The following is a 91,771-nucleotide window of genomic DNA, read 5'->3' as shown; positions in this document are numbered from 1 at the left end:
GCTGGGAGAGCCATACGGCTGATCCCGAAGAGAAGCACGGCCCCGCGAGCGGTACCGAACCCAAGGAGGCGCCCAATCAAGCCCTTGACTAAATCCGGCCGAATAGAGAAGAGCCCAGAAACTGAAGGTGATCATCATCTTCGAGGGGCGCGACGCGGCCGGCAAGGGCGGGACCATCAAGGCGCTGACCGAAAAGGTGAGCCCGCGCGTGTTCCGTGTCTGCGCCCTGCCCGCGCCCTCCGACCGGCAGAAATCCCAGCTGTTCCTGCAGCGCTATATCGAGCAATTCCCGGCCGGCGGTGAGATCGTGATTTTCGACCGCAGCTGGTACAACCGCGCCGGCGTTGAATACGTCATGGGCTTCTGCTCGCCGACCGAACACAAGCGCTTCCTGGAATTGTGTCCGCTGGTCGAGAAATTCGCCGTGGACGCCGGCATCGTCCTGATCAAGCTCTGGCTCGAGGTCGGGATGGAGGAGCAGGAGCTCCGCTTCAAGGCGCGTATCGAGGATCCGCTGCGGCAGTGGAAGCTGAGCCCGATGGACACCGAGTCGTTCGGGCGCTGGTACGATTACTCGCGCGCGCGTGACATGATGTTCGAGGCGACCGACACGAAGCATGCACCGTGGCGACTGATCCGCTCCGACGACAAGCGGCGAGCGCGGCTCAACGTCATCTCGCACATCCTGAGAACGATCCCTTACAAGAAGGTCAAGCGGGAGAAGGTCAAGCTGCCGCCGCGGTCCCACAAGGGACGTTACAACGACCAGGCGAGCCTGCGCGGCCTGAAGTTCGTCGAGGAACGCTACTGAAACGCGAAACGGGCTGCGATGACGCAGCCCGTTTGGCTTGAGCGCCCTCCCGGGCCTATTTCAGCCGGATCGTGACGCCGCCGACCGCGGCAGACACCTCCGCGCCAATCTTCGGGCCGCTGAGCTGAAGGATCACACCATTGCCGTTCTGCAACTGCACGGCTCCGGCCCCCGCGGCGACGGCGCCGCCGGCTCCGCCCACCGCGTAAGAGCCTTCGATCGACTGCGGCCCCCTCAAATTGAGGGCGCGGCCGACAAACTTGGTCGTCGAAGCTCCGATCGTGAAACCGACGCTCATGCCTGACACGGTGAAGGGATATTGTTTGCCCCGCAACACCAAAACACCCTCGCCGCCGCCGACGCCGACGATGAAGCCGCCCTTGGTGAAGACGACGGCAACCTGACCGGTCTCGGCACGCGACGGCGTGCTGAGGCCGGTAGCGGCCGCAAACGAGACGATCAAGGCGGCGCCGATGGCAGATTTCCTCATGACGTTCATTCTCCTTTGGCTTGATATCGGAGTGATCCGGATCAACCGGCCCCCCATTGGTTCACGTTACTTTGAGCCGCCCTTGGCCGCCTCGTAGGCGTCCCGATAGCCACGCGCAATGCTGCGAACACCTCGTCCGATATCGTCGTAGACATCGTCCGGAAGGTTTGCCAGCGACACACGCAGCGACCATTCGGGCGCATCGAAACCACCGCCGTTCAGCAGCACGATGCCGTGGGCTTCGGCCAGACGGAACGCGAGGTCGAGCGGGTGAACGTTCTTCTTCAGATAATCCACGGCGTCGTCGCCAATGTTCTTCCGCGCCCAGAACTCGAAATCGATCAGTCCGTAATACGCATCGTAATTGGGATTCGGGTTCAGCTTGTCGGCGAGACCGAGGCCGTCGAGCAGCGACCACAGCCGCTTGTTGACGATTTCCATGCAGGCGGCCTGATAGGCCTTTTTGTCGTCGAGCATCTCCGAAAGGGAGAAGAGGCTCATCATCACCTGCTGCGGCAGCGACAGGCCGGCAGTGTGATTGAGCGCGACATCCCGGCTGTCGGCGACGATGCGGTCGATGAGTTTGAGTTTGCGCGGTTCCAACGTCAGGGGGCCGTAACGCTTGTCGAGCGCCTTCACCGCCGCATTGGGCAGCTTGGCGATCATCTTGTCAAAGATGTTGTCCTCGTGAATGGCGATGGCGCCGAGCCGCCATCCCGTGCAGCCGAAATATTTAGAGTAGGAATAGACCCCGATCGTATTGTGCGGGAGCTCGCCGAGCAACGAGCGGAAACCGTGCACGAAGGTTCCGTAGACGTCGTCGGTCAGAAGCATCAGGTCAGGGCGCTTGGTCTTCACCAGGTTCGTTAGCTTGGCGATCGTCTCCGGGCTCACCCCCATTCCCGACGGATTGGCGGGATTGACGATGAAGAAGGCCTTGATCTTCGGGTCCTCCAGCTTCTTGATTTCCTCGTCCGTGAACTGGAATCGGTTTTCCTGTGGAGCCTTGATCTCGACCATCTTGAGATCGTAGTCCTCAAGGTGCGTCATCTCGATATACGGCGTGAAGATCGGCGTTCCCAGCGCGATGGTGTCACCCGGCAGCAGCAGGCGATTGGCCTTCAGCGATTTGAAGATGTAGCACATCGCGGCAGTGCCGCCCTCGACCGCGTAGATGTCGAACTTGCCCGATGGCCGTGGCTCGCCGCACACGGCCCACATCAAGTATTCGTGCACGATCTTCTCGTTGTGCACCAGCATGCGGTCAGGCACGGGATAATTGTCGCCGATGATGGAATCGACGAGCTCGTGGACGAAGGCATCCGGCTCGAAGCCGAACTTCTTGACGGCAAAGGGCAGCATCTCCGACAGGAAGCTCGCGCCCGGCATGTCGGCGTGCTGGGCGAGCCAGGCCTCGTAGCGTGCAGCAATGCCCTTGGCCTGGGGCATGCCGCCGATCCCGGCGGGGTGGTCCATGACGCGCTTGCTCTCGGTGATCGCGAACTGTCCGAGCAGAAAGAAGCCTTCGCGCGGTGTGGTGGCCACCCAGTTCGGATTGCCGCGGCCGGCGTTCAGGAACGCGGACTGCGTCCGTTTCGACGTCGCCTTGGCGAGATTAATCAACTCGTCCTTGATCTCGAACGGGCTCAGCGCCTCGAATTTCTTCAGCGTCAAGATATCGGCCATAGGACACTCCCGAATGGTGCGATCTGTGGAACGAGGTCGGACAGGCTCCGAGCCTGCGTCGTCGCGTTCAGGATGAGTGGCGGCCGATGGCGACCCTTGATCTAGCTCAAAGGTCTTGTGACTCGCCGCCGTTCCGCAACGCAGCGAGCTGATGTTGTTAGCGATGCTCGCTGCGAACGCCGCAAGGCTCGGCCATTGACATAAATCAACATGTCGGACGGGGGGCCATCGCCTCATGTCGATCGATACGGCTACAGATCTCGTTATCGGGATCTTCGCATCCGACGTGGCGCGGAGCGAGTTGGGCGCGTGCCGATGCATGTAGGGGTGACATCATGATCGACTGGTTCTTTCAGACGCTCAAGAGCTATCCGGAAATCGCGATCTTCATATCCCTCGCCCTGGGCTACTATTTCGGCTCCTTCACCTACAAGGGCCTCGGGCTCGGTGCCGTCACCGCGACGCTGATTGCCGCCGTGATCATCGGCCAGATCGGGATCACGGTGACGGGTCCGCTCAAGCCGTTCTTCTTCCTGATGTTCCTGTTTGCCATCGGCTACGGCGTCGGGCCGCAATTCGTGCGCGGCATCGCGCAGGACGGCGTCCCGCAGGCGATCTTCGCAGCCGTTGTGTGCGTGTTCTGCCTGATCGCAGCGTATGTTGGAGCAAAGCTTGCAGGCTACGATGTCGGTTCAGCCGCCGGACTTTACGCCGGCTCGCAGACGATCTCGGCATCCATGGGCCTTGCGACCGATGCCGTCAACCGGCTCGGCCTGTCACCGGAAGAGACCAAGAAGATTCTCGACGCCATGCCGGTCGCCTACGCGGTCACCTATATCTTCGGCACGGTCGGATCCGCGATCGTCCTGGCTCTGCTTGGTCCGGCACTGCTCGGTATCGACCTCGAGGCGGCCTGCAAGAAATATGAGGAGGAGCACGGGGGCAAGAAGCAGACGGGCGGTCCGGGAACGGCCTGGCACCAGTTCGATGTGCGCGCTTTTCGTGTCAATGAGCGGGGTCCGGTGGTTGGAAAGACCGTGCAGCAGGCAGAAGCATTGCTACCCGACCATCGGGTGTTCGTCCTGCGGATCAGGCAGGACGGCAAGATCACGGATGCCACCGCCGATGCCGTCATTCACGCAGGCGCCGTCGTCGCTGTGGCCGGCCGACGCGACGTTCTCGTCAGTCTGATCGGCGAGCAAGCGGAAGAGGTCGACGATCGCGAGTTGCTGGCGATGCCGATCGAGGGCGTCGATGTCTACGTGACCAGTAAGGACGTCGACGGAAAGACGCTGGAGGAGCTGTCGCGAACGGCAGGCGCTCGCGGCGTGTTCCTCCGCAAGATCACCCGGGGGGCGATCGCCGTTGATATCCCTATCCTGCCGAACACGAAGATCAATCGCGGCGACATCGTCACCATCGTGGGACGCACGCCGGATGTGGCAGCCGCGACAAAGATGCTCGGCCGCCCGGATCGCGCGACCGATGTGGCCGACGTCGCCTTCATCGGAGCCGCAATCGCGATCGGCGCGCTGATCGGCGCCATCGTCTACAAGATCGGCAGCGTGCCGTTGACGCTGTCCACGTCAGGTGGCGCCTTGATCTCAGGCCTGTTCTTCGGCTGGCTCCGCTCCGTGCACCCGACCTTCGGCCGGATTCCTTCGCCGACCGTCTGGTTCATGAACTCGGTCGGCCTGAACGTCTTCATTGCGATCGTCGGCATCTCGTCGGGACCGGGCTTCGTGGCCGGCCTCAAGGCGCAGGGCATCGGCCTGTTCCTCTGGGGCGTCGGCGTGACGACCGTGCCGCTGATCCTCGCAATGTATGTCGGAAAATACGTATTCCGCTTCCATGACGCCATCGTGCTCGGATGCTGCTCCGGCGCGCGCACCACCACTGCTTCGCTCGGCATGATCAACGACCGCGCCAAGAGCCAGATTCCGGGTCTTGGCTATACCGTCACCTACGCGGTCGGAAACACACTGCTGACGATCTGGGGCATGGTGCTCGTTATGCTGATGACGTAGAGATCGGGCCGCCCAGAGATGCTGACTTGGCTGGAGCAGTTTCTCGTCCGTTATCCCGAGCTCGCGCTCTTCCTCGTGATCGCCGCGGGTTACTGGATCGGAAGCTTCAAGATCGGTACGTTCAGCCTGGGCCCGGTCACGGGCGCGCTGTTCGCCGGATTGGCGGTCGGGGATTTCGCGCACGTCCCCGTTTCCAGCATGACCAAGTCGTTCCTCTTCCTGCTGTTCCTGTTTGGGGTCGGCTATCTGGTCGGGCCGCAATTCGCACAATCGATGAAGCGCGACGGGCTGAAGCCGATGCTACTCGCCATCGTCGTATGCTTGACGGGACTTGCGACCTCCATTGCCGTTGCGAAGGTTTTGCGACTCGATCCCGGCTACGCGTCGGGCCTTATGTCGGGCGCACTTAGCCAGAGCGCGGCAATGGGAACAGCTACCGACGCAATCAACGGACTGGCCATCCCCGAGGCGCAGCGCGCGCTTTTCGTTTCGCATATCGCGGTGGCGGACGCAGTCTGCTACATCTTCGGCTATGCAGGCGTCATCCTCTTCGTCACTCAGATTGCACCCGCCCTCCTGAAAATCGATCTGCCAGCGGAGGCGCTCAAGCTCGAGCAGGCATTGGGCGTCACGCGCACCAAGCCCGGCCTGGCGTCTGCCTGGCGCAAATTCGAGTTGCGCGCCTATCGACTGGACGAACGCTCCGCCCTCGTCGGGGTGACGGTCGCAGCCGCGGAAGCCCGCATTCCGGATTACCGGCTGTTCATTCACCGGATCCGCCGCGGAGAACACCTTCTCGAAGCGGATCCCAGCACGGTTCTGGCGGCCGGCGACCTTGTTGCCCTCTCCGCACCGCGGCAGGTCATCGTCGAATGGATCGGCCCTCGCGCCGAAGAAGTAGAGGACAGGGAACTCCTCGACATTCCCCTGATTACCGCGGATGTCATCCTGATCAATCCGAAACTCGCGGGCGTGACGCTGGAAGCCGCGGCACGAGAGAGTTGGGCGCGGGCCCTCTATCTGCGCTCGCTGAGACGGGGCGATCAGGAGATTCCGGTTGGAACCGACGTCGTCCTGCAGCGGGGCGACCTGCTCCGCATCGTTGGACCTGAACCGGTCGTGCAGAGCGCAGCCAAAAGCATCGGTGTCATCGTTGCACCCAGCACCAGCATCGACTTCATCGTGCTGGGGCTCGCGATCTTTCTCGGCGGCCTCGTTGGCACTCTCCTGAGCTTCTCCGTTGGCGGCATCAATATCTCGCTCAGCACGAGCGTTGGCACGTTACTCGCCGGGCTTCTGGTCGGCTACCTCCGCACAATTTATCCGTTGTTCGGACAGATTCCGGATGGTGCCATCAGCCTCATGACTTCGCTTGGACTGGCAGCTTTCGTCGGACTCACCGGCATCCATGCAGGACCAATATTCCTGTCGGCCCTGCGCGAAACCGGCCTCAGCCTCCTGCTGGGAGGAATGGCCGTTACCCTGCTGCCGCAAATCGTCGGATTCTGCTTCGGCCATTTCGTGTTGCGGATGAACCCGATCCTCCTGCTCGGCAGTTTGACGGGGGCTCAGACGGTGACGGCTGCGATGGCTGCACTCCAGGAACGCGCCGGCAGCCCTGTCCCGGTGCTGGGCTATACACCGGCCTACCCGGTCGCCAACATCCTGTTGACGACCTGGGGCTCGGTCATGGTGGTCGTCTTCGCCACCTAAATATTCTGCCCCGTACTATGAAGCGGCCTTCAGCTTCGGCTGCGCGCCGGGCTTGGGCTTGCCGATCTTCGCCAACGCTTCGGCGCGTACGAGCTTGAGGCCTTCCTTGGCGTCGTAGCCATGGATCTCCTTCACATCGAGCTTGCGCATGAACTCGATGGTCTCCTGGGTGATCACCTGACCCGGCACCATGATCGGGAAGCCCGGCGGATAGGGAATCACGAAACTGGCGGAGACGAGGTCGGGGCCGGCTTTCAGGCGGCGGTCGATCTCGGGATCGGCGAGCCTGATAAATTCGCATCCCGCCGCGTCGTAGGCCGCGTAGAATCCGCTGCGGATATCACCCTCATTGGTCTTGCTGCCGGCATCGCCACGGAAGCTCTGGTGGAAGTGCGAGAAGTTCGGCAGATCAGGCACGTCAGTCATCAGGCTCTTCACCCGCGCCTCGAAGGTCTTCTTCGCATTGGCACCGCCTTGGGCGAGGCCGCGATCCACCTCGCCCGCGATCTCGGCCAAAACCCTGATAAGATGCGCGATGTCGCTGCGGGTGTTGTTGATGTTGGACTGGAGCAGCACCGAATTGCGCGAGGTCTTGTTGACCTGGATGTTGTAGTCGTTCGCCAGGATGCCCTTGAACTGGGTGCCGTCGAAACCCGCGGTGCCGCACACCAGTGTCATGCGGGTCGGATCGAGACAGAACTCATCCTCGTCCAGGCTCTTCAGAGCGCTCGCCCAATTCGCGCCGGCCGCCAGATAATCGGTGAAGCCGCTCTGGCGATATTGCGCCGGCACCATGGCGTCGGCGCCGAGGATGCGGAAATATTTCGAGAGCAGCGGATTGGTGTTGACGGCGTGACGGATCGCCAGCGCGATCTCGATCGCATTGGCCACCAGACCATACCCTTCCAGCTCCATCTGGCGCCGCGAGACGTCGAGGCTCGCGATCAACTGCTGGTTCGGACTCGTGGAGGCATGGGTAAAGACGGCCTCCTTGAACTGCTGCTCGACCGTGTGGAATTCGACGTCCTTGACCGAGAGCATCGAGCCCTGACGGATCGCCGACATCGACTTGTGGGTCGAATTGGTCTGATAGACGCGCAAGCGGATCTGGCGCGGATCGGGGATCAGCCGGGTCTTGAGCAGCACCTCGTTCGAGGGATTCTTGCCGAGCGTGGCTTGTTGGGCTTCGTAAGCTGCGACCGATCTCGGATCGCGCATCCAGGCCTCGATCTCGTTGGCGGCCCCCATCGCGGTGCGCCGCCGCAGGAACGGCGAGAAGCGCGCAAAGCCGAACCAGGCCTCGTCCCACAGGAAGATCAGGTCGGGCTTGATGGCGAGGCATTCCTCCATGACCCGGCGGGTGTTGTAGATGTGGCCGTCGAAGGTGCAGTTGGTCAGGTCCAGCAGCTTGACGCGATCGAGCCGACCATCGGCCTTGGCGTTCAGCAAGGCCTGCTTGATGGTCTTCAGTGGCACGGCGCCGTACATCGAATATTCCGTCATCGGGAAGGCTTCGACATAGAGCGGCTGCGCGCCGGCCAGCACCATGCCGTAATGATGCGACTTGTGACAATTGCGATCGACGATCGCGATGTCACCCGGCGCGAGCAGCGCCTGCACCGCCATCTTGTTCGAGGTCGACGTGCCGTTGGTGACGAAGAAGACGCGATCGGCGCCAAGCGCGCGCGCTGCCTTGTCCTGCGCCTTCTTGATGTTGCCGGTCGGCTCCAGCAGGCTGTCCAGGCCGCCGGTGGTCGCGCTGCTTTCGGCCAGGAACAGGTTCAAGCCGTAGAACTCGCCCATGTCGCGGATCCAGTCCGACTTGAAGACCGATTTGCCGCGCGCGATCGGCAGCGCATGGAACGTTCCGATCGGACGCTGTGCATATTTCTTCAGATTGTCGAAGAACGGCGTGTCGTAGCGATCCTGCACCCCTTCAAGGATCGAGAGATGCAGCTCGAGCAGCTCCTCGACCGAATAGAAGATGCGGCGGACGACATCGGCCTCGGGATTTCCGGCCAACGCTTCCACGTCGCGATTGGACATCAAATAGAGGTCGAGCTCGGGACGGACCCGCTTGATGACATGGGCAAGCCGCAGCGCCGAAGCATCGGACTCGTCGTTCAATCCGGCCGCCGAGGTCATCGTGCGGAGCACGGGTGCGTCATGGCGTGAGCGCAGCGCAAAGCCCTCGTTGATCACGACGGCTGCGAGGTTGGGGTTCAGGATGGCGGCACAGAAGGCATCTTCGAGGCTGCCGACGATCACCGGCTCATACACGAATGAATCGACCGGCCGCCGCAGCTTGCGCCATTCGTTGGCGAGCGCGGGCCAATTGCCGGACGAGAGACCGGTGACGATCAGCGTCTCGAAATAGGGACGGCGCGCACCATGCTGCCCGGACATTTGCGGCACCAGATCGGGCGTGTCACCGTTGCCCTCGTCATTTGCGCTGCCGTCACCGGCATGTTGGCGAAACGACCTTGTCGTCAAGGCCTGCATCATCCGCGTCGCAAGGGCGAGCGAGCCCGGCGCATCGCCGGTCGCGGCCGCGTCCCGCAGGGTCGCCATAAGGTGAAGGCCGGGATAGCCGTGAAACTCTTCCGTTACGGAGAGATCGGCCAGCGCAGCGTCATATTTCGCGCGATCTCCGCCACGCGCCCACGCCTTTGCCGCCTCCACCAGATCGCGCCAGTTGTCCGCCCGGCCGCCGCGCCCGGAGAAGAACTGATCGATGCGCTTTTGCGCGGGCTTGGCTTCTTTGGACATACGGCTCTCCCGATCCCATAAGCGAAGGTGATGCGGGATCGTGAGTGCGGGGCCGGTCGCTCCATTGATCCAAGTCAACGGTCGCGCGCATTCTGATCGGGCGGACGGACAGGACGATGCCCTCGGCATCGCAATAAGGGGCGTCAGACCGTTCGTTGCGCGGTATTGGCTGGATCGTCGCCCAGGACGCTGTCGAGCGACCGCAACCACTGGCCGCTGTCGGTTTTCTCCGCCAGCCCTTCGGCGCGCAGCAGGTCGCGCAGCTGCGCATGCGCGCCGACGATGCAAAAGATGACTTCGCGGGAGGCGAGTTCGTCGTAGAGCTCGTGCAGCATGCGCGCGCCGGCGAGATCGATATAAGGCGAGGCCGAAAGGTCGCAGGCCACCAGCCGAATGCCTGGCGACCTCCGTAGCGCGATCAGGACCGTCTCCAGGATCGTCTCGGCATTGATGTAGAGCAGCGATGCTTCGGGGCGGAATGCGATGATTCCGGCCAGCGGCTCGACGTCCTCGTGCCTGGCGCTGTCGGAATAGCGGCCGCTGCCGGGCAATCGGCCAAGGAACGCGACATTCGGCCGCGAGGCGCGCGCCAGCAGCAGGAAGATCGACGCAATCGCTGCCAGCAGGACGCCCTGGAGAATGCCGAGCAGCAGCACCGATACCAAGGCAATCGCCGCCGCGTAGAAGTCGATCCGGCTGATCCGCCACATCCGCAGCAGCGCACGCACATCCACGAGCTTATAGACCGCGGCAAAGACGATGGCTGCGAGCACCGCCTTGGGCAGGTTGGTCAAGAGACCGGTAAAGAACAGAAGGCACAGCCCGAGCGTCACGGAGCAAATCACCAGCGCCAGCGGCGTCCGTGCACCGGCGCTGTCGTTGACGGCCGATTGCGACAGGCCGCCTGCGACGGGATAGCCATGGCCAAAGGCGGCCGCGAGGTTCGCGGCACCCAGTCCCAAAAATTCCTGCCGGACGTCGAGCGGGTAGCCGTGCTTGGCGGCAAAGCTGCGGGCCGCCGAGACGCCTTCGATATAGGCCAGCAGCACGCAGCCGGCGGCAAGCGGAAACAGATCGTCGAATTCCAGCAAGCCGAAGGTCGGCATCGCCAGAGCCGGCAACCCCTCGGGTATCTTCCCGGTGACGGGCACACCGAGAGACGGGAGACCCAGCACCGTCGCCACGACGATCGCGAGTGCGACGATGGTGATGCCGACCGGTTTTCCCGGCAGCAGCCGCTCGCCGAGCAAGAGCAGCAGTAGCGCGACCGCGCCGACCGCGAGCACAAGCGGATCGATGGTACCGAGCTGCCCAGCGAGCTTGATGGCGCGGTCGAAGAAATTGTGGCCGCCGCCAGCAACGCCGAGCAGGCTCGGCAACTGGCTCATGATGATGGTGAGCCCTGCCCCCGCCTTGAAGCCGACCAATATGCTGTCGCTGACGAGGCGCACGAGCACGCTCAGCTTGAACAGCCAGGCGATGAAGCACAACACCGCCACGGCAAACGCCGCAAGGCTTGCGATCTGCGCATAGCGCACCGCGTCCCCACCGGCGAGCGCGCCGACGGTCGCGGCGATCATCAGGGAGATCGCGGAGGTCGGGCCGATCGCAAGCTGGCGCGACGAGCCGAGCAGCGCATAACCGATGCCGCCGAGCATGTAGCCGTAGACCCCGATCTGCGGCGGCAGGCCGGCGAGCGCGGCATAAGCGAGCGAGACCGGGATCGCATAGGCCGCGAGCGTGATGCCAGCGACGGCATCGGATGGCAGCCATTCACGCCGATAGGCCGCGAGCCAGCCGAACGGTGGGAAGAAACGCATCCAGCTCGCTTCAGGAGGCGAATTCATCCGGTCACCTCACGAGGCGTCGTTTCGCACCGCAGCAGCACGATCAGCAGCACGATCACGGGAACGCCGAGCGCGAGATCCGGGATGCCTTTGGTGGCAAAGGCCCCGACAGCAGCGCCAAGGCCGAACACCGCGCACAGGCCGACGAAGATGCCCGAACGGCGCAGCGTTCCCGGCGGCGCGCCTCCGGACGCAGCCGCAAAAATATTTCCGATCGCCTGGCGCATGTTGCCGGTAATCATCACCGTGCTACAGACACCTTCGACCTTCGTGAAGATCGCGGTCTGCATCGCGGCAACGAGCGAAATGCCGAGCGTGCCGGCGATATCCGGCAGCCGATTGTGCAGAATGCCGATCGCGATCAGGAGCAGAATCTCGATCAGCGTGCAGATCGCGCTGGCCCGTTCGCCGGCAGCGCGGCGCAGCCAGGCGGCGATCACGATGCCAACTGCGAAGGCCAGCATCGGCGGCACGAAGTGAAACGCCTTCGCCCAGTTGCCGGCGGTCGCATAGACCCAGAGAAAGATCAGGTTGGCGGTCTGGGCATTGGCCATCACGCCGTGGATGATCCAGGTATAGGCATCGATATAGCCGCCGGCGAAGGCGAGCAGCAGGACGATCTCGACCGTCTCATCGCGGCGCACCGCATCGGCTACGACATCCAGAGTGCTCATGCTGACAATGCGGGCCGTCGCAGGTTCTGCATGCGCGCATAGGCGGCGCCCTGCCGCCGGCAAGGCTTGATCTGGATCAAGCAATCTCCTTTCCCCGCAAATCAAATCGGCCAAAGCACCGGGGGAATTGCGACCATGGAAACCGTCAGGTGGATCATCTCCACCGCTCCGGAAATCTTCCTGCTGCTGGCCATTGCAATCGGCTCCCTCCTCGGCCGGATCAAGATTCGCGGCTTCTCGATCGGAACGACCGCCTGTGTGCTGATCGTCGCCGTCCTGATCGGGCAACTCGGAAGCTTTGCTTTTCCGCCGATCCTCAGGGCCATCCTGTTCAGCCTCTTCGTGTTCACCATCGGCTACCGCTCCGGCCCGGAATTCTTTGCTTCCTTGAGCTTTCGGACCCTGGCGCAGGTTGTCCTGGTGATCGGAGCCACCGGCCTCGTCATCGTGCTCGTCTTCGCTCATGTCTTCGAGCTCGATACCGGAACTGCGGCGGGGCTGACCGCCGGCGCGCTGACCCAGTCCTCGGTGATCGGCACCGCGTCTGGCGCGCTGGCGCAACTCGGCCTACCAAAGGCGGCGCTGGAGCAGCAGGAGGCCAATATCGCGGCCGGCTATGCCGTGACCTACGTGCTCGGCTACATCCTGACGCTGTTGTTCGTCCCGTTCGTCGCGCCCATCCTGATGCGGGTCGATCTCAAGGCGGAGGCTGCGAAGCTCGAAGCCGAACTGGCCGGCGGCGCACCACCGAAGACCGAAAACCTGTCCTATCGCAAATTCCAGGCGCGCGCCTATCGCGTCTCGACCGGCGCGGGCTCCACGATCGCGGCGATCGAAGCCGAGATCGGCAGCCGCACCGTCGTGGAGCGGATCGTGCGCGCCGGAGCAGACATCAAGCCGCAGCATGACATCAGGCTCGAAGCTGGCGACGATGTCGTGATTGCCGGCCCCACCACGGCAATCGTGGCGGCCAAGCCGCTCCTCGGCGTCGAAATCGACGCCGGCGAACTCCTGCGCAACCTGCCCGGCAACGTGACCGAGGTCCTCGTGGAGAACCGCAGGCTGCACGGCCGTTCGATCCGGGACATCGCCGAGCGGCTCGGCGACGATACGCGCGGCGTGTTCCTGCGCTCTCTGACCCGCATGGGCCGCGAGGTGCCGCTCGGTCCCGACACGCGCGTCTATATCGGCGACGTCATGACGCTGGTCGGCAGCACCGGCAATATCGCGCGGGCGACGACGCAGGTCGGACACGCCCTCAACGCGTCCGACCGGACCGATATTGCTTTCCTCACCGCAGGCCTTGCCGTCGGTCTGTTGGCCGGCCTTGCAAGTTTCAAAGTCGGTGCCGTCGCGCTGACGCTCGGCGGCGGAGGTGGCGCGCTGATCTCCGGCCTCGTCTGCGGCTGGCTGCGGTCGCGAAACCCGACCATGGGCGCGCTGCCACCGGCGGCGCAACAGACGCTGAGCGATCTCGGGCTTGGCGGCTTCATCGCGGCGATCGGGCTCGGCAACGGCCTTGCCGCCTGGACAGCCATTCAGGCGCACGGCCTCCTGCTGGTCGGCATGGGCATCGTCGTCACGTTGATCCCGCTGACGGTCGGGACCCTGTTCGCCCGCTACGTGCTCCGCATGAACCCGGTCGTGACCTGCGGCGCGCTCGCCGGCGCCATGACGGTTGACGCCGCCGTGACAGGCGCGTGCGACGTCGCCGAGAGCAAGACGCCGGTGCTTGGTGTCGCCGTGCCTTACGCGGTCGGCAACGTGTTGCTGACGGTGCTGGGCCCGATCGTCGTTGCCGCTACGTATACGGGTTGAAGGAGATCGCGATGCGCTCGCTTCTGGCTGTAACGCTTCGATCCCTGGCGACCACCCTGCTCGTTCTGGCCTCGCTCTCTGCCCCAACGCGGGCTGAGGACGAAGTCCGGCTCCAGGAGGAGATCTGGGCCTTGCCGCTGCCGTTGCCGATGTTCGCCTATCTGGTGCGCCCGGTCGGCGACGGCCCTTTCCCTCTGGTGATCATGAACCACGGCGTATCTCTCAATCCGACCGATCGAAGCTTCTTCCCGCTGGTGGAATTCCGCGACGCTGCAAAGTGGTTCGCCAAGCGCGGCTATCTCGTGGTCGCGCCGGTCGGCAGCGGCTATGGCGCCGCGGCCATCGACATTCCCGAGCGCGCGCTCTATGGGCCATTCTTTTCCAAGGTTGGAAAGTGCACGAACCCCAACTTCCATGATGCGGGCCTCGCAGTCGCCAAGGTCGATCTCTGGATCATCGACTACATGGCCGCCGAGAAACGGATCATTCCAAAGGACGTGATCGTGGTCGGCCAATCCGCCGGAGGCTGGGCTTCCATCGCCTTGTCCAGCGTGAACCCACCACAGGTGAAGGCCATCATCACCTTCGCCGCCGGCCGCGGCGGACGGGTCGGCGGCAAGCCGAACAACAATTGTGCACCCGACAAGCTGGTCGAGGCGACCGCGGATTTCGGCAGCACGTCGCGGGTGCCGATGCTGTGGATCTACATCGAGAACGACACGTTTTTCGGCCCCGACCTGTCGAAGCGCATGCATGCAGCATTCACGGCGGCTGGCGGCCGCGCCGAATATCATCTGATGCCGCCGTTCGGCGGCGAGGGCCATTTCTTCATCGGCTCGCCGGACGCGATCCCGCTGTGGTCGCCGCTGGTGGCGAAGTTCCTCGACGCGCAGAAATAGAGTTCAGGTTCGGAGGCACACCATGCCAAATCCCCGCAATTGTCTCTCTGGCCTGCTGGTCGTCGCGGTCGCCGGAAGCGCGACATGTGCCGGCATCGCCGCGCCGAAATCCGCGCAGGCCGATAAACCCGCCGAGGTCGCGACGCGCGGCCAGCGCGAGGCAAAGGACATCGTCTACGGAGACTGGCAGAAGCTCTGCTTCAAGGCAGGCGGTGCGCCGACGCTGTGCCGGACCTCAATCACCGGCAAGTTTCCAACCGGCCAGACCGCTGTTCGCGTGGACCTGATCGAGCGCGAAGGCACTCCCTCGGCACGGCTGCAACTCTTCGTGCCCGTCGGCATGTACCTGCAACAGCCGGCGAAGCTGACCGTCGACCAGGGCAGCCCCCTCCGCATCCCCTACAGCTGGTGCCTGACCAACGCCTGCATTGCGGCCGACGTCGCGCCTCCCGCGTTCATCAAGGAGATGATGTCAGGGAAGACACTTGCCCTCGAGGTCGTCGATTCAAACCTGCTGGCATTGACGACCTCGGTGCCGCTGGCGCAGTTCGCGTCCGTCCACAAGGGCGCACCGGCCAGGACGCTGGAGCAATATGTCGACGAATGAGCGGCCATGCTGCGTTACGCAGCCGACGCACGCGCCACCGACTCGATCAGGGACTCCGCCGTGAACGGCTTGACCAGATAGGCAATGCATCCGGAGGCGACCGCGGCGGCGCGGTTCGCCGAGCTGTCATTTCCCGTGATGTAGATCACCGGCGCAGTGACGCCCTCCTCCGCCAGTTGCCGGCGCAGGTCGATGCCGGACCTTCCGTTCAGGTCGATATCGAGAACGATGCAGATCGCTTTGTCGAAGCTGCCGTGATGGAGCAAGGCTCCAGCGGAATCGAAGAGCGTCGCGGCAAAACCATACTCGCGGAGCAGCCTGTTCAAGCTGGTCCGGATGGAGGGATCGTCATCGACGACAAAAACCGAGTCACGCTCCGGCAAGGAAGTGCCCCTTCGAGACGAATGACTGATCACGGCGGCGCTGGCGCCATATTGAATTTGCTTGGTCTACTTGCGTGTCAGGCAAACCGCCGCATCCGCTGCCCTGCATGGCAGCACCGCACCAACGAATTTCATATTGTCTCTTGGGGAAGTCACACGGCGGAAACTGTGCCGTGACGACAAATCAGCTAATCGTCGCTCGTATCGAGCATTCCAAGCCGTTCCGCGATCGAAACGAGCTCCGCGAGCGAACGAACCTGCATCTTCTCCATCACCTGGTGGCGGTGCGCCTTCACGGTGCGCTCGGTGGTTCCGAGCTCATGCGCGATCTGCTTGTTGATCCTGCCGCGGACGATGAGATCGAACACCTGACGCTCGCGATGCGTCAATGCGGCGAGGTGAATGCGGAAGGTCTCGAGCCTGCCGCGATGCGCCTGCGCGGCGTGCTGGCGCACCAGCGCGCGCTCAATCGCAGCGATCAACTGCTCGGAGGATACCGGCTTGGTCAGGAAATCCTCCGCGCCGGCCTTGATAGCCTGCACCGTGGTTGGCGTGTCGGCGTGTCCGGTCAGGAATATGATCGGCAGCGTCGAGCCCGCCGCGACCAAGCGGGTCTGCAAGTCGGGGCCGCTCAGCCCCGGTATCCACACGTCGAGGAGGATGCATCCCGGCTGCGCATCATCAGGCGCCGCATCCAGTAAATCCTGCGCCGATGCGTAGGTCGCAACGTCGTAGCCAGCGAGCTTCAGTCGGCGCGCGATCGCCGTCCGGAAGGAATCGTCGTCGTCCACCACGTGAACAAGGCCGGGCACGCATCACCTCTTGCTGAATTCCGATAGCTTCTCAATCCGCGCAACAACCTCCCAACAGGCGTCCACGCTGTCCCTTGGTACAATGAACCTTGGGACAATGGATGAGAATGCCGCCTTAGTCGTAAATCAACTTCGGCGGGAGTGGGACGGCGCGGCGCATTCCCGGCGGCGAGACTTTTTTCGTCTGACAGACCAATTCGGCGATGAGCTGAGGAGTTGGCCCATGTTCGTTCGCATCACAGCGGATTCGACGCCGCGTCCCAACTCCCTTCGTGACCTCGGCATGACCAGCGATTCAAATACGCTCGTCAGTTTAAGCCAATTTACCTACAAAAAGGGCAGCGAAATCTACGGGGAGAGAGAGCCCGCCGAATATGTCTATCAGGTGACGTCCGGTGCGGTGCGAAGCTACAAGCTGCTGTCGGACGGCCGCAGGCAGATTGGCGCCTTTCACCTCGCCGGCGACATTTTTGGCCTGGAGAACGGCAACGAGCACCGCTTCACCACGGAAGCGATCGTCGACACTACGGTGCGCCTGGTCAGACGGCAAAGCCTCGAAATGGTGGCCGAAAGCGATGCGATGGTGGCCAGAAACCTCCTCAGCATGACCACGAACAACCTCCAGCATGCAGAGGACCACATGCTGTTGCTGGGACGCAAGACCTCGCTGGAGCGGGTCGCAGCGTTCCTGCTCGAGATGGACGGGCGGTTGACGGCGTCCGGCGTCATGGCGCTGCCGATGTCGCGGCGCGATATCGCCGACTACCTCGGCCTGACGCTGGAGACCGTATCCCGCGCGCTGTCACGGCTCCATGAGCTCGGCGCCCTCGGCTTCGTCGGTAACACCCAGCGTCAGATCGTGCTGCTGGATCGGCACCAGCTTGCAAGCCTCGACCTGCAGCCTTGAGCGGGCCGACACCGGCGAATGGCACAAACTGCACATCACACCGGTACCGTCCGATGCTAGCCTCTTCCGATGTGGAACGAGACCGCATTTCGGATCGCAGTCGTTTTGTTCGGGACGCTGCCGGTGGCGTTCACGGCCATGATCCTTTTCCTGGGGTGAGCTCGGCTCTGGCCGAAGCCGCCATCGGTATCAGGATCATTTGAGGCCAGGCGCCTGGGTTACACCGAGGTGCTCGAGAGTCTTGCGCAAGACCTCGAACAGGATGGCGGCCGACCAGCCGAACAGCAGGACGCCATTCATAGCCGTCAACGGGCCGATGAGGCGCCATTCGCGCACCGGCGTGATATCGCCGTAGCCAAGCGTGGTGTAGTTGACGAAGGCGAAATAGAGCGCATCACTGCCCGGTGCGGCGGCCTGAACGACTTCATACATCAGAGCCCACACCAGGACCTCCAACGTATGCGCGACCTGCAACACCACGGCTGTCGCGACCATGACACCCATCAGGTGCACTCTTGGTCTTTTTGTTTGCCGCAAGCCCGCGCCGCGGGCGATCCCGACGGCGACGATGGTCACCAGCGCATGGATTCCGATATTGATCACGCTGACCAGCGTACCGACGAGGAATTGAAGAAGCATCGCGCGCCGCCGATCCTTTTCAGCTTTCCGGGAAGCTGCCTCAACGTGGCGACGGCCCGTTCAGCAAGAGCGCCAACGTGTGCCGCGCGATGGTCAATTCATCGTCGGACGGGAGCACGTAGAGAGGGATACGACTATCGCGGCGCGAGATCAGCCGTGCGTTATGGGCGTTGGCCTTCGCATCCAGTATAGCACCGAGCCAGCTCAGCCTTTCGGCGATGCGCGCGCGGATCGCGGTCGAGCCTTGGCCGATCGCGCCGGTGAAAACAAAGGCGTCAAGCCCCTCCAGCGCGGCCGCGAGCAGGCCGGCGTTGAGGCCGGCGCAGTAGGCGAGGTGCTCGACGGCCTGCTCTGCTCGCAGAAAACGAGCCGCCGCACCGTCGTCACCCGGATTGGTGAGCAGAAATGCGTCGCCGGCATCGATTTCGCCTGCGGAATAGTCCGACGGCGATGCACCGGAGGCATAGAATCCATTCGTGCTTTCGACGCTGCCGCCTTCCTTCAGCGCGCACATCGAGCTGGTGTCGTCGAGGCACGCAACGATCACGCTGCGCGCGGCAATCTCGGGGGCCTCGAGCGTCAGAGCTCGTGCGATCGACTCGTAGCAAAGACCGTGAGCCCCGTAACGCCTTGCGTCACCTGCGCAGAGTTGATGCGCAATAGGATAGCTGCCGTTCTCCACCACCGTACCGAGATGGAACGCAGTATCGAAGCAGGCGACTTGCGGTAGCGCCGGATGATTGGCCTGCATGATACGGATTGGCGCAAGATTATACGGCTGAAGCTGCGGCGCGAGTGCAATCAGCCGTTCCAGACGCGCCATCACGGCGTCATCGATCAGGGCCGGCCGGGCGTCATCCGGTCCTCCGTGAGCGACGCGATGCCCCACGGCCAACGGCTGGATTCCCAATTCGTCCCGCAGCCAGCTATCGACAACCGCGCATGCCGCCGGGATGTCATCGACGTCGTCGTTCTGATAAGTGCGGTGCGCCAACGGATCGCCGTTCGCTCTGCTCGCCCTGAGGCGCGGATGGCGGCCGAGCCCGTCAAGCCGTCCCTTGATGTGCCGTTCCAGCCTCCCCTCGCCTCGTACGGAGAAGAGCTGGAAGTTCACGCCTCCTGCATTCGCATCGATGGCTAGGATCGCATCCATGGCGGTCAGTCGACGGCCGTCATGGCCGGGGACGTTTGCCCGAATGTGCAATCCCGCTGCGACGTTTGATGGCCCATCGACATGCCTGAGGTCAGATCTGGCTTCACCCAATCAAGGCGCATCGGGAGTCGAGAGGATTGACTTAGGTCAAAGGTGACGCGCGCGAAGATTCAGGTCTCTTCCGGCCTTTTCGGCGCAGCGGCGCGGTCGTTCCGGATCCAGGCCGCCGCGAGTTCCCAGGCGACCGACAGGATGATCGGCCCGATGAAGAGGCCGATGATTCCGTGCGCGAGCGTTCCGCCGATCACCCCGATCAGGATCACGATCGTCGGCGTGGTCAGGCCGCGCCCCATGACGATGGGTTTCAGGATGTTGTCGAGGATGCCGACGGCGCCGAGGAAGACGGTCAGGAGCACCGCCGTGGTCACGTCCTTGTCCATCCAGATCCAGATAACCACGGGGAAGAGAACGAGGAAGGGGCCGATCTGCACGATCGACAGCAACAGGACGAGGAATGCCAGCAGGCCGGCACTCGGGACGCCTGCGAGCTTGAAGCCGATGCCGGCCAGTAGCGACTGCACGATTGCGACACCGATGATGCCCTGCGACACCGCGCGGATGGTCGCGCCGGCGAGCTCCAGAAAATGCTCGCTCTGCTCCGGTACGACCCGGAACAGGAAGCCGCGCACCGCGTCGACGAGCTGCGGACCGTAGGGAAAGAGGAAGCCGGCGACGAATACCGACAGCAGGAACTGGAGCGTGCCGACACCGGCATCACCGGCGAGCGACAGCATCATCCCGGCTAGCGGTTTCAGATACGGCATCACCTCGCTCAGCACCGCGCGAATATTGCTGTTGGCCTGGGTCCAGAGATCGTAGAGCTGGGGACCGATCAGCGGCCAGCTCTTGATCTGTTCGGGCGCCTCCGTAAGCGTGAGATCGCCGCTGCTGATCTGGCCCGCGAGATCCTTGATGCCGTCGACTGCGCTCATGCCGAGCCAGGCCGCGGGACCAATGACGATGCCCAGCGTAACCAGCGTGAGAATGGACGCGGCGGTGCGCGGGCGGCCCCCGAGGCGCTTGGCAAGCCAGCCGAAGACTGGATAGAACGCCACCGCGAGTACCGCACTCCAGGCCAGGATTGGCACGAAGGGGCGGATGATGAGGAAAGTCCACAGGATCAGCAGCGCCAGCAATCCGAGCCGGATCACGAGCTGGATGACTCCGTCGATGGACCGATGCTGGCGAAGAGTGTTCAAGGCCTGTGTCCGGGCAGCGCTCCTGCTGGAAGCCTAGCGGCCCCTATCCCGCGGCTTGCTTGATACAGATCAATGGTGCGCCCAATGCTCGCGCCAATACACGCTAGTCTACGACGGGCACGTCATCGACCTGTGTCATCGGATCTGCGCGCTGCAACGCTCGGACGAGACAGGCTTTGCTCTGCCGCCTGAAATCAAACAGCCCTAGGCCACGCTGCAGAGTCCTCCGGAACAGGCTCGTCTTCCATCTAGTGCCTGGGATTGAGGGCATCATTCAGGCCGTCACCCATCAGGTTGAAGCCGATGACGAGCGCAATGATCGCGAGGCCGGGCCAGAAGGCCATCCATGGCGCCTCGCCGAGAAATTGCCTGGCAACGTCAAGCATGGCGCCCCATGAGGGGGCCGGAGGAAGCTGGCCAAGCCCCAGAAAGGCCAGGCTCGCCTCGGCGAGAACTGCAATCGCCATGGTCAGCGTCGCCTGCACAATCGTCGGCGCAAGCACGTTCGGCAGCACCTGTCCGGTCAGGATGGCGAGATGGCCGAGGCCCTGGGACCGGGCCGCGGCGATGTAATCCTCGGTGCAGACAACCAGCGTCTCGGCACGCGCGACACGAACGAACACCGGCACGGCGGAAATGCCGATGGCAATCATCGCATTTTGCAGGCTGGGGCCCAGGAACGCGGCGAGCGCAATCGCCAGCACCAGAAAGGGGCAAGCGAGCAGCGCATCGGCGAAGCGCGAGATCACCATGTCGGTGAGGCCGCCGAAATAGCCGGCCATGAGACCAAACGGAAGGCCGATCAGCACCGCGACCGTCACGGAGACGATGCCGGCGGCAAGCGAGGCTTGCGTGCCGAAGATCACGCGCGACAGCACGTCCCGACCGAGATCGTCGGTGCCGAACCAATGTGCCGCACCGGGTGCCGCGCGAATCGCCATCCAGTCCGGCGAGTTTGGATCGTACGGCGCAATCCACGAGGCAAACACCGCCAGCACGACGAAGAACAGGATGATCGTGGCCCCGATGACGGCGGATGGTTCGCGCAACAGGCGACGAATTTCCGAAGGAGCGGCGGCGCGTGCCTGACTTGCGACCGGCACCGTCTCAATCGAGCTCATGACCTGAGCCTCGGATTGAGCAGCACATAGGCCACGTCGGCAATCAGGCTCATCAGGAGGAATACGGCTGCTGTGCAGAGCACGACCGCCTGAACCACGGCATAATCGCGGCTGAAAACGCCGTCGACGACCATCTTGCCGAACCCCGGGATGGAAAAGACCTGCTCCGTCAACACCGCGCCGGCCAGCAATTCCCCAAATTGCAGTGTGCCCAGCGTGACCACGGGAATCAGCGCGTTCGGCAGCGCATGACGCAGCACGATGGTGCTTTCGCGGACGCCCTTCGCGCGGGCAGTGCGCACGTAGTCCTGCTTCATCGCCTCGATCATCGCGCCGCGGACATGGCGCATCATGATCGCAGCGGTGCCCGTACCGAGCACCAAAGCGGGCATCAGCATCGAAAGCAGGTTACCTCCCACGCTTTCGGACGGCGGAACGAAACCTCCGGCCGGAAGCCAGCCGAGATTCACCGAGAACAGAAGGATCAGCATGATCCCGAGCCAGAAATGCGGGATCGACAGTCCGGCAAGCCCGAACAGACTGGCGCCGTAGTCGAAGGGCGTCCCGCGCCCCAGCGCCGCGAAGATCCCGATCGGCAACCCGACGAGCAGCGCGACCAGCATCGACAGCATCGCGAGCTCAGCGGTCACCGGCAATTTTTCCGCCAGCATGGTGCCGATCGGCAATCGGGTGCGTACGGAAGTGCCGAAGTCACCGTGCACCAGGGCTTTCAACCAGACGGCGTATTGCACCGGGATCGGATCATTGAAGCGATACTTCTGCCGAAGGTACTCAACGACTTCGGGATTACGCTCTTCTCCAGCGAGCGCCAGCGCAGGATCGCCGGGCAGCAATTTCTGCAGACCGAACACCATCATCGACACCAGCAACAGGGTCGGCAGCAGGACGGCAAGCCGGCGCAGAAGCAAGCTCTTCATCGGGGCAGACTGGTCCTCACCAGGGCGAGCACATCGGCGGGCGCGAGGCGTTGCGCATCAATTCACAGGCCTGACACCAACCAGACGCAACAGACCGTCCGGTACCATGACGATGCCGCCGACCGATTTGCGGGCCGCAAAGAACCAGTTCGGGTGATGGAGGGGAATCGACGAGAGCGCCGTCAGGTAAATGTCCGTCGCTTTGGCGTAGAGTGCCTTGCGCTTGGCTTCGTCAGCCTCGCCCCGGGCCTGGTTCAGGATCGCATCGAGGTCCTTGTTGCAGTACTTGTTGACGTTCTGGGAGCCCGCGCAACTGAAAAAGGCGACCAGCGTCGGGTCCGGGTCAGCGCGGCCGCTCCAGTTGCCGATATAGGCTTCGAAATTGCCGTTCATGTAGCGCTCGATGGCAGTGGTCGTTTCCATGGGCAGCAGCTTGACGTCGAAACCGGCCTCGCCCGCCATCGACTGTATGATCTGTGCGACCCGGGAATCGCCGGCCGTATTCTCGTACTGGATCTCGACCGGCACGCGAGTCATTCCGGCGGCGGCAATCATTGCCTTTGCCTTGGCAACATCGCGAGCCGGCGCCTTGCGCGCGCTATCGTAGAACGGAGATGACGGCGGGATCATCTGGTTATCCGCCAGGAACTCGCCGTTGAAGGCGACGCGGTTGATGACATTGCGATCGATCGCCAGCTCAAAGGCCTGACGCAGCGTCGAGTTCTTGCCGAGTGGCGTATCGGCCTTCGCGCCCGCGCCGACATTGAACATCAGATGCGAGACGGCAAGTCCCTGGCCGGAATGCAGGGCGAGGTTGGGATCGTCGCGCACGGTCTTGAGATCGGTCGGCGCGATACGCTCCGCGAGATCGAGATCGCCCGCCCGGACACGCGACAACCGCACGGTCGAGTCGGGAACGTAGTAGTAGACGACCTCGTCATAGCCGACCCGTGCAGCGTCCCAGTAGCCAGGATATTTCTTGACGCGAATGAGGTCGCGCGACTTGCGCTCGGCAAATTGATACGGACCGGCACAGACCGGCGCGGCTGCAAATTCCCCTGGTTTCTCCGTGGCGGCCTTGGGCGAGACCATCATGCCGGCGCGATCGCTGAGATTGGCAAGCAGCGGCACGAACGGCTCCGACAGGTTGAACTTCACCTTGTCCGCGGCAAGCGCTTCGACGCTCGCGACCGGCGCCAGCTCGGCCTTGCGCTTGGAATCCGGCATGGACTTCATGCGCTCGATATTGAACTTGACTGCCGCTGCATCGAACGCGGTGCCATCGTGGAACGTGACGTTATGGCGTAGCGTAAAGGTGATCGACTTGCCGTCCGCGGACCACTCCCATGCCTCTGCCAGCTGCGGCACGATCTTGAGGTCGGGGGAGATATCGACAAGCTTGTCGCACAGCGCCGCAAACACGAAGCGGCCGGAGTATGTGCCGCTGAGTGCCGGGTCGAGCGCATCGGGATCGTCCTGAATGCCGACCCGCAATGTCGCGGCACTCGCCGAGACAAGGCCCGATGCGATCATCAGAATTGCCGCCAACGCCGTGCCCGTCCGCTTCATACGGAATTCCTTTCGTCGCACGCCTATCCCAAGGCTTCCAAGGCTCTGCTGTTGAAGGTCAAGACAAGCACGACCAAACTTATTTGTAAACATCTCGAACAAATCATCCTACGATCTGAAACTAAATTACAATACGTCACTTTATGAGGCGAAAAATCCTCGCACCGCACCCCTTGACGGCGGATCAGGCGAGGTATTAGTTCGGCTTATTGACTAATTGGATTGAGGCCCATGCCAGACGCCCCCTCATCGCCCGTTGCGCGACAGCAATCCGTGCGCCTTGTGGTCGAGCGCCTGCTGCGCGATCGCTCGGTATCGCGCGCCGAAATCGCCCGCAGCACGGGCCTGTCCAAGCAGACCATCTCCGAAGTGATGCGTGATCTCGAGCGCGACGGCTGGGTCCATGAGGACGGTCAAATCCAGGGCAGCGTGGGGAGAAGCGCCGTCACCTATGCGCTCCGGCCGGATGCCGCCTTCGTGTTGGGTATCGACCTTGGCGGCACGAAACTGCACGTCGCACTTGCCGATCTGCACGGTGAGATCGTCGCCGAGAGCATCGAACCGACATCCGGCGACGGCGGCGCTGCCGTGGTCGCACAGATCGATCGCATGAAGGATGCCCTGCTTCAGCGTGCGTCCGTATCGGCGCAACGTTTGCGCGGCGGCGTGATGGGAAGTCCGGGGATGGTCGACCCAGCGTCGGGCAGCATCGTCATCGCGCCCAATATCCCCGGACTGGATAGCCTGGACGTGAGGGCCGCGCTGCGCGAACGGCTCGGAATCGACGTCGCCATCGAAAATGACGTCAATCTCGCCGCAATCGGGGAGCATTGGCGCGGCAACAGCCGCAAGGCGCGCAGTTTCGCCTTCATCGCAGTCGGCACCGGCATTGGCATGGGCATCTTTTCGAACGGCTATCTCGTGCGCGGCGCACGCGGGGCGGCCGGCGAGATAGCTTACCTGCCGCTTGGGGGCGATCCCTACGATGCGCGCGGCCTTCGGTTCGGCACCCTGGAAACCGCGATCGGCAGCGCCGGCATTGTCGAACGCTATATCGCGCTCGGCGGCGCGCCCGGCAGTACCGTACGCAATGTCTTCGATCGGCTCGCGGTCGAGGAGGCGGCACGAGTGACGATCGACGAAGTCGGCCGGATCCTCACGACCGCGATCCTGGCGGTGCACAGCATCCTCGATTCGGAAATCATCATCATGGGCGGCAGCATCGGCGCGCGGCCCGAGCTGAAGGTCCGGATCGATGAACATCTGGGACGCTGCATGCGCGAGCCTGTTCGTATCGAGCTCAGCGCGCTCGGCAATCGCGCTACGCTGATCGGCGCGATCGGCAGCGCCATCGACCTCGTGCATCGCTCGCTGTTTGGCATCGGCAAGGATGCGGGCCCGCTGGCTCTTCCTTTCACGGCAGCAGATGTCGCGGCATGAAGGAGCAGGCGCCGAGAATCGAAGTTGTCGGCAATGCCGCCGCCGTCGCGGAACGCGCAGCCGCACTCGTCATCGCGCGGCTGCACGATCGACGGCCGGTTACCCTCGGTCTTGCGACCGGAGCGACAATGGCGCCGCTCTATGCCCGCCTTGTCGCCGCGACCCGCGCCGGCCTCATCTCGTTCCGAACGGTGTCGAGTTTCAACCTCGATGAATATGTGGGCGTCGCCCCTCAATCGCCCGGAAGCTTCCATGCCTACATGCAGCAGCATTTGTTTGGGCATGTGGATATCGAAGCCGGTCGGGCAAGGATCCCCGATGGCACGGCCGACGACGTCGCCGCCGAGGCCGCGCGCTATGAGGCGCAGATTGCGGCTGCCGGGGGCATCGACCTGCTGCTCCTCGGCATCGGCGCCAACGGCCATATCGGCTTCAATGAGCCAGGTTCGGATTTCGCCTCACGTACCCGCGAGGTCAGACTCGACGAAGCCACCCGCATCGCGAATGCCATCAATTTTCCCGATCCGGCGTCGGTTCCCGAACGTGCGATCACAATGGGCATAGCGACAATCCTGGAGGCTCGGAGCATCCTCCTTATCGCCAAGGGACCGGAGAAAGCGGCCGCAGTCGCAGCCGCGATCGAGGGTCCGATCACAGCAGCTTGTCCTGCCTCGGCACTCCGCCTGCATGGCAACGTCGATATCCTTTGCGATGAACCGGCTGCCGCAGCCCTCGCCACGCGGCCTCACAACAACAATCGGAGAAGGGCATGAGCTGGGGACAGCGCGATTTCATGGTGCCGGGGCGCTCGCTGGCGGTGGGTGACCGGGGCATGGCCGCGACCTCTCATCCGGCTGTCACGCTCGCTGCGGTCGAGATCCTGCGCAGTGGCGGCAATGCAGTCGATGCCGCCATTGCCGCGATCGCCCTCCAGGGTGTCATTGATCCGCATATGACCGGCATCGGCGGCGACTGTTTTGCGATCTATGCGCCCGCCTCCGGCAAACCCGTCGCCGTCAACGGTTCGGGCCGAGCGCCGGCGAAGGCTGAACTCGGCTGGTTTCGGCAGCGCGGGCTGGCATCGATCCCGGACGATTCACCCCATGCAGTCACAGTTCCGGGGGCGGTCGATGCGTGGTGCCGCCTCGCCGGCGACTATGGTTCAAAAGGCCTGGACGAGGTTCTGGCGCCGGCGATCCGCGCGGCCGAGACCGGCTTTGTGGTGACGCCCCGCGCCGCGCTGGATTGGGCGCGCTACGCCGATCGCATCGAACGACATCAGACTGGCGCACCGGTCTACCTGCCCGGTGGCGCCGCGCCCGTCGTCGGCAGCAAGCTCAATCATCCCGCACTCGGCGCGACGCTGCGCCGGATTGCGCGCGAGGGACGCGCCGCGTTTTACGAAGGTGCCGTCGCCGAAGAAATCGTCGCGACATTGAAGGCGCTGGGCGGAGTGATGCAGCTTGAAGATTTCGCAAGTGCCCGATCGGAGTACGTCGAGCCGATCAGCGCCGACTACCGCGATCATCAAATCCTGCAATGTCCGCCTAACGGACAGGGCGTCGCGGCGCTGCTGATCGCCCGCATCCTTGCCGGCTTCGACATGGCCAACCCGGCGCTCGGCGAGGTGGATCGCATTCACCTCCTTGCCGAGGCAACCAAGGCGGCCTACCGGCAGCGCGACGCGCTGGTCGCCGATCCGGAATTCCGTCCGCTCGATGTCGACTCGCTACTCTCGGAGGCGTCAGTCGCGGCATTGCGCTCCTCCATCGACCGGAAGCGTGCCAGCGCATCAGCGGATTTTGACATGCCTGTTCATCGTGACACGGCTTACGTTGCAGTCGCCGACCGCGACGGCAACATGGTATCTTTCATCAATTCGCTCTTCTTCGCGTTCGGCAGCGGCATCTATGCTCCTCGCGCTGGCGTGCTATTACAGAACCGCGGTTCGGGATTCTCCCTTCTCGAAGGACATCCCAATGCGATTGCGCCGCGAAAACGTCCCTTTCACACCATCATTCCGGGTTTGCTGGCGAAGCACGGCAAGCCGATCATCGCCTTCGGCGTGATGGGTGGACAATACCAGGCGGCGGGACATGTGCAGATCCTGAGCGGCGTGCTCGACCGTGGGCTCGACATTCAGCAGTCCTCGGATGCGCCGCGCAGCTTTGCGTTTGATGGCACGCTGAGCCTCGAACCCACGATTCCCGGCTCTGTCGCCGACGAATTGATTGCGCGCGGTCATCGCGTGACCTGGGCGGACGAACCGCTCGGAGGTTGTCAGGCTGTGCACGTCGATCCTTCCAGGGGCGTCATTCTCGGCGCGTCGGACCATCGCAAGGACGGCATTGCACTGGCAGCGTGACCAGGATGAGAAAGACGTGATGTCGGATCGGGCAGCATGAGCGAGACAACGGAGGCAATCCTGTCGATCGAGCGGCTGACGCTGGCGTTGCCCGCCGGCGGGGATCGCGCCTCTGCTGTCGAGGACGTTTCGCTTGCTCTGCATCCGCGACAAATCCTCTGCGTCGTCGGTGAATCCGGCTCCGGTAAATCGGTCTGCGCCTCTGCCGTCATGGGCCTGCTGCCCAGGGCCATTCGCCCGGTTGCAGGGGCCATACACTTTGAGGGGCGCGATCTGCTGAACCTCCCCGCAGCAGAATGGCGGACGTTGCGCGGGCGACGCATCGCGATGATCTTCCAGGAACCGATGACAGCGCTCAATCCTGTGATCAGGATCGGCGACCAGATCATGGAAGCGTTCGAGGCGCACGGACAATTCACGCCAACTGAGCGGCAGGCCCACTTGCGCGCCCTCCTCGAAGAGGTAGGCATGCGCGACCTCGATCGGATCATCCGCAGCTACCCGCATCAGTTGTCGGGTGGCCAGCGTCAGCGTGCCATGATTGCAATGGCCCTCGCGCTCGAACCATCGATCCTGGTCGCGGACGAACCAACCACGGCACTCGACGTCACGACCCAGGCACAGATCCTTCGGTTGATCCGGGACATTCAGCAGCGGCGCGGTATGGCGGTGCTGTTCATCACCCATGATTTCGGCGTCGTCGCCGACATCGCGGACCGCGTCGCGGTCATGGAGAAGGGTCGCGTCGTCGAACAGGGGTCCGTGGAGGACGTGCTCGAACGCCCGCAGCATCCCTATACGCGTCGACTGCTCGCCGCGGTGCCCGGCGGGACCCCGCCGGCCCGGGTCCGGGTCGAAGACGAACCGATCGCCTGCGCCGCGACTGGACTTGCGAAGATCTATCGTGGCAGCGACTGGTTCAGTTCGCAGACCGAGGTCGCAGCCGTAAAGAATGTGACCTTCGAAATCCGGCGCGGCGAGACGCTCGGCCTCGTTGGAGAGTCCGGCTCGGGCAAGAGCACGATCGGTCGGCTGGTGATGCGTCTCACCGACGCCGATGCGGGCGTGGTCCGTATCGGCGAGCTGGATTTCTCCGAGGCTCGCGGTGCCGGCCTGCGGGCCGCCCGCAAGCACGTCCAAATGGTGTTCCAGGATCCCTTCGCCTCGCTCAATCCGCGTCGCCGCGTCGGGCGAATTATCGCCGACGGACCGATCGCGCACGGCGTCCCGCCGGCGCAGGCCTTCGCGCGTGCCGGGGAACTGCTGGCGCTCGTGGGTCTCGACCCGAGCGCCGCGCGACGCTTTCCGCATGAATTCTCCGGAGGGCAACGCCAGCGGATCGGAATTGCGCGCGCGCTGGCGCTCGACCCGGAGGTGTTGGTGGCCGACGAACCGGTGTCAGCGCTCGACGTCTCTGTCCAGGCGCAGGTGCTCACCTTGCTCGAGACCTTGAAGGCGCGGCTGCGGCTGGCGGTGCTGTTCATCACCCACGATCTCAACGTCGCGGCCCAGGTCTGCGACAGGATCGCAGTGATGCGCCTCGGAGAAATCGTCGAGATCAGGCCGACGGCAGATCTGCTGGAACGGCCGGAGCATCCCTACACGCAGGCACTGCTGGCCGCGATCCCGGGCAGGCAACGCAGAACGCCCACGTCGGTCTAAACCACCGCATTTTCATTGAAGGAGGTGTCTGACATGCAGAAGCTCACGGAACTTCCAATGCTGCGCATCGGCCTTGTCGGCAGCGGCTTCATCGCCGCGTTCCATCTGCAGTCCATGCTCGGCGTGCGCAACGTCAGCGTCGGCGGCGTCTACAGCCGTTCCGCCGAGCGGCGGACGCGCATCGCCGACAAGGCGCGCAATCTTGGCCTTGGGCCGGCGCATGTGTTTGACAGCATCGAAGCGATGGCAATGTCTGGCGAGGTCGATGCGCTTTGGCTGCTGACGCCGAACGACAGCCGTCTCGACATCATGCGCGAGATCCACCGCGTGACCAAGGCCGGGGCTCCCCTGCGCGCCATTGCTTGCGAAAAGCCACTCGCCCGCACGCTTGCCGAGGCACGGGAAATGCGCAGGCTCGTCGAAGATGCAGGCCTGCTTCACGGTTATCTGGAGAACCAGCTTTTCTCGACCGCGGTGATGCGCGGCAAGGACATCATCTGGCGCCGAGCCGTACCCGGAAGTGGACGCCCCTATCTCGCGCGTGCCGCCGAGGAGCATTCAGGGCCGCACGAGCCGTGGTTCTGGCAGGGCGACAAGCAGGGAGGGGGCGTGCTCTCCGACATGATGTGCCATTCAGTCGAGGTCGCACGCTTCATGCTGACCGCGCCGGGCGCAAAGCGCGATTCCCTACGGCTGGTCAGTGCCAGCGCCACGACGGCCAATCTCAAATGGACGCGCCCCCACTACGCTGCCGACCTCAAGAGGCGAATGGGTGTCGATTTCACCAAACGTCCGGTCGAAGATTTCGCGCGCGGGATTCTTACGATGGAAGATACTGACGGGCATCAATTGATGATCGAGGCGACAACCTCATGGGCGTATGTCGGCGCCGGCTTGCGCATCCAGCTTGAATTGCTTGGTCCCGAATATTCGATGGAGTTCTCCTCGCTCTCGACTGGCCTCAAGGTCTTCCTCTCCCGCGCGATCAGCGGATCAGAGGGCGAGGACCTCGTCGAGAAGCAGAATTCCGAGCAAGGTCTGATGCCGGTTGTCGAGGACGAAGCCGGCATCTACGGCTACACCGACGAGAACCGCCATATGGTGGAGGCATTCAGGCGAGGCATGAGTCCGGCAGAAACCTTCGATGACGGGGTCGGCGTCATGGAAATGCTTATGGGACTCTATCGCTCCGCAGAGCTTGGCCGGACCATCCATTTCCCGGATCCTGAACTCGAACACTATGTTCCTCTCGTGGCGCGCTGACGGCGTGACGCCCTGTCCTCCAGGCTGAGGAGTCGAGATCACCGACGAGAAGCTCGGCTTCAACATCGCGTCTTCCCGAGACTGGCGCGCTGCTATCTCGCCAAGCGGAACTTCCCGCCCTCGACCTTGATCAAAAAGGCTGAGCGTTCATCATAGCCGTTGTGGTCGGTCTTGCTCATGTTCGACAGCCCGTTGTTGAGATAGATGTTCTCCCCGCGCTCGAGTTCGTCCCGCAGAGCTGCACGAAACTCGGGCGTACCCGGCTTCGTCGTCTTCAGCGCGTTCGGCGCAGCTTTCCCGATCAGCGCGACGACATCCCAGAGGTGAGCCGCGAACATATTGGGCTTCTGACCGTTCACCGCCTCATAGGCGGTCACGAACTGCTCCGTCGCGTGACGGAACGGGTCTCCCGCCGGAAGATCGGACGCAATGGTAAAGGCCTCGCCGGCGAAAATAGCGCCTTCGACGGTCGCGCCTCCGAGCTTGATGAACTCCTCGCTCGCCACGCCATGCGTCTGAAAGATCTTTCCGGTGTATCCACGCTCACGGAGCGCCTGTTGCGGCAGGACCGCCGGGGTACCTGCAGAAGCAATGAAGACGGCGTCAGGATTCGTCGACATCACCTTCAACGCCTGGCCGGTGACGCTGGTGTCCGCACGCGCGTAGACTTCATGCGTCGTCACTGTCAGACCCAAGGTCGGCGCAAGGCGGCTCACCTCCTTATAGTAACCTTCGCCATACCCATCCGAAACACCGATAAAGCCAAGTGTCTTCGCGCCGGATTTCGCGATGTATTTGAGAATGGCGCTCGCCATCAGGTCATCGTTGGGGACGACCTTGAAGGCCCAGGCGCGCTTGTCGTCCAGCGGTTGAACGATGGCGGTGGCGGCCGCAAGCGATAGCAGCGGCGTCTTCGACTCCAGCGCGACGTCGAGCATCGGCATGGTCACCGGCGTCAGAGAAGATCCGACGAGCACATCGACCTTGTCCTGGATCACGAGCCGGCGCGCGTTCTGGATCCCTTTGGTGGAGTCAGACTCGTCGTCCAGGATGATGTAGGTCACCTTCTCTCCGCCGATCTCTTTTGGCAGAGCTGCGACAGTCTTGAGCTGGGGTTGCCCCAACGCAGATCCCGGGCCGGTGGCCGAAATCACAATTCCGACTTTAATTTCCGCGTGCGCCGCATATCCATAAAGTACGCAGGCGACAACAAGACAAACTCGCGTGAAACCGATCGTCATGCAGCTCCTCCCTGTCCGCCCAGTGCTTCGGCCGGTTGCATCGGACCCCGCGGGGCAGCGTCAAGGACCCGGAGGAGATCGTCCGATGTTCAAGCCCTGTCCCGGGGTTACGAGCAACCAGGCGAGCGACCCTAAGCGGATCGCACGACCGTGTCTGTCCCTATGCCTAGGGACAAGGACCAGCGTCTCAAGCCAGGCGCCGGCCCAAGCCGCCCAATCGGCAGTTCACGTCGTGTGCGCCATGATCGACCCGTCTTGCGTCGCGTTCGACGGCCCGATCGACTGGCTTGTGAGGCCGGACTATCGCGCATTTGACGCAATCGCTTCTATTCGGAGGTTGAGGTTCGAGTAGTATCTTTTCGGTGCGCGGACTTCGGACTATTCGCCCAACAGCTTTCTGATACCTGTCAAACCGGCACGCAGGAACGGATCTGAGTGGATGTAGAAATATTGACGCCTCGCTCAAGCCGCTCGGCGCGATACGAGCGCGGCGCGCCTCGATCAGGCAGAATGGGCACGCGACCTTACCAATAGTCCATGCCTGCGGCCGCCGGATGCGGTCAAGCTATTGGGTCGATCGTGCGATCAGGCTACTCAGCCGAGGCGATCATCGATATAGCGCCTGAGCGCGGACGCGGCATTCAGCATGTGCGCGCGCATTCGGCGCGCTGCGGTCTCTCCGTCACCTTCCGCGATCGCCTGCATGATGGCGTCATGCTCGTCGCGGGACTTGCGAATGCGATCACCCTGCCGCAATTGGGTGCGGCGGAAGGCGCTGAGCCGCGAACGCACGTCCTGCGCCTGCTCGGCGAGAAACGAGTTGTGCGTTGCGCGGTAGATGCATTCGTGGAATTCGCGGTTGAACGCGTCATAGGCGTCGACATCGTTGGCCTCGACCATCTCCAACGAGGCGTCATGGAGCTCGATCAGATGGCTGCGCTCGAGCGGCGTCATGCGATAGGTCGCGAGCCTGACGCACATGGCTTCGACCTCGGCGCTGGTCTCGAACATGTCCATGATGCGCTCCGGCGTCATCCGCGCAACGACGAGGCCGCGGCGGCCACGCACCTCGACGAGGCCGCTGACAACGAGCTGGCGAAGCGCCTCCCGCACCGGCGTGCGGGAAGCTCCAAAACGATCGGCAAGCTGCTGCTCTTCCAGGGCCGAACCGGCGACGAGCGCACCCGAGGCAATCTCGTCGGTGAGCGCGTTCCGGATGCGATCGGAGAGCAGCCCGCCATCGTCCTCCGCGTCGACCGCGACCTTCAATACTTCTGCCATTCAGCCTCCCGTGATCGCGCGCACCGCGAAGTAAAGGATCGAGGGCGCGACCAGGCATCCGAGCCCGGTGTGAAATGTCGCCGTCAGCGCACCGTAGGGCACCAGACGCCGGTCCGTCGCCGCCAACCCTCCAGACACGCCGCTGACCGTTCCCATCAAGCCGCCAAACACCATCGCGCTACGCGGATTGTTCAGGCCGATCATCTTCGCCACAAAGGGCGTGCCGATCATGACGATCACCGCCTTGAATACACCGGTCGCGATCGAGAGCGCAATAACCGGTGAGGATGCGCCGATCGCCGCGCCCGTGACCGGGCCCACGATGTAGGTGACAGCACCGGCGCCGATCGTCGTCAGCGATTCCGCGTCAGTGTAGCCAAACGCCGCAGCGACGAACACGCCGAGAATGAACGGCACCACCGTTCCCAATCCGAGTGCGACCGCGCCGATCACCCCGGCTTTGCGCGCATGGACGACATCGACCTCGAAGGCGGTGGCGACGATGGCGAAATCGCGCAGCATCGCTCCGCCCATCAAGCCGATCCCGGCCAAGGCCGGCAGGTCGGCCACGCCCTTCTCGCCGCCAGTGGAGATGCCTCCCCAAAAAGCCAGCGCGAGGCCCAGCATGATCGCAATCGCCGAGGCGTGAATGCGTCCGAAGGTGAGATATTTCGAGATCGTCCCGGAGATCCACATCAGGATTCCGACGGCCGCGAACGCAGTGATCAGCGCATTGGCGGCGAGAATGTGAGACATCATGATCATCCGATCCTCCCGGACTTGAAGTGGGGCACAGGTGCAGCGAGCGCCTCGGCCTCTCGCGCCTCGATCTCGTCCATGGTCTCGACACGACCGCTGAACCGGCCGATCAGGGCCACCATCGCGAAACACACCGCGACCGCGCCGATCCCCGCAATGACGACGATCGGACCGCCTTTTGCCGCAGCGACCACGTTCTGCTGCGCGGCCATGGCGACCACGATCGGAATGTAGAAGCTGCCCCAGAACTCGACGCCGGTCTTGAGCCCGTGGCTGAGTATGCCGTGCCGCACCAGCCAGAGCCGGGCCGCGATCAAGAACATCATGGCGATGCCGACGCCGCCGACATTGGCCTTCACACCGAGGGCGACGCCGAGCAGGTCCCCCAGCAGCCCCCCTAAGAGAGTGCAGATCGCGAGCAGCGCTACGCCGGAAATGGTCACGGGCGCCTCCCCTCGGCGAGCAAGGCACGATCCCCAGGACTTGGACTATCTGCATGCATTCGCATCGTAAATTCCCTCCTGTGTATGCGAATATCCATCGCTTATGGGTTAAAGTATACATTAATTGACATAAGGAGGCAATACGCATACATTAGGCCAATCGAAAGCCAACCCCGCATGCCAAGGAGCCGAAATGAGCGATTGGGGTATGCAAAAGGCCGCCCTGGCGGAGCGCCTGGCGGCCGGCGGCCAGTACGCGAAGGGCAAGATGGTGCCCATCGCGAACCTGCCTGCCTTCCTGAAGGCGGTGATCCGGTCAGGGGACCGGGTGTGCCTGGAGGGCGATAATCAGAAGCAGGCCGACATCCTCGCCTCGGCACTCGCGAACCTCGACCCCCAGGATGTCCATGACCTGCACATGGTGCAGTCGGGGGTGGTCCTGCCCTCCCACCTCGACATCTTCGACAAGGGAATCGCGCGGCGGCTCGACTTCTCCTATTCGGGCCCGCAATCGGCCCGCATCGCGCGCATGCTGTTCGGCCGCAAGATCGAGCTCGGGGCCGTGCACACCTACCTCGAGCTGTTCGCCCGGTATTTCATCGATCTCACGCCGAACGTCGCGCTCGTCGCGGCGGTGAGCGCCGACAAGGACGGCAATCTCTATACAGGACCGAACACCGAAGACACACCGACGGTGGTCGAGGCGACGAGCTACAAGAACGGCCTCGTCGTGGCGCAGGTCACCGAGATCGTCGACAAGGTGCCGCGCGTCGATATTCCCGGCGACCTCGTGCATTTCGTGGTCGAGGCCGGTCGTCCCTTCTATGTCGAGCCGCTCTTCACCCGCGACCCGGCCGCGATCACCGAGACCCAAATCCTGACGGCAATGCTCGCGATCAAGGGAATCTACGCGCCCTACGGCGTGCGCCGGCTCAACCATGGCATCGGCTTCAACACCGCCGCGATCGAGCTGCTGCTACCGACTTATGGCGAGAGGCTCGGCCTCAAGGGCAAGATCTGCACCCATTTCGCGCTCAACCCGCATCCCACGATCATTCCGGCGATCGAATCCGGCTGGGTCGACCAGATCCACTGTTTCGGCTCGGAAGTCGGCATGGAGGATTACGTCGCGGCGCGTTCCGATGTCTTCTTCACGGGTCCCGACGGCTCGTTGCGATCGAACCGCGCCTTCTGCCAGACGGCGGGCCTCTATGCCTGCGACATGTTCATCGGATCGACGCTCCAGGTCGACCTCGAGGGCCACAGCTCGACGGTGACGACCAGCCGCATCGCCGGCTTCGGCGGCGCGCCCAACATGGGCTCCGATCCGCGCGGCCGGCGCCACCCGAGCGAACCCTGGCTCAAGGCCGGCGCCGAAGCCGATCCCGACTCCAACGCGGCGCTGCGCCGCGGCCGCAAGCTGGTGGTGCAGATCGGCGAGACCTTCGGCGAGCGCAATGCGCCGCTGTTCGTCGAGCGGCTCGATGCGCTCGATCTGGCGCGCGAGCTCAAGCTCGATCTCGCGCCGGTCATGGTCTACTCGGACGACGTCACCCACATCGTCACCGAGGAAGGCATTGCCAACCTGCTGATGTGCCGGAGCAAGGACGAACGCGAGCAGGCGATCCGCGGCGTTGCCGGCTACACCGACATCGGACGCGCGCGTGACGCGAAGCTGGTCGAACAGCTCAGGCAGCGCGGCGTGATCCAGCGCCCTGAGGATCTCGGCATCGATCCGCTCGACGCCGACCGGCGCCTGCTGGCGGCCCGCTCGATCAAGGACCTCATGCTGGCCTCCGGCGGTCTCTACCGCCCGCCCAGCCGCTTCCGCAATTGGTGAGGAGTTTTGCATGGAAAAGCTCAGCTTCAGACTGACTGCCCCGAGATGCGCCGGCGGCACCCGCACCCAGGCGATCGTCGGCGTCGTCGCCTCCGGCAATCTCGAGGTCCTGCTGGAACGCGTCTCGCCGGCAGATGTCTGCACCATCGACATCGCGACGGCCGCTCATGGCTTCGGCATGATCTGGGACGCCGTGGTCCGCGACTTCGTCGCCCGCCGCTCTGCCGGGGGCTTGCGCATTTCCATCAACGACGGCGGCGCGAGGCCCGACACAGTGGCGCTGCGCCTTGCGCAAGGCGTCCGCAAGATCGAGGAGCCGGAACGATGACAGCGACCACAGCCGACAATGTTTCGCTGAGCTGGTACGAGGCCAGTGCCCGCCAGCGCATCGACGCGCTCGTCGACGCCGGCAGCTTTGCCGAATTCATTGGACCCGAGCTGCGCGAGATGAGCCCGCATCTGGCGATCTTCGACCTGCCGGAGCAGTTCGACGACGGCATCGTCGTCGGCCGCGGCCGCCTGGACGGCGCGCCCGTGCTCGTCGCGGCACAGGAGGGACGCTTCATGGGCGGTGCCTTCGGCGAGGTCCATGGCGCCAAGCTCACGGGCCTCTTGCGCGCCGCGCGTGCGCTTCATCAGGACGTACTGATCCTGTTCGACACCGGCGGTGTGCGGCTTCAAGAAGCCAATGCGGGCGAGCTCGCGATCGCCGAGATCATGCGGGCGATCATCGAGGCACGGCGCGCCGGCATCCACGTCGTCGGCCTGATCGGCGGCCGTGCCGGCTGTTATGGCGGCGGCAGCCTGATCGCCGGCACCTGCTCGCGCCTGATCATCTCGGAACAAGGCCGGCTCAGTGTCAGCGGCCCCGAAGTGATCGAGACCAACAAGGGCATCGAGGAGTTCGACTCGCGCGATCGCGCGCTGGTGTGGCGCACCATGGGCGGCAAGCATCGCTACCTCATCGGCGGCGCTGATGCGTTCGTCGACGACGAGGCGCAGGCGTTTCGCGGGGCGGCGATCCACGCGCTCGGGATCAAGCGAGGCTGCAACGCCGCAACTCTCGAGGCCGAGCAGAACCGCCTTGAGCGACGGCTGCAGCGTTTCGGCGAGGCCGCGGACGCCGTCGAAATCTGGCAGGCACTCGGCATCGACCAGCCGACGGAGATTCCCGCGCTTCCCACAGCCGCATTTCTTCGCGCGGCAGACAACAGGGAGAACGCCGATGATGCTCGATGACATCCTGGCCAGTCTCTTTCCGAACGGCAGCAAGATCGCAACCACCGGCGCGATGATCGCGGGACAGGCGATCCTTCCCGATGGAGGTCGCGTCCACGTGCTCGGCATCACGCAGGGTCAGCCGCTCGGCGTCGACGATGCGATCGCGCTCGCAGGCCACGTGATCGAGATCGTTAAATCCGGCGATCGTGCGCCGATCCTGGTCCTGGTGGATTCCGCCAGCCAGCGCATGAGCAAGCGCGACGAGCTGCTGGGACTCAGCGAATATCTGTCGCATCTCGCCAAGGCCCTGCTGCTGGCGGAAGCCGAGGGACACCGCACCGTCGGCCTGCTCTATGGCGGCAGCGCGGCCGGTGCGTTCATCGCCACCGCGCTCGCCACGGCTACGCTGGTAGCGCTGCCCGGCGCGCATCCCGCGGTGATGGATCTGCCGTCGATGGCGCGGGTCACCAAGCTGCCGATCGATGTGCTGAAGGCGAAGGCGGAAGCGACGCCGGTGTTCGCACCCGGCCTCGACAACATGGTGCAGACCGGCGGCATTCACGCCGTCTGGGATGAAAATACGCCTTTGGCGCCGCAGCTTGCCGCCGTGCTGCAACGGCCGCAGGGACAGGACGATCGCGCGCGGCTCGGCGCCGAGCGTGGCGGCCGGCGGAAGGCGGCCGAGATCGCCGATCGGGTTGTCACGCTCGCGGCGGCCGCGCATCAGGGGGCGCCACATGGCTGAAGCGCTCCAGCGCCATACGATGGTGACGGCCTCGGCCACCGGCTGGTCCGCCGCGATGAGCCGAAATCCCGCGCTTGCCAGCGAGCCGATCATCGAGGGCTGGGCGCGCGCCAGCCGCCCGCTCGTGGTTCGCAGGCCGGCCTGCAACGATCCCGCAGGCATGATTCCGCTCGGCCTGCCGCTGCCGCCGAGCCACGGCAAGCGGCGTATCGCGGTCGCGCTCGCCCCCGGCGAACTCATCGTGCATGCTCCGCCGCCATTGCTGGCGGATACGGCAGCAGCCGCGCCGGCGTCGTGGCACCGGACCATCGACCTGCTCGTCCGCCTTCTGCCTCAGACGCGCACGTACGGCAGTCTGGCCTGGCAGCATCTCACCGGCCTGCCCTATCTGTCGGATGGATCGGACCTCGACCTGCTCTGGCCGCTGTCGTCGGCGACGCACGCGAACACCCTGCCGTCCGACATCGCGCGGATCGCAGAGACGGCGCCGATGCGGCTGGACGGCGAGATCGTCTATCACGCCGGCGGCGTGCAATGGCGCGAGCTGACCGGCGCTGACGAGGACGAAGTCCTGGTCAAGGGCGCGGCCGGCGTTCATGTCACCACGCGTGCGGCGTTTCTCGCGGGTGGCGCCTCATGAATGTCGCGCTGAGATGGCAAGCGCCGCCGCAACGCGCGCTCTGCGCGGAGCAGCTCGGTCATCTCGCATCGCTGTGCCTGAAACTCGAGGTCGAGACCTATCCGAAGCCGGGGCTCGTCAGCCACGTCGACAACGGCGCTCATCGCGATATGGACGCCGGGCTCCTGTGCCGGAGTGCCGACACGCTGGCTCCGTTCTTCCACGACCTCGCAGCCGCGGGCGCCGAGGGCGCCGGCATGGACCGGTTGCGCGCGATCGGGGTTGCGGCGGAGCGCGCGATGTTGGCTGCGACCTCAGGTGTGAACACGCATCGCGGCGCGATCTTCGGACTGGGTCTGCTCTGCGCAGCGGCCGGGTATCGCAGCGCTCTCGGCATTCGCAAGCCGCTCGGCGAATTGGTGTCGCAACGTTGGGGCGACGCCATCCACGCAGGCCCGATATCCCTGCGCAGCCACGGCGCCGTGGCGTCGCGTCGCTACGGCGCCGGCGGCGCCAGGGCGGAAGCGGCTTGTGGCTTCCCCTCCGTCTATGACATCGCCCTTCCCGCGCTGCACGCGGCGCGGACGCTCGCGCCTCAGGATGAGGAGGCGGTCCGGGTTCAGACCTGCATGGCGCTGATCGCAGATGTTGCCGACACCAATCTGTTGCACAGGGGCGGAGCTGACGGATTGCGCTTCGCGCAGGCCAGCGCATCCGCATTCCTTGCCTCGGGCGGAATCGGTTGCCCAGGCTGGCGCAAACACGCCGACGGGATTCACCGGGCGTTCGTCGCGCGCAATCTCAGTCCGGGCGGATCGGCAGATCTGCTCGCCATGGCTCTGTTTGTGGACGCTCTCTTCGTCGATCGGCTGGCACCCTGATGCTTGCACTGCTCTGCGGCGGACAAGGCACCCTGTCAGACAAGATCTTCGATCTCGTCGCCGATCGGCCTGCTGCGGAATCGGTCTTCGCCGCCGCGACCGCTTGTCTCGGCGAAGATCCGCGGAAGTTCATAAATACGCGCGGCGCGGACGAGCTGTCCGCCAACCATGCCAGCCAGATCCTGACCGTCACATCGGCGCTCGCGATCCACGCCTGTATCGCGGACTTGCTGACTGAGGACACCGCTGTCACGGGCTACAGCGTCGGCGAGATGGCGGCCTGGAGCGTTGCGGGAATATGGACCGCCGCGGAAGCGTTACGACTGACCGATATTCGCGCCCGATTGATGGACGACGTGGCGGGCCCGGACGGGCGGCTCGGCTACGTCCGCGGGCTCGAACGAACTACGCTCGACCACCTGCTCCGGACGCACCGCTGCGAGATCGCAATCTGGAATCCCGACCTTCTTGTCGTGGTTGGAGGCGCGGAGCGCGATGTCGTCGACCTCTGTCAGGAGGCGACGACCCAAGGTGCCGCCCGCGCCGGTCTCCTCGCCGTCAAAATCGCCTCGCATACGAGGCGTCTCGAACCGGCCTGTACGCCCTTGCAGCAGGCGCTTGCGACCAGCAGACGCGCTCATGTCGCAGACCAACGGACCCTCCTCGCCGGGGATGGCGGCGAGCGCATCTTCTCCGTGACCGATGCGACAGCAAAGCTCGCATGCCAGATCGCGCGCCCGATCGACTGGGCGGCGACGCTGGAGGCTCTCGTAGAGCTCGGGGTCGATCAAGTCCTGGACCTCGGTCCAGGACACGCGCTTGCGGAGATGATGCAAGGCTTCCATCCATCGATCCGATCCCACGCCGCCGACGGATTTCGCACGATCGATGGTCTGCGAAACTGGGTTGTTTCCGAATAGGCAGGGCGCCCGGCGGCTCGCGATTGAGCGAACGCATGAAATTTCTCGAGAGAACTCGCCCTCGACAAGAGAAGCCTTCAGACACTCACCGCGATCGGTGCTGAAGGCTGTGGTGTTGAGCGACGCCAGGCATTGCCCCATAAGCCCTGTTGGGCCCAAACCAGGGAGCCGCGCCGCCAGGGAGCTCGAGGCCCATTCTGCCTGCTGGCGTCAACTCGCCGCAGGCAAGCGAATGATAGCTGGGGCAGCAGCGCGGCCCACCGAATGGTTGGACTCGCGCTCAAGACGGAGATAAGCCCCAAAGCCATCAGCAGCATGCCAAGCCAGGTCCAGACCCGTCCGTCATCGCCCGCCTCTGCGGCGGAAGAGGCGAGCGGCGCCGCCGAGGCGGCAACCACGTCACTGGCGGCCGGCGCCGCCGCCAGGAGTGCCTCCACGTCGACCTGGCGCGGCGTGATCTCGTCAGCCGTGAGCCGGTCGCGTTTGGAAGGGGGGGCCGGCGACGCGCGGGTTGCGATCCCGGTGGCGAGGACGGGACTGGCATCAACCACCTGCGCGGGCACGGACGGGCTCGGCCGGGACGTATCCGCAGGTGCGGAGCGCGGCAGCTCCGCGCGCGCATCCACCGCCGTCTTCCGCTTGCGCGCCGCGGTCTGGTTCTCTTCGGCCGCGGCGACACGATGTTTGGTGGCGCGTTGCTGAACCAGCTTCTTCGCCCTCTCAGTTCCTTCGGCGATCTGGAACCAGCATCTGCGCTGGCCTACCACCCGATAGACCCAGTGCTGGCCATCGGCGGTCGACTTGCCGGGCCGCGTCAAGCACTCTGCTTCCGCGGAAGCGGGCGCAGGGGCTGTGGCGGGACCGGCATTGAAGAGTTCGGAAAGAGGCGTCGAAAACGCGGATGATGTCGAGAGACCTGCAATAAGCGTAAAAGCGGCGTAATAAACTCGCAAATGACCGGACATGGAAAACCCCGGTGTTGCGCCCCTGCCCGGACGGGAGCTTTGGCCGTGACCTAGGTCGCAATGCGACTTAAATCCGGCAACGCCGTGGATTCATTTTTGCCGCAGGCGATCTGGCCGTCAGCTCGATTGTCCATTTTCGCCATCTCCTCAAGGTCGCACTTTCAAGCATCGGCCCACGCAAGGTTGCAAAGGCTGTCACTTTACCCGAACGGATGTAGCCGATGTTACGGGTGCCAGACGAAGCGCTATATCCGAACTGACGACTGGGCATTCGACCTTCCCGGGATGACAGTCTGTCCGGAGTGCAGAACCCGTCCGATCGCGCGGAGCGATTGCGATGAGGGAGGCTACGATGGATTTTTCGCGGATGTCGGATGCAATCCGGCTGCATCACGCCTCCCATCGCCACGATGGGTACGATGGTGACGACGAAGCGGGTCCGGCACCGAGCGCACCGTTCCTGACTGACGCGGCCGGCGGTGGCGCCCTGGTCCATGGTCCCCGCCCGCTTGCAGGTCAATTTGCAGATTCTGGAGCGCACCCCGCGAGCGCGAATACCCAGCATCATGACTCCGACCCGGTTCAATCCAAGCATCCCACATCAGGGGTCGACGCGGACGGCCACGCCGGCAGCCACGCTGCGGCGGGCCTGGATGTTTCGTCCACCACGCCCGCTTCCGGCGCATCACATCCCGGGATGGGCATTGCTACGATCGAGAGCGGAGCGAACACGGCCGGGAACGGCGGAGATGGCTACTTTTACGGAAGTATCATTCACGCGTCCCTGTTGATCTATCAACCGATCAACATCTCGGTGAGTTTGGGATACGGCTCGGTCGCCCTGGCCAATCAGTCCAACAATTTGAATGTCGATCAGTCCGCCTTTCAGATGGCCGGCGTCGGCGGCCATGGCGGCAATGACAACATTGCATCGGGCGGCATCGTCAGTACGTCCTTAGGCGCCGGCGTGATCGCGAGCGGCGACAACAGCGCCGGAAACGGCGGCAGCGGCTATTTCTTGGGTGCGATCGTGGACGCTCCCGTGGTGATCTATCATCCGATCAATATTGCGGTGGCGGCCTCGGGCGGCACTGCGCATGCAAATCAATCGAACACGGTGGACATCGATCAATCGGCCACCCAGATCGCGGGCGTCGGCGGAAGTGGCGGACATGGCAATTTGGCCGCCGGCGGCAGCGTCATGACGCTCGACCCCAGCTGGGGATCAAGCAACGGAGGCGGCGTCTTTGGCGTTCAAACGGGCGGAAGCCAGGCCGGCAATGGCGGTGACGGCGTGTTCTACGGTGAACTCGTCCATACCTCGTTTGTAGTGTACAACCCGATCAACATCGCAATCGCGGGCTATGGCTCCAGCACTTACGCGGTCCAGATAAATGATGTCTCCGTGGATCAATCCGCGGTTCAGATCGCTGGCATTGGCGGGCACGGCGGCAACGACAACGCCGCAGCGGGCGGCCATGCAAGCCTTCTTTCCCACGGCTTGTGGGGCGGCTCCGATACGATCGCGACCGGTTCGAACAGCGCAGGCAATGGCGGCAACGGATATTTTTCCGGCAGCCTGATCGATGTCAGCGTCGCAATCTATGCACCTATCAACATCGCAATCGCGGGTCCCCATTCGACGGCCGTAGCCGATCAGGTCAACAACGTGCACATCGATCAGAGTGCGGTCCAGATCGCCGGTGTTGGCGGGGACGGCGGCCACGGCAATCTCGCACTGGGTGGCGATGCCGCGCATCTCTTGTCGGATCTTCACCTGGTGGCATAGCGAAACGTCGCATCGCTCGCATAGCCGATCGCATCGCGGCGCGCGCCGTCGCCACTCTTCGCATGCAACGCCCGCGCAGAGGCGCTCTCCTGACGAAATGTCGTACTTTCGTACGTAGGCCCACCAAACCGGATGGTGTCCGATTTGACATCTATCGCCCTTGTGCGCGGGCGGACCAGACTTGCCGCGCGCGTCCGCCTGATCGGGATGGATGTTGCACGACAGCCAACAAACCGACGGAGGCCTCAAATGATGCCAAAGGCAATCAACATCTCGGATACGATCAAAGTCAAATCGATCGACACCGGTGGTCAAAGTGCCGGAAATGGCGGCGACGGTACTTTCAAGGGAGCCATCATCAGCAAGCCGACTGTCAACTACGATCCGACCAACAAGGCGGAAGGTGCCGACGTGCACGTGAACACCGGCGATCACGTCAAACAGACGGCGGATTGGGATGCCGGCGGCGCAAACGCCAAGGCCTCGTATTTTTCGAAGGCCCATGGCGGAGACGCCGAGTCGAACGGAAGCCAGAAATCCTACAGCGGCTACGATACCTCCAAGGTCTACGCCAATACGGATGCCACCCAGATCAACAAGGTCATGGTGGACCAGCACCAGGAAGTTGTGGCCGGCATCGGCGGCGATGGCGGAGACGGCAACTTCGCATGGGGTGGCGGAGTGACCTTCCATCTCGATACGCTCTAACCAGCCGCTCGTCCGACTGGCGGGACCGGCGGCCGCGGCCGCCGGTCCTGGATTTCACGCCAATGATCTAACGATGCCGTTGCCGGATTGCGTTGGCCATCGGTCAAGTGCGCCGGACCTCGATTTCAGGCGGTGACGATCATGCTGATGCCGCCCATTCGATTGCCTATCCTGCCGCAGATCGGGACGCCACTGCACGCGGCCCTCCGGTCCTGCGCGGGACCGCTCGGTCTCGTATTCGCGTATAGCTGCAGCTACAACCTGCTTCTGTTTGCGCCCTCCATCTATCTTCTTCAGATCTACGACCGGGTGTTGTCGAGCCGGAGCGGCGACACGTTGCTCCTGCTCACGCTCATTGTCGCGATCACGGTGGTCGTCGGCGGCGTGTTCGATGCATTGCGGCGCGCCGTCCTTGGACGCCTTGGCGCCTGGCTCGACGATCGCCTTCGTCCTTGCGTGCTTTCGGTCGGCCTCGAATCGGCGCTTCGCAGCGATTGGACGCAAGCGTCGGGCGCGTATCGGGATCTCACCGTGCTGCGCCAGTTCGTCGAGTCCGGCGCATGTCCGATGCTGTTCGACGCGCTCTGGGCGCCCTTGTTCCTCCTTGTCCTCTTTCTGATCCATCCCCTGCTTGGCGTGGTGGGCGCCTGCTGCGTCGCCTTCCTGTTCGCGCTCACGGTTGCCGGTGAGCTGGTGACGGAAGACGTTCTGCTCAGATCCGGCGCCGCGCTGTCCAGAAGCTGCGGCCGCCTCCAGACTGCAGCGAGCAACATCCACATGATCCGCGCCATGGGAATGCTCGATAGCGCTGCGCGCATGATCCACCGTGACGCGCAGCACGCCCGCAGAGAGCACGATGTGGCGCTCCGGCGAGGCGAGATCGTGTCACTGGCCGCCAAGCCGGTTCGCGCGCTGTCGCAGGTCCTGATCATGGGGGCTGCCGCATGGCTCGTCCTCGATCACGGGAAGAGTCCGGCAATCATCTTTGCTGCCACGCTGATGTTTGGCCGGGCGCTCGCGCCGGTCGAAAGCGCGGTCGCAGGCTGGAAATCACTCGTGACGGCCATGAGCGCCTGTCAGCGGCTCGGCGCACTTCTCGCCACATTCCCCGTCACCCGGCAGCAGAACGCGGAGGTTTCTCCGCCGCAGGCGCGAAGCGGCCTCGTCGTCGACAATGTTGACGTGAGGCTTGCGGGGACCAACCGTCTTCTCCTGAACGGTGTCTCGTTCAGCCTCATGCCCGGAGAATGCCTTGGCATCATCGGTCCGTCCGGGTCAGGCAAGTCCTTGCTCGGCCAGGTGATCGCCGGGCTGTCGATGCCAACGCATGGCCATGTCCTCCTCGACAATACCGACGTCTCGCTGCTTCGCGAGGGCCGAAGCGGCGACCGCCTCGGATATCTCCCCCAGGACATCAACCTGCTCGGCGACACGATCAACGACATCATCGCACGCCTTGAAGATGCCGACCGGCGGAAGGTCATCGAAGCGGCCAAGCTCGTCGGTATCCATGGGGCGATCATGGGCCTGCCGCTGGGTTACGACACGGTGGTTCAGAGTGAAGCAACCTTCTCGCGCGGGTATCGGCAGCGCCTCGGTCTTGCCCGCGCCTTTTTCGGCAATCCGCGCCTCGTCGTTCTCGACGAACCCAACGCCAGCCTCGACTACGGGGGCGAGCGAATGCTCCTGGATGCCATCGAGCGCATGAAGCTCGCAGGCGTCATCCTTGTCGTCGTCACCCACCGGATGGGTCTCCTCGCCGCCACGGACAAGATTGCCATCATGGAGGGCGGTGCGGTCGCCGCGTTCGGCGACAGCGAGGACATCTTTGAACGGCACCTGAGCCGACCCCAGGTTACTTCGCAGATTGCGCCATGATCTGGAACTCTCTCACCATCTGGAAGCTTCCCGCCGTCTCGAGACTTCCCATGGTCTGGGACCAGCTCATGCGAGCGCCGGCGAGCCCCCTGCCCGCCCGGCGATCTGGCGTCGTGGTGACCGCAATCGACGATTTCGAGCCTCTGGAATTTCCATGGTGTTCGACGCCGACGCCGACCTCTCCGCGCGGAAGGCTTCGCGGTATCACCGTCGCGGGCAATCTGCTGGTGCTCTGCTTCATGCTGGGGCTTGGGACATGGGCGAGCCTCGCGCCGCTCGAGAGCGCCGCGATCGCGTCCGGTGTTGTGGAATCGGAATCGAGCCGCAAGACGATCCAGCATCTGGAAGGCGGTATCATCAGGAAGATCCTGGTTTCGGATGGCGATCTCGTGCGCAGCGGCCAAACGCTGATCGAGCTGGACGACACCCGGGCCGGCTCGGAGATGCAAAGCCTCCAAGGCCAATTCTGGGATGCCGCTGCTCGTGCCGCACGGCTTCAAGCCGAGCAGCAGAGATTCGAGAGGATCGCAATCCCGGACGCGCTGGAACAGGACAGCAGGCAGAGCGAGGTGGCGGCCGCCGCGGTGTCGGCGCAGCAATTCATTTTCCAGGCACGCCTCCAGGTTCACGAGTCGCAGCTTGCGGTCATTCGCGAACGAAGGCGTCAGGTCGAGAAGGAGATCGAAGGTCTCAAGGCTCAGGAAACCGCCACCGGGCAACGGGTCGACATCGTTCGGGAGGAACTGGATATGGTCGCGACCCTCGTCAACAAGGGACTCGAACGGCGGCCGCGGCTTCTGAACCTGCAGCGGGAGCTGGCCGACGTTGAGGGCCGCCGCGGCGAGATCGCCGCGCAGATTGCCCGCGCCGGGCAGGTCATCAGTGAACAGCAGGCCACCTTGTTCAAGCTCGAGAGCGAGAGGCAGAACGAGATCGCACAGTCGCTTCGTGAAGCACAGAACCAGATATTCCAGCTCCGCGAGCGGTTGCTTGCGGCCAGGGATCAGCTATCGCGAACGGAGATCAAGGCGCCCGAGGACGGCGTGATAACCGATCTGCGGATTCATACGGCCGGCGGCGTCATCGGAGCGGGCGCTCCGCTCATGGACCTGGTGCCCCGGCAAGACCGTCTCATCGTGACCGCGCGCCTGAGGCCCGAGGACATCGATGTGGTTCATCCCGGCCTCAATGCCGAGGTTCAACTCGTACCGTACAATCAGCGTCGCGTACCTCGCCTGAAGGGAACCGTCGTGCACGTATCCGCAGACCGGCTGCTCGACAAGCGCACCGACCAGCCATACTACGCGACCAGGATCCGGATCGACGACGGGCAGATCGTCGCGAACGACATCCAGATCGTCCCCGGCATGCCGGTTCAGGTGTTCATCACGACGGGACGCGGCACCGTGGCGCTCTACGCGCTCAGGCCCCTGCTCGACAGCTTCCGTGGTGCATTCAGAGAGGACTGAATCGCGGTGAGATCGGGATGAATCTTCATCGCGCTTTCCGGGTCCGGATCATGCTTCAGGTCTCCGGCATGAGAGCCGCGCCGGGGTCGTGATCGCGACTCGGCGCGGGCAACCGGCCGCGCCAGCGGAGCACGGCTTCCGTGCGATTGTGCGCGGCACATTTTCTCATGATATGCTGAATGTGCATTTTGACCGTGCTTTCCGAGAGGCCCAATTTGGCGGCGATCAGCTTGTTGGGCAGGCCGAGCTCCAGTTCCGCCAGAACCTGTTGCTCACGAGGCGTGAGATCGGTCACGCTCCTGTCGATAGCCACTCTGGCTCCCTCGTTCATCAGATATGCGGGCGCGAGCCCGCGCGCATCCGGCGGCTCGAAATCCGGTATCCTGTTCATCCCGGCCACGGGCAACGGCCTGTAGGCGCCGCCGACAAGAACAAGGCGCAGGCCAGCTATGGCGATCTCGATCGGTAGCGAGGTGGAAAGAAAGCCGCGCACGCCCCGCTGCATCGCGGCCTGCACGGCCGGCTCGTCGTCATGGTTTGACAGGACCACAGTGGCGGCGTTGGGACAACACTCCGCAACGAAGGCAAGATCGTCCTCAACCGAGGGATCGCCGATGGGCTTGTCCGCGATACTCAGCAGCACCAGACGAACATCGCGGGCTGACGTGCAGTCCAGGCCGTGGACCGTTGCCATGTCAAGGATCTCAAGCTCGTCCAACTCCCGCCTGAGGACGTGCAGAATGCATGTCCGAGGCAACAGGAGCGGCTCGATGATCACCAGAACCGGCAAGTGAAGCGATTCATTGAGCCGTTTTGAAGTGTTGGTTATGTCGTGCATGATGTCCTCGAGATGAAAAGAACTTCCGCGATATTCCCATTCCGTATTGCGTCTCCCCTGCTGCTGCATTCATCCTGAATGCATCATCACGAGAGCGGCGCAGTGCCGCATTAGTGCCGTATCCACTGCGGGATCACTTGGCACCTGGGAGGAAATTCTTTCCGCTCAAATCATCTGGGCGTCTACCGCGCGGTGGCGCAGTCGACGCATCCCTAATTGCAGATATTTCGATACGCCGTTGACGCCGCCGACCCTGACTTGCCGTCGACGACATATGCTTCATCCTCCTTCACGAGATACAGAAACGGCCTCTCGCCAGTCTCGCCGCCTGACGCGCTTCTTCCTTTCACGCGGCCGCAAATCGTATCGACGGGGCGTCCAAACATGTTCTTTCGCATTGCGCGCTTCACGTCGCTGAGTTCGACCGTTTCCGGCCGCCCCATCTGCGTCGCAATCGCAACCTTCGCCTTGTCCAGAGCGGGCTCCGACATTTCCGCGGGCCGTTCGGATGCCGGGACGCTTATCCCGGTCTGTGGGGACGCCGCTTTGGCAAGGTCGGTCGATCCGCGTTTCTTCGGAGATGGCTTTTTGCCGGACCTTGCCGGCGTTGCAGAATTCGATTTGACAGCCGCAGGCTCTTGCGCCAACGCCGTCGGCATTGGCTGCGCGGGTTGGGCGACAGCGAAACAGGGTCGTGACGCGCACCCGAGGAAATACCCTCGGGAAGGCGCGAACCAGCCAAAGCCGATCAGGACTCCCGCCAGCACTCCGACAAAAAGCAGTCCCATCCGATTCCCCTCCTTGGGAGCTCGGCTCGCATTCGTAACTAGGACTAATTCCGCGCTGGTGATCTATCTGTTGCGCAAAAGCATTAAGCGCCCATTAAGCGCGCGCCGTTGTCAGGCCGATGCCTGGATGGGCGGATTAGATCGGGCTCCGGACCCGTGCCGAATGGCCGCGCCGATTGCCACAATGTAGTCGTTTTTCTGAATTCGGCGGAGATCGCCACGCGAGGAGGACGTTCCCTCGCTTCGGACGCGCGATCTGCAGGACGACGGCAACTTCGGCGGTCGGCCGACGACTTATCCGCCAAATCGCTTGACCAGCTTTGAGCCCTTGGCTGCATCGATCTGCTGGCCAGTCAAGTCGGAGCCGGCGCTCAATCCTTTCGTCATGAGGTTCTTGACGCGTTGCGCCGCCTGCTTCTCATTGGAATAGTCGATCTCGACGTGATCGAGGCTCATCAGATGGCCAAGCTCGTGAGCCCAGGCGCGTCCGTTGGCGTGGTCATTGCCATACCACTGGACGAAGCTTGCCGGCTCGGGTTCGCTATTGGGGTATGAGCTTCCGCCGGCGGATAGATTTTCAATCGAATTGACGAGGTAGATGTGGATGGCATTGTCCGGATCGTGCCGAGAGGCAAGAACACCCAGCAATCGCTGATCATTGCTGCGCGCGCTCTTTGCCATGTCGAGCGGCTTCTCCATCAAGCAATCGCTGATCACGAACGCGATCTTGGCCTTTGACCAGATCGTATTGACCACATCGAGCGCCTTCTTTGCCGTGTCGCTGCTCCATTGCCCGGGCTCAACGACCCCCCTGTCGGCAAATGGCGTGATGTAGATCCTCAGCGGAATGGGCATCAGCTTCTCCGAAGTCCGAAATTACGATCGTATCTCCCTGCGCCGTCTTTCGAAGATGGTCACAGCCGGAAAGACGCTGTCCGGTCCTCAGCTACGGCAACAGCTGCCGGCCAGAGGGCAATCACATATGCGCACTTCGCGTTCCTATGCGCTTTCGCGGCAGCAATCGCGTGAGCGGTTTGTTTGGCCCTTGTTACCCACAACGGCGACTAACGAGCCACGTTTCATCCACCTCGTCGACTGAACGTGAATCGGGTCTGACGAGCATGTCACCCTGGTGCGCGGGTCGGCCAATCCACCTGGAAAATGTGTCGCGAAGACCCGGAAGTCTCCGCAAGGAAAGACTAGGGCCGGGCTTACGTTCAGAATGGCCGATGCAGACTCGAACGGCATGCTTAAACACGGCGCTACACGATATCGGCTGAAATCTTCAGGGCAGGAAGAACATGAATGGCATTCCGCCGCCTTCCGGCTTGTTGCTTGCGCTGGCCTCGGGTCTTGCGGGTCTTGCAGGAGCAGCCTCCCTCTCCCTTCGTTCAAGTCTCGCGGACGGGGCCTGACGGACCTTGCGCTTCTCGCATTCATCGTCGCCATTCAGAAAGTAGCCCGCAGCGCAGGTAATCTTGACACAGCGATCGCCGTCGCGCTTGAGGCCGGATCCGCAAATCAAAGGACAAACCCGCGCCGGCTTGAGCTTGATCGCATCGAGCGCATCGGCGCTCGCGGTCTTGGTATCGAACTTGGTGCCGGCGCTTTGATTGAACAGCTCAAGCGAGCGCCGCGACGCCGCATCCCACTCCCCACTGGCCGATCCCGTGAGGCAGCCGACCCGGCGCAATTCTGTTTGCACCGATTTTGCCAGCTCGGCCGGCGAAGGTGGCGGCACGGGAGCCTGTGGATTGGGGAGCGCGGCCACTTTTGTGTCCGTGTTTGCCTTCGCCTCTTGCGGCTGCCCTGTTGCTGATGGTGCAGCGTTCTTCGCGGCAGCTGCCGTTTCAGCCGCGACACGCCTTTGTTCGGCTTGAGCAGCCTGATGCTGCGCGGTTTCCTTGGCGGCCTCGGCGACGGCCCGAGCTTCCTGCGCTGCCTTCAGATCCGACGCAGCCTTGGCAAGTTGCATCTGTTGTGCGCCCTCGTTGAGGAGCCGCGCCTGCTCCTGCTCGGCCTGACGCGCCTTTTCGGCCGCAGCAACACGCTTCTCCTCCGCATCGATTTTGGCGAGCTGAAGCTTTGCGAGACTTGCGTAGTAACCATCCGGATACTGGACGATGAAGAAGTTCAGTGCATCCTTGTTGCCAACCTGCAACGCGAGCTCGTAGTCGCGCCGTATTTCGGATCGCAGCGTTGGCGATGGGGCAGCTTCCTTCGCGGCCTCCTTCGCGGCCTCCTTGGCTGGTTCTCCGGCTGGTTCCCTGGTTGGCCCCTTGGCTGTTTCCTTGGCGGGCACCAGCGGCACGTCGTCGCCGCCAAGCGTGCCGTAAACATAGGGCTCCTGCCGATTGCCCGTCGCTTTCATGACGTCGTCGCGAACGAAACCGAACACTCTGCGCAGATCCAGACCCGGAGTCCCGATATATTTGACCAATGCGGCAGCGTAGGGACTGTTCTTGCTGTTGCCGTCCGACGCTGTCGAGCCAGCCTTGGCGGCGAAGGCAACCAGAGTATTCGCCGTCGCCGGCTCAATTCGGGCGAGGCCCCGGCTGATTGACCGCGAGCCGACCGTCCGTTTCATCTTTTCGGAGAAAGGATTGTTGCGGCAAGCGTCGAGGATCACAAGTCGCAGCTGCCTTGCCGGTTCAATAGCCAGCATGACGCGATCGAGCGAAAACGCCTCATCGTACACATCCGTATCGCGCTCGAGGGTGGCGTCGACCGGGATCAGGTAGTTCGTACCTTCGATCTCCATACCATGACCGGCGTAGTAGATGACGGCCACATCCGCGTCGCGAGCCTGATCGGCAAAATCGCGCAGCGTTCGCCGCATCTCAATCGCCTGAAGATCCCGGCGGGTTTGCACAACGTCAAAACCTGCGTTCGTTAGTGTCGCCTCGACAATCGCAGCGTCATTGACGGGATTCGAAAGTGGCGCCGCGTTTTTGTAGGCAGAATTGCCAATGACAAGTGCGACGCGATTCCCCGCCCATGCCGGCTGACAGAAGAAGAGCAGCAGCACAGGAAGAACGAACAAGATTCGGCGCAAATTCACGAATCCGTGCAAACCCATGGCAGTACTACTGTTTAATTATGCGCTTTCTCATTCGTGTCGCCACGACGGGTTCGGTTCAATGACAACTCGACGATCCGGAAGGTCCGCGGAATGTGGAACCGCACGGGACCGGCTGGTGTGGCCGCGCTCGGAGATGGGGCCGGCCAATTGACCTCTCCAGAGGCCTGGCGTTTAGTGAGGTGGATTTTGAGCGAGCGAGATCACTGCTGTGACTGACGCGAAGGTCGGCCAGGAGGGGACAGCCAGGAACCGGATCGCCGGCGGCGTCAATCCCTGGCTGGACTGGACCTCCAGGGTGGCCATCGTGATCGTCTATGGCGGGTCTGCTCTCATTGGCGCCGCCAGCATCCATCGCCTTCCGTTGGGCAGCGTGGATAACTTGCTGATGATCGCAGCCAGTATTGCCAACGTCCTGTTCCTTGGACTCGTTGCACTGACAACCATGACCCGGCTGGTCCCGACAATGAAGTCGAAGGGCGTTGAGATGCGGGTCTCGGCCCTGCTGGGCGCATTTCCGACCGCCGCACTTGCTTTTCTTCCGAAGGCTGAGCTCGGCCCGATCTGGTCGGCTCTGTCCACGACGTTGATCCTGGTGGGGATCTCGCTTTCTATCGTGGTACTCCGCTGGTTGGGTAAATCCTTCAGCATTCTACCGGAGGCGAGGCGCCTTGTGACGGAAGGGCCTTATCGAGTCGTCCGGCATCCCCTCTACCTATGTGAGGGGATTGCGTTAGTCGGCGTCACACTTCAGGTCCTTTCACCACTTGCCGTGCTTATCGCCATCTTGGTTGCGATGATTCAGTGCCGACGAATGATCAACGAAGAGCGGATTCTAAGACTGGCCTTCCCTGAATATGACGTCTATGCCGCGGCAACGCCTTTTCTAATCCCTGCAGGTCTGATCCCCGCGAGACCCGGGCGGCGAGCTCATCAGGCCGGGCCGGAGCTCTCGACCAAGGCGATTGATCCGCACGCCTGACACCGCGCTTCACGTCTCCTCGATGTGCGGCTCAGCGGAACTCGAGTTTGAAACCACGCCAGAGGCCTTGTGCCGCGCGGCCACGAGCAGCCCCAAAAAAAATAACCGTTTTATATCAATATCTTATATTGCGATCACGCCCTCAGCAAAGCACTGGCGGGCGCCTATCATCCACATGAATCGGCGCACAACGCCCGGCGCAATATCTTCCATGCCTTTTGAACGCGTCCGCATTTCGCAACAACACATAGGAATGGATCGGGCTCGAGATTGGTACTGTATGCAGATAGGCAGCCGCCAATAGCGTACGAATTCAAAAGTTATTTCCTTATGCGGCCATCTTCGCGACGTCACCATTCTACGGGCATAGGTTTGGGTGTTCGCCATGAGAGTGTACAGGCACCTTCGAGTTTTGCTTCTTCTCGCCGCTTCGCTGTTCCTGGCCTGTCAGCCAGCCTGGGCGACAAAGCGCGTGGCTTTGGTGGTCGGCAATTCCAACTATCAAAACGCCCCTCTGCTCCCAAACCCGGCCAACGATGCTGCGGCTATCACCGCAACCTTGAAGGGAGCGGGTTTCGATGTGGTTGACTCAAGACTTAACCTCGCCGCGACCGATATGCGGCGGGCCTTGAGAGAATTCGCCGATCAGGCCCGCAATGCCGACATAGCCCTGGTGTACTATGCTGGCCACGGTATCGAGATCGACGGGACAAACTATCTGATCCCAACCGACGCCAGACTCGAACGTGACACGGACATCTACGACGAAGCATTCTCGCTCGACCGCGTCCTGCTGGCGATTGAGCCTGCGAGGCAACTACGCGTGGTAATCGTCGACGCGTGCCGCAACAATCCGTTTGCCGATTCGATGAAACGTACAGTTGCCTCGCGATCGATCAGCCGCGGGCTGGCTAGGGTCGAGCCCACCGTCTCCAACACGCTGATCGCGTTTGCCGCGAAAGCGGGACTAACCGCACTCGATGGCAACAGCCAGAATAGTCCGTACGCGACGGCTCTCGTGAAGTACATCGCAAAGCCGGGGCTCGACTTGCGAAGGGCCTTCGGCTTCGTCCGCGACGATGTCTTGCAAGCCACGGGCAACCGACAGGAGCCCTATGTCTACGGCTCGCTCGGCGGCGAAGACGTTGCGCTTGTTCCGGCTACCAAGGCTGAGGAGCCGGTACAGGCGGCCAACCCCCAGTCGGAAATTCGACGTGATTACGAATTGGCCTTGCAGCTCCGCAACAAGCCTGCTCTGAACGCGTTCCTGACCCAACATCCTGACGGATACTACTCAAACCTCGCCAAGCTGCAGCTCAATCAGCTCGATGCCGAGGACGCACGCGTCGCGGCCACGGCGAAAGCGCAGGAGGCCGAGCAGCAGCGAGCTCGCCTGATGTCCCAGGGCGCCCAGCGTGCCGACCAGGAGAAAGCGGCCGCGGATCTGAAGGCTGCGGAAGAGGCCCGGATTGCGGCCGAGAAGACGAAGCAAGCGGCGCAGGAGCAGGCCGCCGAGGCGGAACGGAAACGTATTGCGTCCGAATCTACAATCGTCGCTGCACTCTCCGGGAACAAGCCGGCTGCTGAGAGTACCGTCGCGGATAACCCTGCGGCCGCTGCGCCCGCTGAGGACAGCAAGACGCCCAAGCTTGCCGCGCTGAGCGACGAGCCGCGCCCGACCGATATCGCAAAGGCCGATATCGCCAAATCCGTAGATATCACCAAGTCCTTGCAAGGCGAATTGAGCCGCGTCGGCTGCTTCACCGGCGCCGTCAATGGCCAATGGAATGCGGCCTCACAGCGCTCGTTGGCTCTCTTCAACCAGCACGCGGGAACCAAATTCGACGCCAAGCTCGCAAGTCTCGACGCGCTTGACGCAATCAAGCTCAAGCCATCCCGGGTCTGTCCCCTGATCTGTGATCATGGCTACAAGGTTGACGGTGACCAGTGCAGCAAGATCACCTGTGCCGAGGGTTCGTTCCTCAACGACGACAATGAATGCGAGAAGCGACGCGGGAAGAAACCGGTGGCAAAGCGCAACACGGACGAGCGTCCGTCACGTGCGGATCGTTCGGCGCGCGAGAGGCCGGCGCCGGCAGCCGACGTTCCGCGGCGACAAGCAACTGCGAGGTCCGGCGGCGGCGGTGGTCAGGTCGTTTGCGATCAATCTCTGTGCCGTCAGGTTAGAAGCGGCTGCCACCTCGAATACCGTGGCGGCGGCGGCCCCGGGGGCAACGTGGGTAATGTCGAGTCCTGCAACTAGCAACGCGCAAGGCTGCCACGGCGTCATGGAAGGCCAGGAGGCCGCGCGGATCTTGGTGTCGAGAAGGTGTGACGGGCGGCAGAGCTTAACACTGGGTCATCCAGGTCCGTGCCTGGATTGGCCGAAGCGGAGCGACCTGCGTGGTTGCGTGTGAGCTTGAGCAAAAGGACGCCAACGCCTTTCCCGGGGTGACGCTCTTCACGAAGCGGCAGGCCCCCGGCATGAAGCCGACGGCGGTTTATCTTCCGCCCAAGCACCCAACATCTGCCACCAAGTTCGATGTCGTGATCTGGCTTCACGGCTTCTATGTCAAAAACCATGAATTCCTCTTCCACAGCGATCCAGCGCGGCTGCGTGAACAGGTCCGGGATTCCGGCAAGGACGTAGTGCTCATCGCGCCGTTCCTAGGCTACGAATATGCCGTTGGCGACACCTTTGCCGGAAACTACAGCGTGTCTGACCTGGCAACCGCGAACTGGGGCGAACGCTATATCGAGGAGATCCTTGGAGCTCTTGCCAGGTTCCTGGGTCTCTCCTCGACGTCGATTCCTCAGCTCCAGATCGGCAAGCTCATCATCGCATGCCACTCCGGCGGCGGTAACGGCATGCGCAATCTCGTCGGGAGCCTTGGAAAGTATCAGGGCAAGCTGACGGCCTGTTGGGGATTTGACTGCCTCTACGGTGCCAATGCGCGGCCCGATGATGCGACCTTCTGGTATCAATGGCTGTCCGGACAGAGCGGCCGGGCGCTCGAGATCGTGTATGGTCCATCAACTCTGCCGCAATCGGTGAAGCTGGACCTGATCGGGCGTGGGTTGGCGACGGCCGATGGCAATCAAACTCAGCCTCAGCGCCCTGCCCTCAAGAACCTCCGCGTAAGCTTGGGTCATTACGATCTATTCCCGGCATTTGGCCAGATGGTCAGGGTCAACGATCTTGACCCGGCTTTCGTGGATCGCTTCATGATCCCGCAGGTCGCGGACCAGCCGCGGCATAAGCCAGCGCCGCAGCGCGGGGAATTCCTCCAGCACGCAATTTCCAACGTTCGCAGCGCTTTTCCCTTTCCAAAGGACATTCATTACATGATCGCCCGGGGGTGGCTTCTTCAGCCGACTGAGCAAGCTATGACCCAAGCTTCACAGGACTCACTTGATGGAATAAGATTTGACGTCGAACGACCAGTTGTTCGTCACCAGCTTTCCGCTGCTGTTGTCCGGCACGCGCAGCTCGCTGGTCCAGGCCGATAGATAGCTCAACGCGTCGGCCTGACCTTCCAGCTTGCGGGGCATGTCCGGCAAATCGAGCAATTGCACGCGTCGCTCGCTGAGGATGGCGATCATCACTGCGGACCCCGCCGGCGGTGCGACGACATATTCAAAACCACGCTGTCGCGCCGCCGGGGCGGGAACAACAAATTCGACACCCGGCTTGACGAGATTGATGTCGCGTTCGTTCGACTGCGCCAATAGCTCAGGGGTCGGAAAGATCTGGGACATCCGTCCTTCCGCGTCGACGTCGACCAAAATGAGATATCCAGTCCTCCTGGCGGTGACGCCGAACGAGACCTTTCCGCCGACGTTGACGGTCTGGCTCGGCAGGATCTGAAGGGACACACTCGCGGCATTGGTCTGCCCGCGCACCGCTTGTACAGGCCAAAGCCACCGTGCGTACGTCGTGCCGACATGCAACGACGCCGTCGGCAATGGTGCTGCGGGCGCAGCCCCGCTACCCGCCAGTAGCAGCAGGAATACGAGCCATGGTCGCGCCTGGCGGATCGGCTGCGATGACGGCATGGCCTGCTCCCCTAAGAGTCAGGGGGCACTGAAGAAGCCGATCGAGGCGATTCGCGCGTCTGTGGGCAAGTAACGCTCGAGACTCTTGATCACTTGCCCCGAGGCGCGACGCCGGTTGAACTGCATCAGGGCTGTCTCAAGATCTACCATGCGTTGCTGCGAGGTCACCGCAACGATCTGTTCCGCACCGAACGGCTCGCCGACCCTAAGCGGTAGGCGCAAACTCGCCGATCGGGCCAGCGCCGCATCAGAACCCACCGGATACAACAACTGGATGGTGCCATCGCCAGACACATTGAACAGCAGCACCGCCCTTGACGCCACATCAGACAGATCAACTTCGACGGTCTGGCCAGCACGCTGTTGGCGATCGTCTGGCCAGATGCGCATGATCTGCGGCGACCGGGTCGCAATGCGTTTCAGTTCACGAATTGCCGCTGTCCGGTCGACGACAGTCGGCAGGTTTGCAACGTCGATCCCGTAGGCGACCACGTCGCCCCACGCGATCACATCGTGCGACACGGGATCCCAGATCAGGTCGGGATTGTCCGTCGGTTGAACCGCCTGCACGGGAACATCTTTTGGCTTCACGCTTGCAAAATAGCTCGTCTTGCCGTCGAGCGCCGCCAGCCGGATTGGCGTAGCGAGGCGGAGCGGCGCGTCGCCGGCCGGAAGTTCCTTGGTCGCCGCCGCGGCAAGGGTCGGAATGGTTGGTGCCTTGGCCGTGACAGCCGGCGGCGCGGGCGCCTGTCCCTCGATGGCCCCGGATCCGGCCGCACCAGAGGCCGCTCTCGCGGCCGGCCCCTGAATCAGCACGACACCGCGCGTCAATTCGAAGGCGACGTCGGTATCCGGCGTCTGAGGCGGCGATGATATGGTCACGATGTTCTGGCGCTGGTCCGAGAGCTGATAGACCACCTGCCGAACATTGCCGAAAAGCTCCTTGAGCGTCACCTTCCCATCGTGATTGATGTCCGCGCTCCCCTCCACCGCCCGCGCGACCGCATAGCTGAGAGCCCCGCGCAGGCCATCGATGCCAGGGATGCGGACTTCCGGCGCCTTGGTGTAGCGGTCCACCGCAGCCAGGAACGCCGTGTGGTCAAGATCGAGTTCTGACTTCGGATCGTTGCTGTCCGACACCGGCTTCAGTTCGTCGACCAGCAACGTGTAACGCGGGACCTGCCGGAAGCTCATCTCAGCGGCACGCGGATCGATATCGCGCACCATACCACCGCCGTGGCAGGTATCAGCCACGAAGATCACCCTCGCCCCGCGCAGCTCGAACTGCCGGATGAAATGGTTGAACTCACTGCCCAGAACACGTTCAACGGATCCGGTTGGCGTGGTTCCAAAGCCTGGCAGCAGGAACACGTTTTCCATTCCGTCCGGCTCCGAGCCCTTGACGCGCTCCGGCTCCTGGGTGCCATGACCGGCGATCGACAGAAAGATGAGGTCGTTGTTCTTGGTCCGCTCCACCAGTGCACTGATCTCGCGCAGGACGCTTGCCCTGTCGGCCTGGGCGTTCGTCAGTACGACGACGTCGCCAACCCCCATGCTTTTCAAGCTGGTCACGATGTCAGTGGCGTCGGCGACCGCGCCCTTCAATTTCCGCACGTGCTGATAGTCATCGATCCCGATCACGAGCGCGCGCACCGCCGCCCCGTCCGGATTGCTGATCGACAGTCCTCCTGCCGCATATGCGTGAGGGGTTATCAGTCCGATCAACGCAGCGAGCCCGATGGTGGCGCATAGCCGCCTGATCCCGCAATCAAATCCTCTGGGCATCCGCATCGTGATCCACCTCGACATCATGCCTACCCATTTTGTAGCTCTGGCGACACACCGGGTTCAGCGCCTTTTGCTTGCCGTTTTGCGGCCCGCCGGCGATTGTTCGGTTTCCTGATAGGCGCTCGCTGAAACTGCCGTCTGATCGTCCGCGAAGGCTCGAAAGCGGACCGGAACGTAGCCGCGCGAGAGCAGGCTTGCCAAAGGGTAGACGTTGCGACAGACGCGGCCGTTGCAGCCGCCGGTCGAGGATTCCATCACCTCGGCCTTGCGATCAGGCGTGAACCGCAGGAACAACATCACGTGCGACCCCGGCTTGTTCAGCGCATCGCCGGGCCTCAGGTCCCAGGGATTTGTCACGGGGGCAGCGATCGCGGGGATAGCGGCAGTCGTGTAGTGGACGGAGAGCCCCCACGCGGCGCTGACGAAGGCCGAACAATCGACGCCAGCCACATCCGGCCGTGGCGCATTGCGAGTGCACACATTGCCAGCCAGCGTTCCACTCTCGATCCGCTGCCGGAAGTTCGCGAGCGAACCGTGGCAGCCCCAGCAATAGGGTACGCCGCGGACCTCCTGGTTCACCTTTCCCTGCAGATACCAGGGCCGACGAACACGGCTGAAGCCGCTGCATTGGCTGTCGGGATCGTTGCCGTAATTAGCCTGCGTCAGCCTCCACTGGATGCCCTCGAACGCAAACGCTGTCTCGATCGCCTGCTGGCGGTTGGACGGTCTCACGGCGGCCGACGCGTCAAATTTGACGCCGGATTGCGGTGCCGGCGCGGCTGCCGTTCGCGACGGCCGCACGTCGATAATCGAAGCGTTGGTCAGAGGCCTGAAGCCCACGCCGACCACTTCAATACCGTTCGGTTTGGTCCGCAGGAAATAGACATCGCCATCGCCCGAAACCGTTACGAACCGCCGGGTCAGCGACGTGTTTTCCAAAGGAAGCTCATAGATTCCTTCGAGACGCCCGTTCGCGGCATAGCGTGCGACGAACGTAGAGGCATTCTTTCCCGATGGCGGAACGTCCTCGGCCAGCACGTAGAAGCGGTCACTGTTGTCAATCTCGAGAAACTCTACCGTGCCGAGCTGGTTGCGCACCCGCAGGCCGAGCTGGCCGATCGTCTCGTTGGTGACCATGGTCTGGATTTCGACCCGTACGCTGGCATGACCCTTGTCCGGAATGATGTCGGCGATCACCGAGCCCTTGCTTCGAGAAGCAACATATTGCCGGTCGGGCTGCCGCGTCGTCTTGATGATGGCCGCGCGGGTGTTCTGGTCGAGCAAGTCGGTCGCGCTGCCTGGCGCCTGTGATCCCATCTGGGCAAAAGCCGAGACGGCGACCTGGTCGTCCGCGCCCCGGCTCGAGACCTCTTCAAGCTGGATCACATCACCACCGAGGCCGCGCGTGGATTGCCCCGGCGCCGCCTTCAGCGTCCGTACGCCGCCGTCCCAAACCATGATGTCGTCATTGTGGACGACGAGATCCGTCGGCTGGACGTCTTTCGGCATGTTGAGAACGTCAGGATCTGAGCTCGGCTGTTTCGGATCAAATTGGAGGATGCGACCGTTGATCTGATCGAGCACAAACAGGTTGCCCTGCCCGTCGGCGCTGAGTGCTTGCGGTCCCGCGAGTTCCACGTCCTCGCTGGCCGGGACGATGCCGACCATGGCAGCAGCCGAACCGCCCGCAAAGCTGCGTACGACAGTATCGTCGGCGTACGCCTTGGTTCCAAGAATGCCAGCGCCGACGATGAAGACCCAGATCCAATGATTTGGACGAAGCATGTTCGCCTCAGTGTACCCCGAACCGATCGCCGCGTCGGATCGACTAATCCGAGATGCCGTTGATGCGGCGCGTCAATTAGTGGTGAGCAATCTCAATCACGTTCAATCTATCACTGGACGGTGATAGTCCGAATGTCTTCAGCTTGCGGTGCAAAACATGGCCCGGAATAGATTTGAGCAGGTGAGCGAAGTCCAGCCCGACGCGATCACGCTTGTCCTGAAACGCGACAATGACGGTATCTCCGGATCGATCGTGCTGCCGGCCGCCGCGAGCGGGGGACGGCTGACCACCGACCAGGTCAGCGCGCGGTTGCCGGCTCAGGATGCTTTTCGCGGCGCGATCCGGCTGGCAAACGACGTAAAGCTCGCGCTCGTAGTGTGCGAGTCTGGAAGTCCGAGTGGGGCGATCTTTATCAGCCGATCGATTGACCCGCATCGGATGGAACCAGCATATGCTGCGACGCCGCATCGAGACTAGCTTGCCGAACGGACTCTCCCCCCGGCCATCGTTCTGGATACGGGCCTTCATGGTCGCGCTGCTGGCTGCGACGGGCTGGCCGGCACGCGCCAACGACTCGGCTGCGGAATTGTCGATCGGCGGGCTCCAGTTCGTACGCACCAATGACGTGGCCATGGAGAGCGAGAACCTTCGTATCGCACTCGACAAGATTAGCGTTCGCTACCAATTCGCCAACGTCACCGCCAAGCCGGTCACGCTTACCGTTGCCTTTCCGCTGCCCGACATCGACCTGTCGGAGGCTGAGAACATCGCACTGCCGTCAAATGATCCGATCAACTTCGTCGACTTCGAGACCAAGGTCGATGGCAGCCCGGCGCCGCTGACCGTCGATCAGCGCGCCCTGGTCGGCAACAAGGATGTCAGTGCCCTGCTCCGCGAACTCAAGTTGCCGCTGCTGCCGATTGGTAGCCGCGAGATCCGGGTGAACGACCTGCCCGAGGCGACCCGGGCCCGGCTCGTGGACGACGGACTTCTGATACCTGCCGGAATGAGCGACAACGGTCGGCAGCAGTATGCGCCGGGTTGGGTTATCAAGACCTCGGCTGTGCGCCAGCAGGTGTTTCCGCCCATGCGCACCGTCTTGGTCGAACACCAGTACCGGCCGAGCGTCGGCTCCAGCCCCGACACCATCCTGCGCTCGAGCCTGCGCCGCAGCGGCGCCCTCGCTCAGGAAGTCGCGCGTTACCGGAAAGAGTACTGCGTCCAGGATACGTTCCTCGCCGAACTCGACAAGCGCGCGGGCAGTAACCAGACCAACAGCGCAAAGCTGCAGGAGCGGCGCATATCGTATGTGCTCAAGACCGGCGCGAATTGGGCCGGGCCGATCCGCTCATTCAAACTGACTATCGACCCAGGCGGCAGCGACCGTTTGGTGAGCTTCTGTCCTGGGCGGCTAAAGGCATCGTCTGCTACTGGAAACATGCTTGAATATACGGCAAGCGACTTCAAGCCGGACGCCGACCTGAAAATCCTGGTGATCGGAACATTCTGAGCGTGCCGGTCAATTGGTGAGCAGCACGTAGCGCGCGGCCGCGATGACGGTCACCTTGTTGCGCTGAGCCTCGCTTAGCGCCTGCAGAAAGAACGTGTCTGCAGCCATCGGTCGCGGCTGGCGCAATGAGTCCAGAACCTGCGGAACCGCCACGACCAACAGCAATTGCGGACCGCTCGCGCGCGCTGTCGGGAGCGTAAACGAAAGTGAGTCGATGCCCGGTTTCAGAAGGTAAGAGAGGCTCTGGACTTCGCCGCGATCCGACACCATGAGCAGCTCCACCACGCGGTTGGCAAAGTTCTCAATGGTCCCATTGAGGGTTTCACCGCCCTTCAGCTCTGTCGCTGACAGGGTGATGCGTGGCATTCGCGCCTGATCGCTCCCGACCTGACTCAAGAACTTGACGGCTGGGCATTGCGCTTGGGTCACTTGCCTGACGCCGACCGAAGCTTCGAAACCCTGCTCACGCCGAAACGCTTTGTCGAAGGTGTCGAATGGGGCGGTCGAGGCACCGAACCCTTCGATGACAGCCGCATTTGGGCTCACAGCAATCGGCAAGACAAAGAAGCAGTCACCGCCAGAATATTGGGCCACGTATTTGCGGATGCGCTCAGCTCGCCCCGGCCCATCGAGTGCCGGAGACGGCGTTGCCGTCGGCTGCGCGGACAACTTCTCTGTCTCCTGGCGTCCGGACTGTGGTCCAGCGGGCTCGACCTTCGGCGGCACGATTGTTCCAGCGAGTTTCGGAGGTGGCGGCAAGACCGCGGTGCCGGGCGCTGACCAGACCAGCTTGTAGAAGGCATATCCACCACCGCCGACCAGCAGCAACAATGCCGCCACGCCCGCCCCCAGCCAGAGGCCGCGCGCGCTCCGCGCGGTCGACGGCATCCTGTCCTGCGACGCCGGCACCGCGCTTTCCGACTGCCGTAGCGGATCGAAGCCATATAACGGCGCGGCCGGTGTCTGGGCCGAACCGGTTGGCGTCCAGCTGGCGACCTCCCCCATGGTCGGGCGCAATGCCGGATCAGGCTGCAGCATCCGCTCCAGCAAAGGCCGGATTCGCATATCAACCGCACCGAGATCGGGCACACGCCGGCGCTTCTCCACCAGTTGAAACTGGCTGCCGCCCATGTCGAGCTTCTGTCCGGTCAGCGCATGGAACAGCACAAGACCGAAGCTGTAGACATCGGATTTCGCAGTCACGTCATTGCCGTACAACCCAACCTGTTCCGGCGATGCGTAATTGTCCTTGCCGGCGAAGCCCGAGCCGATGATGGTCTTGTCACCCATCTGGGTCGACCGGGCGATGCCGAAGTCGATGATCTTGGCCCGCCTGACGTCGTCGAGCGGAACGATGATGTTGTCCGGAGAAACGTCACGATGGATGATGCCGTGCTCATGGGCGGCCTCCAGTCCCGATGCGACGCGCTGCATCAGCTTGATCAGCGCCTCGAAGGTCAACGGCCCATCATCGAGCATGTTCGAGAGCGAGCGGCCATTCACGAATTCCATCGCGAGATAAGGTCGCTGCAGCACCGGCTCCACGGTAAACAGGAAGTAGCGAACGATCGCGTCATGCGGAAGATTGTGGAGTGCCGCGGCCTCTCGACGGAACAGCGCGAGCGCCGCCTCGTTGTCAACCATGTCGGGCAGCAGCATTTTCACCGCAACAGGCGATCCAGTCTGGATCTCACGGCATTTGTAGACCTCACCCATGCCGCCCGCGCCGATCACCGCTTCGATCTCGTAAATGCCGTTGAGACGCGTGCCGGGCGGCACGCCGTGATAGGACGATCGGAACGGATCGTTCGGGGTCATGGTTGCGGCTCCCGATTGAGCGGAGATCTTGTCGCCTCCTGAGATCGTGGCGTCAGCAGTCGCACGATCACAATCGTCACGTTGTCAAGCCCGCCACGATCAAGAGCCAGCGCGAGCATGTCATCGCAAGCCGCCTGGGCGCGTCGCGTAGCCGCGTGCTGCAGGATCTCGTCGTCCTGCACGTGCCGGGTCAGGCCATCGCTGCAGATCACGAAGATATCCTCCGGCTCGGCCGGGCCTGTCACCACCTCAAATTCCGGATCATCGGCGACACCGACGGCACGAGTAATGGCATTACTCGGCCAATCATTCACGTCTTCGCGCGACAGTGCACCTTCGGCGATCAGTTCCTCCAGTTCGCTGTGATCATGCGACACTTGGCTAATTGCGCCACGACTGATCAGGTAGACCCGGCTGTCACCCGCCCATATGCAGGCATAGTAGCTATCGCGAACGAGCAGAACCGCCGCTGTAGTCCCGACGGTGGCACCCTGTCGTTCATGACTTAGCGCCAGTATCTGCTGGTTTGCGCTGAACAGCCGTTCCTCACATTCCGCCAGCAGGTCTGCGGCCGATTCTGGCGTGCCGATCGCGTCAAGCGACTGCACGACAATGCGACTGGCGAGATCGCCGGCCTCGTGACCACCCATACCGTCGGCGACCGCCCAAAGGCCAACGTCGGTTCGTACCAAACATGAATCCTCGTTCCGCTCCCGCACCCGTCCGGCATGGGTGACGCTACCAACATCGAACAAGGATGGAATATGTACCATCGCGTGTCATCCATTCCCGGATGCCGCGTGGCCGAGATCACCGGTCAGCAGCGTGATGTAGTGAAACGGATCTGGTAATCCGCGGCAACTCAGCGCCATTGGCGGAAAGCCTTCCCCTCCGGCGGTCCACCAGAAGCTAGCCGCGGCGTAGACCTCTGGGTTGGCGGCGCAAAGTGCCGCAAACGCCCCCGCGAAGGCGTCGACCGCCGAAGCCCTTCCCATTGCCGCAGTACCCAGCGACGTGATCGGCGGATCGCCGGCGATGGTCTCCTGCAGTCGTGGCACCGCAAGCCGATCCAATGCATCGGAGATCTGCTCGAAGGTTGCGGCCCGATCCAGGGTCGAAAGCATGAACGCTTCCACTTGCCCGAACCATTCGTCCTGCGGATCAATGCTCGGCGGCGGCAGCGAGACGGCCTCGCCGGTCACCGCATGCAGGGTCAAGGGATAGTATCGCCCCACCCCGTCGAGCGAGGGCATGATCGCACCCGCCACTGTCGTGCCGCAGATCGCGGCGCCGAGCCAAAACCGCCAGACCGGAGCGGTCAGAAAGGCCTGCTGCCATCCTGGGCCAAGCTGGTGGCGACTTGCTGACAGCGCGGCCTGTACCCACGGCTCCCAGGCTTCAAGGAAGCTGCGCGGGGTCGCGATCGCAATGAAATCGCGCTTGGCGCCGATCTTGCCGAATAGCCCGCAACGCATGGTCATATCCCGGTCGGGCAACGAAACTCGCGCAGCACTGACAGGTTCAGCGGGTTGCGCAACGACCCTGTCGAAATTTGATAGTTGAGCTCGCGCCCCGCGACGATGAAAGTCGCGCTGGCCGTTTCCGCTTTCACAACCAACGAGCCCGCCTCCAGCATCCGAAATAACGACCAGGGACCAATGCGCTCAAGCACGGATGGCGCGCCGGTGTCGTTACTAACTGAAATTGCCGTTCGCGGCGCTGGGCCCGGCCATAGGACGGTCGTTGGCGAGTTGCTCTGTGGCGGTGGCGGTGGCGTCGGTTGCGGACCGCCGAACAAGGACGACGTGGCCGGTCCGGGAATGGTTGGGCTCGCAATCGTGGTGCCGCCGATCTCGGTCTTAACGGTCACGCCTGGCCCCGGTGCCCCAGGAGGCCGGATCGCGAAAGAAACGGCGGGCACACCGCCGCCCGTCTGGAAGAACGCATCCCGGATATAGGCCGCATTCTGGAATTGTTTGAGCGTGTCGGGCGAGAACGACCGACCAACGGGGCTCTCCTTGCGCCAAGCCCAGTCCGACCGCGACGTGTCGGCATAAGGTGCCAGGTACTGGGTGAAGAACTTGTCCATAACGCCATTCGGACTGAACAATTTGGCAAAATCCGCCAGCGGGACTTCCTGGCCGCTGCTGCGGACAAACGGGTAGCGGTTGGTCACAGTCTGTTGGCAGACCGGCGTGACCTGATCGCGCAACGTTTGCAGGATTTGCCCGGCGGTTGAGGCCGCGATGCTGCCTTCGAACTCCGCGGCTGCTGCGCGCAGCATGTCAGAGAATGGCGGCGGCATGCGCGAGGCATTGTTGCGGAGCGCTGCGACCTGGGTCTGAAGCGCGGCCGTGGCCTGTGCTGTCAGTTGGGGATTCTCGATGATCAACGTCAGGTTCTGCGCGATGTCGTTCAGGTTCGCGACGGTCGAGTCGATCGGCCGGCGGGTGCTCTCGCCTTCGAGCGCCGCGTGGTAAGGTTTGAACTGTGCCTCGATCGTCGCGCCAGGCGGTCCATCCTGGGCATTAGTAAAGAGTGCCGGCGCCGGTGCGGCAGCTGGCGCCGAAGCGTTCGCCGGCTTCGCCCGTTCCTTGGTCAGCACCGTCTCGTCGCGCACCGATTCCAGAATTTGCCGCATCGGCGAGGTCGGCGCCGAAAGCGCCCGCAGCACCTCGTATTTCGGCTTGTCGGCGAGCAGCTTCTTCAGGCGCAGGCTCCCGAGCGCCGTTCGCCAGGTCGTCACGAAATCGTTGGAATAGATGTTGAGCAGATCGCCGGCCAGATTGTCGTACTGCTGGTCGATGGCCGACTGTTGGCCGGCATCACCCAAAACCCATCGCTCCCGCTTCATTCGCTCAGACAATCCGGACAGCCGGGCGACGAACTTCTGATGGAAGCCGTTATACGTGAAGAACTCAGGTACCCGCACGGCGTCCAAAGGCTGCCCCGTCGTGGTTTCGAACACGACCCCCATGTCGGGTCCGCCATGGCGGCTAGCGATCCAGTCGCCAGCGGTCGATGCGCGAGCCTCCGATTTCAGAAACTCGTAGGCACGTTGCGACACGCTCAGGCGCGCCAAGGAGCTCTGGGCCTGCTTGATCAACCGGCCGTCGAGTTCGACCAGCGGCTGCTGCTCGGTCTCGAGGTCGAACATTGCCACCAGATTCTCGTCGAGCAGACGCCGCCCTTCCGCGTTGGTGGCACCAGGATAGAGGTTGTCCGCCCAGTCGCGTTGCATCCAGGAGCGGATCAGCTCGCGGTCCGGCGACTGCAGGCCGCCGACCATCAGATAGACCTTGAGCGCCTCGTAGACGAAGGCAGGTTCGTTGATGCGCGCATTGAGCTGCTCCTCGAGGCGATACAGCAGGCGCGGCCGGAACATGCGCTCAAGCGCCGTATGATAGGCCGCCTTCGAGGGCGACAGCAGCCGGGCGTGCTGACTGAGCCCGTAGCGAGCCGACAGAGGCACCGACTCGCCGCGCGATCCGTAGCCTGCCGGGGCGTTGCGCAGCCGGTAGAGTAGCGGCAGCACCTTGTCGAGATCATGATCGGCAATCAGCGTCTGCTTGATAAGTGGTGCGCCGGCGGCCGCATACTCGCTATCTGCCTGCAGGCTTTGCTCGATCAAATCGGAGTTCCGCTTGTAGCTCATCAGCCAAGCTGCGATCAGTCCGATCGAGACCAGGCCGATCAATGACAGGGCCGCGGTTTTCAGGATCAGCGCGCGGCGCACCGCGGCACGGTCGGTCGAGACCCAGTCGGCCTCGCCGATGATGACCTTGGAAATCAGGTCGGCGAGGAAGAAGCTCTTGCCCGCGCCCGAATAGGATCCGGAACCGACCTCCTCAGCGCCGAACGTACGTGCCAGCGACCCGATCAATTGGTCGATCGGCGTGCCCTGCTGCGTACCCGAGGTGAAGTAGAAACCGCGCAGGTTCGCGTTCACGTGATAGCGCGTCGGCTCGAAGATCTGGTTGAGGAAGTCGTGGATCTGGGGCTTGAGCCGCGCCATCTGTGCCGGAAAGCCGAACAATTGCACGCGGTGCTGGGGCGTCGGCTCGTCCTGCAGACGGTCAAGCGTCTCCTCGCTCAGGCGCTCCAGCAGACGGTCGAACTCGACCGGGATCTGCCCCACCAGATTCTGGGTCTTGTCTGCGGTCTGGAACGTGGCACCCCAGACCTGGCGGCGGCCGGCCTCGCCGAGATAGGCGAAATACTCAGTGAAGCCGGCAACGAGATCGGCTTTGGTAAATAGCGCGTAGACCGGGAAGCTGACCTTGAGCCTCTGATGCAACTCGAGCAGGCGCATCCTGATGGCATCGGCGTGAAGTGCGAGTTCCTGCTTCGGCAGCGTCAGGATATCTTCGATACTGATGGCGACAAGGACGCCGTTGATCGGCTGGCGCGACCGGCTTTTCTTCAGGATGTCCAGGAACGCCAGCCAGCTGTCCTTGTCGGCCTTGCTGTTGGAGTCCTGGGTCGTGTAGCGGCCGGCGGTATCGATCAGCACCGCCTCCTCGGTAAACCACCAATCGCAGTAGCGCGTACCGCCGACCCCCGCGATCGCTGCGGGCGTCGCCCCGCGCGCGAGCGGAAATTTGAGCCCGGAATTGACCAGCGCCGTGGTTTTGCCGGCGCCGGGCGGACCGATGATGACGTACCACGGCAGATCGTAGAGATAGCCCGACTTGTTGCCGCTGGCGGTCTTCAGCGTCGCGAGCGCATCCTTCATGCGCTCCTTGAGCACCGGTTCATCGCTGACAGGCTGGTCCGCACCAGCGATGCCATCGGCAATCTCCTTGGCACCCTTGCGCCGCTTGAACAGATTGAGGCCAACGACGCCTGCCACGACCGTGGTGAGCAGCAGAATAGCGATCTGCCGGACGATGTGGTTCTCCAGCGGCCGCCAGTCGCCGAACGCGATGAAGGGACCAGCGAGATAGATCACCGCTCCGAGCGAGCTGAGCCCTACTCCGTAGAGAACGATGCGAAGAATGTCCTTGGCAAGCATCTAACCGTACCTGTCGCAAACCACCTGACCCGGCGGCATCTGCCTATTCGCTGCGTTCGATAAAGATCTCGACGCGCCGGTTCTTGGCGCGTCCCTCGGGTGTCGTGTTGCTGGCGATTGGCGCATCGGCTCCTTTGCCCTCGACGTCGACGCGCGAACCATCGGTCAAGCCAGGCTTCAGTGCCGCGGCAACCGCCTTGGCGCGCTCGACCGACAACTCGAAATTTGTCGGGAAGCGGACTGTGCGGATCGGCGAACTGTCGGTATGGCCAACGACCCGGATCCGTCCCGGCTCCTTGTCGAGGGTTGCTCCGACGCGGAGTGCGATCGGCTTGAAACCGTCGAGGATGGTCGCCTGGCCCGATGCAAACAAGGCCAGGTCGCAGACCCTGATCACGATGAAGCTCGGGGTCTGGTCCGCCGTCATGGCGCAGGCGGTGTTCTCCTTCGCGAGCGCGTTGCGGATGCGTTGCAACTGGGTGATGCGATCCGGCGGTGGCGGAGGCGGCGGCGGCGGGGGTGGTGCAACGACCTGGCGCTTGAGCTCGATCGGGCCAGCCGGATGGAGCGCGAGCGCCACTTCGGCAGCATTCTCTGCCCGGCCAGCGAGGAGCGTCCGCAAGACGAAATAGGACCCGGTCAGCAGCGCGGCGACGACAGCCGCGACGAGCCAGACCGGAACGCGCAGACGCTGCCGGCGCCCCGCCAGCGCCTGCCCGCGCCAGTTGGGCGACAGGTCGCTCATCGTCTTCGGCCGGACCCGGCGCAGCAATTCATAGAGGTTACGCTGGATCAGCTGCAGGTTCGCAAGTCCGCCCGCTGACGTCCGGTGAATGCCCTGAAAACCAAGCGCAAGGCAGGCGTGCTGAAGTTCGAGGACCGGATAGTTGACCAGTGGATCAACCTTCAAATGGTCGAGAATCTCGAAGAAACGGACGCCGCCGACGCGCTCGCCGAAGAACCGGCTCAGCATCGAATATTGCGTCCAGACGTGGCGCTCCTCGGTCGGGATGTGCTGCACGATATCGTCGGCAGTGGCACACAGGATGTATTTCGCCGTGTTGGCCTGGTGCTCGGATATGCCCGCGGAACGGATGTCCTTCTCGAAGAACTTGATCGCGTCTGCAACCTGCTCCATCAAACTCGCGAATGACGCGCGCATGAGCGCCACCCGCAACCGACCAAGCAGCTGCAGCAACGGGCCCGCAGCGCGCATCACTGGATTGGCATTTGGCGCGACGAGATCGTCGACGCGCAACGGCGGTCCTGGCGGTAGCATGGGCTGCTGCGCCTGGGCTTGCGCGGGTGTCGATATCCATTCCTCAGCGGGATGGCTGGCCGGCGCGGAGGCGTAGTTCGAGCCCTGCGGGACAGGAGAAAATGATGACGGTGGCGCCGGCGCGCCGGGAGAGGCTACCGGTGATGGCGAATAGCCTGGACGTGCCGCAGGGCCCTCGCCCGGCGGAGGCTGAGAGGTCGGCGCCGGCGGCAACTTCCCGCCGGGGTTGGGACGGATGATCGTCCGTTCACCCCGACCGAAAGGATTGACCGGCTTGTCCCTGTCGCTCATGGCCTGTCTTCCAGGATGGCCCAAAGATACAGCTCAAGCTCCGGCCAGTCGCCGGAGAAGTGCATTCCGATCGAGGCCGCTGTGCTGAACTCGGGCCACAACGGCGACTTGCGGTCGAGATAGAAATAGACGTGATCCGTGATGGCCCGGATGTGCGGCGGCGGCGTCGGCAGATGCGCCAAGGTCAGGCCCGGCAAGTTTGCGTGCACGATCTCGTTCATCTTGGTGTTCGGCCCGACCTTGAACAGGTGCGGGAAATCGTTCTGGATCTCCACGAGCGGCCGCCGTGCGGCAACCTCCAGCACCAGGGTCGCGTTTCGGAATAGCGCTCGATCGCGGATCGGCGACACGAACGCATTCTGTGCGCGCTCGATGATCTCCAGGCGGATCGCCCGCCGGCCCAATCGCGCGCTCAAGAAGTCCTGGATGTCGCTCACCAAGGGTGTGAAGACGTTCTCGAGATCGTCGTGATCGTAAGCCGGGTAGTTGCGCGCCCGCCGTTCCGCCGTAGAAAATGTCGCAAGTTCACCGGCGAATCTCAGCAATTCCTCGTACAGGCGCTCGGGGTGCACGCTGCCGGAGCGCTGGAAATGAGTCAGGACGGGAATGGTACGGTTCAGCACTTGCAGGACCAGATAGTCGACGCTCTGCAACCCACCGCCGGATGACGGATCGACCGCGTAACGCGCCAGCTCGTCGAGTTTAGTCTCAACCCAGCCGATGATGCGGTTGAGCCAGCCATCGATGATCGGATGCGCGGCGCAGATCAGCATCGGCGGCACGAATTTATCGTCGAACAGGATGTTCTTGTCGCGCACCTCGAGAATGCGCGCGATGCCGAGGCCCATGTATCCGGGCTTGCTGCTCTTACGCAGTTCGAACGACAAACGCGGATAAGCGATGTCGATCTCTTCCTCGATGCGTAGCGCAGAGGTCGAGTCGATGAAGGTTTCCGAACTACGAACATAACGACTGGCGCTGTCGGTGCGATCCTCGTCGACCTCGCGGGTGTTTGGCGCCGCGACCGGCATCATCAGCCAGACGACCTGGCCTGCGGCCGTCTCCGGTACATCGATCGCTTCGGGAATTTGGCTGTCCGCGGGGATATCGAACGGCGTACCGTCCGGCATGACGCCGGACGCATTGCGCACCGCGAACTTGCTCTGTTCGGTAAGATCCTTGTCGATCTCTAGCTGGGCAAAGCCCCACGGGTACGGTGTCGTGTAACGAACGCGTTTTTCCAGCAAGTGTTCGATGTAGCGGTCGTTCTGCTGCAGATGATGCGGCCGCAGAAACAGACCTTCCGACCAGAAAACTTTGCTGTACCAAGACATTCCTGCATCCACTTAGAAATTGTCGGCAGCCGCGTGGTCGCCGATAGTTTACTTTGAACCGGGCTTGTCACCGCGGTCGTAATAGTTCGAGAAATGCAACATAAAGGTTTCGATCGGCGCGCTGTTGTCGCGGCCAAGATGCGCCTTCCAGCGCGTCAAGAACTCGTCCCAGAGTTTGCCCTTGTTCGTGCCGAGCCAGGAGCTTGCTCCACGCTGAAGCTCGAGCTCGCGCGCCATCAGCGTCGGATCTATGCCAGCAATCAGCTCATGGACAGCGTGCTGCATCGCCATGTAGGTCTTCAACTGATGTGACTTGAGATCACTGAAGCCCTGTGCAAAGGCGCGCTGAGCGTCGAGGTAGCTGCGCGTCGGCGGCCCAAAGAGAATGCGCATCGCTTCTTCCGAGGTCGGCGAAAACTTCAGCGGATTATTTTCGAGGGCTTGGACGGTGGTTTGGCTGGTGCTACGGGTCAGCTGCTTGGCTTGGGTCCGCGCCTGCAGCAGCGCCATCAGATTATCTACGGTCATACGCAAGATGACGCCAAGCTGTTCGGCGAGTTCGGCATCGGACTTGCTGGCAAAGAAATTGTCCGGCAATCCTGCAGCGCGCGCCACCAGTCGCGCGAACTCGGTACCGCCGACTGGCTTGGCCGTGACAGGTCCCTCGTCTGCCGCTTGCGCCGGGCGCGATGGCGATGCTGGCGGCTGGGCAGCGGCTGGTTCATCATCGATCCATACCGACGGCCGGCGTGGGGTCGGCATGACGGGCGGGCGCTCGACTTGCGGTTTCGGCGCGTTGGCCGGACCGACTGCCCAGTTCATGTCGTCGCCCTGCTCGGACGGTTGGTATGGAGACGCCGGCTGTGACCGTCGGAACGGGTCTACACCCGGTGCCGGGACGCTCGCCGCCCAATCCAGGAACCCCGGATTGACGGGCCGCGCAGCCTCGCGTGGCTTCTTCAACAGTTGCGGATCGATCGGCGGCGGAATGTCACGATCGGCTGCCCAAAGCTCTCCGTAGTCGGCATGTTGCTGGACCGAGGGTTCGCGCAGTTGCGCCTCCTGGTTTGGGCTGCGCCCGCCAGCCTCATTCTCCAGCGAAACTCCGATGATGTAGTGGCCGATCGTGAGCCGGTCACCGTCGCGCAAGCGGTGCGGCCCCCGCATGCGCTGGTCGGCACCATTGAGGAAGGTGCCGTTGGTCGAAACGTCGTGCAGCCAATAGCCACCGTCGCGAAAGTGCACCTCGCAATGTTTTCCGGAAATCGTCGGCGCCGGATCCGGCAGCGTCCAGTCAAGGTGACGGTCCCGGCCAATATCGACTGAACGCCTGCCGGTGACCGTAAACGACACAGGTCCGCCATCCGGAAGGTTCGGCTCGTTCTCGATATTAAAGCGAAGCACCATCACATCGTCTCGTTAGCGCGGAGGGCGCGGTTCGCCGCGTGCCAATTGAATACCATCCTCTAGGCATGACGTCATTATCCGGTCCCGGGAGTCACGGGGGAGCCGGCAGAGGCCGATCAGCAGTGCTGCACGCACCGCCCGCGCGGCCTGATCTGGCTTAGCTTCCAGGGGCGCAAACTCCGGGGGAACCACGCTTCCGCCAGACCAGCCGGCCGCCAGCGCCAGCCATGTCGCTGGCTGCTCAGGATCATTGGCATTGCCGACAGCCAGCGCCTTGTTCCGGGACTGCTCGTCCGGTTGCCGGACCCAGGTCTCCACAATATTGAGCGACCTGGTATCGCTGGCGTCGAAATGGTCGAACATCAGTCGCAGAGAGCGACATCCCCAGGCAACTGCCACGCGCCTGGGAAGCAGATAGGCGCAGTAAGACACGGCCGGGTGCCAATTCCGCGCATCGGCGGCCTCCTGAAGGAAGTCCAGCGAAGGCTTGTCAGCGTCGGCTTTGCCGACATCATAACGCGCCAAGGGATAGGCCTGAAACAGATCCTGAACCGTACCGAACCGAACTTGTCCCATGACCGTCAACCAACAAGGGTTGGAGTACCGTGGGCGACCAGCGGACCACCGGCAGCAAGCGCCATGCCGGCCTGCGCCGTCATGGCGATCGTCGGCGCGTTGATGACGATGCCCGCCGGGGTCAGAATGATCTGACTAGGACCCACCTGTAGGGTGATGTTGGCATTAGCCATGAGCGTGATGCTGATGCCTGCATTGACAGACTGGTCCATGGCCAAAGTGATGTGCTGACCACCCAACTGGATATCGAGTTTATCATTGCCGTTCTTGAGCGTGGTGCTGCGCGTGTCGCCGCCAAATGCAGCTTCGCCGATGGTACGTGTCTCGGTGTCGCGGACCGTTACGTCGTGGTCCTTCTCGGCATGCACCGTGATCTTCTCGGATCCCTTCTTGTCCTCGAAGCTCCACTCGTTGAAGCCGCCGCCACCTTTGGTGGAGTCCGACTTCAATCCCGCAATCGTCTTCTTCGACGGCAGATCGTAGGGTAGCTTGTATTCGTCGTTGTACACGGTGCCGATCACCAGGGGCCGGTCCGGATCCCCCTCCAGGAATTCGATAACGACTTCCTGTCCGACGCGCGGGATGATCTGACCGCCCCAGCGCTTGCCGGACCAAACCTGAGCCACGCGCAACCGGCACGACCGCTTCTTCTTCCGATCCCAGAAAAAGCGGACATAGATTTCGCCCAGGGACTCGACGTCGATTTCCTCGCTCGAATTATCGTCTTTGGTCACCACCTTGGCCGTCTGGATGCCGTTGATTCTTGGCTTCGGCGTCATCATCAGCGCTCGAAACGGCCGATCACTCGGCAAGAACTCGTAGCTGCCGAAATAGACGTGTTGCCCTGCGTCGCTCGGACCGCCGGTGCGATAGGATTCGATCGAGAACGAGTGCACAGCTCGCACCACGAGGTATTCGACGTTCTGCGAGTCCTTGGAGTGCTTTTCGAGCTTCGTCAGCCCACCGGGGAATAGGTTGACGGCGTCGCCATTGCCGCGGCGACGCCGATCCATCGCTTGCTCTGCCTGGAGCTGGATCTTCGCGTAGCGCTCGCCGTCGGATTTCTCCTTGAACTTCCCGGGATAGTCGTAAAACTCCATCTCCGACCGAGTGTAGTGCTCGGAGCCCTTGGCGTCGCTGATCATCTGAGCGTTGGGCTTCTGATAATTGTAGTCGTTGAGTTCGATCTTGCCGGTACGAAATCGTCGCTCCGATACCCATTCATAGATGTGCTGCTCGCCTCGCCGGTCGGCACCCGCCAGCGGGATGTAGGGAATCGTAGCAAGACCATTGATCGGACTGTGCGACGATTTGGAGTCCGCCAACACCAGCGTGTGCTTGCCGCCCTCATGCTTGAAGAAGTAGTAGATGCCGTGCTGCTCCATCAGCCGGCACACGAAGTTCATGTCGGTCTCGCGGTACTGAACGCAATATTCGAGCTTCGGACAAGAACCCTCTTCGGTCAGTTTGGATTCATAGTCGGTGAAGCCGCGTTCATTGAAGACCTCTTTGATGATGTCGGGCGCCTTCTTGTCCTGAAAGATCCGGCAATCGGTGGTCCGCGACAACAGCCATAACCAGGGCCTCAGCACGATCCGGTAGCTGAAATAGTCGTTCTTCACCCCGAGCCACTGGGCCTCCGTCAGAATGCCGCTGAACTCGCGCTCCTTTTCATGCAGCTTTATGGTCAGCGTGCACTGCTGACCGATAGCGCGGTCGAAGTCGAGGTCGGCATCCTCACTGAGACACTCGATGCGATACTCGAACAGTTCGCCGAGACCTTCCGAGCCTTCGAATCCGGCAAAAACCAAAACGTCCTTGCCAAGAGGCGTCTTGAGTTCGCAGAGGCGGGTATCCTGAGTAAGCTGGCCCATGTGGGCTTAAACTCCCTCCTTCGATCGAATGACCCGCTGCAAAAAGCTGATCAGACGTTATGCAAGAACGACGGAAATCCTGCGCGCCACCGGCTGTGCCGGCAAGCCCGCCCCAGGGCTGGGCCTCCTGACGTTCCACAACGGGCGTCAAAGAACCACCCCGGGCCATCAAGTAGTCGGCTCCAAGAGCTTGCCGGTTCACGCGAAAATGGCATGATCTTCGGGAATGAACCAAGGTCGGCAGGCATCTGACCCATAGGTATAGATTCCGGATCATGCGCCCCCGCGCGATCCCCTAGTCGCCACGGGCTCGGCAGCGGGGCCGTGATCGAGCAGATGGACGGTCCGCATATGCTTGACGTCACCTCCCTGACGCAGCCCATTGCCGCTGACGATCCCTGCGGGCCGGATCTCGACGCCATCGGAGACGTCCAATATCTGAACTTCTTCGCAGGTGCGGAATCGCTGCTACCGATGTCGTTCTTCGAGGTCGTCAATGCCAACGGAGAGCGTGGACGCTTCGATCCAAAGGCAGTCGATTTTGCCGGCCAGTTTGCCGCCGCGCAGCCCCTTCTGGCGCGTACCCGCGATCTACGTCTGAACCTGCTGCTGGCCAAGTTTTCAATCCTCAACCGCGATCTCGACGGCTTTCTCTGCTGCCTGAAGGCGACCAACCTGCTGCTGCGCGAGCAGTGGGAAGCGGTGCATCCGAAGGGCGAGGACGGCGACTACGCACTTCGCGCCGTCACGGTCGAGGCAATCGACGTATTCCCGACCGTGATCAACCCGCTCCAGTTCCTTCCCCTGATCGAGAACCGCAGACACGGCAACCTCAACTACCGTGCCTATCAAATCGCTCACGGCGAAATTCCCGCCGGCGACGCCGACGCCGATGGGCCTGATCTGGCGGCCATCGAGCGCATCGTCAGCGAGACAGATCTCGACACTCTCAAGGCAGCCAGCGGGCGGTGCTCCTCGGTCGCTGCTGAAATCGCGGGTATCAAGCAAACCTGGCACGAAAAGTTGAACGCGGGGCAACCGATCAGCCTCGACAGGCTCTCTGGCTTGGTTAACGGCATGGCTGCCTGGCTTGCGGGTCTTGTCGCGTTGCGCGATCCGGCCGCGATCGCCGCAACCGCGGAAGATGTCGGTCCTGTCGATACACAGGCGCCGTCAGAAACGACCGGGGTGGTGACTTCATCCGCACAGGCATCTGCAGCGCTTGCAGCGGTGGCAGACTATTTTGCCCGAATGGAACCGTCCAACCCGGCATTGTTGCTGGTGCGTCAAGCGCAGGAGATGGTCGGCAAGTCATTTATTGAAGTTATGCGGATGCTGATGCCTGCGCACGTGGAGAGCGCTGCGATCAACATCGGGCGCGACAAGGTCTTCGACCTACCGATCGAACGGATGGCGGAACTCGCCACGTCGCTCTCATCGACGACAGAGAACAGCACTCAAGATATTGTATTTTCAGTGGAAAGCAGAGCGCAAGCCTTGGGCCTGCTGGCGAAGGTGGCGTCGTTTTTCCGAACCGCAGAGCCGTCCAGCCCCATCCCCTTTTTGGCAGATCGCGCGCGCGACCTCGCGCAACGAGATTTTCTCAGCCTTTTGGATGATGTTCTTCCTGAGGGAGCCCTTAAAACAATCGACAGATCGCATTGAACCCAGCTTTCGCTCGAGGGCACTAAATGGACACAAGGATGTTTGCCGACCGCAGCAACTTGAAGTCCCCTAGCCGATCTGCGTCGCGCAAATTCGACGTCTAAAGCGATTTCGTAGTGAGGGAACCATGGCTACAGATAGCGGTCAAAAATTCATTCGTCGAAATCGCGCACCACGCGTGCACATCACATACGAAGATCCTTACGACGCCGAGCGGCTGATCGAACTGCCGTTCGTCATGGGCGTCCTCTCTGACCTTTCCGGCAATAACCCCGGCGTCGAGAAGGCGAAGGTCGAGGAGCGCAAATTCCTCGAGTTCGACATGGACAATTTCGACAGTCGCATGGCGGCAATCCAGCCCGGCGTGACGGCGCGCGTCGCCAATCGTCTCAGCGACGGATCAGACGAAAAACTGTCGGTCAATCTGCGCTTCAACAAGATGGCCGACTTCACGCCCGTAGCCGTCGCCCGCCAGGTGCCCGCTACAGCCAAGCTGCTCGAGGCGCGCGAACAACTTGCCAACCTGCTGCGCTACATGGATGGCAAGGTAGCCGCCGAGGACCAGCTGAAAAAACTTCTGGCCGATCCTCAGCTGATGGCAGCGCTTCGGGAACGCGCGATCAGCCAGTCGACCGAACCTGGCACCGAGAGCTAAGGAAGGAACGGGGACCATGGCAAAAGAAGCTGTTCACAAAGAGAGCACCACCCAGGTCAAGACCGTCGAAGCTGACGAGTTTGCCACGCTGCTGAAGCAAAGCTTCAAACCGCGCACCGAACGCGCAGCGACCGAGGTCGACAACGCGGTATCCACGCTCGTTCAAGAGGCATTGAAGGACTCGAGCGTCATCAAGTCGGACGTGCTCGACACTATCGAGGAGATGATTGCGCGGATCGACCAGAAGCTGACCGCGCAGATGAACGAGATCATTCACGCACCCGAATTCCAGGCGATCGAAAGTACCTGGCGGGGTCTCCACTACCTCGTCTTCAACTCGGAGACCGACGCCAACCTCAAGATCCGGGTCATGAACGTCTCGAAGAACGAGCTGTATCGTAATCTGCGGCTTTACCCCGATGCGCGCTGGGACCAGAGCCCATTGTTCAAGCAGATCTACGAATACGAGTTCGGCCAGTTGGGCGGCGAGCCGTTCGGCTGCCTTATCGGCGACTACTATTTCAGCCACCTCCCCACCGACGTGCAGTTGCTGCGCGATCTCAGCAAGATCGCCGGCGCCGCACACGCCCCCTTCTTCAGCGGCGCCGAGCCGACGCTGATGGGAATGGACTCGTGGACCGAATTGTCCAACCCTCGCGATATCGGCAAGGTGTTCGACACGCCGGAATATGCCGCATGGAAGGGACTGCGCGACCAGGACGACTCGCGTTATCTCGGCCTGTGCATGCCGCGCGCGCTGGGTCGCCTCCCCTACGGCGCGAAATCGGAGCCTGTGGAGGAGTTCGCCTTCGAGGAGGAGACAGACGGGCACACCGGCGACAAATACGGCTGGATCAACGCCGCCTATGCGATGGCGGTCAACATCAACCGCGCCTTCAAGGAGTTCGGCTGGTGCACGCGCATCCGCGGTGTGCAGTCCGGCGGCGAGGTCATCAATCTGCCGACGCACACATTCCCGACCGACGACGGTGGCGTCGATCTGAAATGCCCGACCGAGATCGCCATCAGCGATCGCCGCGAGCACGAACTTGCAAAGGCGGGCCTCATCCCGCTGATCCATCGCAAGAACACCGACAAGGCCGCCTTCATCGGCGCCCAGTCACTTTACAAGCCGAAGAAATATTTCGGCGAGAAGGGCGTGGATGCAACCGCGTCCGACAACCTGTCGTCACGTCTGCCCTACATGTTCGCAGTGTCTCGCTTTGCGCACTATCTGAAGTGCATGGTTCGCGACAAGATCGGATCCATGAAGGAGAAGGATGAGCTGACGGTCTGGCTACAAACCTGGATCAACGAGTACGTTGATGCCAACCCAGCCCTATCGTCAGAAGCTCAGAAAGCGCGCAAGCCGCTGGCCGCTGCGAAGGTAGAGGTCATAGCAAACGAGGAGAACCCGGGATATTACAACGCGCGCTTCTTTCTTCGTCCGCACTTTCAATTGGAAGCGATGGATGTCGGCCTCAGTCTGGTTTCACGCCTGCCAGGTCCCAGCTCCTGACGCTGCAGCATCGCAACCGTACACACAGAAATTTGAGAGGACCATGCTATGGCTGTCGACATCTTCCTGAAACTCGATCCGATCAAGGGCGAGTCGCTGGACGACAAGCACAAAGACGAAATCGATATTTTGAGCTGGTCGTTTGGCGAGAGCCAGACCGGTACCTTCCACAGCGGATCGGGCGGCGGCGCCGGCAAGGTCAGCGTGCAGGATCTTCACTTCACGCACTTCGTTGACAAGGCCACGCCGGAACTTTTCAAGGTCTGCGCAAACGGCAAGCATATCGACAGCGCGATCCTGACGGTCCGCAAGGCCGGCGAAAACCCGCTGGAATATCTCAAGATCGAGATGAAGCAGGTTCTCGTGACCAGCGTATCGACAGGCGGATCGCACGGCGAAGATCGCCTTACCGAAAACGTGAGTCTGAACTTCGCGAAGGTCAAGATGATCTACAAGACCCAGACGGAGAAGGGCGGCGCCGGAGCCTCGCCGACATTTGGCTGGGATGTTCCTGCCAACAAGGAATGGGCCTGATTGTCGGCCCCTCGCCTGGCGCCGGTTGCGAATGGCGAACCGGCGCCAAGCGGTGCGATTTTGATCGCACCTCTCGTCCGGCCCGGTTGCGGGCCCGAAAGCCTGCTGGGCGACGTCAAGTCGGGCACCAACGAGCGCCCCCCGAGATTGCATGCGAGTTGGGCGTCATGGGGACCGTGAATGACCATTGCACCAAAGAAGGATCGGCTCTCTCCCCCATTGATGCTGGCATTTCGCTCAGCCCATGAGGCGCGCGACGCACGCAAGAAGCTCAATCTGCGCGATGAGTCCGGCGAGCGGGTCATTGCAGGGCGGCGGAGCGCGGGCCGATTTCCAATCTCGGAAACGTTGCTCCGGCGCGAGGTCTCCCATGACCTCGAAACGCTCCTCAATACCATTGCCCTGGAATCGACCCTGGACCTGGACGGCCGCGATTGCGTCCGAACCTCAATCCTGAACTTTGGCTTCCCTGATATTGCCCACCGTTCGATCGACGAGGTCGCCGACGACGAGCTTACCGACGCGTTGCGCGCGACGCTCACGACTTATGAACCGAGGCTCGATCGCAACACCATCCGGGTCCGACGCGACGGCTCGGTCGGCCCCGAGCAACTCAAGCTGCGCTTCATCGTTCACGCCGACCTGAAGGCCGAGCCGCTCAACGTCCCCGTGGAGTTCGTCGCCGACGTCGACCTCGACAGCGGCGATATCCAGATCAACCGACTTTAGCATGAACCGCGAATTCCTGGATTTTTACAATCGTGAACTGTCACTGCTCTACGAGCAGGCCGGGGTTTTCGCCGAAGAGTATCCCGGCATCGCAGAACGCCTCGGTGGGCTGATCCGGGATCGCTCGGATCCCATGATCTCAGGATTGCTGGAAGGTGCCGCATTTCTCGCCGCTCGCGTTCAGCTCAAGCTCAAGCACGAATTCCCGGAATTCACTGCAAACCTGCTCGAGCAACTGGTTCCGAATTACCTTGCCCCGACTCCGTCGGCCATGCTGGTCACGGCACGCCCCCCCTATGCCGACCCAGCGCTACGCGATGGCAGGAAGATCGCGCGCGGCGCCTACTTCGATGCCACCTATCGCGAGAGAGAACGAAGTCTTTCCTGCCGATTTCGACTTTGCCGCGATATCGCTCTTTGGCCATTTGACGTCACCGGCGCCGAATACTTCTCGACTGCAGGCGCGCTGCAGGCGCTCGGAATTCCCGTCGGCGGCGACGTCATCGCCGGGCTCAAGCTGTCGTTGACCCACCGTACCGCGGCCCGGCTCGATGAGGAGCTGCCGGACGCAGAGGCTAGGACCAAGCCGGAAACCTGGTTTGCAGGCTGCCGCACGAGCGAGCTTCCGATCTACCTTTCAGGCGCGGAATCCGATGCCATTGCGCTTTACGAGCAATTGATCTCGAACTGCAGGGGCGTCTACTTCCGGCATCTCGATGATTTCGGCGATCCGGTGGTGACTCGTGCGCCCCATGATTGCGTGCAGCAGATTGGTTTCGACGAGGACGAGTCGCTGTTTCCCAACGACAACCGGGTCTTTCGCGGCTCGGAGCTGCTGCGGGAATATTTCATGTTTCCACGCAAGTTCCTCGGCTTCAACCTGACGGGACTTCGCAGCGTGATGCCACGGCTGCGCAGCAAATCGATCGATATCGTCTTCGCTTTCGATGAACACAATTCACGCCTTGCCGCCGCAGTGCGTCCCGATACCTTCAGGCTCTATACCGCGCCGGCGATCAACCTGTTCGAGAAGACGAGCGATCGCATCCCGGTCAAATCGAATACGCACGAGTATCATGTGGTGCCCGATCGCAGCCGCTATCTGGAATACGAACCGCACCAGGTGCTCGAAGTCTACGCGCACTTTCCGGCCGACAAGGACAAGCGGCCGGTGCGCCCGCTGTATTCGGCAGCCGTCGACCGGACCAGCGGATCGGTCGAGGGGCTCTATTTCACCGTTCGACGGTTGCCCCGGCGCCGCACAGTGGGAGAAAAGACGTACGGCGCATCCTCGGACTACACCGGGACGGACATGTTCCTGTCTCTGCTGGAGCCCGGTGAACTTAGCGGCGAAGGTGCGGTCGCCGAACTCAGCGTACGGGCGTTGTGCTCCAACCGGCATCTCACGGAACACTTGCCGGTCGGCCAGGGCGGCGCCGACTTCCGCCTGCTGGACGATACTTCCCTTGATCTGATGTGCGTCGCTGGTCCCACCCGACCACGCGAACCGATCGTGGCCCAGATGCGCAGCCGCAGCGAGATCGCGAACAGCGGAATCGTCAGCTGGCGGCTGATCAACATGCTGAGCCTGAACTATCTTGGCCTCGTCGAGCGCGGTGGCGGCAAGAACGCCGGAGCCCTGCGCGAAATGCTGTCCTTGTTCGCCGACCAGTTCGACGACGCCACGGAACGCAAGATCCGCGGCGTGCGCAGCATAGAAAGCCGGCCCGTCGTACGGCGGGTGCGCGAGCGCACCGGCAGCGGCGCAGCGCGCGGCCTGGAGATTACGATCACGCTCGACGAGAAGGCATTCGAGGGCAGCGGCGTATTCTTGCTCGGAGCCGTGCTGGAGCGCTTCTTCGCCGACTATTCGGGCTTCAATACCTTCACACAGACGGTCGTCTCGACGCCGGAGCGCGGCGAGATCATGCGTTGGCCGCCGCGCATGGGCACGCGGAGACCTCTATGACGCTGATCGACCAGATGAAGGCGGAGCCCTGGCGGTTCGATTTCTTCAATACGCTGCGCCAGCTCGAGCGCGCCAACTCGGATCGACCGCGGATCGGTGACAGCGCTGCACGCCGCGAGGAGTATATCGACCTCGGTCAAGTGCCTTATCTGGAGTTCCCCGCCTCCAACCTTGCGGCCGTCGACGACGTGGGTGGCCGGCTCAGGATACTCGTCAAATTTCTCGGTCTCCTGGGGCCGCAGGGCGCGCTGCCGCTTGCCACCACCGACGAAAGCCTCAGTTGGTGGCTGATGCGGGATGACGCCTTCCCGCGCTTTCTCGATCTGCTCAACGGACGCTTTCTGCAACTCTTCTTTCGCGCCTGGGCCGATGCGCGGCCGATCGCTCAGCACGACCGTCCGGCGGATGATCGTTTCATCGCCTATGTCGGCTCCTTCGCCGGCCTCGGCTCCGACGTTTTCGCTGATCGAGACACCGTACCGGACATGGCGAAGCTCAGCTTTGCCGGACTGATCTCCCCCAGAGCGAAGTGTGCGTCGCGGTTGACGCGGTTCCTGCAGGGGCTGTTCGACGTCAAGGTCGAGATCGACGAATTTGTCGGGACCTGGCTGTCATTCGACCCAAGTCATTGCAGCCGGCTCGGCGGAACCCATGCCAGGCTCGGCCGGGACGCGCTTCTGGGCTCACGCGTATTCAGCGTCGAGGACAAGATCAGGGTGCGGGTCTTTGTCAAGAATTTCACCCAGTACGAGCAGTTCTTGCCGACCGAAGCGCGCAACTTGTCGGAGCCTCTGGCGGACGCCGTGTTCTTCTATATCGGCGACGAATTGGAATGGGAGGTAGAGCTCGCCATTCCGGCGGGAGAGGTCGTCCCGGTCAGGCTCGGACAGAGCGGACGACTTGGATGGACCACCTGGGTCTCGCCGAACTGGACTTCCACGGAAGAATATCGCCGCGATGCCCGCTTTCAGCTCGGCGAGCGCTTGAGCGCCCGTCGGGCCGCCGCAGCCGATGCCCCGGCGATTTGAACCTATCCGTGGCGCCGATTGCCTAAAGCTATGGGATTCGATGAAATTTCCGCTTGATGCCAGGCATCCGCGGATGAATTAAGCAGGAGGATCCGCCGTGACCGACATCAGCATTGAGGCTGTAACGGGCAAGCTGAACCGGGCCGGCTATGATGCCTTCATACAGGCCCTGCGCCACGCGAAGAGCGCCGGCAATCGCAACGTCGAGCTTGCGCACTGGCTGTTTCATATCCTGCAGCAGGAACGCAACGATCTCAGCCTCTCGGTCGATCATTACAAGCTCGACCGGGCGCGCTTGTTGTCGGACCTTGCCGGCGTGATCAATGGCTTTCGTAAGAACGAAACCGACATGCCGGGCGTCGCCAATCCGGTTATCGATCTGCTCGATCGGGGCTGGCATTATGCCACGCTCTTCTTTGGCGAAACCCAGATCCGCACCGGTCATCTGCTCGTGGCGGGCCTGAAATCGAACGATATTCGTCGCACGCTGAACAACCTCTCGCAGGAATTCGCCAAGGTCAACGTCGACGCACTCGCCGCGGAGCGCCGCAACGTCTGGGCCGGCTCCGACGAGGAGACCATGCGGCCGATGGACGGTTCGGGCCTGGTCGGCGCAGGCACGGAAGGCGCGGCCCAAGCGGGTCCCAAGGGGACGACGCCGCTCGACCGGTTCTCTCAGGATCTCACCGCCAAGGCCAAATCCGGTGAGATGGATCCGATCCTCGGCCGGGACGAAGAAATCCGCCAACTGATCGACGTGTTGATGCGACGGCGGCAGAACAATCCAATTCTTACCGGCGAGGCCGGCGTCGGCAAGACCGCAGTTGTCGAGGGATTCGCCCAGCGAATCGCCGCCGGCGACGTGCCGCCACCGCTCCGCGGTGTAAGGCTTTGTGCGCTCGACATCGGCCTGATGCAGGCCGGTGCTTCCATGAAGGGTGAGTTTGAGCAGCGCTTGCGCTCGGTGATCGACGAGGTCCAGAGCTCGCCCACCCCCATCATACTGTTCATCGATGAAGCCCACACACTGATCGGCGCCGGCGGCGCGGCCGGCACCGGTGATGCGGCCAATCTCCTGAAACCTCCTCTCGCCCGTGGCACGCTGCGCACGATCGCCGCCACCACATGGGCAGAATATCGCCAGTATATCGAGAAAGACCCCGCGCTCACACGACGCTTCCAGCCGATCCAGATCGATGAACCGGAAGTGGAGACCTGCTGCATCATGCTGCGCGGACTTCTCGGTCCGATGGAAAAGCACCACGGCGTTCGCATCTCCGATGCTGCGATCGTCGCAGCGGTCAACCTGTCCCACCGCTACATTCCTTCACGGCAGTTGCCGGACAAGGCGGTCAGCTTGCTTGATACCGCCTCAGCGCGCGTGGCTATCAGCCAGAGCGCGACGCCAGCCCTGATCGAGGATGTACGCGTTGCGATTACCGCTCGTGAAGCTGAGAAATCGGCACTCGTCAGCGACAGCGATCTTGGGCTTAAGGACAGCGACCGCATCACGGCGATCGACAACGACATTGCGGCACTGAAGGACAAGCTGACGAACCTCGAAGCCGATTGGGCCGCAGAGCAGGAACTCGTCAAGGACATCCGCAGCATCCGAGAGATTCTGTCCCAGCCCAAAGAAGGCGAAGATCCGGCTGTCAGGCGCGCGGAGTTGCGCGGCAAGTTCGACACACTTGAGAGCATCCATCCGGAGAAGCGGATGGTCTATGCCCATGTAGACCAGCAATCGGTGGCGTCCGTTGTCTCTGACTGGACCGGCATCCCGGTCGGCCGGATGATGCGCGACGAGATCGAAACCGTGCTGAAGCTACCGGAGATCCTCAACCGCCGCGTCGTCGGCCAGTCTCATGGGCTGACGATGATCGCCAAGCGAATCGAGACCAGCCGCGCCAAGCTGGACAACCCGTCGAAGCCGATCGGCGTGTTCATGCTGGCTGGTCCATCCGGCGTGGGCAAGACCGAAACCGCCCTGGCGCTTGCCGAGACCCTTTACGGCGGCGAGCAGAACATGATCACGATCAACATGTCGGAGTTCCAGGAAGCGCACACCGTATCGACCTTGAAGGGTGCACCTCCCGGCTATGTCGGCTATGGCGAAGGTGGACGGCTCACCGAGGCTGTCCGGCGCAAGCCCTACAGCGTCATCCTGCTCGACGAGGTGGAGAAAGCTCATCCCGACGTCCACGAGATCTTCTTTCAGGTGTTCGACAAGGGAACCATGGAGGACGGCAACGGGCGGCGGATCGACTTCAAGAACACCTTGATCATCCTTACCACCAACGTCGGCACCGATCTGATCATGGGCCTCTCGCGCGATCCAAAGTATCGCAGCGAGCCGGAAGAGCTCGCCAAGATGTTGAGGCCGGAATTGCTGAAGGTGTTTCCCGCAGCGCTGCTCGGACGCATCGTCTCGATACCGTACTTCCCGCTGTCCGACGAGATGCTCACCGGGATCGTTCGGTTGCAGCTCGACCGGATCGGACGACGCCTCCGCGACAATCATAACGCGTCGTTCGACTACGATGACGCGGTCGTGGAGCACATAGTGTCACGTTGTAACGACCCGGATTCCGGCGGGCGAATGATCGACAACATCATCACCAACACCCTGCTCCCGGAGCTGTCGCGCGAGTTCCTCAGCAAGTCGCTTGCCAAGGAAGAAATCAAGCAAGCGCGGGTCTCGATCGAGAACGACAAGTTCGCCTATTCGTGGAATTGAGGACGATGAACATTCAAACCGAGCATCGCCACCCGAACACTGGTCCCACGCCATACGACGAGGTCTACTACCCCGGCCACGTCTACGGGCTCACTCATCCGAACCATCTTGCTACCATTGCCGCCGTTTACGGCATGCAGTCGGCGCCGGTGGAGCGTTGCCGGGTGCTGGAGCTTGGCTGCGGCGTTGGCGGCAACCTGTTGCCGATGGCCTTTCAATATCCAAACAGCGAATTCGTCGGTGTCGACCTGAGCGGCGTGACGATCGAGCGCGGCCAGCGAAATATCACCACATTGGGCCTGAGCAACATCAAGCTCCTCCATTGCGACATCATGAATGTCGACGCAGGCTTCGGGGAGTTCGACTACATCTTAGCGCACGGCGTGTATTCCTGGGTGCCGCCGGCGGTGCGCGAGAAGATGATGATGATCTTCAAGCAGAACCTGGCTCCCCGCGGCGTCTGCTACGTCAGCTACAATGCGCACCCGTTCTCGCATCTTCGCGACATGGTCCGCGACATGATGCGGTATCACACCCGCCGTCTCACCGGCATGAAGGAGAAGGTCGGACAGGCCCGCGCGATCCTGAAGTTCCTGAGCGACGGCTCGAAGGCCAACTCTGTACACGGCGCAGTGATGCGCGACCAGTACAACCGCGTCCTCAAGTCCCCCGACGAGCTCCTGTTTCACGACGATCTCGATGATGGCGCCGAGGCGTTCCTGCTGCATGAGGTCACCGAGGACGCAAGCCGCCATGGCCTGCAATATCTGGGCGACGCTGATTTTTCACGACGCTATCTTGCCGGCTATTCCGAGGAGGTTCGCGCGACGCTGCAGCGCTTCCCGGAAAGTGAGTTCATGGCGCGCGATCAATATCAGGACTTCATCGACGGCAACGGCTTTCGGCGCACCTTGCTCTGCCACGACAGCATTTCGCTATTCCGCCAGGTCGACCTCGATTTCGTCACCAGGTTCCATTTGCTGAGCACGACCAACCCGGTCGACCCCGACGCCTGCGTGACCGACGATTCCGCGATGGAATTCGAGAACCAGGACGGCAGCAGGGTTACGGTAACCAATCCGCTCTTGAAGGCCGCGCATCTATGTCTCGGCCGGGCCTGGCCGCGAGCACTATCATTCGACGAGCTGCTCGATGGGGCCCGCGCGCTGCTGGGCGACCGGCAGGCAGATGATGATCAAAAGGTGTTGACTGAGGCGATGTTCATCCTGGTTTGCAGCGGCGAGGTTTCGTTCCTGTTGTCGCGTCCCTTTTTGTTGAAGGAAGCTACCACGCATCCGCAGGCGAGCCTGCTCGCGCGAAGACAAGCGCAGACGGGTCCGCTCGTCACCAACCTCCTCCACCAAACGGTGCAGTTGGAGGACGACCGGACCAGGGATTTCCTGCAATTGCTCGACGGTGCGCGGACCATCGACCAGATCACGGCCGAAATGGCCGTAAAGTTCGGCCCGACCATCCGGATAGACCAGAAGGATAGTGCGGGGCAGCCTGCCGCGCCGTTATTGCTGTCAACGCGAGAAAGCGTTCAGCGCTCGCTTGCGATGGTCGGCAAGCTGGGCCTGCTGGTCGCGTGACGCGCTCAAGTGCGTCGGCCACTGTGGAGGGAGTGGCGGACAGAAGCCCGAAGCTCTGCCATTTCCTGAAGCGGACGCGGTCCCCAGCGCTCAACCATCGTGGGTGTACTGTTGGCCAAGCAGCCATCCAGTGAGAATACCCGCGGGTCCGCTGGTATAGACCGGGTGTAAACCTACACCGACGCGCAGCATCCGCCATTCACTCTCGCCGACCCAGGGAATTCCAGGATCACCCTTTTGGTATTGCGACAGCAACGTTTTGGCGACCTCGGCGGCATTGGCGTAAATCGGCCCGTTGGCCCAGCGCGGCCGCGGCAGGCCAGTCATGCGGCAATAGAGCGCCGTGCAGACATAAGCGGACGCCTCCTCGGCATTGGCGTCAAGGCCGGTACGCAACAGATCGTAGGCTGCATGCAGGCTCTCATGGACGATATAGGCCTCGTCCATCCGCCCCGCTGCCGACACGACCTCCAGCGTGTTCGCCGCAACCGCCGTGCCGTCCGCCCTGGTTCTCGCGACATCGTTGTATTGTGCAGCAACCCCTGCCGCGAGATCCGTCGGAGGTCTGACGGTGACCTGCCCCAACCGGATCGCGCGGGCGACGTGATGGAACGTTTGCGGTGCAATCGTCACGTGGCTGCCGCGGATCGGAAATCGGAAACGAATGCGTGCGACCGCCGCCCCATTGAGTATGTCTAGTACCCTGCTCCGCAGTGACATCTGATCGTCCTCGCCGCTTGCACTACCCCCTGCGTAGTGGTCGCCGTTTTCGATCAGCAGGTTCAAACAGTCATTGCACTGGCGCGAGAGGAATTCGAACGACCTGGGTCGGGCGGCAGCTTGATCGAACGAGCCGGCATTGAACCCGAACCCGTCCGGGTGAGACCAATTTGGGGCAAGGATTGCCTCGGAGTGCGCTCCATGACGACGACCGATCCGACGACGACCGACACTTACCGGAAGATCGCGGCGCGCCTGACCATGCTTCGGCCGCAAATCGATTTGAAGAATTATTTTGCCGGCCCCAACCCGGATGTGCGCCTTTATGACGAGAAGCCCTACATCCGACACCAGCTCGAGAAGTATGGTGTCGCTGCCGCGACGACCACGCTCGACGGGGTCACCTTCCTGCCCAAGGACTGGGAAGAGCTGATCAAGAAGCTGCGCATTGCCAAGACGACGGATGGATTCGACGCCTTCGCCGAAGGGCAAAGCCCGGAGAAAGCATCGCATTGGGCCCTCGATCTGTCGATGGCGGCAACGATCGGCAAGGGGTTTCGGGAGATCTGGCGCCCAAAGCTGTCGGACAGGCCGCTCTCAACGCGGGATCTCCCGGGCCGCCACGGCTTCGGGCTCGGGCGCGACCGCGGACAATGGAGCGATGCTTACAGCTCGCAATTCGGCAAGGACCCGCAGCCCCAGGACATCACCTCGCTGCATTTCGCCGTAGCACCTGATCGGGTGAACGTGCACATCGACGAAACAGGCTTCGTATTCGAAGGCGTGGACGGCGCCCTTACGGTCGGGCCGAACTTCGTGCATCACGCCGGCAATGAGCTGTTCTGGAAGAGCAACAAGCATATACCGCAATGGGCCGCAGAGCACATCGATCTGATCCTGCCGAACAGTGCGAACGACTTTTCGCGCGTGGGCATTTCGGTCGACATGTAACAGCGCAAAGACTTGCGCGTTACCGTCACCGGCTCCTGCGGACTTTTCGGCGGTTTCGAGTGCTCCGGAACCGTGAGCATCAGCGGCACGCATGACCTGCTCGGCTCGAAGTCAAAAGGCCGGCGATAAAGCGGATATCCTCGTTCGACATTGCTCCGTGCCTATGCCTCCCACCTACGAATGAGGCTCTTCGATCTGCCACTGCCCGTTGGTGGCCCGAATGAATGGAACCATCGAACCGCCCCGAGGTCGCGGCGACGAATAAGTATTGGTGGCGAGAACGCGTAGTTCCGCAGGAATCAGCGGGGGAGGTCTTACATTGCCGAACCAGGAAAGGCCGTTGAAGCCCGTCGTCGAAAGCTATGTACCGCCCGCGGGAATCCGGCATGCGGTGACGGCAGGCGAGACCTGGATATCCCTTGCCAAGCGGATCGGCATCGACCCCTGGGACCTCATCGAGTTCAATTTTCCGGGCGTCAAGCTCGTCAAGCAGCGCGATTTCCAACAAGCCACAAGCCAGGTGAACTGGTACCTGGCCGAGTATGTAGGCTGCCGCGCGATGTCGCCCGATCGCCAGAATTTCGCGTTTTCCTCCGGTACAACCGGCGGGAGAGGTGGATGGCGAGGGGGATTCATCTATCTGCCGCCAGGTACGCCGCCTCCCCCGCCGATTGCGCCCACTCCACCGGTTGCGCCCACCCCAGCGACTCCGACCCCGCCGGAATGTGAAGGAAGCCGACCCGACTTCGCGCGCGTGCTAGACGTGAGCGAACGGGATTTCGCGCGCAACGTTTTTGGCCCGACGCTGCCGCCGTGGGAGACAATTGCGATTACCAATGGCCTGGGAGCAGGCGGAAGACCGTGGACGAACGATGGACCGTTCTTCAGGGGAAGCAATCCCATGGTCCCGAGCATGCGCTATGCCATCAATCTTGGCAGTGTCGCGTTCAGTAACCTGGCATCGCCCAGCCCCACCTTCGGTCTCTTGTGCGACGACTTCGGTCGCATTTGTGACCTCTTCGTGCACGAAATGACCCATGTGTGGCAGGCGTTCAACGATTCAAACTGGACGATGGCGCGCTCCTTCTGGGCGCAGACAATCGGTTCCGGCTACGAGTACACGCCGGGCGATTCCTGGGACTCATACAACGTCGAGCAACAGGCACACATCGTTGAAGATTGGCACAAATACAAAATCAGTTCTCCAATGCTTGCCGAGGAGCGCTATCCGTACGTCCGGCTCGTGATCCGCTCTGGACGCCTCACTTTTCCTCGCGGGCTGGATCTTGTGGCATTGAAAAAGGACCTTCAAGATCTGCGCGCAAGGCACCTGGACTAGAATCCGCTGCAAGGGAGTGGTCGGGAGTACACTTAAATGAAAGCACCAACACGCCGGGAATTCGACGCTGTGCGGTAGCGCATTCTTCCTCTCAAGAGTAATTTTTCCGACTTGTCCAGGGTGTTGGTCAGCTTCGCAGCGCAAGCACACGGAGGAGAATTGCGCGGCCCCCATGCGACAGGCGATCGTGACCCCGCGGGTCACTTCAAATTCCTCCGGGTGTGGTCAGTCAAATTCCTCCACCCGCGAGGCAGGACAAGGGACTGTTAGTTTGAGTTTGTTTCCCGGGCAAGAGCTTCAGC

General features: G+C 62.6%; 73 protein-coding genes and 1 pseudogene. 38 read left to right on the top strand and 36 right to left on the bottom strand.

The window, feature by feature from the left end:
* Positions 1 to 109 precede the first annotated feature (109 nt).
* Positions 110 to 811, top strand: a pseudogene (gene ppk2 / locus QJT78_RS12750) (polyphosphate kinase 2); the annotation flags it as partial.
* Positions 812 to 866: 55 nt separating this feature from the next.
* Here the strand turns inward: ppk2 and QJT78_RS12745 are convergent.
* Both QJT78_RS12745 and aspD read right to left on the bottom strand, forming a co-directional pair.
* Positions 867 to 1,301: a hypothetical protein gene (locus QJT78_RS12745; protein WP_038942245.1), complete on the bottom strand. Its 435-nt coding sequence runs from the start codon at positions 1,299 to 1,301 to the stop codon at positions 867 to 869.
* A gap of 66 nt (positions 1,302 to 1,367) precedes the next feature.
* Complete coding sequence (gene aspD, locus QJT78_RS12740; protein WP_028149184.1) at positions 1,368 to 2,987, bottom strand: aspartate 4-decarboxylase; 1,620 nt, start codon at positions 2,985 to 2,987, stop codon at positions 1,368 to 1,370.
* Positions 2,988 to 3,322: 335 nt separating this feature from the next.
* Between aspD and aspT (QJT78_RS12735) the strand changes: the two genes are divergently transcribed.
* Both aspT (QJT78_RS12735) and aspT (QJT78_RS12730) read left to right on the top strand, forming a co-directional pair.
* Positions 3,323 to 5,014, top strand: coding sequence for an aspartate-alanine antiporter (gene aspT, locus QJT78_RS12735; protein ID WP_038942246.1), 1,692 nt, complete (start codon positions 3,323 to 3,325; stop codon positions 5,012 to 5,014).
* A gap of 18 nt (positions 5,015 to 5,032) precedes the next feature.
* Positions 5,033 to 6,727: an aspartate-alanine antiporter gene (gene aspT, locus QJT78_RS12730; protein WP_038942248.1), complete on the top strand. Its 1,695-nt coding sequence runs from the start codon at positions 5,033 to 5,035 to the stop codon at positions 6,725 to 6,727.
* Positions 6,728 to 6,742: 15 nt separating this feature from the next.
* Here aspT (QJT78_RS12730) and QJT78_RS12725 read toward each other — a convergent pair whose 3' ends face one another.
* The 3 genes from QJT78_RS12725 to QJT78_RS12715 form a co-directional block, all read right to left on the bottom strand.
* On the bottom strand, positions 6,743 to 9,496 hold the full coding sequence (locus QJT78_RS12725; protein ID WP_028149186.1) for a decarboxylase: 2,754 nt from the start codon (positions 9,494 to 9,496) through the stop codon (positions 6,743 to 6,745).
* Positions 9,497 to 9,639: 143 nt separating this feature from the next.
* Positions 9,640 to 11,343, bottom strand: a complete 1,704-nt coding sequence (locus QJT78_RS12720; protein ID WP_028149187.1) for a SulP family inorganic anion transporter — start codon at positions 11,341 to 11,343, stop codon at positions 9,640 to 9,642.
* Entirely contained in the window at positions 11,340 to 12,017 is a 678-nt protein-coding gene (locus tag QJT78_RS12715; RefSeq protein WP_028149188.1) for a YoaK family protein, read from the bottom strand. Before QJT78_RS12715 ends, QJT78_RS12720 begins: the two co-directional genes overlap by 4 nt.
* A gap of 135 nt (positions 12,018 to 12,152) precedes the next feature.
* Between QJT78_RS12715 and QJT78_RS12710 the strand changes: the two genes are divergently transcribed.
* The 3 genes from QJT78_RS12710 to QJT78_RS12700 are packed head-to-tail and all read left to right on the top strand — an operon-like array spanning position 12,153 to position 15,341.
* Positions 12,153 to 13,835: a transporter gene (locus QJT78_RS12710; protein ID WP_212490867.1), complete on the top strand. Its 1,683-nt coding sequence runs from the start codon at positions 12,153 to 12,155 to the stop codon at positions 13,833 to 13,835.
* Positions 13,836 to 13,846: 11 nt separating this feature from the next.
* Positions 13,847 to 14,734 (top strand): dienelactone hydrolase family protein, encoded by an 888-nt coding sequence (locus tag QJT78_RS12705; protein WP_028149190.1) that lies wholly within the window; start codon positions 13,847 to 13,849, stop codon positions 14,732 to 14,734.
* 22 nt (positions 14,735 to 14,756) lie between these two features.
* On the top strand, positions 14,757 to 15,341 hold the full coding sequence (locus QJT78_RS12700; protein ID WP_028149191.1) for an invasion associated locus B family protein: 585 nt from the start codon (positions 14,757 to 14,759) through the stop codon (positions 15,339 to 15,341).
* Between the two features lie 14 nt (positions 15,342 to 15,355).
* Here QJT78_RS12700 and QJT78_RS12695 read toward each other — a convergent pair whose 3' ends face one another.
* Together QJT78_RS12695 and QJT78_RS12690 are read right to left on the bottom strand one after the other, a co-directional pair.
* Positions 15,356 to 15,724, bottom strand: coding sequence for a response regulator (locus QJT78_RS12695; protein ID WP_038942251.1), 369 nt, complete (start codon positions 15,722 to 15,724; stop codon positions 15,356 to 15,358).
* Between the two features lie 188 nt (positions 15,725 to 15,912).
* Complete coding sequence (locus QJT78_RS12690) at positions 15,913 to 16,536, bottom strand: response regulator (protein ID WP_028149193.1); 624 nt, start codon at positions 16,534 to 16,536, stop codon at positions 15,913 to 15,915.
* A 223-nt stretch (positions 16,537 to 16,759) separates the two neighbouring features.
* Between QJT78_RS12690 and QJT78_RS12685 the strand changes: the two genes are divergently transcribed.
* Entirely contained in the window at positions 16,760 to 17,443 is a 684-nt protein-coding gene (locus QJT78_RS12685) for a helix-turn-helix domain-containing protein (RefSeq protein WP_028149194.1), read from the top strand.
* 195 nt (positions 17,444 to 17,638) lie between these two features.
* Here the strand turns inward: QJT78_RS12685 and QJT78_RS12680 are convergent, their stop codons facing one another.
* The 6 genes from QJT78_RS12680 to QJT78_RS12655 form a co-directional block, all read right to left on the bottom strand.
* Entirely contained in the window at positions 17,639 to 18,082 is a 444-nt protein-coding gene (locus QJT78_RS12680) for a potassium channel family protein (RefSeq protein ID WP_028149195.1), read from the bottom strand.
* Positions 18,083 to 18,122: 40 nt separating this feature from the next.
* Positions 18,123 to 19,235, bottom strand: a complete 1,113-nt coding sequence (locus QJT78_RS12675; protein WP_281460244.1) for an acetate kinase — start codon at positions 19,233 to 19,235, stop codon at positions 18,123 to 18,125.
* A gap of 170 nt (positions 19,236 to 19,405) precedes the next feature.
* Positions 19,406 to 20,494 carry an AI-2E family transporter gene (locus QJT78_RS12670; protein WP_049807441.1) on the bottom strand — a complete coding sequence of 363 codons (1,089 nt, stop codon included), beginning with the start codon at positions 20,492 to 20,494 and terminating at the stop codon, positions 19,406 to 19,408.
* 248 nt (positions 20,495 to 20,742) lie between these two features.
* Positions 20,743 to 21,615: an ABC transporter permease gene (locus QJT78_RS12665; protein WP_028149198.1), complete on the bottom strand. Its 873-nt coding sequence runs from the start codon at positions 21,613 to 21,615 to the stop codon at positions 20,743 to 20,745.
* Positions 21,612 to 22,553, bottom strand: a complete 942-nt coding sequence (locus QJT78_RS12660) for an ABC transporter permease (protein ID WP_028149199.1) — start codon at positions 22,551 to 22,553, stop codon at positions 21,612 to 21,614. The genes QJT78_RS12665 and QJT78_RS12660 overlap by 4 nt, the downstream gene beginning before the upstream one ends.
* Before the next feature lie 57 nt (positions 22,554 to 22,610).
* On the bottom strand, positions 22,611 to 24,122 hold the full coding sequence (locus tag QJT78_RS12655; RefSeq protein WP_038942254.1) for an ABC transporter substrate-binding protein: 1,512 nt from the start codon (positions 24,120 to 24,122) through the stop codon (positions 22,611 to 22,613).
* Between the two features lie 231 nt (positions 24,123 to 24,353).
* Between QJT78_RS12655 and QJT78_RS12650 the strand changes: the two genes are divergently transcribed.
* From QJT78_RS12650 to QJT78_RS12630, 5 genes are read left to right on the top strand one after another with little or no spacing between them, the layout of a single operon-like run.
* The gene (locus QJT78_RS12650) at positions 24,354 to 25,562 is read left to right on the top strand and encodes an ROK family transcriptional regulator (protein WP_049807442.1); all 1,209 of its coding nucleotides are present in this window, start codon (positions 24,354 to 24,356) and stop codon (positions 25,560 to 25,562) included.
* Positions 25,559 to 26,335 carry a glucosamine-6-phosphate deaminase gene (gene nagB, locus QJT78_RS12645; RefSeq protein ID WP_028149201.1) on the top strand — a complete coding sequence of 259 codons (777 nt, stop codon included), beginning with the start codon at positions 25,559 to 25,561 and terminating at the stop codon, positions 26,333 to 26,335. Before QJT78_RS12650 ends, nagB begins: the two co-directional genes overlap by 4 nt.
* On the top strand, positions 26,332 to 27,927 hold the full coding sequence (gene ggt, locus QJT78_RS12640) for a gamma-glutamyltransferase (protein ID WP_028149202.1): 1,596 nt from the start codon (positions 26,332 to 26,334) through the stop codon (positions 27,925 to 27,927). Before nagB ends, ggt begins: the two co-directional genes overlap by 4 nt.
* A 36-nt stretch (positions 27,928 to 27,963) precedes the next feature.
* Entirely contained in the window at positions 27,964 to 29,589 is a 1,626-nt protein-coding gene (locus tag QJT78_RS12635) for an ABC transporter ATP-binding protein (protein WP_028149203.1), read from the top strand.
* A 33-nt stretch (positions 29,590 to 29,622) separates the two neighbouring features.
* On the top strand, positions 29,623 to 30,852 hold the full coding sequence (locus tag QJT78_RS12630; protein WP_028149204.1) for a Gfo/Idh/MocA family oxidoreductase: 1,230 nt from the start codon (positions 29,623 to 29,625) through the stop codon (positions 30,850 to 30,852).
* 92 nt (positions 30,853 to 30,944) lie between these two features.
* Here the strand turns inward: QJT78_RS12630 and QJT78_RS12625 are convergent, their stop codons facing one another.
* From QJT78_RS12625 to madL, 4 genes are all read right to left on the bottom strand, one after another.
* The gene (locus QJT78_RS12625; protein WP_028149205.1) at positions 30,945 to 32,093 is read right to left on the bottom strand and encodes an ABC transporter substrate-binding protein; all 1,149 of its coding nucleotides are present in this window, start codon (positions 32,091 to 32,093) and stop codon (positions 30,945 to 30,947) included.
* Positions 32,094 to 32,687: 594 nt separating this feature from the next.
* Positions 32,688 to 33,374 carry a GntR family transcriptional regulator gene (locus QJT78_RS12620; protein ID WP_028149207.1) on the bottom strand — a complete coding sequence of 229 codons (687 nt, stop codon included), beginning with the start codon at positions 33,372 to 33,374 and terminating at the stop codon, positions 32,688 to 32,690.
* Positions 33,375 to 34,139, bottom strand: coding sequence for a malonate transporter subunit MadM (gene madM, locus QJT78_RS12615; RefSeq protein WP_028149208.1), 765 nt, complete (start codon positions 34,137 to 34,139; stop codon positions 33,375 to 33,377).
* Positions 34,136 to 34,576, bottom strand: a complete 441-nt coding sequence (gene madL / locus QJT78_RS12610; protein ID WP_028149209.1) for a malonate transporter subunit MadL — start codon at positions 34,574 to 34,576, stop codon at positions 34,136 to 34,138. The genes madM and madL overlap by 4 nt, the downstream gene beginning before the upstream one ends.
* A 193-nt stretch (positions 34,577 to 34,769) precedes the next feature.
* On the opposite strand from madL, the gene mdcA reads away from it, so the two are divergent.
* From mdcA to QJT78_RS12575, 7 genes are read left to right on the top strand one after another with little or no spacing between them, the layout of a single operon-like run.
* Positions 34,770 to 36,416 carry a malonate decarboxylase subunit alpha gene (gene mdcA, locus QJT78_RS12605; protein WP_028149210.1) on the top strand — a complete coding sequence of 549 codons (1,647 nt, stop codon included), beginning with the start codon at positions 34,770 to 34,772 and terminating at the stop codon, positions 36,414 to 36,416.
* Positions 36,417 to 36,426: 10 nt separating this feature from the next.
* Positions 36,427 to 36,744, top strand: a complete 318-nt coding sequence (gene mdcC, locus QJT78_RS12600) for a malonate decarboxylase acyl carrier protein (RefSeq protein ID WP_028149211.1) — start codon at positions 36,427 to 36,429, stop codon at positions 36,742 to 36,744.
* Positions 36,741 to 37,655, top strand: a complete 915-nt coding sequence (locus QJT78_RS12595; RefSeq protein WP_028149212.1) for a biotin-independent malonate decarboxylase subunit beta — start codon at positions 36,741 to 36,743, stop codon at positions 37,653 to 37,655. The genes mdcC and QJT78_RS12595 overlap by 4 nt, the downstream gene beginning before the upstream one ends.
* A complete protein-coding gene (gene mdcE / locus QJT78_RS12590; RefSeq protein ID WP_028149213.1) occupies positions 37,642 to 38,382 on the top strand; it encodes a biotin-independent malonate decarboxylase subunit gamma in 741 nt (246 codons plus the stop codon). The genes QJT78_RS12595 and mdcE overlap by 14 nt, the downstream gene beginning before the upstream one ends.
* A complete protein-coding gene (mdcG, locus tag QJT78_RS12585) occupies positions 38,375 to 39,022 on the top strand; it encodes a malonate decarboxylase holo-[acyl-carrier-protein] synthase (protein WP_212490869.1) in 648 nt (215 codons plus the stop codon). Before mdcE ends, mdcG begins: the two co-directional genes overlap by 8 nt.
* Positions 39,019 to 39,882: a triphosphoribosyl-dephospho-CoA synthase MdcB gene (gene mdcB / locus QJT78_RS12580; RefSeq protein ID WP_038942259.1), complete on the top strand. Its 864-nt coding sequence runs from the start codon at positions 39,019 to 39,021 to the stop codon at positions 39,880 to 39,882. Before mdcG ends, mdcB begins: the two co-directional genes overlap by 4 nt.
* The gene (locus QJT78_RS12575; protein ID WP_049807443.1) at positions 39,882 to 40,802 is read left to right on the top strand and encodes an acyltransferase domain-containing protein; all 921 of its coding nucleotides are present in this window, start codon (positions 39,882 to 39,884) and stop codon (positions 40,800 to 40,802) included. The genes mdcB and QJT78_RS12575 overlap by 1 nt, the downstream gene beginning before the upstream one ends.
* 77 nt (positions 40,803 to 40,879) lie before the next feature.
* Here the strand turns inward: QJT78_RS12575 and QJT78_RS12570 are convergent, their stop codons facing one another.
* Positions 40,880 to 41,767 (bottom strand): hypothetical protein, encoded by an 888-nt coding sequence (locus QJT78_RS12570; RefSeq protein ID WP_281460243.1) that lies wholly within the window; start codon positions 41,765 to 41,767, stop codon positions 40,880 to 40,882.
* A 352-nt stretch (positions 41,768 to 42,119) separates the two neighbouring features.
* Between QJT78_RS12570 and QJT78_RS12565 the strand changes: the two genes are divergently transcribed.
* The 4 genes from QJT78_RS12565 (at position 42,120) to QJT78_RS12550 (ending at position 47,611) form a co-directional block, all read left to right on the top strand.
* Positions 42,120 to 43,556: a hypothetical protein gene (locus QJT78_RS12565; RefSeq protein WP_240537494.1), complete on the top strand. Its 1,437-nt coding sequence runs from the start codon at positions 42,120 to 42,122 to the stop codon at positions 43,554 to 43,556.
* A 249-nt stretch (positions 43,557 to 43,805) separates the two neighbouring features.
* Positions 43,806 to 44,264, top strand: a complete 459-nt coding sequence (locus QJT78_RS12560; RefSeq protein ID WP_028150787.1) for a hypothetical protein — start codon at positions 43,806 to 43,808, stop codon at positions 44,262 to 44,264.
* Positions 44,265 to 44,405: 141 nt separating this feature from the next.
* Complete coding sequence (locus tag QJT78_RS12555; RefSeq protein WP_049807444.1) at positions 44,406 to 46,142, top strand: ATP-binding cassette domain-containing protein; 1,737 nt, start codon at positions 44,406 to 44,408, stop codon at positions 46,140 to 46,142.
* Positions 46,139 to 47,611, top strand: a complete 1,473-nt coding sequence (locus QJT78_RS12550) for an HlyD family type I secretion periplasmic adaptor subunit (protein WP_028150786.1) — start codon at positions 46,139 to 46,141, stop codon at positions 47,609 to 47,611. Before QJT78_RS12555 ends, QJT78_RS12550 begins: the two co-directional genes overlap by 4 nt.
* Before the next feature lie 55 nt (positions 47,612 to 47,666).
* Here QJT78_RS12550 and QJT78_RS12545 read toward each other — a convergent pair whose 3' ends face one another.
* The 4 genes from QJT78_RS12545 to QJT78_RS12530 form a co-directional block, all read right to left on the bottom strand.
* A complete protein-coding gene (locus QJT78_RS12545) occupies positions 47,667 to 48,518 on the bottom strand; it encodes a response regulator transcription factor (protein ID WP_028150785.1) in 852 nt (283 codons plus the stop codon).
* A gap of 143 nt (positions 48,519 to 48,661) precedes the next feature.
* The gene (locus QJT78_RS12540) at positions 48,662 to 49,237 is read right to left on the bottom strand and encodes a hypothetical protein (RefSeq protein ID WP_240537495.1); all 576 of its coding nucleotides are present in this window, start codon (positions 49,235 to 49,237) and stop codon (positions 48,662 to 48,664) included.
* Positions 49,238 to 49,531: 294 nt separating this feature from the next.
* Complete coding sequence (locus QJT78_RS12535; RefSeq protein ID WP_028150783.1) at positions 49,532 to 50,092, bottom strand: hypothetical protein; 561 nt, start codon at positions 50,090 to 50,092, stop codon at positions 49,532 to 49,534.
* Positions 50,093 to 50,522: 430 nt separating this feature from the next.
* Positions 50,523 to 52,316 (bottom strand): caspase family protein, encoded by a 1,794-nt coding sequence (locus QJT78_RS12530; RefSeq protein ID WP_212481024.1) that lies wholly within the window; start codon positions 52,314 to 52,316, stop codon positions 50,523 to 50,525.
* A 211-nt stretch (positions 52,317 to 52,527) separates the two neighbouring features.
* On the opposite strand from QJT78_RS12530, the gene QJT78_RS12525 reads away from it, so the two are divergent.
* The 3 genes from QJT78_RS12525 to QJT78_RS12515 all read left to right on the top strand — a co-directional run bounded on the left by QJT78_RS12525 (position 52,528) and on the right by QJT78_RS12515 (position 56,808).
* Positions 52,528 to 53,298, top strand: coding sequence for an isoprenylcysteine carboxylmethyltransferase family protein (locus QJT78_RS12525; protein WP_028150782.1), 771 nt, complete (start codon positions 52,528 to 52,530; stop codon positions 53,296 to 53,298).
* Positions 53,299 to 53,683: 385 nt separating this feature from the next.
* Positions 53,684 to 55,561 carry a caspase family protein gene (locus tag QJT78_RS12520; protein WP_028150781.1) on the top strand — a complete coding sequence of 626 codons (1,878 nt, stop codon included), beginning with the start codon at positions 53,684 to 53,686 and terminating at the stop codon, positions 55,559 to 55,561.
* A 140-nt stretch (positions 55,562 to 55,701) separates the two neighbouring features.
* Entirely contained in the window at positions 55,702 to 56,808 is a 1,107-nt protein-coding gene (locus QJT78_RS12515; RefSeq protein ID WP_281460242.1) for a hypothetical protein, read from the top strand.
* On the opposite strand, the gene QJT78_RS12510 is transcribed toward QJT78_RS12515, so the two are convergent.
* The 4 genes from QJT78_RS12510 to QJT78_RS12495 all read right to left on the bottom strand — a co-directional run bounded on the left by QJT78_RS12510 (position 56,707) and on the right by QJT78_RS12495 (position 61,456).
* Positions 56,707 to 57,249 carry a DUF4384 domain-containing protein gene (locus QJT78_RS12510; RefSeq protein ID WP_244433262.1) on the bottom strand — a complete coding sequence of 181 codons (543 nt, stop codon included), beginning with the start codon at positions 57,247 to 57,249 and terminating at the stop codon, positions 56,707 to 56,709. The genes QJT78_RS12515 and QJT78_RS12510 overlap by 102 nt on opposite strands.
* 123 nt (positions 57,250 to 57,372) lie before the next feature.
* Positions 57,373 to 59,145 (bottom strand): caspase family protein, encoded by a 1,773-nt coding sequence (locus QJT78_RS12505; RefSeq protein WP_049807447.1) that lies wholly within the window; start codon positions 59,143 to 59,145, stop codon positions 57,373 to 57,375.
* Positions 59,146 to 59,202: 57 nt separating this feature from the next.
* Positions 59,203 to 60,927 (bottom strand): hypothetical protein, encoded by a 1,725-nt coding sequence (locus QJT78_RS12500; RefSeq protein ID WP_028150777.1) that lies wholly within the window; start codon positions 60,925 to 60,927, stop codon positions 59,203 to 59,205.
* A 76-nt stretch (positions 60,928 to 61,003) separates the two neighbouring features.
* Positions 61,004 to 61,456, bottom strand: a complete 453-nt coding sequence (locus QJT78_RS12495) for a hypothetical protein (RefSeq protein ID WP_281460241.1) — start codon at positions 61,454 to 61,456, stop codon at positions 61,004 to 61,006.
* On the opposite strand from QJT78_RS12495, the gene QJT78_RS12490 reads away from it, so the two are divergent.
* Entirely contained in the window at positions 61,455 to 62,438 is a 984-nt protein-coding gene (locus QJT78_RS12490) for a DUF4424 domain-containing protein (protein ID WP_028150775.1), read from the top strand. The two genes, QJT78_RS12495 and QJT78_RS12490, sit on opposite strands and share 2 nt — an antisense overlap.
* 9 nt (positions 62,439 to 62,447) lie before the next feature.
* Here the strand turns inward: QJT78_RS12490 and QJT78_RS12485 are convergent, their stop codons facing one another.
* Genes QJT78_RS12485 through tssI form a run of 9 tightly spaced genes read right to left on the bottom strand, consistent with a single transcriptional unit; the run spans position 62,448 to position 76,031 of the window.
* Positions 62,448 to 64,256 (bottom strand): serine/threonine-protein kinase, encoded by a 1,809-nt coding sequence (locus tag QJT78_RS12485; RefSeq protein ID WP_038942266.1) that lies wholly within the window; start codon positions 64,254 to 64,256, stop codon positions 62,448 to 62,450.
* Entirely contained in the window at positions 64,253 to 65,029 is a 777-nt protein-coding gene (locus QJT78_RS12480; RefSeq protein WP_014493500.1) for a protein phosphatase 2C domain-containing protein, read from the bottom strand. The genes QJT78_RS12485 and QJT78_RS12480 overlap by 4 nt, the downstream gene beginning before the upstream one ends.
* 6 nt (positions 65,030 to 65,035) lie before the next feature.
* Positions 65,036 to 65,737, bottom strand: coding sequence for a type VI secretion system-associated protein TagF (gene tagF / locus QJT78_RS12475; RefSeq protein WP_028150773.1), 702 nt, complete (start codon positions 65,735 to 65,737; stop codon positions 65,036 to 65,038).
* Positions 65,734 to 69,270 carry a type VI secretion system membrane subunit TssM gene (tssM, locus tag QJT78_RS12470; RefSeq protein WP_028150772.1) on the bottom strand — a complete coding sequence of 1,179 codons (3,537 nt, stop codon included), beginning with the start codon at positions 69,268 to 69,270 and terminating at the stop codon, positions 65,734 to 65,736. Before tssM ends, tagF begins: the two co-directional genes overlap by 4 nt.
* A gap of 43 nt (positions 69,271 to 69,313) precedes the next feature.
* On the bottom strand, positions 69,314 to 70,840 hold the full coding sequence (gene tssL / locus QJT78_RS12465; protein WP_028150771.1) for a type VI secretion system protein TssL, long form: 1,527 nt from the start codon (positions 70,838 to 70,840) through the stop codon (positions 69,314 to 69,316).
* Positions 70,837 to 72,174 (bottom strand): type VI secretion system baseplate subunit TssK, encoded by a 1,338-nt coding sequence (tssK, locus tag QJT78_RS12460; RefSeq protein ID WP_014493496.1) that lies wholly within the window; start codon positions 72,172 to 72,174, stop codon positions 70,837 to 70,839. The genes tssL and tssK overlap by 4 nt, the downstream gene beginning before the upstream one ends.
* A 48-nt stretch (positions 72,175 to 72,222) precedes the next feature.
* Entirely contained in the window at positions 72,223 to 73,581 is a 1,359-nt protein-coding gene (gene tagH, locus QJT78_RS12455) for a type VI secretion system-associated FHA domain protein TagH (RefSeq protein WP_281460245.1), read from the bottom strand.
* A 12-nt stretch (positions 73,582 to 73,593) separates the two neighbouring features.
* A complete protein-coding gene (locus tag QJT78_RS12450; protein ID WP_028150769.1) occupies positions 73,594 to 74,157 on the bottom strand; it encodes a hypothetical protein in 564 nt (187 codons plus the stop codon).
* A 5-nt stretch (positions 74,158 to 74,162) separates the two neighbouring features.
* Positions 74,163 to 76,031 (bottom strand): type VI secretion system tip protein TssI/VgrG, encoded by a 1,869-nt coding sequence (gene tssI, locus QJT78_RS12445; protein WP_028150768.1) that lies wholly within the window; start codon positions 76,029 to 76,031, stop codon positions 74,163 to 74,165.
* A gap of 351 nt (positions 76,032 to 76,382) precedes the next feature.
* Here tssI and QJT78_RS12440 point away from each other — a divergent pair, with 351 nt between their 5' ends.
* From QJT78_RS12440 to QJT78_RS12400, 9 genes are all read left to right on the top strand, one after another.
* Positions 76,383 to 77,696 carry a type VI secretion system ImpA family N-terminal domain-containing protein gene (locus QJT78_RS12440; RefSeq protein ID WP_038942269.1) on the top strand — a complete coding sequence of 438 codons (1,314 nt, stop codon included), beginning with the start codon at positions 76,383 to 76,385 and terminating at the stop codon, positions 77,694 to 77,696.
* Between the two features lie 127 nt (positions 77,697 to 77,823).
* Positions 77,824 to 78,351 (top strand): type VI secretion system contractile sheath small subunit, encoded by a 528-nt coding sequence (tssB, locus tag QJT78_RS12435; protein WP_028150766.1) that lies wholly within the window; start codon positions 77,824 to 77,826, stop codon positions 78,349 to 78,351.
* A 16-nt stretch (positions 78,352 to 78,367) separates the two neighbouring features.
* A complete protein-coding gene (tssC, locus tag QJT78_RS12430; RefSeq protein WP_028150765.1) occupies positions 78,368 to 79,870 on the top strand; it encodes a type VI secretion system contractile sheath large subunit in 1,503 nt (500 codons plus the stop codon).
* A gap of 48 nt (positions 79,871 to 79,918) precedes the next feature.
* Positions 79,919 to 80,404 (top strand): type VI secretion system tube protein Hcp, encoded by a 486-nt coding sequence (locus QJT78_RS12425; RefSeq protein ID WP_014493489.1) that lies wholly within the window; start codon positions 79,919 to 79,921, stop codon positions 80,402 to 80,404.
* A 180-nt stretch (positions 80,405 to 80,584) separates the two neighbouring features.
* Positions 80,585 to 81,133, top strand: a complete 549-nt coding sequence (tssE, locus tag QJT78_RS12420) for a type VI secretion system baseplate subunit TssE (protein WP_028150764.1) — start codon at positions 80,585 to 80,587, stop codon at positions 81,131 to 81,133.
* A 1-nt stretch (position 81,134) separates the two neighbouring features.
* Positions 81,135 to 83,102 (top strand): type VI secretion system baseplate subunit TssF, encoded by a 1,968-nt coding sequence (gene tssF, locus QJT78_RS12415; protein ID WP_028150763.1) that lies wholly within the window; start codon positions 81,135 to 81,137, stop codon positions 83,100 to 83,102.
* On the top strand, positions 83,066 to 84,130 hold the full coding sequence (tssG, locus tag QJT78_RS12410; RefSeq protein ID WP_028150762.1) for a type VI secretion system baseplate subunit TssG: 1,065 nt from the start codon (positions 83,066 to 83,068) through the stop codon (positions 84,128 to 84,130). Before tssF ends, tssG begins: the two co-directional genes overlap by 37 nt.
* A gap of 97 nt (positions 84,131 to 84,227) precedes the next feature.
* Positions 84,228 to 86,867, top strand: a complete 2,640-nt coding sequence (gene tssH / locus QJT78_RS12405) for a type VI secretion system ATPase TssH (protein WP_028150761.1) — start codon at positions 84,228 to 84,230, stop codon at positions 86,865 to 86,867.
* Between the two features lie 5 nt (positions 86,868 to 86,872).
* The gene (locus QJT78_RS12400) at positions 86,873 to 88,459 is read left to right on the top strand and encodes a class I SAM-dependent methyltransferase (protein ID WP_038942270.1); all 1,587 of its coding nucleotides are present in this window, start codon (positions 86,873 to 86,875) and stop codon (positions 88,457 to 88,459) included.
* A gap of 90 nt (positions 88,460 to 88,549) precedes the next feature.
* Here QJT78_RS12400 and QJT78_RS12395 read toward each other — a convergent pair whose 3' ends face one another.
* Positions 88,550 to 89,245: a hypothetical protein gene (locus QJT78_RS12395; RefSeq protein WP_240537499.1), complete on the bottom strand. Its 696-nt coding sequence runs from the start codon at positions 89,243 to 89,245 to the stop codon at positions 88,550 to 88,552.
* Between the two features lie 135 nt (positions 89,246 to 89,380).
* Here QJT78_RS12395 and QJT78_RS12390 point away from each other — a divergent pair, with 135 nt between their 5' ends.
* Positions 89,381 to 90,130 (top strand): hypothetical protein, encoded by a 750-nt coding sequence (locus tag QJT78_RS12390; protein WP_240537500.1) that lies wholly within the window; start codon positions 89,381 to 89,383, stop codon positions 90,128 to 90,130.
* Positions 90,131 to 90,470: 340 nt separating this feature from the next.
* A complete protein-coding gene (locus tag QJT78_RS12385; protein ID WP_240537501.1) occupies positions 90,471 to 91,469 on the top strand; it encodes a hypothetical protein in 999 nt (332 codons plus the stop codon).
* The last annotated feature ends 302 nt before the right edge of the window (positions 91,470 to 91,771 follow it).

Origin of the sequence: Bradyrhizobium sp. Mp27, assembly GCF_029953005.1 — a bacterium.
Taxonomy (GTDB): Bacteria; Pseudomonadota; Alphaproteobacteria; order Rhizobiales; family Xanthobacteraceae; genus Bradyrhizobium; species Bradyrhizobium barranii.
Note: the sequence above shows the minus strand (reverse complement) of the source record. Positions and strands in the feature narration are given on the sequence as shown.

What these genes read in the sequence shown, in the direction of transcription:
- QJT78_RS12745 (WP_038942245.1), bottom strand. Translation starts at nt 1,301, where the DNA reads ATGAGGAAATCTGCCATCGGCGCCGCCTTGATCGTCTCGTTTGCGGCC.
- aspD (WP_028149184.1), bottom strand. Translation starts at nt 2,987, where the DNA reads ATGGCCGATATCTTGACGCTGAAGAAATTCGAGGCGCTGAGCCCGTTC.
- aspT (WP_038942246.1), top strand. Translation starts at nt 3,323, where the DNA reads ATGATCGACTGGTTCTTTCAGACGCTCAAGAGCTATCCGGAAATCGCG.
- aspT (WP_038942248.1), top strand. Translation starts at nt 5,033, where the DNA reads ATGCTGACTTGGCTGGAGCAGTTTCTCGTCCGTTATCCCGAGCTCGCG.
- QJT78_RS12725 (WP_028149186.1), bottom strand. Translation starts at nt 9,496, where the DNA reads ATGTCCAAAGAAGCCAAGCCCGCGCAAAAGCGCATCGATCAGTTCTTC.
- QJT78_RS12720 (WP_028149187.1), bottom strand. Translation starts at nt 11,343, where the DNA reads ATGAATTCGCCTCCTGAAGCGAGCTGGATGCGTTTCTTCCCACCGTTC.
- QJT78_RS12715 (WP_028149188.1), bottom strand. Translation starts at nt 12,017, where the DNA reads ATGAGCACTCTGGATGTCGTAGCCGATGCGGTGCGCCGCGATGAGACG.
- QJT78_RS12710 (WP_212490867.1), top strand. Translation starts at nt 12,153, where the DNA reads ATGGAAACCGTCAGGTGGATCATCTCCACCGCTCCGGAAATCTTCCTG.
- QJT78_RS12705 (WP_028149190.1), top strand. Translation starts at nt 13,847, where the DNA reads ATGCGCTCGCTTCTGGCTGTAACGCTTCGATCCCTGGCGACCACCCTG.
- QJT78_RS12700 (WP_028149191.1), top strand. Translation starts at nt 14,757, where the DNA reads ATGCCAAATCCCCGCAATTGTCTCTCTGGCCTGCTGGTCGTCGCGGTC.
- QJT78_RS12685 (WP_028149194.1), top strand. Translation starts at nt 16,760, where the DNA reads ATGTTCGTTCGCATCACAGCGGATTCGACGCCGCGTCCCAACTCCCTT.
- QJT78_RS12680 (WP_028149195.1), bottom strand. Translation starts at nt 18,082, where the DNA reads ATGCTTCTTCAATTCCTCGTCGGTACGCTGGTCAGCGTGATCAATATC.
- QJT78_RS12675 (WP_281460244.1), bottom strand. Translation starts at nt 19,235, where the DNA reads ATGGATGCGATCCTAGCCATCGATGCGAATGCAGGAGGCGTGAACTTC.
- QJT78_RS12665 (WP_028149198.1), bottom strand. Translation starts at nt 21,615, where the DNA reads ATGAGCTCGATTGAGACGGTGCCGGTCGCAAGTCAGGCACGCGCCGCC.
- QJT78_RS12660 (WP_028149199.1), bottom strand. Translation starts at nt 22,553, where the DNA reads ATGAAGAGCTTGCTTCTGCGCCGGCTTGCCGTCCTGCTGCCGACCCTG.
- QJT78_RS12655 (WP_038942254.1), bottom strand. Translation starts at nt 24,122, where the DNA reads ATGAAGCGGACGGGCACGGCGTTGGCGGCAATTCTGATGATCGCATCG.
- QJT78_RS12650 (WP_049807442.1), top strand. Translation starts at nt 24,354, where the DNA reads ATGCCAGACGCCCCCTCATCGCCCGTTGCGCGACAGCAATCCGTGCGC.
- nagB (WP_028149201.1), top strand. Translation starts at nt 25,559, where the DNA reads ATGAAGGAGCAGGCGCCGAGAATCGAAGTTGTCGGCAATGCCGCCGCC.
- ggt (WP_028149202.1), top strand. Translation starts at nt 26,332, where the DNA reads ATGAGCTGGGGACAGCGCGATTTCATGGTGCCGGGGCGCTCGCTGGCG.
- QJT78_RS12635 (WP_028149203.1), top strand. Translation starts at nt 27,964, where the DNA reads ATGAGCGAGACAACGGAGGCAATCCTGTCGATCGAGCGGCTGACGCTG.
- QJT78_RS12630 (WP_028149204.1), top strand. Translation starts at nt 29,623, where the DNA reads ATGCAGAAGCTCACGGAACTTCCAATGCTGCGCATCGGCCTTGTCGGC.
- QJT78_RS12625 (WP_028149205.1), bottom strand. Translation starts at nt 32,093, where the DNA reads ATGACGATCGGTTTCACGCGAGTTTGTCTTGTTGTCGCCTGCGTACTT.
- QJT78_RS12620 (WP_028149207.1), bottom strand. Translation starts at nt 33,374, where the DNA reads ATGGCAGAAGTATTGAAGGTCGCGGTCGACGCGGAGGACGATGGCGGG.
- madM (WP_028149208.1), bottom strand. Translation starts at nt 34,139, where the DNA reads ATGATCATGATGTCTCACATTCTCGCCGCCAATGCGCTGATCACTGCG.
- mdcA (WP_028149210.1), top strand. Translation starts at nt 34,770, where the DNA reads ATGAGCGATTGGGGTATGCAAAAGGCCGCCCTGGCGGAGCGCCTGGCG.
- mdcC (WP_028149211.1), top strand. Translation starts at nt 36,427, where the DNA reads ATGGAAAAGCTCAGCTTCAGACTGACTGCCCCGAGATGCGCCGGCGGC.
- QJT78_RS12595 (WP_028149212.1), top strand. Translation starts at nt 36,741, where the DNA reads ATGACAGCGACCACAGCCGACAATGTTTCGCTGAGCTGGTACGAGGCC.
- mdcE (WP_028149213.1), top strand. Translation starts at nt 37,642, where the DNA reads ATGATGCTCGATGACATCCTGGCCAGTCTCTTTCCGAACGGCAGCAAG.
- mdcG (WP_212490869.1), top strand. Translation starts at nt 38,375, where the DNA reads ATGGCTGAAGCGCTCCAGCGCCATACGATGGTGACGGCCTCGGCCACC.
- mdcB (WP_038942259.1), top strand. Translation starts at nt 39,019, where the DNA reads ATGAATGTCGCGCTGAGATGGCAAGCGCCGCCGCAACGCGCGCTCTGC.
- QJT78_RS12575 (WP_049807443.1), top strand. Translation starts at nt 39,882, where the DNA reads ATGCTTGCACTGCTCTGCGGCGGACAAGGCACCCTGTCAGACAAGATC.
- QJT78_RS12570 (WP_281460243.1), bottom strand. Translation starts at nt 41,767, where the DNA reads ATGTCCGGTCATTTGCGAGTTTATTACGCCGCTTTTACGCTTATTGCA.
- QJT78_RS12565 (WP_240537494.1), top strand. Translation starts at nt 42,120, where the DNA reads ATGGATTTTTCGCGGATGTCGGATGCAATCCGGCTGCATCACGCCTCC.
- QJT78_RS12560 (WP_028150787.1), top strand. Translation starts at nt 43,806, where the DNA reads ATGATGCCAAAGGCAATCAACATCTCGGATACGATCAAAGTCAAATCG.
- QJT78_RS12555 (WP_049807444.1), top strand. Translation starts at nt 44,406, where the DNA reads ATGCTGATGCCGCCCATTCGATTGCCTATCCTGCCGCAGATCGGGACG.
- QJT78_RS12550 (WP_028150786.1), top strand. Translation starts at nt 46,139, where the DNA reads ATGATCTGGAACTCTCTCACCATCTGGAAGCTTCCCGCCGTCTCGAGA.
- QJT78_RS12545 (WP_028150785.1), bottom strand. Translation starts at nt 48,518, where the DNA reads ATGCAGCAGCAGGGGAGACGCAATACGGAATGGGAATATCGCGGAAGT.
- QJT78_RS12540 (WP_240537495.1), bottom strand. Translation starts at nt 49,237, where the DNA reads ATGGGACTGCTTTTTGTCGGAGTGCTGGCGGGAGTCCTGATCGGCTTT.
- QJT78_RS12535 (WP_028150783.1), bottom strand. Translation starts at nt 50,092, where the DNA reads ATGCCCATTCCGCTGAGGATCTACATCACGCCATTTGCCGACAGGGGG.
- QJT78_RS12530 (WP_212481024.1), bottom strand. Translation starts at nt 52,316, where the DNA reads ATGGGTTTGCACGGATTCGTGAATTTGCGCCGAATCTTGTTCGTTCTT.
- QJT78_RS12520 (WP_028150781.1), top strand. Translation starts at nt 53,684, where the DNA reads ATGAGAGTGTACAGGCACCTTCGAGTTTTGCTTCTTCTCGCCGCTTCG.
- QJT78_RS12505 (WP_049807447.1), bottom strand. Translation starts at nt 59,145, where the DNA reads ATGCGGATGCCCAGAGGATTTGATTGCGGGATCAGGCGGCTATGCGCC.
- QJT78_RS12500 (WP_028150777.1), bottom strand. Translation starts at nt 60,927, where the DNA reads ATGCTTCGTCCAAATCATTGGATCTGGGTCTTCATCGTCGGCGCTGGC.
- QJT78_RS12490 (WP_028150775.1), top strand. Translation starts at nt 61,455, where the DNA reads ATGGTCGCGCTGCTGGCTGCGACGGGCTGGCCGGCACGCGCCAACGAC.
- QJT78_RS12495 (WP_281460241.1), bottom strand. Translation starts at nt 61,456, where the DNA reads ATGAAGGCCCGTATCCAGAACGATGGCCGGGGGGAGAGTCCGTTCGGC.
- QJT78_RS12485 (WP_038942266.1), bottom strand. Translation starts at nt 64,256, where the DNA reads ATGACCCCGAACGATCCGTTCCGATCGTCCTATCACGGCGTGCCGCCC.
- QJT78_RS12480 (WP_014493500.1), bottom strand. Translation starts at nt 65,029, where the DNA reads ATGGTACATATTCCATCCTTGTTCGATGTTGGTAGCGTCACCCATGCC.
- tagF (WP_028150773.1), bottom strand. Translation starts at nt 65,737, where the DNA reads ATGACCATGCGTTGCGGGCTATTCGGCAAGATCGGCGCCAAGCGCGAT.
- tssM (WP_028150772.1), bottom strand. Translation starts at nt 69,270, where the DNA reads ATGCTTGCCAAGGACATTCTTCGCATCGTTCTCTACGGAGTAGGGCTC.
- tssL (WP_028150771.1), bottom strand. Translation starts at nt 70,840, where the DNA reads ATGAGCGACAGGGACAAGCCGGTCAATCCTTTCGGTCGGGGTGAACGG.
- tssK (WP_014493496.1), bottom strand. Translation starts at nt 72,174, where the DNA reads ATGTCTTGGTACAGCAAAGTTTTCTGGTCGGAAGGTCTGTTTCTGCGG.
- tagH (WP_281460245.1), bottom strand. Translation starts at nt 73,581, where the DNA reads ATGGTGCTTCGCTTTAATATCGAGAACGAGCCGAACCTTCCGGATGGC.
- QJT78_RS12450 (WP_028150769.1), bottom strand. Translation starts at nt 74,157, where the DNA reads ATGGGACAAGTTCGGTTCGGTACGGTTCAGGATCTGTTTCAGGCCTAT.
- tssI (WP_028150768.1), bottom strand. Translation starts at nt 76,031, where the DNA reads ATGGGCCAGCTTACTCAGGATACCCGCCTCTGCGAACTCAAGACGCCT.
- QJT78_RS12440 (WP_038942269.1), top strand. Translation starts at nt 76,383, where the DNA reads ATGCTTGACGTCACCTCCCTGACGCAGCCCATTGCCGCTGACGATCCC.
- tssB (WP_028150766.1), top strand. Translation starts at nt 77,824, where the DNA reads ATGGCTACAGATAGCGGTCAAAAATTCATTCGTCGAAATCGCGCACCA.
- tssC (WP_028150765.1), top strand. Translation starts at nt 78,368, where the DNA reads ATGGCAAAAGAAGCTGTTCACAAAGAGAGCACCACCCAGGTCAAGACC.
- QJT78_RS12425 (WP_014493489.1), top strand. Translation starts at nt 79,919, where the DNA reads ATGGCTGTCGACATCTTCCTGAAACTCGATCCGATCAAGGGCGAGTCG.
- tssE (WP_028150764.1), top strand. Translation starts at nt 80,585, where the DNA reads ATGACCATTGCACCAAAGAAGGATCGGCTCTCTCCCCCATTGATGCTG.
- tssF (WP_028150763.1), top strand. Translation starts at nt 81,135, where the DNA reads ATGAACCGCGAATTCCTGGATTTTTACAATCGTGAACTGTCACTGCTC.
- QJT78_RS12400 (WP_038942270.1), top strand. Translation starts at nt 86,873, where the DNA reads ATGAACATTCAAACCGAGCATCGCCACCCGAACACTGGTCCCACGCCA.
- QJT78_RS12390 (WP_240537500.1), top strand. Translation starts at nt 89,381, where the DNA reads ATGACGACGACCGATCCGACGACGACCGACACTTACCGGAAGATCGCG.